Below are 102365 nucleotides of genomic sequence, written 5' to 3'. Positions count from 1 at the left end.
TTTAATGAACTGCCCGAACCAGCCAGAAGATCGCTATTACTCCGCTTCACCGATCAGTTGACCCATTTCATGGCACTCTTGCTCTGGGTTGCAGGTGCGCTGGCTTTTGTGTCCGGTACACCAGAACTCGGCTGGGCAGTCTGGGCTGTAATCTGGATTAATGCCGGTTTCAGTTTTTGGCAAGAATTCCAGGCAGAACAAGCGTTAACAGCACTCAATAAAATGTTGCCCGCCCGCGCTAAAGTCTATCGAGATGGGAAGCTAGGCGAGATTCCCGTTAGGGAGATGGTTCCGGGAGATGTCATGCAATTGGAAGAGGGCGATCGCATCTCTGCCGATGCCAGACTGGTTTCGGCCCAGTCTTGTTATGTCGATGTCTCGGTGCTGACTGGAGAATCGCTGCCGGTTGCCCGATCGGCGGAACCTGTAGCCACTGAAAAGATGCGTGCCTCGGAATCAAGCAATCTGGTTTTTGCAGGTTCTACCGTTTCGGCAGGGCGTGGATTAGCTGTCGTGTACGCTACAGGAACTCAGACCGAGTTTGGTCAGGTCGCCCATCTCACTACAACTGTGAAGCGAGAACCTAGCACCCTGGAAGTTCAAATTAACAGCGTGGTGCACGTCATCACCACGATCGCCCTTGGGCTGGGTGTTGTGGTGTTTCTGCTGACTAACCTGTTGGTAGGCATGGAACTCAAGGAAAGCTTCATTTTTGCGATCGGGATTATTGTGGCATTTATCCCAGAAGGACTGCTGCCAACGGTGACTCTGGCTCTGGCTATGGGTGTCAAGCGCATGGCAAAGCGTAATGCTCTGGTGCGTCGCCTCTCGGCAGTGGAGACATTGAGTGCCACAACGGTCATCTGTACAGATAAAACAGGGACGCTGACCAAGAATGAGATGACGGTTTGCCGACTCTGGATTCCGACATCTGAGATTACAGTAACTGGAATAGGGTACGACCCGACGGGAGGAGAGGTACAAGTTCCTGCTGGGCGAATGGAATCACAGGTAAAGCTGCTGTTGGCGGGTTCGGCGCTCTGTTCCAATGCCCGCTTGAACCATCCAGCAGGTTCCAGTCAGTGGCAGGAGATTGGCGATCCCACTGAAGCTGCTCTGCTGGTGGCTGCCCTAAAAAAGAAACTGAACTTTGAAGAACTACAGCGTCAGCTTAAGAGAACGCAGGAAGTTCCCTTTGATTCGCGCAGACGGATGATGAGTGTCGTGCTGCAAAGAAGTTCGGATAATTCAGGTTTAGGGTTTGAGTTAGAAGGGCAATCGGACAATCTCAAACCGCTAACGGCTCCCTATCTGATTTTTACAAAGGGATCGCCATTGGACGTGCTGCAACACTGTAAACAGATTTTGAAAGATGGACGCATAGAAGAATTATCAGCAGCAGAACGGGCAGAGGTGACTGCTGTTAATGATGGATTTGCAAGTCGAGGTTATCGAGTTCTGGGAGTTGCCACGCGGCAGAAAGAGGAGCAACCGCAAGACGCGCAGGAATTGGAGCAAAATCTGATCTTCGTTGGGTTGGTGGCAATGATTGACCCGCCGAGAGCAGAAGTTGCCGACGCGATCGCCCAATGCCATCAAGCAGGTATCCAGGTGACGATGGTAACAGGAGATTATGGACTCACCGCAGAAGCGATTGCCCAGCAAATTGGCTTAGTAGATGGTAAAGCCAGGGTCGTTACGGGCGAAGAAATGGGACATCTTTCGGATGCCCAGTTGTGTCAAATATTGCAGCAAAAATCCGGGTTAATCTTTGCTCGCGTACAGCCGGAACAGAAGTTAAGGCTGGTTCAGGCTTACATCGGGATGGGTCATACCGTAGCGGTGACGGGTGATGGGGTGAATGATGCTCCAGCCTTGAGAGCTGCCAATATCGGCATTGCGATGGGGCTCAGCGGCACGGATGTGGCGCGGGAAGCGGCTGATATTGTGCTGATTGATGATAACTTCGCGACTATTATTAGTGCGATCGAGGAAGGACGAGCTGTATATCAGAATATTCGCAAGTTCATCACATATATCCTGTCCTCGAACATACCAGAATTGCTCCCTTTTCTGGCGATGGTCTTTTTTAAGATTCCGCCCGCTTTAGTCATTCTGCAAATTCTGGCGATCGATCTAGGCACAGACATGATTCCCGCCCTAGCGTTGGGCGCAGAAGAACCGGAGGCAGGCATCTTGCTTCAACCGCCACGCAAAAAGTCGAAACCATTACTGGATAAGTCTTTAATGCTGCGTGCCTTTTTGTTTCTAGGGTTGCTCGAAGGTGTGGTAGGAATGATAGGTTTCCTGCTGGTTTGGCGGTCAAATGGTTACGGGATTACCGAGTTGCAGGGGATGACTTCGGCGATTCTTGCCCGTTCGGGGACTGCTACTCAGATGGCAATTTATCATCAAGCAACAACTGTGACGCTGGCGGCGATCGTGGCTTGTCAGGTTGGAAACGTTTTCGCCTGCCGAAGTGAGCGCACCTCAATTTTTAGATTGGGCTTTTTTAGCAACCGTTTGATCTGGTTAGGCATTGCGGTTGAGTGGGGACTGATTCTATCTATTATCTATTTCCCACCTTTACAAAAAGTCTTTGCGACCGCACCCCTATCTCCCTGGCAATGGTTAATGCTGCTCCTATGCCCACCATTGATACTAATCGCTGATGAAATACGAAAGAAAATTGTTCAGGCAGGGTAAACGCATCTTAACTTTAACCCAAAATATGCTACAGTTAAATCCGACTAAATTTCAATAAGGCATTTGAGGTTAAAAATCTTTGTATATGACGACGACGGCTATTTTCTTGTATTGGTAACGGCCGGTTGGCAGCTAATCTTTATATCCTTACTTGGCGATAATTCTGTAGTAGCTACACCCGCATTTTTAGAGTAATTAACTGTCTATTGCTCAGTTTTTTTTGCAGGACTGTTTGATAGAATTGTGATAGCATTTATGGTTGTGGTCTTGTTATTTGGACGAAACCATTCTTTTCTATCATAAAACAGTCCCTCACAGATAGCTGTCTAATAACCTCACGGTTGATTCTCAATAAGCACGGTTTTTTTCTCCATTTTTTTCAGGGGGGTCTGTTGCTTGAACAGCTTTTCCTATCTAGGTTTTACCTTCGTTGTCGCGCCCTCAACCCCCCAGGTCCAAAGCTTGATTTATCGTCTTAGTTAAGCCCAATCAGAAGGGCTAAATTATACCTGACCGGACTTTTAAAACATCCTCTTATAATCTAAAACTACATATCGCTGTAAAAATATGAGTAAGTTTAGTAAAGTATTTGAATATTTAAGTTGAACTCTTATCAACTGATGCCTGCAGGCGATCGATCGCACAATGCAGGCATTTCATTTCACGGGCAATTCGATCTAGTTGTGTGAAAACAGGAGTTTGTTCTAGAACAGCTTGCCGAGTTGATGTTACAGAAATTGGATTTGTAGCCAACTCTGATATCCTAATGAGATGTAACTGTTCAATATCGTTGTGAATGGCTGCGATATAAATATCTAGCTTCGGTAAAGCTAGAGGTAGGTGTCCCTGTTCCAGCGCGTTGGCTAAGTTCTCTAAAACTTGGACAATCGCATCGGTAAATCGCTGGAAATCTGCGAATTGGTACTCTCCGCTAAATTTCCGCTGATGTTCTGCTAGAGTGGTGACTGAGCTGAAAAAGGCACGAATGTAGAGTATCAGCATCGCGATCGGTTCAACTTCTCCTCGAACGTGACGGGGCTCGCTGAATAACCTTTGAGCAGCAGCATTCGCATTCGCATTCTCTAATGCTGCTTGATAATGCAGGTTTCTAATAGTTTCAGTCGAGGAGTTTTGTTCTGGGTTGATGTAGCTAGCTACAACTTGTTGAAAGTAGGCGAGATTAGATCGAATAGTTTTTGCTAGTTGTGCGGGAAGTTGCGATTGCTCCCAACTGGGAAATAACAAATAGTTGCCGAGTAATGCTAAAATTCCTCCAATTAAGCTATCGACAATGCGTAATACTCCTATTTCCCAGCCGCCTTTACTTGTCATATTCAGTAGCAATATGACTACGGGAGTGAGGAGTGTGATAAAGATGCCGTAGCTCAGCGATCGCACCGACATAGCAGTGACTAAGAGTATCAGAAGACAGACTAATATTGCCACTGGATTGTGGATAAGTATGACAAGGGCAATGCCAAATATGCCCCCCAATGTAGTTCCAATCACCCGTTGCACCGTTGTCTGAGAAGTACCGCCAAAGTTCGGCTTTAGGGCAACTACAGCAGTGAGCGTGACCCAATAGCCTGTGGGTACTTGCAATAACACGGCTACTAATTCAGCAGTCGTTACTATTAGCGCCAGCCGCAAAGCGTGACGAAAAATAACAGAATTAAACGTGAGATTGTTCCGCAGCGTGTCAATGATTGAAGAACGCTGTGGCTGTATTGGGGGATAAATATTGAGCTGGGCGATGCTGCGTCTTTCTCCCCGTTGTAAATCTGTGGCCAGTTCCGCATCTGTATGAATTTGTTCTGCTAGCGCTTTCAAACTAGCTACAATCTTGCCAAGACTCACCAAGTCAGCATAGTCATCTGCGTAAGCCAAACTCGCCTGATTCAGGACTTGAGAGTGTATGATTTGCCAGTGGTGTTCTAGTGCCTCGATCGCCCGATCTAGATCTCCCAAGTGAACAAGGTTCTTTTCTTTGGCGAGGGATTCTGATAAAAATTGTAGAGCTGTTGCCGATGCTTCCATCACTTGCTGAATTTCTCTGTGCAACTGCTGGAATAAGGGACGAGAGGAGGCGATCGCTAATAGTTCCACCAATGCTACAACCGAATTGGTAATTTGGTTGACATCCTCAATTAAGACGAGTAACTGATTGCCGTGCAAATCAGCACTTTCTCGACCCGTCCACACAGCACTCCAAACACTCCGGGCAGTGGTCAAATTCTCTATTACGCTGTCTTGAGCTTGTAAGAATTGCTCTCCCCACGGACGACGCTCTGAGAGAGTTAAGGGTATCTCGCTTGCCATTCGCACAAATTTGCTCAATGTCGCATAACAACTGCTGGCTGCCTCAGTCGCAGGTGTATAAGGGCGTAACACCCACAATAAGAGAGATAACACCATCGCCCATAAAGCTCCAGCTAGACACAGCGCACATTGCAGAAGAACAGTAGAGAAATCTGGAAACGAAGCGAATTTTGCTAGCGAGACGATAAACATAATTGATGTCACCAGGCTAACCGTCGCGGCGCTCGTGCCAAACAGACCAGCTAAGCCAGCGACGAACATCACCAAGAACGTTGTTGGAATTGCTAACCACAGGGTACTACTAACCAGATTCGCTATTAACAAGGCGGCAGTAATGCCAATGGTTGCTGCGAGCATTACACTTGCTTTTTGGCGATAGGCTCCACCCGTATCGACCATGCCAACAAACATAGCTCCCATCACCGCGATCGCACTTGCAGCAGGATGACCTGTAATAAAGCCAACTGCAATGGGCCCGCTCACTGCCAAAAGGGTACGCAAGCCATAAAGGATGTCAGGTTTACCGGGCAATGGCTGAAACTGCTGCAACAGCCAGTTTAGAGATTGTCGATGGTCAGATGGCATTACTAGGCTACCTCTGTAAATTAAATTAACTGCTGGTACAAGTGATGAGACAAAAAAGTTTTTAACACATTCTTTAACAAAAATTAATTTAAAAAGCTTGACATAGAATCCATCTGAACGGAAATGTGCTGCCAGATATTATTTTGGCTGAAGCGCCCCCACTTTTAGCACCCTACGTGAAATTGATTCCAGGCTTTGAACTCCACCTGATACCTGAACGAGCCGTGGGGTGGTGGCAAACCGAGGATTTGCCCGACTTTAAGAATCGCGTACGTGTTGTCGGTGACAACTTACACCGGGATTACACGCTGAAGAATACTGAAGCTGCTGATCGCCTGATCCATCGCTGGACATCGGTGCTAAAGTCGAGCGAGCGAAATGCCGTGCACGTCATCCCGTTTAGCCTGTATTTCCGCAATAACATTCCTTTGCAAGCTGTGGGCCATCAATGCGGCACCTGCTGCTTTGGTAGCGACCCCAAAACCTCAGTATTAGACCTCAACTGCCTCACCCACGATTTGATAACCTTTATGTCGTCGATGGTAGCAGGTCAATCGCACTTTCGGATCTCGACCAGTTATAGAGCTGTTTTAAAACTTATCAACCAAACAATCGAATTAACACCAAACAAAAAGGTATAAAAAATATAGATTGATGGAGCGCACATAGCTCGACCTAAAGAAGGCATTTTCAGGGTTTTCAAAGAACCGAGGGGGTGAACTAGACCTAAATATAAAATATCCTGCTTTCCGCCTGCAGTTTCCTGCCAAATTACTGCTTTTTTGTGTCGAGCGTGTATTTCTATGTTGAGGCTGGTTATGGCTGTTCTCTATCGGTAGCAAGCAATGGTTTTGCAATCGCAAACCCTGACTAATGCGTGCAGACGAAAAATATCCACCCCCCATGAATATTGAGCATACTGCTTACCCGCAGTTCAAACGTTATTGATATAGAATCAGTTCCGACGGCGATGATCGCGAATGAAGCCCAAATCATCAATAAGAGCGGTAAGGTATGGGACAGGCACTGCGAACTATTTTGTGGTTGGAATATATTAGCGCTCGCTCTTTACGCCTAAGTAAGTCGGCGCTTTAAAACGCAACTATGTAAACGATGTAAAGTCTCAAAATGCTCTCTACTGGCTGACTTAAGCCTATTTACATACTGTTACATTATTCGGTTTAATCCCGCCTACCTACTTAGAGATTACTACCTGGACTAATAGGGTGGAGAATTATAACCGCCATTAATAGCTAGGAGTCGAGCGACTGCTGTAAACCAAGTCAGGGAATAAATCTTTAGCCGACTGTCAAGCTTTATCAGACAACAACAGTTTAGCCCATTGCAAAGCGCGAGTCCGACAACAGCAATTTACGCGACTGTCAAGGCTGGTATAACGGCTACTGTGTTGCCAATTTTTTCGCACTTCTGAAACTTGAGTTTTAATTCAATTTAGAGACTGTAACTTGACTATTAAGTCAATTCACTTGTTGTTAAAAAGGCTAAAAATTCACTAATTGTTGTGGAGCGCTAAAGTCAGGCAAGTGCAGTATAAAGTCAGGCAAGTGCAGTATAAAATCAGTGAGAATACAGGCATTTGCAGGGGCTGCACTTTACCTGTATTTACCGGAAAATATCCTGCAAACGCCTGACTTTTTCGGTCAAATTGCTGCTTTTTTGTGTCGAGCGTACATTTGCCTGTTGAGGCAGGTTATGACTGTTCTCTATCGGTAGCAAGCAATGGTTTTGTCCGTACAAAGCTTTATTTATTACTTTTAAAGAAAAACAATGCACCTCATGAATGCGGAATCCTAGCCGCCAGGTCAGGTTTAAGACTTTCTTAAGCTTTAATGACAAATGTAGCTAACTGTAATACAAATCAAGCTGAATATTATACAGCTATAAGAAATGAGAGGGAGAAAGGAGCTGACAACGCCCTCGCCTGTCGAGCAAACACTTTAAAAAGCAAATGAATAGATTGTCAGTTATTGAGTAGCGCTCGCAACCAGTTATCCTCAAATGGCGGGGGTCACTTTACGCCCCTAGTTTGCTCTTTTGGGGTGAATTTGAAAGTAGTTATAGGTTTATAAAATGAGATAAACTCAACTATTTTTATGACTATGAAGCTCAATAAATTTCCTCAACCGCAGCAAAATCAGAGACTTTCGAGTCGGCTGGAACTGAGATTGTCTGACTCAGACTACAATCAAATTAAAGCAAGAGCAGAGCAAGTCAATTTGAGCATGAGCGACTTCATGCGCCGTGCAGCTTTAAGGAGAACCATGCCACGCCCTCTAGCTGCATTTGACTTAAAAGCCTATCAAGTTTTATGCAAGATTGATGCCCAATTGAGAATTGCAGGAAACAACCTCAATCAGATTGCTAAAGCTTGCAATAGTGGCGTAGCATTGGGAGAACCCGTTGTTGTCAATACAGGACTCTTAAAAAGCGTACAGCAACTAATTCGAGAGAACGGGGCTGCAATTAAAACAATAGTTGCAAACCTCGCCAAATCTACAGTCCGCTAATTCTTAATAAGCCTCGGCTTTACCGCCTGAGCAATCGATTCTGTGCAACTGACGGCTTTTCGGTTATGATTGGCAAACAAATCAAAGGTACAGGCTTTCGGGGCTGTCTAAACTACGTGCTGGGCAAAAAAGACGCCACTCTAATTGGCGGTACTATGTGCGGACAAACTCCTGAAGAACTCGCTGCTGAATTTGGCATCGCCCGACAACTAAGACCTAACCTGAAAGTAGCAGTTTTTCACGCCACTTTATCTGTCGATAGCACCGAAAAACTAGAAGATTCTGAAGAAAATGACCAGCGCTGGCTGGCGATTGCAGCCAACTACATGAAAGCGATGGAATTTGACAACAACCAGTACGCAGTTGTCAAGCACAGCGATACAGAACACGACCACATCCACATCGTCGCCAGTCGCATTTGCCTAGATGGAGGTGTTGTTGACGATAGCTGGGATTATTACAAAAGCCAAGAAGTAATTCGCCAGCTCGAACGGAACTACAACCTGGAAACTGTTACACCCAGTTGGGAAACAGACAAGCGAGCTCAGACTACAGGAGAACACAGACAATTAAAAAGCAAGGGAAACAAGAGCGTCAGGGTGCAATTGCAAGACCTAATTGATGAAGTCACCCAAGACAACCCAAGTATGCCAGAATTCGTTGAGCAGTTGCAGCAACAAGGCGTAGAGGTACAAGTCACACAAACTGGAATCGGCTTGAGTAAAGGCATTTCTTACAATTTAGATGGGGTCGCTTTAAGTGGCACTCACTTGGGTAAAGCCTACACTTTTTCGGGATTGCAGAAGCATCGAGGCGTTAGCTATGACAAAGGGCGAGATAACGCCCTAATTGAGGCTTTAATGCAGCCACAAAACTTAGCTATTGCCCCCAGCGAAGCAGAGGAAAATGAGCTAGAGTCGTCACAATCCGAGTTAGTAGCAACCCTATCTGCAACAGCACATGAGCTAGAGTCGTCACAATCTGAACTAGAAACAACCACGCCTGCAACTCCTGCAACAGCAAATGAGCTAGAGTTACAATTATCAATCCTGCCTGAAAGGAATGAAAATCAGTGGACCAGAGTGCGATCGCATCTAGCAGTCGAGTACAGTTTACCTTTAGAATTGCTTGAAAAATTGCACTCTCATTCTTGGCTGTATGCCGATCGCTCAGAAAAGGCTGTCTTTACGGCACGGACGCTTGACGGGGAAGCCCGGTTCGCTTTTGTTCTCGATGAAAGAGGCAACTTTACTACAACCCATCCCCTGTCATCTGAAGCTGCTTTCTGGGTAGCCACTACCGGAGAAATTGAGCGAGCTGTGATTGCCTGTAACCCAATAGAAGCCCTTTCAATTTTGCTTATTGAACAGGAAAATAACCAGGATAACTCTGCAACACTACCACCCACAATTTACCTAGGAATTGAACGAGCTTCACAACTGCCTACACAATTCTTACAAGAACTCGATAGCGTTATTATAGCGATCGCAGAAGATTATATGCTCGCTCGAAATGCAAGGGAGCTGCTACCGAATGCAGAACTTGTTAATCCACAGTCAAGTTGGAATGATATCTGGATACAATTAATTGAGCAAGAACAGCAAAATATTCAACAAAATAACCAACCTTATAAACAGCGCATCCAAGAAATTGAATTGGATTAGTTATGGTTCCCTGACAAAGTGAGTATTGTCTAATAAAAATGCTACTTAACAATTTTCAACTTGCAACCTAAATTACTGATAGCGCTGCCACTAAGTATTACCAATTTATGAATAGATTTATTTATCAACTATTTTTCCTGATTTGGCTAAGTAACTTGAGACGGCGCTTGCTCATTTTTTTTGTGAGCCGACCTTGATAAAAATAAATTACTTATACGTTTTTTCGTAAAATTTAGTACAAAAAAAAATGAGCGCTGTCGCGCCAAAAAATAAAGTATCGGAGATAAAAAATGGAAGTCTCACAAACCAACACCTACTACTTCAATAATTTAACCTTCGTCCACCAAACAGAAAACCAACTGTACATTATGGACCGACAAACAACACTTGTCTTGAATTTTCAACAAACAAGCTATCAAACGCTCGACAAAATAATCCACGCTCTGCGACTTGTGAGAGACAAAAAAGTCCAAGACCGAAAGTCAATTCTTGAGCAAGAACTGCTGGCCTTAAACTTCCAATTCCCTCTCGAAAGCAGCAACCGTAGCAACAACGACACCAATAATGGTAGCAGCAATGGTAGCAGCAACGGCAGCAACAAAAACTGCGAGCTAAAAATCGACTGGTAATTAAATTATGCCGGAGAGACAAGTTTGTTTCTCCGGCAGCCAATAGCAAACATTTTTCGCCACATCCAAAAATGGCTTCCTCTCATAGCAGCATAGGTGTATCTCCTGCACTAAGAGCAAGCCGATATGTTCGACTCGTCGGCTGCAACACTATATCGGCTGGACAATCATATTTGGACGAAAGGCTTTTTCTGACATAAAAAAGGCAGAGGGGCAAAGTTTTGTGGCGCTGCCCGAGAACATCGCTTTCAGATGAAGAGCGTATATACTTGAAATACAACTATCCGAGATATTAAACACAACGAGTCAGTACAGCTATGTCTGCTAAAGATGCTTTTCACGAAGTCGTTAAAACCGCTCTCGAAAAAGATGGATGGCAGATTACTCACGATCCATACACTTTACAAGCAGGAAGTTTAGAACTTTACATCGACTTGGGTGCCGAAAGGGTGGTTGCGGCCCAAAAAGACGGACAGAAAATTGCCGTTGAAATCAAAAGTTTTATTGGCCCCTCCAAAATCTCCCAGTTTTACACAGCTTTAGGACAATTCATTAGTTATCGAGCCGCTTTGCAACAACAAGAAACTGACCGCATTTTATACCTAGCAGTACCCAGCCATGTCTACGATAGTTTTTTCACAATGGGGTTTATTCAGTCTTTAATTCAACAAAATCACATTCATTTAATTGTTTACGATATAGAGCAGGAGGCGATCGCACAATGGCAAATGTAGACCTTTATAGGCAGCACATCCAAAATCTTCTCTCCCAACACGCTAGTCTTGTGTGGGATGAGCGAATTCAGGCTCAAACTATCTTTGATACCGAGCGCGATCATTATCAATTAGTATATGTGGGCTGGCGCAATCAGCGGCGAATTTATGGCCCGGTTTTGCACCTGGATATTATGGACAATAAAATTTGGATTCAGCAGGATGGAACTGAGGTGGGGATTGCTAACGAACTCGTAGAATTAGGAGTTCCTAAACAAGACATTATACTTGGTTTTGACCCCCCTAATATGCGACAATTAAGTGAATTTGCGGTCGGATAGATTACGCTTAAGTGTTAGAACTTTAGCTTTTTTGAAAGCTACTTTTTTTAATACTAGATCGCTTTGCGGATGTAACATATCCCACCCCCTGTTCAAACTCCCGATAAGCTGATAGCAGCATGACTCCCAAGAAATACTCCCACGCCTGGTAATAGAAGGAATGTGGTTATAATTGGTGTGAATTGTAGTTAGCACTTCCCGATAACCCGCAATTTATTGTTCTGAACGATCGCGCGGCGTTGTTTTTTCTGTTACTAATTTCTTAATCCGTTCTCGCGGCACAGTAATGCCTTCAATGCGGTTAGAAGATTCGGTACTCTGAATAACCGCAGCTTGGCGCAAAGTGCCTAAAACTTGTGGGGCTTGTTGTTTGAATAACTCCTGCTTTCCCTTGTACTCTCCAAGCAAACGAATTGTTTGCAGAAGTCTTTGGTTGAGCTGTTGACTTTCAATGAACCCCTCTTCAAATGACAGCATATCTATTTTATCTCCTTTGTATTAATTATAAACATTTATTGCAGTCAATAACTCGGATATTGCGTGCGCTTAATCAAAACTTGGAAACCATATCGCAACCAGAACCGACGCCAAATCCAGGTAAATAAGTAAGGCGATAGTTCCTTTTAGCCATAGCCCTTGCCTCTCTTGTTGTCCAAGGTTTGACGCTCAGCAAATCGGGTTCAGTTTCCAGTTGCTTTAAATAAGAGCGATCGCCCGTTACAAAGGCGATCGCAATCGCCAGGAACTTGCAACAGCTCAAAGGAGCTTGAACCACCTGCTTTTCAGTAAACCTAACCACAATCCAATTCCACTCTAAGAATAATTGATTGCGGCGCATATCGCTGTCAGCATCGCAGCAGTGAGTGGGCTTCTTAGATTTGCCAGCATAAGGTTCATCAATCTCGACATCAATTCCTATCCCAGATGGAGTGTGAATTACAATAAAATCTGCTGAATAGCTCCTCTGAGATGACGGAATTTTAAACTCTGCTGCTTGGACAACTTCCTCGAAATATTGCTGCAAATATTGCAAAAAGAGTTGTTCACTCACTCCTTGCCGAGCTTGAGATGTGCCATTAGGACTAACCCGAAGTGACATCAAATCCTTGAGCGCTCGATTTCTGGAATCCAACTCAAGTTTGGCGCTTTTTAAACCTGTCTGCAACCCTTCTTTTTCCACCTTAAAACTAGAAAATTCTTGCTGTTTATTCGAGGATAAATGTTGATGGGATAATATATTTTGTTGGTTGTACTCAAGAACTTGCTGTTTATACTTGGATAGCAGTTTTTGACGGCAACCAAACACATAACTATAAGCAGCCGCAATTAAACATGAATAAGCAGCTACTACCAACAGCATTTCCCACCACAGCCAACCCCAAGAAATAGCTAACACCGGAAGTGCGATCGCACCATAGAGCCAAAACACCCAAATTAACCACAGCAACTTGACAGGTAACACCACAGGTGGTTGAGGCGGAGTCAGCAAAACAACAGGTTGCTCGAATTGTTGAGTTTCTTGAAGTTGGGATGAGGTGGCACAACTAGAAGTTGCCTCTGGCAAAGGATATTGATGGCAGAACTGCATTACCACTTTTGGGTAAAAAACTATAGGATAATTCATAACTTTAAATACTCCTTTTTTTAAGAGCGCGGTCGCGCTATTTTTAAGAAAGTTTTTTGAATTGTATGCCAAAAATCACCCAGTCAAACTCAGAAAATTTAACTCATTCTCAACCAGTTAGCAAAATTCAAAAGGACAAACAAATCTCTCTTAAATCCGACGCAGCAACAATGGCTGCGCTTACTCAACTCGAAGAACGCCGCGATTATTATCACACCTGCATCAACGGAGGATACTAAGCATGAATTTAGCCACAGCGACGCTTGCTCAAAGTTCAATAACTGCGGCTCACGTTTGGCATCAACTAGAATCAGCAGAAAGCTCAGAAGAAATCGACCAACTGCTGCAATCCCTTTGGCAAACCCAAGAAACCCAGGAACTCGCTGTTGATGCCCATGCCGACTTAGCCGACCAAATTGATGCCGAAATTGCAGGAATTACAGCGCGAATGCAGTATTTGATAGAACTGCATTCAAGAGCTCTCAACAAACTCCAGGGGTGGAGAGAGCGCTTAGACCAAACCGTTCTATACTTCAACGAGTGTGGCGTGTTAACTTCAGAAATTCTCGGCAAACACCGCCGCATTACTGTTAAGGAAAATCCGCCTACGTGTGAAGTTTCGATCGAGCCATCTCAACTGCCAGAACCCTATCGCCGAGTCGAAACCAAAACCGTAATTTCTGCCGACAAAAAGGCGATTGCAGACGCTTGGAAAAAAGGAATGCCTGTAGATGGCACTAGGGTTTTCCGCAAGCGCAAAGTGGTCTACAGCTTGCTTCCCGGTAACAATTTGCACTCTCTTCAAGCCAACCAGACGCTTGAGAGTCGTTCTTCGGATAAAACGCAGTCCAAAAAACGGCGTTAGCCATCTTTTCAGGTGTCACAAATACCTTGGTCTGACACCTGAATTGTTAGACATCTCCGAATTAGACACCTCCGAAAAAGAATGTGAAACGCTTGTTTTGTAAGAGCGAAAACTTAATTTTTCTCGATATAGCCTTTTTCAGTTAGCTAGGTAATTGGTACAAGGTAATGCGTAATGAGGCATGGTAAGGGAGCAGGAATGGTTCATGCCGGGCTGGTAGCTAACACGATCGAAAATTACCAATCCTGAAATTAACTATTACCGATTACCTATTACCTTGTACCGAGCTTGGGAGTTATGAATTTTCAGTTGTGACTTGTGAATTTTAAGAAGTTTCTTTAACTCACCACTCACGCATTCACGCATTCAAAACTCAGGAGAACCGAAGCGTACCTCATGATACTGAAAAGTGCTAGCTCTATTACAAATCAATCCAGTATTGAGGGTTTTCAACTTGTTCTTCAGTGACGTTGAACAACTTTGACGCTCTACCTTTAATAACCCCGCCAGCATCGATGCTCAAACCTCCAAACTGCTGACTGTTTTCACCTTCTCCAAAAGCAACGCGGGCAAGTGCATCGCTATCGCGCTCGGAGAAATAATCTCGCCGGCTTTCCATAGCCGTAGTCGTGCGAACTACTTTCACTTTTTTTCTCCACATTGGGATTATCAATCTCATTGTAACACGCTACTTTCCTCTTCTAAACCCCTCCAATTGGAGGGGGTGAATATCACTCAGTAGCAGGAATTTGTGAAGCAACACCCTTGTCAAAATCTGGACTATTACTGTGCGTAAGTCCTAAAAATGTAAAAACTAGGATTCAGGAGCTAATCAATGAGCAGAAGAAAACTTACCCCAGAATATCGCTCCACAGAATGGGTAGCTGGGGAAGGACTAAAAATCCCAGTCTTTGATATGTCCTTGACTGACGGTAGAGCAAAGGGGCGGTACCAAGCTGAATCAGAAGTGCTGCGTAACTCCCTGCTTGAACTGCTTTTTGAACCTGAAGAACTAGCATCCCTAAGCATCGTTAAACCCGACCCAAATGATAGCAGCTTCGACCCTCTGAAAAACATCGATTTCGGAGATGGTATTACCAGAAGAGTTGCTTTCAGCTCCGGCAAAAATGTGTACTTTGCAGACATTGAACTCTCAACCAAACTGTTGAGCGTATTCAAAACTCAACCCGACCACGCCTGTCGCTACGGCTCACTGCTAGTTAGCAGTTGCAACCTTGGAGCCAAATTGTTAGATAGCTCCCTTGACGGCGAAACCTTGCGAGTCAAAATTGTTGATTCTCAAAGCGATGACCAGAGTGAAAAAGCGAAAGCTCATAAGTGGCAAACCGGAGACTGTCACGGTAAAATTTCACCGGCACTAGCCCAACAATTGGGAGGGAATTACAACCGACCTTTTCAATTCAGATTTGCCTGGATGCAGGAATGGGAACAAGAAGACTGCCACACTCCAGAAATTAGCTTTCTTGCCAAAGGAACGCTGTTGCCTGATGCTAATTTAACCTCCGAGTTGGGTTATGATATCATCATGGATCGCTCCTCTATCAAAGGAGTTGCTAAAGAGCAATTAGCTGAACTTATCCCCTGTGGTGACTACGAATTTCCCAAAGCTATACTGGGAAATCGAGGCAACGCCAAAGTAACTGAATACGAAAATTCCTGGCAATTTTCGATTTGGTATTCCGAAGCAGCTATTGGGACTGACATCGCCACACCAACTAAAGCTGAAGCCCAAAAGCTAGCTGACTTGCAAAACAATCGACTGCAACTTGCCAAATACTTAGTGGAACAGCATGACAAAAAAGCTGCTTTTCAATCTAACATTCACGAAGACAGCAGCGGATTAGAAGATGAAGCAGATGAAAAAGCCCAGCGCAACGAATCCCGGCTAATTTCAATTTTGAGGAACGACAAACTCGGTCAACTCCTCGACTTTCCCAAAGTCGTCGATTTCATGCAAGAACAACTGGCCAAAAAGTGGAAAGACTTAGCAATTAAAGGAGCAATTCATCATGGTTCAGCAATGGCTCAACCTTGTGAAAACCTCAAACCCGGTACAATTGTTGCCCCCCACTTGCGACACGGCACAGAAGTTATCGTTACCCGATACCCAATTGTCAGTAAAGATAACATCCGCCGCTACACAGTAGACAACAAAAGCCATCCTGAATTAACGCAGTACAAAGGGTGCGTTTTCATTCGCCCAGACCAAGCCATGCAGCATCACCAATGCGATTTTGATGGCGACCAACTGGTAGTTACGCCTGCTTCTCGGATGCCGAATATTGCCTCTGAAACCAGACACGCTAATCAAGAGAATGAGTACGATGCAGTTGAGAAGCGAGAGAAAGTTGACTACAATAAAGCTACCGATAGTAATGGCGATCGCAAGTATACCAAATTGCGGCAAATTGCCGTAGCGATCGCCCAAAATAAAATCGGCTGGGTGGCTACCTTAATCGGGAGAGTGCAATCGTCAGCAGCAGAACCGGGACAGCCAGAAAGTTTATTCAATCAACAGAAGCGGCAGCTTCTTGGAAAGCTATTTGATGCCCTGCAAATTGAAGTGGACAGCCCCAAAAGTGCTACTCGTACCGAAGACCACCACCCCACCTTATTGTCCAAGGCTAAGCAGTGGTCAGAACAGCACCCAAGCTACCTATTTGATTACAAAGACGACCCCAGGCTTTACAAAACCGTGCCATTACCTATAGGAGACGGCACCGCTATCAATTGCATTGCTAGGGAGGCTGTTAACCCAGAGTGGGAACCGACTCGTTTAAAAAGCCGCCACCGCGACGAATTTCGCTACTTGTTTGAGTCTCCTTCTGACTTAGATGAGCGAGAAAAATGGGAGAAACATTATGTCAGGTGGGCGCAAGATATTAAGGAACGCTATCGAGAAAGGATGGGCGAAATTCACTTGGAGTGCGGCGGCGATTCTAAGGCAATTAAAGAAGCAGTCAGCAAGTTATACGAGAGCTTAAGAGCCGATGTAACTGAAGCTTGGACTGACCCTGAAGAACGGTTTTTAGCTGCTAGTGCGATGTGGCACGTCGAAACCACAAATCCCAACTTAGAAGTCCCTCGCAAAGCTTGTAAGGAACTTTCTCGCCAACTGGTGATTGAATTCACCCTTGAACCTGAGTACGAGCGACTGCACGAAGCAATGCCAAAAAACACTTACGTTCTGAGCGTCCCTTTCGAGGAATTTGAACTGGACGGCAGCGGTAAGACTGTCAGGGATAAGAAGCGACAACCAATTGGCAAAGACTTAGCTGGACATTGGAAAGAATTGTTAGACAGCAAAGGTATTAAATATGAAGCAACTTTGCATTCGAGCCTGCCAATGGTCAATTTTGCCTTAATTGAACCCAGCGACAAACTGGTGGGAATTTTTGAAAGAAAGTTTGGCGAAAATGTCAACGACATCGACAGTTTAGACTTAACCTACCGTGATGGTCTAGGCCGCACTAAAGATGTCAGTTCACGCATTGTAGCTCCTGCTGATTATACTTGGCTTGAGTCCCAAAACCAAACACCTAAAGCAGCATTGGTTCTCAACTTGTTTACAGATGAAATTTGCCAGCAATTGCAAACCTTTCAGTTTGACAGAGCTGAACTGATTGGGCAGAAGTACAATGACTTGAAAGATGTTGACTTTAGCAGTCCAAAATGGAGGCAGAAAACATTGACTTTTGAGGTGGGTTCTGTTAGCGGTAGCGGTTCGAGGCGCGACGGCAGCCCTATTGTCCTCCTTGACGGACAAGAGCTAGCTATGTTCTCTGCTAATTCACCTAAATTGCCGATCGGCACTACCTTTGAGGCCACTATTGAACCCTCGCCTAAAGGCAGCGCTCTGATCTTAAACATCAACCCTAGTTCCGTGCGACTAATTGAATTAGTTGAGGAACTTGCAGAAGTCGCGCCAACCCCTTGTCAAGGGCGATCGCTTGTACCGCCAACTCCTTGTCAAGAGCGATCGCAATCCGTATCGCCAACCTCTACCCAAAACAAACAGCCGTCTCAACCCGAAAACATTACTGCCAGCCCCGCCTACCTCTCACAATTGCTGAAAGATGCGATTTGTGAAGCATATAACCAAACTGGAGAAACTACAATTCCTGTGGGAAACTGGACAGCTTTTATTAGCAAATCTCGCAATAATGTTAGGTGTTTAGTCAGAGATGAAGCTGATAATCCGGTCTTAGCTGCTGACTTGAAAACAGGTCAAATTATTAAGAAGCTTTCGGAAAATAGCAGCGATCACTTTCTCAAATATCTCTTAAAAGTCGATGCTGAATTAGCTTCGGAATCTTCAAAATTTAGAGTTGCCGACGCACAACTTTAACGTAATTTCGGAAGTCATATTATGTCCGCTAACTAGACCGTAATTGCAATTATATTACTTTGCTATGGCGAATTTACAAATACCTGCTCATGCAAATCATAGAAAAAGCGCAAACCTTTTCAATGCGTGTTGCCTAAATGTGTCTTGCTTGTCGAAGGTGAAAGTCGAATGACGCAAGAAAAGACACATTCGACTTTCACCTCCCTTGAGGACATTTGTACAACACACATTGAAGCCTGCGGTTTTATGGGTATTTTGACGGACATGATATGACACTTCTTTTGCTCCCGCTTAACCTTCCCCCTCCGATTGGAGGGGGTCACTTTAACTCCCCAAAACCGCTCTTTAGAGTGAAGTCACTAGCCACACTGCTCGAATTTCATGGGAAATATCCACTCACCCCGCCACAAAGATTATGCCCACAAAAACAGCATCCCGAAGCCGAAGCCAGGGAAATTACATCACCCCTAACACAGCGGAGGGCAAGAAAATCCTCAACTACCTAAGAAATCGCTGCGAGAAAGCTTTAGATTACTGCCAGGAAAATGGACTCACCAGCGTAGAAGATTTTGCCGATGCAATTGAAGAACTAACGGAAGCCGACGGCAAACCTGGCATTAGCGTGGAGGTCAAGCATAACGGACTCGTCCTCAGTTTGAGCGATCGACCTGAGTACGGCTCTACCACAGGAAAATACATGATGGAACACTTGGGAGAGCCGGACGACTACCGATTTACTAAAACAGGAATTGAAGCATTACTCGATTCGCCTCGAACTAAAACAAGGTCTAAAAAAGACAATTTACTAGATGAATTGGATGATGAGCAACCCTCCCCCAAGTCTAAATCTAAAGTTGCAACTAAGTCTAAAAAAGACGATTTACTAGATGAATTAGAGGATGAGCAACCCTCGCGTCGATCGAAATCTCAAACGGCAAACAAGTCTAAAAAAGACGATTTGCTAGATGACTTAGAAGATGATGAACCATCGCACAGATCGAAATCTAAAACCAATATCAAATCCCAAAAAGATGAAATAGAAAATTCGGATGACGACGAGCCATCACCCAACTCTCAAACCAAAAGAAGATCCCGAAAAGATGACGTAGAGGAGTTGGAGTCGGAAGAACCACTGGTTAAATCTAAAGCCTTAAGCCGCTCTCCGAGAGATGAGCTAAGTCAGTTAGATGAGTTTGAACTCGAAGCACCTCAACCCAAAGCTAAGTCTCAAACTAAAAGCCACCTTCAAAACTCAGATCGAGAAGATTTGGAAGAAGAAGAATTATCAGCTAAATCCCAAGCCAAAAGAAAACTTCAGACAGATGAACCGGTAGAAATTGCTGAATCCTTAGCAGTCACACCTTCCAAAACCAGAACTAGCCAACAGCGACCTCAAGGCAAAAAATCAAACGACCAGAACATCGATAGTATCCTCGATGCTGCTGTACAAGTTAGTGGTAGAACAGCCATTTCTGGAAGTGAGGTAGAAGGTACAACTGTCAGCGGCCTGAGCGGTCAAGTTGCGGTTCTCGCTACTCTGATTGGCAAAAAAGCAGCTTCTCAAATTATAGAAGCTGCTCTTGGGGCTGGAAAAGAGCGCCAAGTTGCCGATATTGTCAAAAGGCTCAAAGCTCAAAGCCAGCGAGCTGACTCGCTCTCCCAGCGAGTTACCAACTTGGTTGAAGCGGATTCAGTTGCAGATGCAATGGTCGAATCCGAAACTTTACCAATAGCTGAACCGGAGCCAGAACCGGAACAAAACATCTTACCTGAACCCGATGCCGAACTTGTGTCAACACCCGGTATGCTCTTAGCTAAAGCTGTTAACAAAGTCCACGGAAAAGTTGATAAAATTTCCGGTCGTGTGAGAGACAACACTGCCGAAAAAACGGCTTCTATTAAGATTGACACAGAGGCGAGTTTTGAAGAACAGCTCGTACAAATAAATGAAGCACTCAACCGACTTGAAAAGCGACTAGATACCCTAGAAGAGCGAATAGAAGCTTTAGAGAACAAACTTTCTCTTCAAAAAAGCGAGACAGGCGTTCAAGCTGGGGATGCAAAAGTAGAACCGCCCGACAGCTCGACTCCATCCCTCAGCGACCAATTCGTACAAAACGCAACAGAAATAGGTGAAACAATTTCATTAGAATCAACAATCCCAGCTACCAGCAGCGCTAGCGCTACTGCTAAAAAAATCACTGTGACAGCCCAAAATCTTACTCAGGACTCCCAACTTGCAGCAACACTGGCAAAAATTTACAGCCTAGCTGAAGAAGAAGCAAATGCGGAAGGCATTGGATTAGAAGATGGGGTTGATTTGGGAGAAGCCAAACTTTATGTAACAAATTTTGACTCCTCTACCGCTGTCAGCTTAAAAATTAAGGAAGGCGAGGAAATGTTCTCAGCTTTACAGGATAAAACTGGAGAATGGAAAGTGACAAACGATTTCCTAAAACCTGAAGAAAAAGAAGAACTCGACCGCTTAAAAATTTTTCAACAAGCTGTCAACCAAGAACGTTTAGCTGAAATGGTAAAGAGAAGCAATCAAGATGAAATCAGCTTTACCGATTCCCAGGGATCGCGCCTCGACTTTGAAGTCGAATTCAGCGATAAATCCAAGTCGAAGGGTACTGTCAAAGGCTTTAATTCTCACAGCGAGATAGTTTTTGAGGCCAGCCTCCAAAAAGGTAATGTTGAGGTACTTTTGTGCGACATTCCCCCCGAAGAAGTAGAAAATCTCCTCTCCCAACAACAACTCGCTCAAAACCATAACTCCAACAAGCAGGAAGCTAGAAAAACTGAAGCCGAGATGGAGATTTGAAATACAGCAGATTGCAGGTTTATGATGTAGGCTCACCGATCGAACAATCTCGCAAGGACACGGCACTGCCGAGGCGTGTCAACTTAAGGAATGCGGGGTGCGCGATCGCGCCCCCCAAGAAGAGGCACGCTCGCTCCGGAAGGCCACTGGCGCTGACAACAGCTTTCACAGGACGGCTGGCAGCACCTGTGAAGCAAGGCCTCAAATCCTGAACAGCAGAGATTCAACTCTATGCTACGCTGCTACTAATTCCTATTCAATCCTCCAGAGAACCCGACCCAAGGAGCAACACAAATCAATTAAATTGATGTTTAATTAATTGCTCTCTTAGCTCAAGGGGTCATGGTAAGAAAGCAACCTAAAAGAAGTCGTGATTGCCTGTATCTGCATCTAAGTCGATTCGTGCCGGACAGTATGCACCAGGAACATTGCAATAGCGGCATTCCCAATGGCTTGGCGCTTGAGGTGGGGGAGTAGCGCCGCTGATGATAGCAACAGTTTGGCGGAAGAACTCCTTGAATTGGCTGTCAACCTCTGATGGGTAAATTTCCACTATGTCATCGGGATACACCAGCCGTCCTGCGGGGGGATGACTTTGGCAGAGACGTTGACCTTGTGGCGACAGAGGAAACAGCAGCATATAAATCAGCACTTGCATCCGGTGTGCAGCTTTACGTTTGCCCGATTTACAGTCTTCGATGATAAGCTGACCGTTCTCAATCACCACAATGTCTGGCTTGCCACCGATGTCGCAAGTCTTGCCGTTAATTGTGAATGAGTTATCATCCTCAACGTACACAGCAGACCCTTGGGCTTGATGTTTCATTGCCCGTTGGATTACCATCTCATCATGTGCAGAAGAGTCAAAATCACTGGGTCGTTTGGGGAACTGGTAGTGAGCCGAAGACCATGCTGTATGTTTACACTGCTTTTCTTCGCCCATTAAGCTAGAAAGCCAAGTCACCCAGATATAAGGTTTTGAACGTTTTTTGGCGGATTGAATCGTTTTTGTTTCCTTGGGGAGTTTGGTAGACGTTGATTTGCGAGTCGTCTTAGATTTTCGGTTGGAAGAAATTGAGAAATCTTGTCCTGATTCTTCGGGAAAAAGAGAAAGTTGTCGTATTTCCATAATTTGAATGCCTCAAATTCACTGGGAGGGGTTATTGAATTTACCTTTAAATCCACAATAAACTTGATTTTTCTCAAAGTCAGTTACCGATTGATTACACTTAGAATCAAACTAAGTGTAAGGTTAGTTACACTTAGAAAGGGAAACTTATCCTAGTCTAAAAATATTTCATACTGTTAATGAGACTATTTATGTCATGGATTAATTTTTTGAGAGAAATGGCTGATGATTTTGATTTATCTCCAGAGCAGACACAAGTTTTTATAATTCGCTTTGATGATAAAAATAAACAAAAGGCTGAGAAGGAGATGGAAAAACTTTTTTTAGAAAATCTAGGCTTAGATAAGCCAGCTTATGTAAAACGAAGGCAAGGCGTCTATGGGAAGTTTACTTGGGGCAAACAAAAACCAAAAGGTTGTCGTGAACTCATTAACGCTGGCTCACACAAAGCAGAAAAATTACGAAAATGGCTAGAAAGCAAGTACAACGAGCAGCAAGTGATAGAGGAATCAGACTCCCATTCTTCCACTGCAACCGTTGTGGGCGAGATAGCAAGGGATTGGCGCGGACAGTTCCGATCGCTCATCGACATTAAGACAGAAGGTTTTGTAGGTCGCCAATACGTCTTCGATAAGATTGAAGATTTCCTGAGCAACAAGCCCAACGGTTATTTCACCATCGAAGGCGACCCCGGCTTGGGTAAAAGTACAATACTCGCCGAGTACGTCCGGCGACATGAATGCGTAGCCCATTTCAACGATCGCCTGGGAGGTATCAATCGCACTAGCCAATTCCTAGAGAGTGTCTGCACGCAACTGATTGCCAAATACCGCTTACCCTACTCAGAACTGCCGCCCGATGCCAATCAAAACAAGGCTTTTTTGGAAAAACTACTGTCTGAAGTTAGCGAACAACTCAAGCCAGGAGAACGGCTGGTAATCGTTGTTGATGCACTGGATGAGGTTGACTTGGAGAGCCAGGACAAAAGTGCCAACATCCTCTACCTGCCCCGCTACTTGCCCAAAAATGTTTACTTCGTAATGTCACGGCGGCGGGGAGTCGATCTTCTCTTTGTGGTGGACACGCCGAAGCACCTGTTTGACCTGATGGCAAAGGAATACGCTGACCGTAGCTTACAAGATGTCCAGACCTATATTCGGCAGCACGTTAATGAGCATGAGCGACTGCGCCAGTGGATTCAGGCTAACAGCTTGACAGTGGAAGATTTCATCACCCAACTAGCCGACAAGAGCGAAAACAACTTTATGTATCTGCGCTGCGTGCTGGTGGACATGGAGGATGGGATTTACCAAGATGCAAGAATTGAGAGTTTACCTCAAGGTTTAGAAGCATACTACGAGAATCACTGGCAACTCATGGGCATGACCACTGACCCGCCACCGCTCACTAAGCTTAGAATTGTCTACATCCTGTCGGAAACCTCTAGTCCTATTCCTTATGAGGATATTGTTGAAATCGTCAAGCATACGGGAGAACAAGAAGCTGAATTTACCGTGCAATATGTACTGAATAAATGGAAACAGTTTTTACACAAACTATATCAATACGAGCAAATCTCTTACAGGCTTTATCACGATAGTTATCGCCGTTTTCTAAACCGCCAGGAAATTGTAGAGAAAGCGGGGATAACAATTAAAGGGATAAAAACGCTGATGGCAGATAGTTTATGGCAGGATTTGTACGGCGATGGGTAAGTTAGCAGAACGCTTAAAGCAACTACCACAAGGCAGCCGAATTTATAAATTGAAGGAGCTACCAACACTTCTGGCAGAGTCTTCTCAAATAGAGCGCCTGTACATCCTCCTAACAGATTTTGATTTCATTGAAGCCAAGCTTTCTGAATTTGGGCCACAACCGTTGATTGAAGATTATGATTTGGCTTTCATTCCCACTCTCTTAAATGCTGGAGAGTGGGTTAAGAGTGAGGGTAACAATTTGAGATTGATTCAAGGCGCATTGCGGTTATCCGCGCACGTTTTGGAGCAGGATAAAATGCAACTAGCAGGACAATTGTTAGGGCGTTTAATGGCTTTTGAGGAGCCAGAGATTAAGGGATTTCTGGAACAGGCCCAGCAGTGGAAAGCAGCTCCCTGGTTGCATCCACTGACATCTAACTTAACACCACCTAATGGAGCATTACTGCGTACCCTGATTGGGCATACCGGGGATGTAGATGCAATTGCCATTACGCCCAATGGACATCAGGTAGTCTGCGCTTCATTTGATAACACCCTAAAAGTTTGGGATTTGCAAAGTGGGGAAGAACTACGTACTCTCACTGGGCATACCAGCTTAGTACGGTCAGTCGCTATCACTCCCGATGGAAAACAAGCTGTTTCCGCTTCATTTGATAACACCCTAAAAGTTTGGGATTTGCAAAGTGGGGAAGAACTACGTACTCTCACTGGGCATACTAACTTCGTAGAGGCAGTCGCCATCACTGCCAATGGAAAACAAGCTGTTTCTGCTTCAGGGGATTTCACAGTTAAAGTCTGGAATTTGGAGAATGGAACTGAAGAAAACACCCTGAATGGGCATACCTTTTTTGTTGAAGCCATAGCTATCACACCGAATGGGCAACAGGCTGTTTCTGCTTCCTGGGATAAAACTCTCAAGGTCTGGGATTTGCACACTGGACGCGAAGTACGTACCTTTAACTGGAATACTAACTCAATAGTGGGAGTTGCTATTACTCCTGATGGGCAACAGATTGTATCCACTTCCTGCGATAGCATCAAAGTTTGGGATTTGGAAAGTGGAACTGAAGTGCTTACTATCAACGAAGATACAGCTTCAATTAATTCGGTTGCTATTACCCCCAATGGAAAACTGGTAGTTTGTGCTTTAAACGATAACACCCTCAAAGTCTGGAATTTACAGACCGGAGAACAACTGCGTACCCTTATAGGTCATACCTATCCGGTACAGGCTGTTGCTATTACCTCTGATGGGCAACAAGTTGTTTCCGTTTCAAACAATAACACCATCAAAGTTTGGGATTTGCATAGAAGTGTTAGAGAGCGTAATCTCATGGGGCATACCGATTTGGTATGGACGGTCGCTATTACTCCAGATGGGCAACAGGCTGTTACCGCTTCCTGGGATAAAACCCTTAAGGTCTGGGATTTGCACACGAGAACTGAAGTGCGTACCCTGAGTGATCATAATGACAAAGTGCAGGCAGTTGCTATTACTCCAGATGGTCACAAAGCAATTTCAGCTTTGTGGGATAAAACCCTCAAAATTTGGGATTTACAAACAGGAACTGAAGTGCGTACCCTCGTCGGACATACCAGCTATGTAGGAGCAGTTGCTATCACTCCCGATGGGCAAAAAGCTGTTTCAGCTTCAGGGGATTTCACTGTAAAAGTTTGGGATTTACATAGTGGAGAACAACTGCGTACCCTGCTAGGGCATACTTACTTGGTAAATGCAGTGGCCATTACTCCTGATGGGCAACGAGTAGTTTCAGCTTCATCAGATAACACTCTCAAAATCTGGGACTTACAGACAGGAAAAGAACTAGATACTCTTATAGGGCATACCAGCTATGTAGAGGCAGTTGCCATCACCCTAGATGGGCAACAGGCTATTTCAGCTTCAAGGGATAACACCCTCAAAATGTGGGATTTACAAACAGGAAAAGAACTTCGTACCCTCATCGGGCACACTGACAAGGTATGGGCAGTCGCTATCATACCCAAAGGACAACTAGCAGTTTCAGCCTCAGAGGATCGCACTCTGAGGGTCTGGGATTTGCAGAGTGGCAGAGTGATTGCTAGTTTCAGTAGTGAGGATGAGTTACTTGCCTGTGCGGCTGCATCGGATGGAGTGACGATTGTTGCAGGTGAACAATCAGGCAGGGTACATTTTCTACGGTTGGAGGGGATGTAATGCAGTCAACCTTGATGCGCTCCTCAGTTATCATATCCACTCTGGCGATCGCCTTAACTTTTCAGCTCACCCGCCATCCAAAATCACAGGCTGGCTTTGAGACAAATAGTGTTTGGCAAGGGTTGAGGAGTGATGGGTAAGTTAGCAGAACGCTTAAAGCAACTACCACAAGGCAGCCGGATTTATAAATTGAAGGAGCTACCAACACTTCTGGCAGAGTCTTCTCAAGTAGACCGCCTACACACCTTGTTGCTTGACTTCGATTTCATAGAAGCTAAGGTTTCAGCTTTGGGGTCACAGCCACTAATTGAAGATTACGACCTTGCCTTCACACCCGACCTCTCAACCTCTGGGGAAGAGGTGAAACGCAATGCAGACAATTTGAGATTAATTCAAGGCGCACTCCGGCTGTCAGCGCACATCCTGGAGCAAGATAAAACGCAACTAGCTGGACAACTGCTGGGTCGCTTGCTTTCATACAAAGCACCAGAGATCCAGGTGATGCTGGAGCAAGCAAAACAATGGAAAGCTGCCCCCTGGTTTCGTCCGCTAACGCCCAGCCTAACGCAACCGAGCGAGCGATTGCTGCGTACCCTGGTGGGACATCAACGTGGGGTCAACGCAGTGGCAGTGTTTCCAGACGGACAGCAAGCCGTTTCAGCGTCAGATGATGGCACTTTGAAACTATGGAATCTCAACACTGGAGAAGTAGTGCGTACCCTGTCGGGACATACTGAACCAGTTATGTCTGTAGCAGTGCTGCCAGATGAGTTGCAGGCAGTCTCAGCGTCAGACGATGGCACTTTGAAATTGTGGAATCTCAACACTGGCAAGGAATTGCTCACTCTGTCGGGTCACGCTTATGGGGTGATGGCAGTAGCGGTATTGCCAGAAAAACGTCAGGCAGTCTCAGCTTCAAAAGACGGGACTCTGAAACTGTGGAATCTCAACAGCGGTGAGTTATTGCGTACCTTGTCCGGGCATAACCCAGAATATGGGGTGATGGCGGTAGGAGTGCTACTAAATGGTCAGCAGGTAATTTCAGGCGCAAATGACTGCACTTTGAAATTGTGGGAGCTTGATAGTGGCACAGCATTACGCACTCTATCAGGTCATAACAGAGGAGTTGCGACAGTTGCGTTACTACCGGACGGTCAGCGTGCGGTTTCTGGTGCCGGGGACGGCATTCTGAAACTGTGGGAGCTAAACAGTGGCACAGCATTGCACACCATATCTGGTCATATTGCCGGAGTCAGAGCCGTGGCGGTGCTGCCAGACGGGAAACGAGCAATCTCTGCCTCATGGGACAACACCATAAAAGTCTGGGATTTAGATAGTGGAGCAGAAGAGTTTACCCTATCCGACAATGCCCAAGGGGTCAGAACAGTGGCGGTGTTGCCAGACGGGAAACGGGTAATCTCGGCTTCAGATGACGGCACCCTGAAATTGTGGGACATTGACAATAGTAAAGGCTCGTACAGTCCTTTGCTGCATACGAATAGGGTCAAAGCTGTAGCGATACTACCGAAAAAACGGCAGGCTATCTCTGCTTCGTGGGACAACACCCTAAAGCTCTGGGATTTGGACAGCGGGGCAGAAATTCGGATTTTGTTGGGTCATACCAACGCAGTCTGTGCCGTGGCGGTGCTACCAGATGAGCGGCGAGCAGTTTCTGCTTCAGATGACTTCACACTGAAACTGTGGAATTTAGACAATGGTTTGGTATTGCGTACCCTGTCTGGCCACGTCAGCGGAGTTACTGGGGTCGCTGCATTACCAGATGGTCAGCAGGCACTTTCAGCTTCAATTGATCGCACCCTGAAACTTTGGAATCTCAACAGCAGCAAGCTATTACGTACCATTACTGGTCATGCTAGTCCAGTGATGGCAGTCGCAGTATTACCAGATGGACGGCAAGCAGTTTCTGCCTCATGGGACGGGACTCTAACACTGTGGAGCCTTAGCAGTGGCAAGCCATTACGCACCTTCTCCGGTCACGATGGCCCAGTTTTTGCAGTAGCATTGATTCCAAAAAGGCGACAGGCAATCTCTGCCTCTGCTGACAAAACCCTGAAACTATGGGATCTCAATACTGGAAAGACCTGGCGTACCCTGTCTGGTCATACTAACTTTATCAATGCGGTAGCAGTGATGCCAGACGGTCGATGCGCGGTTTCTGCCTCAGCTGACAATAGCTTAAAACTGTGGAACCTGGAAAGCGGTCAGATTATTGCTAGTTTCACTGGGGACAGCCCGATTGAGGCTTGTGCTGTGGCATCGGATGGAGTGACGATTGTCGCTGGCGAGTTGTCGGGGCGGGTGCATTTCTTGCGCTTGGAAGGGGTGTAATGCGGTCAAAGATGGGGAGGCGCAAAAAGCCGGAGCACCCATGAACGCGATCGCGCTAACAAAAGTCTCGTTAATTGCCTTTCTAGCTCGATGATAATAGCTGGTGTCAGTGTCGCTGGTTTTAGCTTAATACTCAATTTGCTTATCCTCCAAAATTTTTTGGCGTTCCACTTCTAATTGGCGTTGACGTTCTAACTCCTGAAGCTGTTGGTTAATTTGATTCCATCTTAAGTTGACACCAATGGGCACTGCCGTGTCCCTACCTACGCTCTCTGTGTACCTCACGCTTCATGAAAAGGGCTGTAACTTTTTTCACTTGCACCCTCCATTTAGAGGGGGTCATTGTCACTCTCAAAAATCACCGTATTTGGTGATTTTGCGAGCATTAGATGCAACTTAAATTGGCATTAAAGCACTAATTTAATCGAGATAGTGACATGGCTACTTACTTAGACCAAACAAGAACTGAACGAAATCGAAACTCATTATTACGCTGGTTAAAACAACAGAAAATTCAACTTAGCGACATTCCCTTCCTCGGCATTTGCCTAGCCTCACTCATCTACTTCAGCCTTCACGACCCGCTCCTAATAACAACTTTAGGCTGCTCCAGCATAGTCTTTTTGAGTTTGTGGCACACCGCTAAAGCAATCCCAATTGTAGAGCGATATATCGGCTGCAAAATTCGATTTTGGCACATTACCACTGCCATCATCACCTCTACTGCACTCTGCTCCGTACTCGATTCCCCCGCCAACGCCATCTTCCTCTCCGGCTTAGAATAATTCATGAAAGAGCTAGCAGAAGGAGCCTCTTCAGCGGGAGGCGAAGCCATTGATGCCGAGGTCATCGAACTGATTTTTAACCTCATTCGCGGAGCATTTCTTTTATTAGTAGCATCCGCGTCTCTTTTTGCTTACAACCAAGCGCAACAAGGCAATGACTGGCGACCAATTGTCACCCAAGTCGCCTTAGCTTTTGCCATTGTAATTGCCATTGATGTAATAACTTTCCTCTTCGTTGGCAATGGCGGTGGCGGAGGTGGAGCTTAGGGAAGAGTGGGAGAGGGGGAGAGGGGGAGAGGAGGAGAGGGGGAGAAGTTTGAAAACTTGCAACAACCCGATAAAAACTAGAGGGCTTCAACATCAGCTTCAGCTTCAGAATCACTTAATTTGGATACAAAAGCTCCTTCATAACGCCGTTTACGCCATGCCTCAGACAAATTGGCACAAACAGAACGCGAAGACCGACGAATTTGATCGGTCAATGAATATCGTTCCTCAACAGGAAACTTTTTAGAGAGTTCAAAAATCTGCATAGCCACATCTAATGCAAGTTGATACACTTCTAAATTTCGGTGGGATTGAATTGGTTTTCTGTTCATTTCAAACTCTAATTTCTTAACTCCACTTTCTATTATCCCCTCTCCCAATCACCCCCTCTCCCTCTCCCCCACTCTCCCCCTCTCCCCCTCCCCCACTCTCCCCCTCCTCTTCCCCCTCCCCCTATTACCATGCTCAAAGACCCAGATAAAGACTTTATTTCCGTCAACAAAATTCTCGGCAAACAAGCCAGCATCGGCATCATTCCAGCGGAACAGCTAATTCCCTGGATGCTAATCACTGTAATTTCCTACATCCTCACCAACGGCCTATTCAGCTTAGGAATGCCTTGGTTTTTCATCACTGCTTTCTGGCTAATTGTAAGCTGGTGGCTCCTGACAGGTAACAAACCTCACCTTTTTGTAGACAGGTTTAGACCTCCGCCGGGGAATGAGTGGTACAACGGCAATCTTTTATACCTTTCTCCCCTTCCCCAACACCGACCAAACCCGATTCGCCACCGAATCAGCGATTCACAAGTCCGAGTCAAACTTAAACCCAAACTTGCTCCCAATCAACAAGGAGGTAACAGCCGACTTATGCCATTCCAAAACTACCAAAACCTCCTGTGTTTAGTCACTATCAAAAAGGATGGTCGAGAAGTTTCCGGTTACTTACTGAATGAAGGCAGTCAATACCAAATTGTATTCGGATTCGAGACGGCTGGTTTTCACAACATTCTGTACCGCCATGAAGTAAACAACGCAGCTACTGCCTTAGAAGAAGGGCTAAAAGACATTCCCCCAGGCGAAAAAATGACCTTTCACACCGGCTGCTACAGCAGCGATTGCGTTCGCCAACAACAGTTAACTGAATTGGCTGACAACTGTCACCTCAAACCCATTTCTGTACTCGTTCGTAACGAACAGAAACGCATTCAAGAACTCAACTTAGCAGGCACCAGACAACTGTGGAACCAAACTATTTTCTGCACTTGGACATTCAACGCTCAATCTGGCTCCAAATCCAACGACCCTCTGAGTAAATTCATCAATGGAATTATCAACACAGCCAACAGCATTGCTGCACAATTTACAGGCAACCAGCGCATCTACTCTGAACGCTTTTACAAACAACTGCTGCTCGACGCTTTCGAGCAAGGCTATATCCGGTGGGAACTCTTGCTAAACACCAAAATTGGACTGGAAATTCAACCCATGAATGCCCAAGCATTGTGGGGATGGCTGTGGCAAAAATTCAACAGCGCACCCGTACCCCCTATTCCCCAACTTCTCACCTTAAAAGAAACCGCGTCGGACTACAAACTAACCGAAACCATCAACAGTCACAAACACGCCTGCACCATTTTAATTGAAGGTATGAGCGGCCGTTCGAGCTGCCCGGAACACAGAAAAGCTAGCTCACGCATTTTGCTCCCCGGCAGAAACGCAGAATGCGGCGTGCTAACAATGGAAGAGAGTCCCGGCGGCTGGCTCAATACTAGAGAGCAACTGCAATGGCTCTGGAAAATTATGAGCAACAGCTATGTCCGCGATACTGAAGCCGTTGTCGAAATTAGCGCCGCTCCCAACTTTATTATTCAAGACAACTTAGCAAGGCAAGCTAAACAATCTAAAAGTGCCAAAAAACGCGCTTTAGAAAAAGGTCAAGGTCGCGATGTAGGAGCAGAAGTCAAACAGGAAGAATCCTTTGAAGCCCAGAAAAAAATGTACAAAGGTTCAAGAGCAATTCACGCTGCTGTCACCTTCTTAGTTTACCGACCAACGCCGGAGCAACTAACACACGCTTGCCAAATGCTCTCCCACAGCTTCGGCTCTGCCAAGGTATTAAGAGAGCGCAACATTGCTTGGCAACTGTGGCTAGAAACTTTGCCCATTACTGTAAGCTGGCTGTTGCACAGCAGTTCGCTAATTAACGAACGCCGCCTCACCTTAGACACCGAAACTGTCCCCGGTATTTTGCCCTTAACTGCTGTAAGGGACATCGACTCAAAAGGAGTTGAATTCATCACCAAAGGCGGCAAACCCGTGTACGTTGACCTCATGCACAACCAAACCAGCCGCGCTGTCATAACAGGCGAGTCGGGTTCCGGTAAAAGTGTTTTGGGATGGCGATTTGCAGCCGATGCAATAGCCGCTAATATCCCAGTAGTGGGTATGGACATCTCAGCAGGAAGCGGCAGTACCTTTGAGACAGCAGTGAAACTGTTAGGCGACGACGGTGCGTACTACGACATCACCTCTGGCAGCTCGAATCTACTCGAAATACCCGATTTGAGGCGTTTTGACAGAGAAGAGCGATCGCGCCGACTAGACCAATGGAAAGAGTTTATCAGAAAAGCGCTGACTATTATCAGCATGGGCAAAGTCCGCGACCCAAAATTAGCGCAGCGAGTCGATGCCATTTTGCTGCTAACTCTGAAAAAATTTCTGGAAGACCCAGAAATTATCGAGCGCTACAATACTGCCTTTGAAAAAGGCTGGAAATCGACCGAATGGCAAGAAATGCCAACCCTTACAAACCTCCTCAAATTCTGCACAAAAGAGCAACTAAATCTGCCAAACTTTACCGACTTCGACCGCATTGCCATCAACCAAATTATCACTCAATGCAACGCATTACTAGCCTCACCTTTAGGGAAAGCAATTGGCAGACCGAGTACATTTTCACCCGAACCCGCTGTTAAGTTTTTTGCCCTTAGCGGTTTGGGTAACGAACAAGACCAGTATTTAATGGCCATTAACGCCCACGCTGCTTGCATCCGCAACGCACTTTCTCACCCTAAAAGCCTATTTATCGGAGACGAACTTTCGATTTTGTTTAAAAAAGACGGATTTGCTGAAGTAGTAGGCGAACTCTGTGCAGTGGGTAGAAAAAATGGCATTTCAGTGCTCTTGCTATCCCAAGATATCGACAGTATTTGCGATTGTAGTGCGGGAACTATGATTATGCAAAACATGGTGTATCGAATTACCGGAAGATTGACATCAAACGGAGCCACTTCTTGGATAAAAAATTTGGGATATCCGGCTGAAATTATTAGCCAAAATGCCACAGAAGCTTTCCTTCCCAGAGCTGCCGACCTTTATTCCAATTGGCTAATTGAAAAAGGAGGTCGTTTCTGGCAAAGCCGATACTATCCAGGCGAAATGATATTAGCAAGTGTGGCTAACAATCAAGCTGAATTGATGGCTCGTGCGCGAGTGATGGCTCAATATCCCAATACGTTAAAAGGGCAATTGCTAGCACTCAAACAATTTGCCTCTGAATACGTACAAGCTGTTAAAGAAGGACGTTCATTAACCAATATTGGCAAGAATGCAGTCACTGATATCAATGGCCACAAATCCCCTCAAGACCTTATTGCTAGCTAGACGGAGAAAAACCGATGAAATCACCGAAATTGCTTGTTAAACTTGCCCTCGGCATTCCTGCAATTTGGCTGAGCTTAATACTAAATTCTGTTGAAGCAAAAGCTCAAACCTCTGACAGCAATCCGACTGCAACACAGCTTCCCAGCTCAAACAATCCATCGGGCAGCACTTTCAACCGCTCCAGCTTCACAGTTCCCAATCAACAAATAGAAAGCCAAATCCAACAATCAGCTAATAACTTCTTGAGCAACCCGAAAGAAATAGGAGGTATAGAAAACACAATTAGCGACATAACAGGCGAAATTTCCGATACCATCTCCACCATCTCCGACAGCATCTCAGGCATCTGGGACAATTTGTTAAATAAAGTCGAAAAATTTAGCAGTGAAATAGAGTCAACCCTCTCTTCATTCCTGGGAGAATTGAAAGTTCCAGACCTAAAAGAAGCAGTTAAAAGCATAATGGACGGCAACACCTCCGAAAGCGAAGGGACAAAACTATCCGCTGCTTTAGAGAAGAGACCGCAAGATTCTTACAGCCTCAAAGAGAATACCGCAGAACTCGCAGAAAGAGAAAGTGCTGTCAGTGAAGCCAATAAAGCCACTCTCAGTAAAGAAGCTCAACAAAAGCAAGCTCAGATGAAAGAAATTGTCCAGCAAAACGTAGAGCAAACTAATCGCGAAAGCCAAAATTCAATGGAATTGGGTGCTGATTCAGAAGGTCAAGATGTCACACAGAACATTATGAGAAACATATCTCAACAAAGTGCGATCGCAGCTAAGCAAGCAGCCTTATCAGCAGAAAATCAAAGTGCCTTAGTCATGCAGGGCCAGCAAGCTCAAATCGATCGCAGTTTTGCCAACATTCTCAACGCTCAACAAGCTGAAGAACTCAACGAAATTAACACAGCCCAGAGACGGCAGGATGCTGCGGCGGCTACCGCTTCTTCTACTCAAGCCGGACTTTTTCAAATGCCGGGAGGCATCACCCTGGGGGCAAGCGAAGACTGAAATCACAACAAGGAGACACCGCGATGCTGACACAACTAATCGCCCAAACTAGCACAGCAGGACAAGCCCTGGACACTCTCTCTGATGCCATAGAAGTCTCTCAAAAAACCGTCGAATCGTGGAATTTAGTTTGGTTTAACACCTTCAACACTCAAGAATCCTCTCTCTGGATTGCCTTAGTCAAACTAGGACTAATTCTGGCGGGAATATCTGTTACTTACCTCGCTGTCACCAGTGGCAAAGAAATCATCGAAAAACAGTCTTGGTCAGAGCTAGTAGCCATGTTTATCTGGCCACTCGTAATTGTAGTATTTCTCAGCAACAACGGTAAAGTCTTAGCTGAAAGCGTCAAATTCATCAAAGCTGTAGGCAGCACTCAAGTTCAAGAAATTATGAAAATTCAAGTCGGAGAAATGACCTTCAGAACTGCCCTGAGCGACGTTAACCTCACCAGTGCTGGCAAAGAAGAAATTGAAAAACTGTACAGCGAATGTCAGGGCAAAGTTGGATCAGCTTTAGTGGAATGTTGGAACAGCAAAAAACAGCCAGCTCAACAAATCCTCCAGGCAGCCGAACAGCAAAATGGAGGACCTCTCAAAAGCTTGCAGAGATTTGTCGAAAACTTAGGCAATGTTGCCAATCTTCAGGATATAGGAAATGGCGATTTTGCCGGACAAGTTTTTCGGTCTACTGTCTTGCCCATCATTCGCTTAATTCTTAGATCGGTACAGTGGGCATTTGTCAATATTTTAGAAGCAGCCTTGTTGCTAACAGCTTTATTCGGGCCTCTGGCAATGGGTTTATCACTATTGCCACTCCAAGGAAAACCTATCTGGGCTTGGCTAATAGGATTTATGTCGTTATTTGGAGTGCAATTGGGGTACAACATCGTCGTTGGATTAGTGGCCGTAGTGATTGTCAAATCCGATGCAGAGTTAGTTACAGATATCGCCTTTTTATTCTTTTTAGCTGTGTTTTCTCCCATTCTTGCTGTGTTAATCGCAAAGGGGGGAGGAACAGCTTTGTACAGTGCGATCGCCAATAGCACCAAACAACTTACAGATATTGCCAGTAACGCGATCGGCGTTATTGCCGGAAAACTGATCTAGGGGAAGGAAATTCCGATAGCTTTTTCTTCACCGAACCGAGTTGTTACTCACTACTCAAACCCAGTTTCCCAATCCATTCCCTCCCTATCTCCCTATTCTCTATCCCCATCTCCCCATCCCCTTCGATAATATGAAATTTCCACAATCACAACCCTTACTCCCTGAATCTAAAAACACCTTAGCCTTGTGCTTTGTCCTGCTAACAAGCTTTGTTTGCCTCCTGACAATTGCTGTTTTAGTGAATACAGTCAGTTTGAGAGCCTTATCTCAAAGAAAAGTTACCTTTGTCCAGTTAAAAGACGGAACCGCAGCACGAATTGCAGAACAAGATGAACTGTACAGAGAGCCGAAAATCATCCAAAATTTTGTATCCAGTTGGGTAAATTTAACCTGGGCTTGGTCAGGCAAAATTCCCGGCACAAATGACCCAGACCCCGGCATTAAAGTTAAAGGTTCCCAAGTTCCTACAACTGCTTGGATGGGTTCCTTGATGATGGAATCAGAGTTTGGTAAAGCTTCCCTGGTCGAACTTGCCAAACTCGTTCCCAACACCATCTATTCAGGAAAAACCCGCTCTGGAGTCTATATCTCTCACATCTCAGAACCCAGAGAAATAAAAAGAGGAGTTTGGGAAATAGATGTAATTGCTACTCGCGTAGTGCTAGAGCAAGGCATTGGAGAAAGCCGAGAACAGTTTAATCGAACCTTCACCGTCAAAGCCGTAGAAATTCCCAAATCCCCTCTCAAAGAAAACGCTAATGAATTAGAGAAGACTATTCACTCTTTGAGAGCAGCCGGATTAGAAATTTCCCGAATTGTCGAATTCAAACCATAGAAGAGGAAAGAGACATGGAAAGGGGACGAACCGGCAAGTGGGTAAATTTAAAAACCTACCGTAACAACTAAATAATTTAAACATTTAGTATGTTCCATCCCTTTGCTTGAAGTCTTCTCTCTTTGCTTTTTTATGTACAGTTAAACACAACACATTCAACTCTAAAGCCATGACTAACAAAAGAAATGGATTAACCGAAAATCCAATTAATACCACTCCTGATAATAGTACCACTAGAGCCAATATGAATCATACAACTGCATCAAGTGAATATACCCCCAATAATGATGACGATAACATCAATTCCCCTATTTCCCCTTCTCCAAACCCTTCCCCTTCTGACGATGATATTGATGAAAACTTCATTGCTAATTTCGACCCCAATGCACCCCTAACACTTGAAACTCAATATCAACTCGCTCAAGATGAGGAAAGACCACTGCCCCCGCCTGTTTCCGAAAGAGGCGTTCCTAGAGCAGTGACAATGCTGCTGTTGACTGGTGGAATACTATTGCTAGGACTGCTGATTTGGCAATTTATCAAGCCTAAATCACCTCGCGAAGCTATCGCACAATCAACACCAAAAGAAAGCTCTTCTGGCACCATTAAAGATGAAAAACCGGAGTTGCTGGCTAAATTAGCTTACCTTGACCAACAAAAACTGTTAGCCGAAAAACCGCAAAAAACCGCAAAACCCAAAACAGAACCGTCGCCCAAACCGTCAAGAGCCCCACGAAATCCGCGAACTCCGCGTCTAGTCGCTACCCGGAGCGCTGCACCGCCACCTACTCCTCTACGCGAACCCCTACCCGCACCCCGAACAGTAGTGCGGACGGTAACAGTACCCGCACCCATACCGCAAAGAACACCCGCGCCGCCACCAGCCCCCATACCCAAACCGTTAATACCCCCACCTTTAATTCCAACTCCAACATCCGAAAAAATCGACCCGTTTGAGCGGTGGAACCAACTCGCTCAACTCGGACAAATTAGGGGAAATTTTGACCCTAACCGAATAGCGAATGCGGCGAGTGCAACACCAAGCACTCCAGCGACAACAAGTGCTACCGCCGCCGCTCTGACAAAGCCAGCTCCAACAACTGAATTCCTAACAGTCAATGTCGGCAACCAAAAGTCGCAACCCTCATACGTTTCTTTCGAGCAAATCCCACAAGAATTTTATAACCGCCCAAATAACGTCACCGGGGAAAGGCTACACCCGGAGTTTCCTGCAGGAGAGGACAGCCTCGAAACCACCGACAACTCCCAAAACTCAACTAACCAATTAACTCCGGCTGCCCTTTCTCCCCAAACAAGTTCCGATTTTACCGATAACCCAATCGAGACTGCGACTCGACTGAGCGAGTCCCAAACATCCTTGCCCGATACAGAATTTCAAACCCTTTCCCCAGAAACTGCTCCAGAAGCAGAAGCCTTAACAAATTCCCCAACCGCAGAACAAGTCAACTCTCCAGGGGTAAAAGGCATTCTCAACCGCACGCCCCAAACGGGCTCAACCTCCCAAACAGCTCAGGTTCCCCTGGGCACCACAGCCAACGGCGTAGTTTCGATTCCCCTGCTGTGGGATGAAAGCTCAAACAAACAGCAGGGAGACAAATTTGCCGTCACCCTCACAGACAACGTAACGGCAACTAACGGCTTTATTGCTTTTCCAGCCGGCACAGTTGTCATTGCCAAAGCCAACACCGTCAGCAAGACCAATCGCATGGTACAAGCTACTGCTGTGGCGCTCGTCTACTCTGATAGAAACGGTCAGATTAAACAGCAGCCCATTCCAGAAGGCGCAATTTTGATTGCAGGAGAGGGCGGAGGACCGCTGATTGCTTCAGGCTACTTCGACCCAGGGAACGATATTGCCGGACAGGATATCCTCACCGCAGTGCTGTCGGGAGTTGCACGAGTCGGTCAAGTGTTCGCAGAGCCTAAAGTCAGGAGCTCTAGCAGTATTAGCGGTAGGTTTGGGGGGAGTACAACCACCGTTGAAAGTCGAGACCCGCAAATTTGGTCAGCCGTCCTCGATGGCTTCTTCAGCCCCCTAGCAAAACGGATGGAAAGCCGCTCAGATAGAGCAACTGAAGAACTTTTAAACCGCCCTAATGTAGCTGTGGTTAATAAAGGAACCCCGGTTTCTATTACTGTTAACAGCTTTCTCAACATTTACCGATAACCGAGCCGTCGTGAGCGGGCGAGTGGGGAGTGGGGAGTAGGGAGTGGGTGGTTTTACTCAGCCCGCTGGCTGAGTGTAATCAATGCACGATATCAAATCCGTTACCATCGGAATTCTAAAGTTGAGGTCAATGATTCTCCATCATTCCCAACTCCCCATTCCCATCATTCCGGTGCAACCAAAATTGAATAGCTTTCTCAATATCTGCCGATAACAATTATGAATGCTACAATGCTTTTCCCAAGAATTAAAACTCTCAGTTTGTCAATCCTTGCAGCAGCGCTCGCTGCTGCGAGCTACCCGAACTGTGCTTTTTCTCAATCAAGAGTAACAGGCTATCAAACTGTGGGTCGAGACATTGCCGTCAATAGTGCGATCGATATTTTAGTCTATCCCGGTCGCGCAAGTGCGATCGACTTCAGCTCAACCGATGAAGCTCTCGCCTACGTTTTAATTGCCGACCCCTCAAAAATAGTTTTCAGCACCGATGCACAGTTGGCAAGCGGCCTTGCCAAAACTGTTTTCTTGCGTCCCATTCAAGCGCTCAATTTTCCGGGAGCTACCACAGCTACCATCACTAACCTTTCAATCAAAACTGTAGATTCAAAAGGCAAACAGCGACTTTACAACTTCAACATCGTTCCTACCAACAAAGAACCAGAACACTTAGGAATTCGCATCGCTCCCGTCACCCCAAGAATGTCGCCGACTGTGAACGTTGATAGAGGTCGCGCCCCCGCAGCATCAGATGTTGAAAAAGGATTGCTGATTGCCATTCAAAAAGGCTACACAGCAGCCAACGACCCAGTAGTCTACAGCGTGCGACAATTTTTAGCGCTAGTAAGAAATCACAATCTATCGGCGGCCGATGCTGCTGCACGAGCCGGAGTAGACTTGTCTGTGATTGTCGAGCTGAGCCGCATTGCACGAGAAGAATTCAACTACCCTGGAACAAGATTTCAACAGCGACAACCGCCAACAGCCCGAACTACTCGGCTTTTTAAAAGTCGCTCTGCTTTTTGATTGGAGCCGGAGCTGCGGGAATAGGTAACGGGAATGGGGAATGGGGAGTAGGGAATGGGGAGTGGGAGAGAATTGACTGACTGTCTCCTAACTTCCTATTACCCATCCGATTATCGAAAAGTTGAGATGCGAATCCTCTCCTCAATACTGCCCGCGCTGAGTCAGGCTGGAGCCTGTGTCACTAACCGCTCGCTCTGAGAACTTATGGCTTTTGACTGATTCAGATTGGTTTGAGGCTGCACTATTAATAGGAATTAGTCAAACAGCATAACGAGACCGAGCGGGGATGGTGAGTGAGAAGAGGAGAACTCTTCTACTTCTGGTGTTACTCCCCTCTGAAGAAGAACATTTTTTTCCTCATTCCCACTCCTTTTTTTTAACCAATGTTCAGCCCAAAAAGCTCAGTTCAAAAAAAGTCTGCCCTCCCGCTGCGCGTTGTGCTTACAGTCCCCAACGCTCTCCTAATTTCAACCTTACTAGCTCTAACGGGATGGCTTTCTTTTCAAACAGGGCGGCAGACAATGAATGACTTAGTTGCACAGCTATTGCCAGAAGCAACGAGCCGCATCTCTGACCGCCTTGACAACTACTTAAAAGAAGGGGTTGGGGTTGGGAAAGGAGAAGGGACTTATAAGAAAATGCAAACTGGTTCGGTGAACCAACTTCCCCCAAGTCAAACAGCCGGAGTCACAATCAAACCAAATGGGAAAAGAAATGGGTCAGACTCTCCAAAAACAATATTCCGTCAACAAAAAACAAATCCTGCTTTTCCCACCCCAACCTCAACATTCAACTTGCACGATTTCCACATCAGCCCTAACTGTCAAGCCTTTATCTTAGACCGTTCGGGACATTTAGTTGCTTGGAACGAGGTAACTGAACCAAAACCGTCTATTTCTGTTGACGGACTGCAGCGAGTTCGCGCCCAAGCTCTGCAACAACAAAAAGTAATCCAGCTTTCAACAGAGTATTTGCTTAAACATTATGGCAGCCTCGCTGCTATTAACAGCAGCCAAAATCTTAACTTTACTGCCAGCAACTCTAGATACTTACTGCAAGTCAGACCTTTTGAAAACTCTTCAAGCTTAAACTGGCTGATTGTAGCAGTTGTACCCGAAACCGACTTCACGGAAAAAGTTCAGGCCAATACTCGCAACACTATTTTGCTCGTGCTGCTGGCTTTGGTTCTTTCTATCTGCCTTTTGCTGTCCATTTCCCTAAGAATAGAACAGCGGCTGCTGCGGTTAATTTCGGCAACAGAGGCGATAGCTGGCGGCGACTTCGACTCAACAGTTTCAGGTAGCGGCGTTGCCGAACTCGAAGCCCTAGCCTGTGCTTTCAAGCGCATGAATTCCCAGTTAAAAGCATCTCGCCAGCGGCTAGAAGAATATTCCGGCGATTTAAAGCGGCAAGTTGCACAGACAACGAAGGAACTAAAACAAGCTAAAATTGCCGCCGAAAGCGCCAATCGCGCTAAAAGTACCTTTCTGGCTAACATGAGCCACGAATTGAGAACGCCTCTGAATGCGATTATCGGTTTTGCTCACTTGCTTGTGAACTCTAAAAAAACTGCACCGGAACAGCAGTCGAGTTTAGATATTATCAATCGCAGTGGCGAGCATTTGTTGAAACTAATCAACGATATTTTGTCGCTGTCTAAAATTGAAGCTGGTCAAATTACCCTCGAAGAAACTGCTGTTGACTTGTACAGTTTGCTCTCGGACATAGAACGGATGTTCCAACTCAAAACTCAATCGTCGGGATTGCAACTTGTTTTTGAACTCCGGAAAGATGTACCGCAATACGTCCGAACTGATGAAAGCAAGCTGCGTCAAGTTTTGATTAATCTGTTGGGTAATGCTGTTAAATTTACTGAGGCGGGTAGGGTGAAGCTGACTGTAAAATGCCTTCAGTCTATGGCTAAAAAACCTTTACCCAAATTCTTTCTCCAATTCTCTGTGAAGGATACAGGCCCAGGCATTGCGCCTGATGAGGTTAGCCGTTTGTTTAAGCCGTTCGTGCAAGCGGATGCTGGCAGAAAATCGCAAACGGGAACGGGTTTGGGATTGCCAATCAGTAACTCTTTTGTGAAGCTGATGGGTGGCGAGATTAAGGTCAAAAGTTCTGTGGGGAAAGGAACGGTTTTTAGTTTTTACATTAAAGTCAGTCATGCAACTGAGAGCGAAATTTATGACAGACAGCCGCAAAAACGAGTGAAGGGGTTGGCATCGAACCAACAAATATATCGCATTTTGGTAGCGGACGATGAGTCGGCAAATCGGTTGCTGCTAACTCAGATATTGAAGTCGGCTGGTTTTGTTGTGTGGTTCGCGGATAACGGAATTGAGGCGGTTAAGTTGTGGCGAAAGTACAAGCCGGATTTAATTTGGATGGATTTGAGGATGCCTGTTTTAGACGGTTTTCAAGCTGCTCAAAAAATTAGAGCTTTGCCTGACGGTTCTAATACTAAAATTATTGCTTTGAGCGCTAATGCTTTTGTTAAAACCCAGGAACTTGCCTTGTCGAATGGCTTTGATGATTTTGTTGCCAAACCGTTCCGAGAAACAGTAATTTTTGAGAAGATGGCGCTTCATTTGGGAGTTCGCTATATCTATCAAGAGGAGTCACCGAGGAAGTCCGAACAGGATGAGCCTGTTGTGCAACTGACTTCTGAGTCGCTATCTGTGTTGCCGAGGGAGTTGATTGAGAAGCTTTATAAAGCAGCCGCTTGTGGAGACGAGCAAGCGGTAAGGCTGTTGATTGAGCGAATTCCGCTGTCGCAGAAGCAAATTGCTCTGGCTCTGACTAAATTAGTTGACAATATGAGCTTAGATATTATCAGCGATTTGAGTCAGAAGTGCATTTCGGCCGATTGTACGAGCGCCAAATCCCAAGACAGTTCTCAAAGTTAACTGAGGTATTATCCGGTATTGTCCAGAGAATTTTTTATTTAATCCACCTCCCTGTTTAGAACCAGTACCTCAGATATCGATATATGAATTTCGGCAGTCCATTTCAGTCAGAGAGCATGAAGAAAACTGAAGCCAGTCAACCGTTCAACAGAGCGTCGCTTGTGCGATAAACGGAAAAGTTTTACTCGATGCTGGGAATACAATCAAAATCCCAACACTCGGAACATTCCGGCTGCACGAACCACTGGAATTTAGTGTGGTTTCCCAGACTTTTATTTTATCAAAATCAGGAAGTCATAGACTGTAAAATTTCAGGAGTTCATAAACACGGAAGGGTTGGGCGAGTCAACTGAACAATTTGCATTAAAATACCTAGAATTAGTTGAATATTTTCAATAAAATGCTCTGTTGTTTCAATATAAACCGTACTTTTTTCGAGTTTCATAAACTTCCAAATACTGCCGGTTGTAACGGCACCATAAACACAAGAAATACTGTTGTTTTTTTGAAGATTAAACATCTGGGCTGCCAACATTTCAGCAATGCACTGGGCAATTCCAGATTTGATATTGTCATTCTTGGCTTCGACAAGTGTAAACACAGGGGCGTTTAAAGATAATTGTTCTGGTGAATGGCTAATCATAAAGTCACAGACACCGTTGAGTCCTTTGACTCGATCGATATTGAATTCCGTACCGGAAAAGAGGCTGATTTGACGATCGCAGCGCCTGCGGAGTTCAATCAATACCGGAGCGACAATCATCTCAGAGCGCGCTTTTTCCGTGTCGATTCCCAAGGCTAAGGGAATATTTTCTGCTAAGGTTTCCTTTAAAAGCTGACTGGGTTCGATCGGTTCTACAGCCGTAATAACTTCAGAGACTTCTCGAATTGTCAATCCGAGTTTATTTTTAATATCATCTAGGGAAAATTCGCTATAAGACATAGTTCCACCTTTCACTCCGCCGTTCTAACTTTGGCAAATTTATCTCTAACGTCTTGAATCTGTTTACCGTCCCATTTATCCCCGATGCTAGTTACTGCAATATCCCGTCGCTCAAAATCCACTCCGATGACTCGCTCTGAAGGGATAGGATCTGGCCCTTCATTTTTGAGTTGAATGTGGATGTAGTATTGCCCGTCACGGTGTTGGCACAGTTGAGCGCTATTCGGTACTCTGCTCTTGAGCTTGCCTCTATGGTAGTTACCTGGCTTCAACTGAATATGTTCGCGTCCATCCAGTAATGTCAGGCTGACTTTCCAATCCTTCTCTCTGGAAGCAAAGATTCGAGCATCGTAGTCGGCGCTGGTAGCAGCAAACGCCTTGACAGACTTGCCCTTGAGTTTTGCGGTTAGCACCAACACGAGCACAAACTCTAACTGCTTGATTGGCGCTTAATCCAAACTGTTTTCGTAACTGTTGATAAACCAAGTTCTGAATCGTGGTTTTGCTGGTTATTCCAGATTTTACCGTTTGATTGGCCGGCGTTACAAGCATCCGCAAACGCCTTCAGTAGAGCATCTATTTTAGAAGCTTGCTCAGGTGTCGGTTGGAGCTTGCAAACTCTCGTCAGAACTTGTTCCATGATAAGCGAAAATATCACAAGGTGATCTGTTTGATTTTAAAACACAAATGACTCAAATTCCGGGAAATTCAAGGCGACGGTCGTCGCAGCCGCGTTCCTCCCGATGTCTGAAGCCATTGGCTTCCCGCTCGTTTTTTGGTGAGAACGTTTTTTAGGAGTGCAAGCATCCTGCTCGCTTGCATTTCTATCTCGCGAAAGAGAACTCCGGCTCGCACTCCTGTTTTTCGGTAAAGCTTTCAAACCAATTGCTGTTTGCCCACTACGAAACGGTTCTGGCATCTGCTAGCATCTGATACATTTACGCGACACTTACCCGGCTATTACCGGACAAAGTAACGATAGCACTATCGCCTGCATAGGAGATAGAGGCGGTATCCCGCAAAGCTTTCAGTAAAATACCAAAAGCACCATTATAATCCCGTGGGATTGAGTAGCCACATTCTGGACAAGTAAAGACTTTAGAACCACCTAACTTTTGATGTACATGACCGCAATGGGTACAAGTTTTAGATGTGTATTCTTCAGTGACATCAATCACGCTGGCGTTTCTGATGTTTGCTTGATGTTTGATGGTTTGCTTGAATCTGTAATGTGCCCAAGTCAACATTGCTCTAGCAGTTTTTGAACGAATCTTTCTTCGTGCCTTGGCTACCATTTGGGAAGACTCAAAAGTAGGAAGAAATATGACCCGATAGTTGCTAGTTAAATAGCAAGCGGTTTGTTTTTGGCATTCGTCTACTAAATTACGAATGCGTATTCTCATGCGATGAGCCGCTTGCCTCATGCGTTTTCTGCGCTGTTTGGTGGCTTGAGATATTCGGCTCATTAAGTTATCTAAGTGTTGACATAGACGAGCGATTCGTCCCATGTCACCGCCTCCAAACTCAATAAATTTATTGCCATCAAATCCGGTCATAAATGTCCTCACGCCAGGATCTAATGCAATAATTCCCGTTGCTAAGGTAGGCTGCACAGTAACTGGCACTGGGAACACCGCAAACCAACGACCCTTGCAGTACAATAAGTGAGTACCTTGACTGCACTCAGGAATCACCTCAGAAGCTTTGAAGGTTAATCCTTTTGTTAAGGAAGAATACCAAGTGCCTTTGGTGAAATTTGTATTGTTAAATTTGATGGCTTGAGAGTAATCTCTGATGCTACGAAACTTGGCGTCTTTACTGGCTTTGAAAGCTCTGTGAGCATCAAAAATAGCATTCTGCCTGATATGACAAGGCGTTTCTTTTACCCATTCTGGTAAATCACCTCGCATTACTGAGTTTCGTAATTCCTGCTTGCTTAAGCGCTTTTTTCGCTGCATTGCTATTGCTTGGTTAAAACAATAACGACAGGCTGCTAGCCATTTACGCCAAATTTTATTTAATTCCTGACTGGGGTAAATCCTGAGCTTCTTTGATTTGAGATTTATACTTTCGCCGGGAGTACAATCTACTACTAAAGCAGTGGAGGACTGTAAGCACGTCTTCAACCATTTCTTGTTCTGGACTAAGGTTTGTTTCGCCCGGTACCACGAGTTTACACCGGTTTTGCTCGCAAAGCCATTTGAATTCGTCAAAGCCGAATCTTGCCACTCGCTCTTTGTGGGGAATGACAACCATTCGGACATCTCATGAGAAGACTCGTTCCAATAAGGTAAGAATCTTTTGGATTTTTCCTGCTTCTTCCCAACGTCGGAGAGTTCTTTCGTTGACTCCAAGGATGGACGACGATTATGAGGATGGGACGTACCTGACAAGAGTGTTTTCCTCAACTCTTGTTTTATTATATCAGATTGTCCGGCGATGTCTAAGTAATGTTTGATTTAGTTAGTCCTCTTCCCAGAAAGTTGGATCGCGCTCGCTTAGCTCAGATATTGATATATGAAGTTTGATTGCATTTCGGTAGATTGTACGATCATCATCCCAAGATGGTTTTCAAAGTTAACTCGGCGGTTATAACGTAGCTCAGATATTGATATAGGTCGTTCGGTTTCCATCGAGCGATCGAACGAACATCCTTTTAAACTGTCTTGTCTGGTACTAAACTTGACGAGATTCTGCTCGACCGACTAAATATTAACTTGCTGTTTCAACGTGGAACCCAACAGTGGTTTACCGTGATGCTCTCATATATCGATATCTGATGCCTACTCTCGATATATCATACTTAAATCATCTACTTAATTCAAAACCATGCAAATTCGACTAGCAGTCATCAGCAATGCTGGCGGCACTGGCAAAACCACACTTTCAGTTCACCTCGCCTACGAACTGGGGTTAAGGGGTTTGAAAGTAGCCATTATGGATCTCGACCCCCAAGGCTCCCTGACCCTTTTTTGCGGTCTAAATCCGCCAGAGCCAGAACACACACTGTCCGCCATAATGCGAGAAAGCTTCAATGGCTCTTGGCCTCTTACTCCTAGCTGGAGTCCCCACACCAATAATGTAACCGTTTGTCAAGGCGGAATGACGCTGACGCAAACAGCAGACGAGTTAGTTCTGCACAAGCGTGGCGCTTATCTTCTAGGCGATTGCCTGAGCGACTATCCAATGGATCACGACCTAATTATCTTCGACTGCCCCGCTACCCTCGGCCCCTTGCCCTTGATGGCACTAACTGCTTGCACTCATATAATAGTGCCCGTACAGCTCGAACCAAAATCAATTCAAGGAGCAGCTCACCTGCTGGAGTGGTACTACCACCATTGCAAACAATTACGCCTCAAGCCGCAACCAGAAATCTTAGGGTTTGTACCCAACCAATACGATACGAAACGAGCCGTCCACCGACAACTTTTAGAGTCATTGCCAGCCCAGCTAGAGCAGATGAATATCCGCGTTTTTCCACCAATTCGGGACAGTGCAGAATTTGTCAATGCCAGCGGTCAAGGATTGCCATTACACCTTTATCGCCCCCTTCACCCAGCTTTAGGCGACTTCAAAGAAATTGTTAAGCACCTGGCTACTTTAATGGGAAATGGAGTTGCTCCGGCTATTGCCAAAAAAGGAAAAAAAAAGAAATAGTGTTTGATTCACAGTCACAACTTGCGCCGGCGAAAACGAATCCTTCGTTTTTGGCTTATAGCCATGAACTGACTTCTTCCAATCCCCAATTTAAAATCTAAAATCGCTATGGCCACCCGTAAAGCTCCCGACTTGGGAAATTATTTTTCATCCGCCAAGCAGTCAATGCACCTCTCAGAAGCTGAATCCGAGATTCAGGAACTCAAAGCAGAAATTGAAGAACTGCGAAAATCGGGTTCAACGGAATTGGAATCTCAATTGACTGCACTGCGAGAACAACTAGAATCCGCCAGCGGTATCCTCTCCATTTCACTAGACCAAATTCAGCCTAATCCTGAACAACCCAGACAGACATTTTTGCCGGAAAGTATCGAGTCCATGTCCCGCTCCCTCGCTAGTGACGGACAACTGCAACCCATTATCTTGATTCAACGGGGAGAACTCGTGATATTCGACGGAGAGCGACGCTGGCGCAGCGCTAAAACTATGGGCTGGCAAACTTTGCAAGCTGTCATCATTCCAGAGCCTGCATCTTTGCACCGCAAAGCGCTGTTGACCTCCCTGCACCGTGAAGACCTCAATCCTCTCGACAAAGCGGAGGCTATTGTGCGGGAGTTGTCCAGCAATACGGGTTTGGAAGCTGTAACTATCCCTCGCACTCTCTCTACAGCTGTGCGGCGGTTGAACGCGCAAAAGCGCATGAACTCAGTTTCCGAGTTGGTGACGGCGATGCCTGACAAGCAGCAGCAGGGTTTAACAGCTTTAGGTTTAGATGAAAAAGAGCTGGCGGTATTGGGGAGATTGTTGGATTTGCAGCTCAATCCGGCTTCCATCGATGCCAACATTTTCCCGATGCTGTCTTTAGCTGCTGACCTTAAGACTGCTATTAGGAAATTAGGACTTAAAGGGGTTCATGCAACGGCTCTTTCTAAACTCTCTGCTAAAAATTTGGGATTGTCTGAGGAAGAGGCGCAGTCCATTAGAGTTAACGCGACTACCCAAGTTATCGCCGAGAAATTGTCGGCAGTTCAAACTCGTAGATTGGTACAGTCCATTATCAGTTCTACTCTCGCTAATTCCCCAGGGGCAGTCCCCCAATTCAAGCAGGTCAAGCTAGCAACTGGGAACTTGAAAAAGCTGTCGCCAGAAATGTTGGAGCAAGCTGAAGTTGACCAACTGGTGGAATTGCAGGACGTTTTGCGCCAAAAGCTAGCGTTCATTGAGGCGGTCTTGAAACAAAATGCTCACGGATGATCGGAAACTATCACGTTCGGTTCAGAAGCGTAGTCGGGTGGGCGACCACCCAGCTTAGGTTAACGGAGTATCAAAGAGAAAGTGTAGCGCTGCTTGTAAAAATCTACGCAGATAAGGGCAATAGTCAGTAAATAGGGGTAGATGAAACGATTCGGTTTATGTTTTGCTGGCTCTCCGGAACTTACGGTGATATTTTTATCTAATTAGAGAAGCAAGCTAATACGCGTTCTCGAAAATTATCAAAGTTTGAAAAGCCATATCCTTGTCGCATAATTAACTTAATTCGATTATTTATCCCTGACATAACTCCACTTGTTGTACGATTAAGAAAGTAGTTACAAATTCCTTCAAAATGATTAACAATTGTCGAAGCTGATTCTTTAAAAAAGAGCGACGCATAATTCAGCCATGTCTTAAACTTTTCCCGTGCTATTTTGACTGTCATATGGGTTTCGTATATTTCTCGAAACTCTTCTTTCATCTCATAGGCAATTCTTAAGCATTCTGATTTTTCCAAGGTGATTGCCAACCTTTGAATTTGCTCGACATTAAGGTTGCTTCGATTACTCAACAATAAGTATTTGCTGCCTCTATCTGTAATTCCTACTGCTCGGCGCAACTTATTCAAGTCTTTATTAACCGCTTTCATCACGTGAAAACGGTCGATGACAATTTTGGCGTTGGGGAATACTTGTTCTATAACTTTTGGAAATCCTCCCCACATATCGATACTCACTTCCTCAACTTGTTCTCGAACCTCAAACGGTTGTTTTATAAGGGCTTCAATTATGTCGGGTTGACGGTGAGAGTCAATCATTTCAATCAAATTACCCTCCTCAATGTCACTGACAACAGTTACCAAACTTCCTTTTCCTTTTCTCATACTTATCTCATCTATACTCACTCGTTTAACTGACTCCCAACAGCTTTTTTTTTACAGGAATTCACATGAGTAAAAATACCTTTAATTTCGTCATAACTCAATCCTTCTTCTCGCCCTATTTGTTCCATGCTTGAGTGTTGAACACGCGCATAAATATTTTCTTCGTATCGTTGAGTATGCCGTCTTTTTTGGTCCAAAAAATCTAATTTTTCTGTAACGTAACGTTGACAGCTAGCGCAGTAAAACTGCCGACGAGGTACTTGTAAATACACAGAACGACCGAAAACTGACAAATCTCTGGCTAATATAGGTCGATTCTGATGGAGTTCTTCTGTATAATTATCACAGTGAGGACAAACTATTCCTGATGCTTTCATCACTCAAACGAAAGTAAATTTTTCCTTCAATTTGAGTGCAAGTTTCAACCTTAACTCCAGGCAAGTCTAATAGATAGTCTAAATGAAAGCTCATCACTATAACTGTATTGGTTGATCTATTTTACACCATAAACTCAGGAGAGCCGTTTTGCTTAGAGAATCCATTTGATATATTTTAGCGATCGACTGCTAAGAGATATCAACTGCTAAGAGATATCAAAGCGGTTCTATACTGAGCTTTTTTCTTGTTGGTGCAAAGATTCGGCAAATTCACGAAGTTGGGCAAGCGCTTCTTCGGATAAGTTTTCAAGCATTGAATTTAGCTGCTTTTTATTACCATTTTCGGGGCGGCTGGTGGCGAGAGATTGTGTCGGCATCAAGCGAGGATTCGCGCTGTAAACGGAACTTCCCCGCTTTGGGGGCGTTCGGGAGGCTGTATTTCTTTTGGGATATATGTTTGGGCGATTTGAGCGTTAGACGCCTGCTGTCATGTATTTAAGATTTTCTTAATCTTTGCCTACTACCTCTTGTGAGATAGTGGAATGGAGAACAAACCCCGCTACATAAGGGTTTCCAAAACTTGTAGTCATGTAAAAGATTTTCCCAAACCGGGAAAGTCTGACCCCGTATTAGTTTGAACCGGAACGATAGCGAGCAGGCGGGGGAAGTTCCGTGTAAAAAATCTTCAAATGGCTCAAAAAATGTATCAAGCGCTTGGGATTCATCTTCTGAATAAAAAAGGATTATTCGCGCCCAAGACTGGGTAGATGGCTGGTTAAATTGTTTTTCAATCCAGTCTTGAAATTCTGCAAATTCTTGTTCCTGTTCAGTAACAGGAATTCCGAGTTGGCGACAGGCTAAAGTGTAACCATCTAAAAAAGCTTGCAAACTAAAGATAGAACGCTTGCCGAGATAAAGGGCAGTTCTAGTTTTGATTTTATCTAAAAGCCGATCAAAATTGTTGCCTGCTGTAATTGGGGGTGTAGCTTGAGGATTTTTCCAGGCATATTCTTTGAGGGATGGCAGGGTGGATTAATTGTCGAAAAAATAAACTAAGCTGATTGGGCTATTTGTTGATGCTACGTGAAGGATTTAACTGGTTGATCTCGGTTAGAAAAACCGAAAAGCAACTCAATGATATTTTCAAGTTGGTTAGCCATCAATCTTAAAGCTTGACGAAGAGTATTCGTACCACTCATCCGAGCTCTCTTATACTAAAAGTGGAATAATAGTGAGGAAGGCGTTAAGAGATATGGAATATTGAGCGAATCGCAATCCGCCTCCATTAGTTTGACAAGCTCGAAGGCGGTCATGCAATCGAACGAGTATAATAAACTTAACAGATCGCTACTCCCTACCCCACAAAACTTCTAATTAAGCTACCTCCCATTAAAAAATAACCTATGACATACACCCCATCCAAACTACTTAGCTTTGAGGAGTTTATCGCCCAATATGGAGATAATACACGATATGAACTCATTGATGGAGAACTCAGAGACATGGAACCTACTGGTCCTCACGAAGCGGTTGCAGGTAGTATTGCTGGTAGAATTTACGTAGAAATTTTTCGTGGTAATTTCAATTGGTTGGTTCCAAAAACTTGTTTAATAAAACCCCTATACGCTGAGGCCACAGCGCTGCGTCCTGATGTAGTTGTTTTAGATAAAGCAGAACTTAGTAGTGAACCCCTTTGGCAAAAAGAACCAGTGATTTGTAAAGATAGTACAATTAAGCTTGTTGCCGAAGTGGTCAGCACTAATTGGCAAGATGATTATGCAAGAAAAGTGGAAGAATACGCTTTTTTGAAGATTGCAGAATATTGGATTGTGGACTTTCGAGGCTTGGGGGGTTTGCAATTTATCGGCTCTCCCAAGCAACCTACTTTCACCGTCTGCCAGTTGGTTGATGGAGTTTACCAGCAGCAACAATATCGCTTGGGAGAGCCGATTTATTCTTACCTATTTCCCAATTTACAATTGCAACTTGACGACATTATGCCGACTTAAAATTATCGAATTTGTGAAAAATTCAGTGAGTAAAATGCTAGGTTCTAACTATTGACTAAAACTATGAGTGACAGCACCAGCTCAGAAAGTCTGGCTGAAGTTAGAGATAGCCCAGACAAACCCATTACAGAACCTCGTCTGTACCAGAGTAGACCGATCGCCCCTGTTGCGACACCCCCTCCTATGGTATCCAGCCTCCACGCACAACTGAGAACAGACTTGTGGCAGCAATACCCTTCAGGTGTCGGCTACTACCAACACCGAGCCAAGGGCAACCCCAACAACATCATCGAGCACTACATCGCCAACCCCGACGACATCACGCTGCTGCCCTTAGACGAGGCCATGCAAATTATTGACAAGTTTGGGCTGACCGCTGCCAAGTTACACCTGATTTTTGCCGCTCATATTATGAGACAAGAAGAGCCGTGGGAAAGCTTATTCACTCTCGAAGGCAGTGACTTAATCAAGGAAATGGGCTGGGACAAACGCACAGACTTGCCCGCGTCTAAAAAACTGAATGAACTAGCTAAAACTGCATATGCTCTAGGTTGCCTAGCAATCAAAGCCACATGGGTTGAAGGCAAACACAAAAAAGGTGGAATTAGAGCCAGCGTTGACACCTCGCGAATGTGGAATATTCAAATTCAGTTAACAGGTCAGCAGAATCTGGAGGGCAAAATAGAGCAGCCTGATGAAGTCTACATCACAGTCCAACCGGGGCTCTGGACTCATGCCTTCTTGAACAAAGCAGGTTACTTCGCCAAAGAAGCCTTGTATCAGTTTGGCTATTTAGCTCAGGAGATTCTCAAAATCGATGCCTACCATGATGAACTGGCTTTGCGCTTAGCACTTCATCTGACGATGGAAAGCCGATTTCACACCAGTGGCTGTTACAAAGTGGAAACCCTTCTAAAAGCGCTCCTATGCCAAACGGTAATCGATATAGCCCGGTCTGACCGTAGAAAAGCTTACACGCTGATGAATAGCTGGAATCACACCCTGGAAGTGCTGTTGAAACTCCAGCGAGCGTTTCAAATCGAGTTTGACCAAGAGACCTACCCAGAATGGCTGAGACCCGGTAGCAAGTATCGAAAAAAACGAGGATACTTTGACACGCTATTGGCAGCCCTAATTACCATCCATCCGCCAGCACCTATCCCCCAACTCCTGGCAACCAAAGCTGAACTCAAACAGGTTCAACCCCGCCTGAAACAAGCTCTCAAACCTAAACTGACAAGCAATGAGATAAAAGAAGCAAGAACAGCCAAAGGTTGGAGTCAAGCACAATTGGCTGGCTGGCTAGGGGTGTCGCAGCGTTATGTATCCATGTTGGAACGTGGGGAGCGAATCCCTGCACCAGAACTCGAATCTCAAATCTGGCATCTGTTAAGCATTTCACATTGACTACTTAATCCTGGACGCACAGCCTCAATATACGATGTTTTGTAGGGGCAACCACGGGGGGTTGCCCCTATCCTAATGATGCTTGGCGTTAGTCCCGCGGGACTAAGACCAATTCAGGGCTTAAATCGACCTGTAATCCTCTGTGAGAAAGGGATTTAGCTTGACTGGCGGATCTGAGGCTCAAACCCAGTCGCAGCAAAAAAAAAGACACATCAACCTCTAACCCTCTTCAAAACTGGGTTTGAGCCTATTTTTAAGCTAAGTTTTGTCTAAGTCCCCTACTGTAACCAGAGTCCTCTTGCGACATTTAAGATAGGCTTCATCCAACCTGCTCTCACCAAAGCGACGCTACAAACCAACCCTTTCCCGGCTGGTTTTTTTTTTCGGCAAAAGATGCTCCGACTGTTCTGAAACTTGTTCTAAAAAAAATAGGTATTTAAAATCGCTCTCAAATCCATACCCCATATAAGTTTGACCTTTAGAACAAAACCTCTAGAATGCCGCGACAAAACCTCTAGAATGCCGCGACAAGCCATTTTTGAAACTCTTGCTACGTAAAGTTTTCAGCCTTTAGAACAACTCTGATCAGTCTTATTAGACTGATTCGCCACCAAATCCCGTATCGGCTGGTCTGGCAGGATTGAAAAAATAGTCGCGCACCCTTTCTCATCTTTTAGCAGGGCGGTCAGTCTCAACACTGCTGGATTTAGGACAACTGCATCGCTACAAAAAAGCGATCGCAAAAGTACAAGACCTTAAAACCGCTTCGCTAAAGTTTGCCGATAGTTCAAGCGACGGCGCTATGAATCGAGTTCCGGCGCAACTACCACACCTGGTTGTTGAAGCCAACCCGAAATCCTGTTGAGTGCAGCGAGCGCTGCATTCGCGCTCAATAGCCCGCGGTCAAATTCACAACAACCGCTCTGGCAAACCTTGCGGCTGTCACAGTCGCATGAAGGGACATTTACGCTCATTTTTACCCCGGAACAAAAAATGGTTGCAGATACAACTACCTGGCACAAACCGCCATTCGCCCGACACGCCGCAATTTATGAAGCCCTAGCCGACATACTAGAAGGCGCTACCCCCAGCGCCGTCAAACTCGCCCTCTACCTGTACAGAACCTGCATCGGTGGCAAACCAGAGGAAATCGACATCCATTGCATCCCCTTGGGCGAAAAACGAGCCACAAGAGTCCGAAACGGCAAGCCCTACAGCCCCAACACCAGGCGGGCAGCCCTCAGACAGCTCGAAAAACTAGGCTTGGTTAAAATCCTCAAAAACTACGGGTGTGGCATTTTTCGCATAGCAGTGCAGCACCTGGGCGACGTTCGCCCCTTCACTCACACCAATTCAAAATTCCAAAAACTGAGCAATCCGTCAAAAAATCGACTGAACCAGCCAAAAATTGAGCAAACAGGGGGTTCAAACCCTGATGGTGCCGTACTCTTTACAGAGGATAAAAAAGGACAGCAAAGCACTGAAAATGTTGCTGCTGTTTTTTTTAATTTTTCTAAAGAGGAAGAAAATTTAACATCACCAGATAAAAAACCACAGCTTGTAACTGGGATCAAATCTAAAAGCACTGAATTAAATAAAAATTCAGAACAAGAACTAAAAACCCCTAGTGAAAATAAATGTTCCGCCCCAACCGCTGAATGTCTGAGAATTAATTCAGATAACAGTCAGGCAGTCGATGTGGCAATGCCTTGCACTTCAGAACAAATAGGTTTGACCTCTAAACCCCCGGAAAAACTGCTGACAGAACTTAACAGCCTCGACAATCCAACAATCTCTGCCGCCAAATCACCAATACCTACCAATAAAGCTGTTCCGTTAAGCCCTGAAATATCTTCGCCCGTTACTCCCCAACTTCCTGAAATTGTCGAAGCGGTTGCAATTGCCAACCCCGATGCCACTGAAACTGTCAAAGCCGTTCCAATTACTAATCCTGATGCGACTGAGATTATCGAAGCGGTTGCAGCTGCCAACCCCGATGCCACTGAAACTGTCGAACCAATTGCAATTGCCAACCCCGAGGTGAGTGAAACTGTCGAACTAATTGCAATTGCCAATTCCGATGCGACTGAGCTTGTCAAAGCCGTTCCAATTACTAATCCTGATGCAATTGAGATTATCGAAGCGGTTGCAATTGCCAATCCCGATGCAGCTGAAATTGTCGAAGCCGTTACGCGAGCCACAGGAGGCATGAATTCTGAATTAAAAATTTGTGTACTCCAGCACAGCTTAAACGAAATCCAAGCCGCCATAAACCTGCTGCAAGTTCGAAGCCAAACAAAGCAAATATCCAACCCTTCAGGGTGGATCGTTGATTGTTTGCGCGGTCGCTGGTGGGAAAAAACTAACGGTTTTCAAAACTCAAACCCAACAAATGTTGTTTCGTCTCCAGCTTCAACAGGATCTTCTCCAACTCCCAAAGATTCTCCTTCTGCACAGACAACAAGAATAACTGAGGATTATGTAGACCCTCATTATATGCCATTAGAAACTCATCGAACGTTATGCGAACAGTTCCAGCAACTAGGCAAAGAAGCTTTTGCAGCGCTAGGTATTCAGCAGCAAATTTACTTGCAGTGGATGCATCGATTTCCTCAGCAACTAAAACAAATTTTGAACAAATTGTCTACTACTTAGCTATGAGGCCTAGCTGTGAAAACAGTGATTATTTAACCCATGTAGACAACTTCCCATCCTTAGACAATTTTTAAAACAGTTCAATTAACAACAATATCAAAGGAGAAGACCAGACATGACAGTCAGTTTAGTTGACAAAATTATGCCGAGCAACATTGATGCAGAGGAAGCAATTTTAGGCGGAATTCTGATTGACCCAATCGCCATTAAACGAGTCGCAAATATTCTGCGTCCCGAAGCATTGGCAATTACAGTCCACCAACACATTTATCGGGCCGCTTTAGCGCTGCACTCTAAAGAGCAGCCCACAGACTTGATGAACGTCACCACTTTCCTCGACGACCACAACCTGCTGGAAGTAGTAGGGGGTCAAACCAAACTGGTAATGCTGGTAGACCGAACTGTTTCGGCCGTCAACATCGACCAATATGCCTTGCTAGTCGTGGACAAGTTTGTCCGGCGCGAACTCATCAAAATTGGTAATGACCTGGTGCAGCTTGGCTACGAGACTTCCACCGAATTGGATGCGATACTAAATAAAGCCGAGGAAAAGATTTTTGCCCTCAATAAGTACAAAGAAGAGCGGCAAAAAGCTATGAGGCCTCTTTCGGAATACTGCCACGAACTTTGGCGATATCTAGATGAAATTGAGGAACAGCGCTTGGAGACTGCTAACTACTGTCCTGGAATCAGCACGGGGTTTTATGACCTCGACGACCTCTTGGGAGGGGGATTTTACCGAGGCGAATTGATTGTCATAGGAGGTCGCCCCGGCAGCGGCAAAACAGCTTTGGCTTGCGCGCTTGGGTACAACATTGCTTCCCTCCCCAGGAACGGTCGGGTTTTGATGTTTTCGATGGAAATGCCGGGTCGGGACTTAGCAGCGCGGTTAATGGCACTTGAGAGTGGGGTGTCGGTGAAAGATATCAGGCAAGTTAACCTAGCTGGTAAGTACGAAGTGCTAGCTTCGGCTTTGGGGAAAGTTAGCGATGCTGATTTTTGGATAGACGAAAGTTTGGAACCGTCTCCCTTAGAGATTCGTTCGAGAGTTAGGGAGTTTGTTTGCGAGCGCGGCCCATTGGGTTTGGTAATTGTTGATTACCTGCAATTGATGGTGAATTCAGCGGATGAAAATGTTGTCAATAAAATCAGCGAAATTACGCGGCAGATGAAGATTTTAGCTCGCGAGGTTGACGCGCCGGTTGTGCTGCTTTCCCAGCTCAATCGGGGGGTAGAGACTCGCACGAACAAGCGTCCGAGTTTATCGGATTTGCGTGGTTCTGGTGGAATTGAACAGGATGCGGATGTTGTGCTTGGAGTTTACAGGGACGATTATTACAATCGGGATTCTCCTGATGGGGGAACGGCTGAAATTATTGGATTGAAAGGACGGAATAGCGGAACGGGAACGGTTAAGTTGCTGTTTGATGCTGAATGCTGTCGGTTTCGGAATATCTATAAACTCCGGTAATATTGAAGGACAGGAAAATATTGAGCTCTGTCGCCTTACTTCAAAAGTCCAATTGCCTTGACAAGCTGTTCCGGCTGTACCTCCAAATAGCGCTGGAGGCTCGACAAATTTTTGTGACCTGATATCTCCATAATTACCCGCAGTGGCACCCCAGCATTGCTCAAGTTCGTGAGTGCTGTCCGCCTCATGGAATGTGTGGAAGCTCCCTTAATTCTTACCCGCTTGCAAGCTTCTTTAAAAATCAAATCTGCAAAAGAGCGTGTCAAAGGCTTCGTACCCTCTCGCCCCGGAAACAAAAAACCCACATCTGGATTGTAAGCCTTTAAATACTTAGCCAGCATAGGATGGAGCGGCAGCGTTCGCGTTGCTGATTTCCCCTTTGTCGTCGCTTTCCGCAACGTGACTGACCCCCCAACAATGTCGTGAGTTGTTAAAGCTAACGCCTCTGAAATCCGGCAAGCGCAGTAAAAAGTTACAGCAAACAAAAGCCTGTCCCTTGCTGTAATAAAACCCCGGTCAAACAATCGGTCAATTTCTGCAGGCGTCAAAATCTTAGCGCGCCCATTCCCTTGAACCTTCACGGCGCATCCTTGACGGGTAAATTCCTTCATTATTGGACGAAAGGGAGGTTACGTCAAGTAGGCTAACTGGCTTCTATTCTTTGATGGCCAACCAAATCCGGCTCAATCGCTTTCTGGACAATCGGAGGCGCTTGTTGCAACTCACTTCCCGCTTATTGCTATTCAACTGACTCGAATTCTCGGGAAAGTTGATAATCGGCAAGGTGGCGATCGCGTCTATGAGGTCTCTGAAGGTAACAGGTTTTTGGGCGTTCATAACACCGCGCCACCCAGAAAATTATTAGTAACTAATCTAATTATACTATTGTTTGATTCTACCTGCAACCTTTTTTGCTGGCTGGTTATATTCTGAAGAACAAGTCATCAATATTCTCCAATAGTTCTTCTACTTCCCGGTGTGGTTCGATTTGGAGACGTTTGTCGATCATCGCACCTCGCTGACGAAAGCAACTACACCTTTACTATACCAGTCTGCTGCAACCGGATTTGATATCAACGCGATTGGGCGGGATTTCAAAAAATTGATAACCTAGCCAGAGTTTAAATTGGGAAATAGTCGGTCAAATATAGATTCCAATTGATTGATTTAAGGAAATATCGCGCTGCAATTTCTTTATCAAGAAATTGGCCTAAAAACCTATCAAAACAAATCTGTTGCAGTCGATGCACAGTTGAGAACTCATGTCAATCTCAAAAGGAAAGCGAGATTTGATTTCGGGCCTGCCACTAAAACATTTGAATGATATGCCGCCTGCAATTGAATTTCCTGTAAACTTTGCCAAAATTCATCTCCCGCGCTTTAAGTGCGGCGAGATGGTGCGCTGGACGGGTGTTAGCGAAGAAGCTGACAGAGGAATGGTTATCGGCAAATTTTACAATTACGAACAGTGTCAATGCTGTTGGATGTGGTGCTACATAATTTGCCTTACTCCTGATTCCAAAAGTGCAACGTGGTGTCAGTTTGATACTGCCTGGGAGGAAGATTTGGAGAAGTTTGAGGATGATAAAAAAGCAGCCGACTTTGACAGATAGAGAACGCAATTTGATTGCAGTTTACAGTCAATGCCAATTCGGAATGACACCGAGGCAGTTTTATGCAAAGTGGGGAGTGAGTTATGAGGAAATTGCTTTTATTTGTTCTCGTTCTGATTCTACAGTGCGGGGTTGGTTTAGAAAGGGGAAAAATCGCAGATTTCCTACTGCTGTCGATTTGCGTCATTTGGCTTTAATGGATTTTCTGCTGGAACACTTTGAGGAAATCCCAGAGGCATTGGTGGCTTTCCTGTGTCCGCATTGTGAAGATAATAGCCTGGATTAATAGTGGCGGGTATAACGGAAAGACTGTTCAGGGCAACGACTGTATACGTTGTCGCAATCATATACTGCTGACTTGTTCCAACAGTTTTGGTGGCTGCTATACATACACCAAGCTTTTTCAGCATCAAAAGATAATTTGAGCTTGTCTTAGCACAAACCTCGTCAAATATCAATGTCACCGTGACCTGTCTTTGACAAGATTATTCAATTACTGTCTTGGCAAGCAATGAAACAAGAGCACAATCTGTTACTTTTACTGCTGAGGTACTAAAATGACCTACTCTGAAAAATTGCACCCGTGGTGTATCATTAGCCTGCTTCCTAATTGTCAGCGTGTTATTGTGGCACGATTTCGTAAGAGAAACGATGCAGATGATCATCTACGGGTTTTGCAGCGATTAGTGAAAACGCGCACATTTGTGATTATTTTTGACATGCAACCAAAGCCTACTGTGCCTAAAGAATAACGGCGAATGCAGCGAAGGTTTGAAATCGAATTAATCGAGATACCTGCGTTAGTTGAATAAACCGACTTTCCAGCGATTTCTCCCAGCGACAGAACCTACTGATAGCTGGGAGAATTTTTTATATATTTTACTGATTCTCTACTAACTACAACTTTTTATCATAGTATTGATTGACGCTCTAGAGCGAGCGCATTTGTACGGATAGTTACAATTGCATAAGTAAATATGCTCTGATTGATAGCTGTGCAATCGTAGATGTGGCTAATAGTAATATAGCTTGCGAGCGCAATAGATATTCCTTCTCTATCAATACTTCGGAATTTTGAAGAGTTTTTTTGGGAGATGGCTCTGGCGCAAGGTTCGTAGGTGGCTAATGTTGCGCTGAGTTTTTGGATTTCTTGCCATAGCTCTACTATCAAGGCTTCTTTTGCCTCGTTCAATAGTTGCTTTAAGCCGGGTAGTTTTTCCATTCCTTTATCTAATGTCTATCTCGTCTTCTTGTCAAGGGGGTTGAGCAATTACAATCAAAGAATCAATAGAGACAAGTGCGACCGCATCTTGTCGGACAGATAATTAATGGGAATTAATTAAGAAATTTCTTGGGAAACACGCTTACCGTTAAAACTTTACAAAAAATAGATCGTTAAAAGCAAGGCCGCGATCGCGGCAATTTTTGAGAATAAGCTGCACTTGCTTGTACTGCGAATCCAGCCATGACCCAAATAGAACCAAATTCCGAACCAACTGGAGAGGATATTCCACTTTCAGCTACTCAAAAAGTGGGTGAAACCATCAACAAAACTGAGAACACTTCACAGAGTCCTGACTTACTTGATGAAGGAGAATCAGAACCTTATGAATTCAATTTTTGTACAATCAAAATCCACATTGTTATGCGACCAGACGATGGGCATCCAGAAGGGCGAATCGTAGAAATTACAGCAACGAGCCATGACGACTTACCACTATTAGTACAAGTTAGAGAAAACTCGATTGGAGCTTGGCCAAACCATTTACAAGAATTGCTCCAGCGGTTAGCCTCTAACCTACCTAACCGAAAAGTGAGCGCTCAAATTCGTTCTTCTGTTGGTCAACCCCGGAAAAAAGCCAAACCAAATCTTCAAAATCCTGCTAACCACCCCGTCAACAAAGGTGAAGCTGGAGTACAAATCCCCCTGTTTTAAAGAGGTAACAATGAGTCTAATAGAATATGAAGGCAGGCAAATCGAACTGCCCAACGAAATTACTGCAAATGATGAAAAATTGCTAGAAGTCCTACTTCCTTACTTCCCTGAATTAAGCGAAGCTACAATTGAACGAAAAACAGGTCAACCCATTAAAATCATCAAACAAGCCAAGACAAAGGGTGTAGAAGAAGATTGGAAAAAAGAACTATGCGTACTGCTCACTCCCCATTCCCCACTCCCCTCACTTGTCGCAGCACCGGAAGAACCGAATCAAGCTGTCCAACTCACTTGGGCTCTGCAATGCGACTCTATCAGCGGTTGTGTTACTCCGCTAACCTTGGCAAGTCGGGCTCAAGAACTCTCTGACGCGATCGCTCTGGGTGAGCAAGAACTACAGCGATTTAGAGACACTCTCAAAAAACTCCAACTTGCGCCAGCTATTGCTTGTCTCCAAATTCCTCTTAATTTTTAATGCCTGCAACTATTTTGTCTGTGTCGCAAGCCATTGCCGCTTTGCGACACTCCTACCCAGTAACTAAGCCACTTGAAGCGATTGAATTTCTCAGACAAACGCTCAATAGCGCTCAACTTCTCAATCTTTACCAGCACTTTTTTTCAACTGAATTTGCTACCAGTACCAGTTCTATTTACTCGGATACTCCTGATAATCATAGCCCCCGCGAATTAGAATTCTTCCGTCTTCTTGACGAAACAGAACTTATCCCGATCAGCCCCTGGCAATTAGAAATAGCACAAGAAGAACGCCTCGACCAACTCCTGATTGAGTCTTGGGGGTTGGATTGGTTGAGCTATGAAGATATTGATTCCTTAGCTCCTGAATGGCAAATCCTGCTGTCTCTAAGTTCTGAAGGACTAAATTGGCTAACTGAAAATGAGATGAAAGATTGGTATGAACAAGAATTTGAAGTTTCATTTTCTCAGATTCTACCACCAGATAGGATCAATCATCAGCAATTCCAACAGTTTTGCTCTCTGGCTGAATTTCCCGTAAAAGGGATGCCAATTGTACTGAGTTTCCTCAATTACTCAACGGGTAATATTTGGCTTGACGGCTGCGCTCAACACGAGTATCAATTTGGAGAATGGACAGTCGAAAACTTGATATTTTTATCAGAACAATGGCAAAGTGCTAAAGAATTAATAACCCAGGCTCAACAGGTCATTGACTGGCTTGCTACTGACCGCCATCGACATTTTCAGCAAATTCTTGAACTCTGGAACAAAAGCACCTTGTCAATTTGAATTACCCCTGAATCCGAATAATTACGAGTGAACCAGCAACCGCTAGTGCGGTTGTAGTTGTTGGAAATTGAGGCCTTAATTATGACTGAAACTCTAACAACAGCCGAAAGAATTGCACGTCTTAATGACCAATTACGTCAAGGAGATACCAAAATTGGTGAAATTCGGATTACTCAAGCTGTAAAAGCTCTTCTTCCCGAACAGCAACAAAAGTTACTGCAATTACTAAGAGATTTTAACACCTTTGAAGCTGGCAACAACCCCTACGGAGAACGAGATTTTCTTAGCATTCAACTTGACAGTAAAAGCTATTTTTTCAAAATTGATTATTTTGACAGGAAAGCATGGCTGGAAAATCAGGAAGTTAGTTCACAATGTCCAGAAGACCCCGACAAAACTTGGAGAGTTGCTACCCTAATGCAGTCGAACGAATATTAATTTTCAAGCATGAGCTAACCTTACCTATCGGGTTAGCTCCATAACCTCTATCGATTTCAAGTTATTATGCAACATTTGTCAGGAGAAGTCTTTCGTGAAATTCTGCAAACAGCTCCCCGACAGCTAGCAGAAATTGATGCTGAATTACTGTTCATCAAAGAACAATATCTGTTCCATTATCGAGAAGGAACAAAGGAACACTACAAACTACTCTCCTCTGTCAGTTTGAGAACTGCATTTTCTCACGAGCCGATTGATACGGATTGGATGCCCCCAGGAGTCATAAGGTGGGGAACTAACTCTCAAGGAAATTGGGTAGTAAAATTCATATCTCCTGCCCAATATAACCTCCAATTTGATGAGAGTAAACCCATTACTATTCCACTAACTGCCTTGGTATTTGTAGGACAAAACACTCAATATTGGGTATTTGCAACTGATTTTGCTACTTTCAACCCAGAGTCGAAAGCTTACCACACTCCTTTACCAAACATCCATCCAAACGGTTTAATTTGCTGGGGGAAAAATACTCCACCTGTTGCTTCAACTCAAACCATTGATATTGCTTGGCAGAGCTTCATAACCACTCCTTTCAATGCTGACTTATCCAGCCAAAAAAGCCGAAAGTTTCCCCAAGATGTCAGAGAACATCTGAAAAGTTTAGCCTTGAGAAAAAGGCGTACCTATCCTGTTAAAGATTTAGTTGAAGTGAGGTACAGTCCTTCAATTGACTCTTTAGTGCAACACCTCCTATTGATTGCTAACCCTACCTAAATCAAAACTTCTATGTAGGGACTGCACTCAATATTTATTGTTCAACACAAAGTTTAAGTTAATGCTAAAACTTTTTAACCACATTCATGCCTCTATTCCCTTGCCTCCCATTGCTACTGGGGTATTCTGCGAATACGTTACAGCCTCTAACGGCGTGTTTGTGCGTTCAGTTCGCCCCGGACTAGAGGCCATGATTCCTGTTGCAAATTCAACGCCCAATACTATCAAAGGGTTGCCACCTATAGAACCATACTTGCACCTTGAGACTCGTTTAGTACCATCAGAACTGCTACTTTCTATATTGACAAAAGCTGTATTCACCAAAGATAGCAGTGGCAATCTCACAGAGATTTTATTTCACCTATCCCTTGACAGTAGTAATCAATGGCAACTGACAATTCCAGTCCAATTGACTACACGAACGAGCTGCCAGCCTTTTGACAATTCATCCTACTCAACTGCTTTAATTGAGTGCCACTCTCACGCAGAATTGCCTGCTTTCTTTAGCAGCACAGATGATGCTGACGAGCGGGGTTTTCGCCTCTATGCAGTCTTGGGTAAAGTTAATACCTTGACTCCTGAGATTTTAGTGAGAATCGGAATTTTCGGACACTATAGCTTAATTAAAGCTAATTCTGTATTTGAAGAGCCACATTTTATCACTGATGCTTACCAAAACTCCCTTAAACCTCGACTTTGAGTACGCAAATTCCACACCTCTCCTTCTCAAAGATTACTCTCACCTTCACTTATGGCTCGTTGGCTGTGGCGGCACTGGCTCTTATGTAGCTGAAAGTTTAGCACGATTAGCTTACGTTTTCAAACAAGTTGGGAAAAATGTCAATATTACCTTTGTAGATCCCGATATTGTGGAAGGGAAAAATTTGGGGAGGCAGAGATTTTGTCAATCTGAACTTGGACTGAATAAAGCCACTACTCTTGCCTTGCGTTACAATCTTACCTGGGGGCTAGAAATTAGTGCAATTCCTGACTATTTTGACCCCAAATTGGTAAAATCATACTGGAATGATTTGGTAATTATCATTGGCTGCGTTGACAATAGTGCTGCTCGCCGTTCCTTGGGCAAAACGCTAGAGAATAACCGCCACGCTGAGATTCCGAGAATCTGGTATCTTGATGCTGGCAATAACTTTGATAGCGGTCAAATTCTACTGGGCAGCCATAATAGCCTTGAAGAGCTAACTCCGCACCTGGATAAGTTCAAGAAAACAGGCATTATGGGAGCGCTTCCCTCTCCTGTTTTACAATGCCCCAATTTGATAGAATTGCGACCTGAAGAATTGGGAAATACCCATTTATCTTGTGCTGAGTTGGCTAATCTTAACGCTCAGAGTCTCACAATTAATCAAACAATTGCCTCAATCGTTACTGACTATCTATTCCGCCTCAGTTTGACAAAGGACTTGCGTAATTTTGCCACTTTCCTTAACCTTAAATCTGGTTCTATGCGCTCAGAATTTATCAGTTGTTCATCTCTCATAAAGTTTAGTTGTACTTGATACAAATCCTGGTTAGCTACACCTAACGGGATAACAACCCCGTCAAAAGCTTGATAAAATCAAGGACATAGCCCTCATACCCATCTGAAAAATCTGAGAGAGTAGAGGGGAGGGTAAAGGTTGAACAATACACCTTTACCCTCCCCTTCCCCTTCCCTTTATTTTGCTAACTTTATTAAGATTTTTTTTTGGTTTAATACTGTGTTGAGTTGTAGCGTTTTGTGTAGGCATCGTCGGCAAAGGATTGAATCAGCTCAATCTGACTAGGATTGACTTTAATTTCCCAGACCTTGACTCGCTCAGGCACTGTCCAAGTTGCTTTCTTTTCATAGAGCCTCACGATACGCGGGAAACTCAGGTGCTTCAGCCCTGAGAGTAGTCAATACTAGGAGAGTTACCATTTTGAGTAATTGATGCAAGGCTTTTTTCGGAAATTTCAGAGTGTTCTGTATCTTGTATTGCAGTGAGATCGCTACTGCTGCCATTCTCTAAAATTCCTGTATTTGTTAAGTATTCTTCTAAGATGGGAATTAGAGAGCGATACCACTTTATTTGAGAACCACTCCATTTGTTTGTTGTTGAAGTAGCCAGCAAGGAAATACCATGAGCTGAGCCGGCTTGTGTCAGTATCCAAATTCGCTTGGCTTCATTACGCTCTTGATACCCCAATGAAACTAGAGCTTTGTTGACTAAATCTGGCTTGATTTTGCACTCTAAGTTATCTGTGAGTATTGCTGCTAGTTCCGTTACTGTCATCCCAACTTCTGTCAAAGGGGAAGCTGCACCAATCAGTTGTTTTGCCGTCTCTGCTACCCCTTTGAGTTCTGGGTACATAGAGGCCAGCGAGTTGAATTTAAACTGGGCGATCGCGGACGCACTCAGTCCGGTATCTTGTAGCCAAGCTACCAAGTGGTCTATCGTCTCTATGGCGGCAGCAATTTTTTCAGAAGTGGGCATCTTTGCTCGCTTAGTTTTCCATATCGTGATCTTGACAGCATGGCGATATATCTAGCGGGACTTAAACAAATTTAAAGCCTAAATAAAGCCTAAATTTGCTTTATATGCACCAAAGATGCTAGCGAAAACTAGAAAGTTTTAGGCTTCTGTTCGAGAAGATACCCCCTAACGGGAGAAGTTGAAAAAAAATTAACTTCTCAAAGGTTATGGACTCTAACACCGCTTTAATCGGTCTCTCAAATATTTGCTCTAAATCTGACAACACTCCCCCCAGTGAAGTTAAAGAAGTGGTAGCGGTAATTTTCCCTTTTCTCACTCCGCATCCTTCCGATCAACTTCCCTTTAAAGTAGGCGATATCATCAAAACTGGTAAGCATTACGGTACTGTCACTTCTCTAAATCAAACCGATCGACCTGTAAGAATTACCTGGGATGCTAGTAACAGCGAAGACAGCTTTTCTTGGAATTATACACTTGATGAAATTCGTGTCCTCAAAATCTCCCTTGTGCCTCAGTTTATTCCTCAAAAAACTACTGGAGAACTTCCAGCTTGCACAACCATCGTACTTGCTAATTCGCAACAGGTACAATTCAGTAACACAACTATTTTCCAAGTAGAATCGCTGACTGAACACCACATTTTCATCTCGACTCTCGACCAATCTTATCTCTTTCCCATTAACTTGTTTCCAGGCTTCCCGACAAGTTGTACCATAGATATTCCTGCACCTCAGCAGTTAAAAGTCGCTCGCAGTTTGTCTGTTGCTGACCTCAAAATCCGAGCTAAGACGTATTTAGCTCTCGAAATACCCGACAACTTCTTAGAATTCGCTATGCCAATTCAAAAACAGCAATTCAAAGAAAAACTGGCTCGACAATTGAGCGAAGAAAATTACGAACTTCTAGAATTTAACATAGCTTGGGAAGAAACTTGGAAGCAGCACCTAGAAAACCTAGCCAAGAAACAAGGATTATACGGATTTAAAGAGGGAGATTACATTTTAAAATGCCGAGAAGGAGTTCAACAAAGGGGGACAGTCCAACGCTTGAACGTTGAAAATCTACGTCCATTCCAAATCGAGTGGAACAGCGGAGAAATCCAAAATTACAGTTTGACCGAACTCAAAGGTTTGGGTATAGCTCGTATCGAATCTATTGTTAAATTATCCCCCAATGTGGCTTATCAGATTAGCGAAGACGGCTCCTACTTTAGAGCTTGGATTGGGTTCCGTACTAAAGCGTTAGCTAAGGCTTGGCTAATACCTGTCAAAAAGCTAGTCGGCTACCTTAGCAACTTAATTGATTGCCAAGTTCCAGATATTCAACATACAGGCTCTAAATACGAATACGCTGTAGAATGTCCCCGGCATAAAACTTTAAGTAAGCGCTTAGAAACTCTCCGAAAAGTTGCTGAATTTGATTTAGAAAAGATGCCAAGATGATGGAATAAATGGGAAATCAAATATAATTGGCTAGTTTATGACAGTGTAAATGCGATAAACAACTCTGTTACTAATCCAAAATATAAATTGCCTAATGGCATAAAATGTTGATTTTTTCTAGTCGTAAATATCAACTCAAGGAACAATCTTTGAGTTTGAGTGCTATTCAATTCACCCTTGACCCTACAATTCCAGGATCGCATGAACAAAACAGTAATGATTTCCGGTAGTCGTTCCATTAATGAATTGCCTTTAGGAGCAATCGCATCTCTCAATCGCATCATTGAACTAGGATTTGAAGTTATAGTCGGTGATGCTTCTGGTATTGATAGCTTAGTTCAGCAGTATTTGCAGTCTAAGAATTACCAGAAAGTCTTGGTTTACTATGCCTTATTTAGCGGCAATGGCAAACCTAGGAATACTTTTGGTTATCCCACCATTGGCATTCCCGGAAACTATAGCGCTCGCGACATCCAAATGTGTTCGCATTGTGATTACGGACTAGCCATCTGGGACGGACAAAGCAAAGGAACAGCAGCTAATATCAAGCGAGTTAAGAAGACCAAAGTTGTTATTGTTTAAAAACCAACAACCACTGTTCATATTATTAATCAACAAATAAATCAGCGATCGCCCTCTAGTGTACCAGAGCGCTATCGCCTTTTTTTGTTGATTTAACCTGCTTCGTGAAACAGTCTTGCACTCAAGCTAACGCTTATTAGGGAGGCGATAGAGTTATTATCTAGCACTAATAATGATTCAAACCTTACTAGAACGACCGCAGGAATTTAAACAAATTCCCTTCACTCTCAAACCACAACAGCAGCAAACACTCGACAAATTGAGAACATTTGCAAGCAGCACTGAGTCATTCTTTTTGCTCTGCGGTTATGCAGGCACAGGAAAAAGCACACTTATTTTTCTTCTAATCAAAGAACTCTTGGCTCAAAGCAAGCGCATTGTCCTCACTGCACCTACTAACAAAGCCGTCGGTATTCTCAGAAAAATGGCAGCCTCTCAAGGTATTTTCGGAGTAGACTTTCTGACAATACACCAACTTTTAGGCTTAGGCATAGTTCGCAAAGAACAAGAGAAAGTCTTAGAACAGACAAGCTGTTGTTACCTCCACCTCTACGATATCATTTTTCTTGACGAATGTTCGATGGTTGGAACTCAATTATGGTCTTGGATTGAGCGTAGATTTGAACGTACCCTGTTCAACCACCGCAAATTAATTCTCATGGGCGACCCAGCTCAGCTTAACCCCGTCGGAGAAAAACGCTCGCCTGTCTTCAGCATTACCAATAAAACTATGCTAACCGAAGTTGTCAGGCAAGCTGGAGAAAGTCCCGTCCTCGACTTCATCACCGAATGCCGTTCTTGTGTCAAGAATAAAACCGATATGTTCTTGCCACATTCTACCTACACTCAAGGGAACAAATCTAACGGTGCATTCAAAGTTAAGCCAGAAACACTCCTGCAATACGCCCTCAAAACCATCAAGCGCGAATTCACTTCCAACCCTGACTGCTTTCGGATTCTGTGCTGGACAAACAAGCAAGTCAACTATTACAATCAGGCCCTCCGAGAACAAGTTTACGGTCAAACAGCCCCCAGATTCATACCGGGAGAAAGGCTGATTACTAAGAAACCAGTCATGGCCCCTGATGGTAAGACCGTTATTTTGCCCACTTCAACTGAATTTACCATTAAAGAAGTTGAAACGAGCCAACACTACGGCTATCGAGTATGGCTTTTAAAGATTGTGACCGATGACGGTTTATTTCGGCAAATCTTTGTGCTGCATGAATCCGAAAATAAACGCTACCAGGCTGAACTTAAGGAAAAACTCAAGAGTGCCAAGCGCAGCGGATTTTTATGGCGCAAGTATTATTGGTTTAAGGACGACATATTTGCCGAAATTGACAATTGCTTTGCCCTGACTATTCACAATTCTCAAGGCAGCACTTTTGATGAAGTGTGTTTGGACATTAATGACATTTTGACTCGGCTATTGGTGGGAAAAGAAATGAGCAGCAAACAGAAACTTAAAGAATACCACCGCCTCTTGTATGTCGGAACGAGTCGCTGCCGCCAACGGATACTATTTGTTCCTCCAATTTCATCCAGAGTTCAACTTGCATTAGGATACTTAACTAAATCTGGTTCAAGTAACTTTTGATGATAGGCAGTAGAAAGTAGGGAGAAAATAGCAATTAATCGGTTTGTGAAAAAGGCGACATCTCACTTAGAATAATATATCAGTAGGGCGAAGCATGACCTCCGTAAATATAAGACGTTCACCAATAACTTATATGCCGGAATGCTTCGCTCTCTTTTTTTCGACAAGATGCACTCCCAAAAACTGCTACTTAGATTACGATTTTATTAATCAACAAGCTCAAATTTATCATCCTAAAATAAAGGTTGATTATTACCTTTAATTGTTAAAAAATAATTACAATAATCCACCTGCTCTCAACCATATTGGTTCCACTCTTTCCACACTTCGACTCTCTTTTTTCAGCCACCGCTCGCGAGTGCTGCTACCGCAGCGGCAAATCGAACTTCTGACACACAACTAATTATGGCAAAATCTAGACTTACAGAAACACCCCCTCAGCAAAAAGTAGTACAGAGAGCAACCAAGAAAAAACGCTCTCCTGAAACAGCGACTAATTCCGCTAAGGCTGAAAAATCTGTTACAAAAATCACAAAAGGTTCTTCAACTTCTGAACCGGAAACAGCACTTTCAGAACAAGTAGAACCCTCTGAAAAATCCACAGAATATACACCAGTTTCAGCCACAGATGCTTCTGATTTAGGAGCTAAATCAAACGATGAGACATTGCCGGAGCCTTCTCCTTCCCCTTCCCCTTCAATCGTTGAATTTGCCTGTGATGCCAGAGAATTAAATGATTACATCCAAACTCTCAAAAGCAGCATTTATAGCAATAACAACCATGTCATTTTATCCAATATTCTCATAGAAGCAGATGCCGCAACTAGACAATTGCATTTAACTGCTTATAACCTGGAATTTGGGATACAAGCGAGTTTTGAAGCTAATGTCAATCAATCTGGAAAGCTCACTCTCCCTGCAACCATACTCGCAGACATTCTCGGAAAATTTCCGAAAAGTCGCGTTACCTTAAAGAGTTCTTGGGAAATTATCAAAGGAAGTGACGTTCCATCAGTCAGTGCCACTCTGACTGCATCAAGGAGCAAGCACGTCATTCGTGGGCTAACTGCGGACGAATTCCCTGCTATCAAGAGCCTTGAACAAAAACTTGTGACCATTCCTGCTAGCGTGTTAATTGCTGTCCTCAAAGCCAGCTTATTTGCTGTAAGTTCTGAAGAAACCAAACGTATCTTAACTGGAGCTAACTTTCAACTAAGCCACGACGCAGAAAGGGGACTTTCTCAATTGAGAGTTTGGACAACAGACGGACATCGGATAGCAATGGTTGTAGGATTCAGTGAAAGCAGTGATTCCGATATTTTGAACACTCGAAACGTGCAATTTACAGTACCCACTAAGGTACTCCGGGTATTAGAGCGGACTTTGAATCCCACTGACAGAGTAGCTATTTACTATGAGACTGAGCCTGACAATAGCAATAACTTTGTTGCTTTTGAGTGGAACAATTGGCGGCTGACAGCGCAGTTATTAGAAGGAAAATACCCGAATTGCGACCAGATTATTGCTCCTTATCGGCATGAACTTAGCCATCAAATTGTGGTAGAGAAGCTCAGCTTTTTAAAAGCCTTAGAGCGGTTAGCTTCTCACAGCGATAAGTCCCATGTTACAGCAATTTTTGAATTCGATTTAGATAGTCAACAAGTGCGAATTTCACTAAATAATACTCTCAGTTCTGGTACTGAGATAGTTGATGCCAAACTATTCGGTTGTGACTTTCGGATCAAGTGCGACATCCGCTATTTAATTGATACAGTTAAAGCTGTTTCTAGTTCGGATTTGCGGATGTTAATGGCAACTCCTACGGCTCCCATACTGATTGCACCGTTTGGAATACCAGCGTCGGGTACAGAGGCTTTAGAGTGCGAATACATTATCGCTCCGCAAGAATAAAAGGTGGGGAGCGGCATCTAAATTTGATGCCCTCTCCTGCCCCAATTCGGAGCCTATTACTGTATAAATTAGGATAATTTAAATTCCTATTTTAACATAAAAATTATCTACAAGTGTGTTCAATACTCTCGCACCAACAACTTATATTAATACTAATTATCAAGACTCATGCAATAGTAGCCGTAGGGTGTGTCGCCATTAAAAATTCCTAATTTAGACAAACAATCTCACAGATCCGCACCTGACAAACAGAGCCCACAAACAAAGCTAACAATTCTGTAGCAAGATTTTTGAGAAATGGCATAACTTCAGGCATGGCTCCCCTATCGGGGAATAGTTACCAGAAGTATTCTAACCACTCAAAATGTACCAACCACTGCACCTCAAATACCGACCCAAAAACCTCCAAGAATTAGTGGGCCAAGACACCATCAAAACAACCTTGACCAATGCCATCACCTCCGACAAAATTGCTCAAGCTTACCTATTTACCGGGCCCAGAGGAACAGGCAAAACCTCAACCGCTCGCATTCTTGCTAAATCCCTCAATTGTTTGAATAGCAAAAAGCCAACCGCCACTCCTTGCGGGGAATGTTCAAGCTGCAAAACCATTGACTCCTGTTCAAGCTTAGACGTAACTGAAATCGATGCTGCCTCTCACAATGGCGTGGATGATGCCAGAGAATTAATACAACACAGCAACTTTGCGCCAGCCATGAGCCCTTACCGCATCTGGATTTTAGACGAGTGCCACCAACTCAGTACCAGCGCTCAAAATGCTCTCCTCAAATGCCTTGAAGAACCTCCGGCTCATGTGGTATTTATTCTCTGTACGACTGAAGCACATAAAGTCCTGCCGACAATTATCTCCCGCTGCCAAACTTTTAACTTCCGAGCCTTGTCAGTTGATGCTATTGTCGGACAATTGCACAAAATTAGCTCCGCTGAATCTATTGCGATCGCAAGTGAGGCCATGCGGGCGATCGCTCGCACCAGCGACGGGGGGTTAAGAGATGCCCTGCAATTACTTTCTCAGCTTTCACTGCTAAACTCAGAGATTACCCTAACTCAAGTTGCAGAAGTATCTGGCAGTATCAGCGAGCAAGAGTCGATCGCCCTTCTCAAAGCCATTCATTCTGGCGATACCTTAAGCGTACTGCAATCTTCGAGAACGCTCATTGACAGCGGCAAAACCCCTAAACTTATTCTCAGCAGCTTGCTAGCAGCAATGAGAGATTTGCTCATTGTCAAATCAACGCGCCACTGCCAGAATTTAATTGCAGGGCCAGTAGGCTATTCACAACTGCGCTCGCTCGCTCTTCATCTCGATTTTGAAACAATTGATGCGGCTTGTACACAATTGCAAAAATCAGAATTTCAATTGAGAACTAGCACCAATGCTGCTACTTGGTTAGAAGTCTGTCTGCTGAACTTGATGCTGTTAAGCAAACCTGCGACAAAGGAAATGCGATCGCCAGCAACTTCCCAATCCGATCGACCTGACAAATTTGATAAAACCCCTCAAAAAATAGAGGCAGATTCTCCTGACTTTGAGACAACTTGGGCGCAAGTAGTAGCAGCAGCGAAACCAGGCAATCGTAGCCTCTTAAACCGCGCTCAAATTGCCGAACTTTCGGCTGATTCATGTGTGTTAGCAGTAGAAAGAAAATACGCGAACAAGTTTCAGAGTCACCTTGAATCCGTGCAGCGGATCGTTACTAAAGCTTTAGGCCGCTCTGTTACGGTAACTGTCAAACAACAGGAGGAGTTAGCAGCATGATTAGCATCCTAATTGGGAATGATACTTACGCAATTGAACGAGAAGTTGAAAATTTTAAGACTCAAACTCATCCTCTCTGGCGAGATTTCAACATCCACCGCTTCGATGCTTCTTCCCTGGATGCAGCCCTCTCTGCTGCTGCTTCAGTTCCTTTCGGCGGTGGAAACAAACTTATTGTCGTTGAAAATTGCGATTTCAAGCAATTTGGAGAAACGGGGCTAGAATTGCTGCAAATCTTGCCCCAATTACCTGCTACAACGCACTTAGTCTTCACTGCTGCTGTTATCGACAAGCGACTCAAGGTAGTTAAGCATTTGTTGCCGTTTGGTAAACTTAAGGACTTTACTCTCATTCCTCCTTGGCGTACTGATTTGATTGAAAGTGCGATCGCTGCTAATGCTAAACAGATGAATCTCTCAATTGCCAGAGATGCTGTCAGTTATCTAGCGGTAGCGATTGGCAACGATTCTGCTAGAAGAGTCAGTGAACTAGAGAAATTAGCCATTTATGCAGCAGGCGCTCGCATTACGAAAGAAGCTGCTAAAGCCCTCGTTCCAGCTACCACCGCCAGCAGTTTCCAACTTGCCGAAGCTCTTTTAAAAGGTCAAGCAGTGGCGGCAATTAAGGTGCTTGATGAATTGCTATCTCGGGCAGAGTTTCCTTTAGCAATTATTGCCACTCTCCAAACTCAGTTTAAAACTTGGCTGTGGGTAAAAGCTACTATCAATTCCGACCAACAACGTTCTGATAGCGAAATTGCTAGTATGTGCGGAATTAGTAACCCGAAACGGCTGTATTTCCTTAAGCAGGAGGTTAACGAAGTATCTGCGAACTCCTTAAGTCGATCGCTCTCCATTTTGTTTGATTTAGAAATCGCTCTCAAAACAGGAGATAAGCCTGACTCGATGTTGCCTGCTTTGCTCAGCATCACTCAACTCACTCACCTTAAATAACAGGAAAGCGCTGCCGAGTTAATTCGGCAGCCTTTCATTAACTGCCTTGTTAAAAAAGCTGTTGTTTCATTACTTATCCAAGTTATTTTTTAACATTTTTGGCGTAATATAATGTACAATAAGTCCAGATTTGTTGCCAAATTTTACTGGAACTAAAGTCTAAGAGAGTCGCTTGCATCGAGCGGACTAAATAAAGTTTTGCTCGCTTTCCGCTTACCATATTTTTTCTGTAAGGTAATTTCGTCAATGCGAGTTACAACCGACCCAGCAGGTGGAGTTGTATTGTTGGCCCGGATGCTTGGTGCAAGTCGTAGCTGTATGATGTGACGTTGCCAAATACATCTGTCATCGATTTGGCCTGTTCCAAGGCATCATAAACTACTGATTGACTGTTACCTTGGGAGGTTCTGATAGCGACGATTAGGTTCTCCGAATCCTCGTCGTATTCCATCGTTTAGGTGTGACTTTGACCGTTGAGTCTAAATGTAGTTGTGGCGACTTCTATTTGACCGTATTGAGTCGGAATATTCGGAACATTCGGTGTCGAATTAGAACTGAAAGTTAACTCAAAACCCTGCATCGCACCAGTCGCTTCTGTTACAACTTATTAATTATCACTCATAGCGATGGCTTTTTGCCTGCATATTCAGGTATGCTGAGGAAATCAATAGCTATAAAAACCGACAATAAAATTGTGTTAAAATGTAAAGGTGTGAGGGCATGATTCCCGAATTTGATGAGAACGGCAACTTGCCACCAGGAGTGTATTGGGCCGAATGGGAAGAATTCAAAGATCGCTTTGGAATCACACCACTTCGTACTCGCATGATAGATGGTTTGCAAATGGCATTCTTAGCAGCTAAAGGCAGCAGGATGCAGAACAATTTACATCAATGGTAGTTTTATTACTAGCAAACTAGCTCCTCAAGATTTTGATGCTTGTTGGGATAGAGAAGAGGTTGATATGAATTATCTGAAAACTCATGCTCCTCGACTGAGAAATTATGCAGATAGAGCCGCACAGAAAGCTCTTTATCGCGGTGAAATCTTTCCGTCCGACCAGCCAGTCGGTAGTTACGATCTAACTTCCTATGAATTATTTCAACGGGACAGAGAGCTGCATCCTAAAGGAATTATTGCTATAGATTTAGTAAGGTGGTCGCCATGATTAGAAATAAAAAGCAATATGAGTATACCCAAGAGTTAGCGAAAAGATGTGAATCTACGCTAGCCCAGTATGACGCCCAAGATGAAGAGGTGAAAAAGAACGATCCTTGGTGGTTAGTGATGCGTGAATCTATCCAAAGTCATCTGGATACTTTTAGGGCAGAAATAGCTGAGTATGAAAGATTGGTGGAGTGCGATCGCACTCAAGACCTCAAAATTGAAGTAGATTCGATTTTAGAGCTGCCAAGAGTCTTAATTAAAGCTCGAATTGCTGCGAAAATGACTCAAAAAGAACTTGCGGATAGACTGGGGCTGGAAGAAAATCGAATTAAGCAATACGAAGACTCAGATTATCAATGTGCGAGTTGGGTGGAAATTATCGATATTACTGAAGCTTTAGCGGTTGAGCTGAAAACAGCTAGTTTTGTGGTGGATTTTCAGGAGATGGAAGGGAGGAAAAGTTCTCTGGCTGAGTTTGTAGAACGACAGCGAAAGCAGTTAGAATTTAAAGCTCAGAGAGTCGAAAAATAGTCATTATTTATTGTCCAATACGGTTCATTTAAGACAGTCCGTTCAGTAAAACGATGTGAAAAACAGACGGGATTACTTTCCTACCCTTCACCGAACGCCTTCGGCGAAAGGATCGCGAAAGCTAACGCGAAGACGCTCGCAATGACAAAAACAGTTAACCCAAGCGTATTGAGTTATTGTCTAGATATCGCAGCAGTTTTTGAGGGTACAATCGCACTCTCATCTCTATTTGTATAAACTTCCGAGCCGCAATAAACTTACCCACTCTCAACATTATTACACTTCTCAGTGAAAATCAGTTAACCGATCTACTCAAAAAATGTTTAATAACAGCTCATCTTTCCTGCATCATCCAAACCAGAAAGCCCAAGATTTGCTCAACAGGAGGTAGTGGATAATCTGTAAGGTCAATGGACGCGCATTGCTCTTCTAGTTTAAGAAACCGCCAAACTGTACCGCTAGTTACCGTTCCGTAAATCGTCGATATCGGCTGTTGCTTTTGTTGGTTAAAGCGTTGAGCTGCAACCATTTCTGCAAGGCATTGCCCAAGAGCCGGTTTAAGGTCTTCTTTTTTGGCTTCCACCAATACAACTGCAGGAGCTTTAATGTATAGTTGTTCCGGGGAACGACTCAGGAGAAAGTCAACATAGCCTGTAAGTTCAGCCTCCGGTTCTACATTGAATTCTTCGCCTGAAAAAACGCTAATCTGTCCTTGAAGCTGGCGTTTTACTTCCAGTAAGACAGGATTGATGATACCCTCAGAACGAGCTTTTTCGCTACTCACCGCGATCGCCCATGGAATCGTTTCTTTAAGAGTATCCTGTAGTAAAACACTAGGAGTCACTGGGAGGATTTCTGGTAAAAAACGCGCTCCTTCAATGATTGTGAGATGAAAATCTTCTACAGCTTTGCTGAGAGTGAATTTACTGTAAGGCATAGGTTTATTATTCTTAATTGGATACTATAACACTTCTGAGTTAAATGAGGTAAGTCTGGTAATTGGTAAAGTGTACTGTACTAATTATATAGCCAGTCTAAATCAATAGTCCGGACAGTTTTTATAGGGCCCAATGGCTTAGGCTCTAAGACTTTGAGCCACTGTGGATAATTAAATCAATGTCAGCTCCACGCCTGACTTACATTTAATTCGACTTTTTTATGATCCTTGCCCTGTAAAGCTTGTAGTATCCTTCCCAAAACTGTCCGGAGTATTGCTAAATAAGTTGTGAAAAAAACAAGTTTTAAACGAACCGCGAAGACGCGAAGCACGCGAAGGTCGGAAAGAGAACAGAGTTTCACGACTCCTGCAAGACTCACTATAGTGCCTCACGAGGCGGGGCGATCGCGCAGTGAGCCAGAGACCTACCGTTTCCCTAGTTCCTGAACCCAAACCCATAATTGCCACCAAATTCAGTCCGACTCCCAGTTGGTTTTTTTGGAATTTCTTCTCTCGTTCTTTTTCCTACCTATCGGTAGTAAAAGAGAAAAGATTCATTCTTAGAGTGACCAATGCCTCCCAATTATATCAACCTTCTTTCCCAACTAATAGCCAGACATGATTTTCACCAAAATAACTTCCCAGAAGCAAGCCACTTGCAGCCAACTGCAACAGCCGATTTGTGTGAGTTTTTAGGCGAAGAGGTTATTTATCAGACAATCGCGACTGCTACAACTCCTAAGCTCTACAAAATTCCTCAAGACTTGCCGCCTTCAATAATTTCTGCTTTGCACCGCCAAGGCATTCAACAGCTTTATTCGCACCAAATTAAAACACTCAAAGCCGTGCGCCAGGGCAAAGATGTCATCCTCAGCACAGCAACAGCTTCTGGCAAATCTTTAAGTGCGTACTTGCCTATTTTAGAGGGCATTCTCCAACATCAATTTACTGCACTCTCTATTTATGGCTTGAAAGCTTTAACAGCCGACCAAAGTCAAAAACTTGCCGATTTGCTCCAACTGATTCCTGAGCCTGCCCGCCCGCGCCTTGCCCTTCTAACTGGGGATACTCCTCCCAAAACCCGAGAACAATTATTAGCTGCAAACCCTAGCATAATCAGCGCAACACCAGAATTAATTCACTATGCGCTGAAAGGCGTTCACTGGAGTCAGCCTTGGCAGCATTTTTTAAGTCGCCTCCGCTATATTGTCCTAGATGAAGCTCACACTTTTAACGGAGTTTACGGAGCTAACATGGCTAGCTTAATTCGCCGCTTAAAATTGGCAGTAGACGAGCGCGGAGGTTCTTCTCAAAAACTGCAATTCCTGATATTGAGTGCTACCGTTGGCAATCCCGTTAAATTAGCAAAGTTACTATCTGGTAGAAGTCGCAAGCGAAATATCAATAAACCCGAGCGGTTAGTTTGGATTAACTCTAGCGGAGCTGCTGTCCCAGAACGGCAATTAATTGTTACTAAACCGACTCATGATGCTAATTCCGATGTTGCTCGCATCATTATGTTTTTGTTGCAGCAAGGGCAAAGTGGAATTTGCTTCGGTAACGGCAGACAAGCAATTAAGAACTTGTGGGCAACTTTTAAGCAAGAAGCTGTAACTCAAACTAACTCGGGAATTGAGTCGCAAGTAGCAATTTTCTACGGCAGTTTAACAAGCGAGCGCCGCATGGAAATTATTAACTCTTTGCAGTCAGGAACAGTTAAGTGTATCCTCAGCACTAGCGCTCTCGAAGCAGGAATTGATTTGCCTCAACTTGACTTTGCTATTATTAGGGGATGGCCGGGAAGCTTGCAAGCTTTCAGGCAGAGGGCTGGCCGGGCTGGTCGCGCAAACTCCGGTTTAATTGTTTTCATTCCTATTGCACAATCACCTTTGGATAACTATTTTGCCGAGCGTCCTGAATTGTTGCTGTCGGCCGAATCTGAATTGGTGAGCTTTAATGCCAATTATCCCATAGATATTGCCAAACATTTGATGTGCGCGGCTGTCGAAACAGGCATTCGGGCCAATAAGCTCAAGCACTACTTTGGCAAGAGCGCTCATATAATTGCAACGGCTTTAATTGAGCAAGGTGTTCTTCACAGAAGCCGGGATAAATTATGGGCTAAGGGCTTTCCCCATAAAGATGTAAACTTTCGAGGGGGAACGGGTTCTAGCACGATACAACTGGTGGATGCGGAGACTCAAGAAGAGATTGAACTCCTCAGTGCGGAGATTGCTTATCGAGAGGTATTTCCTGGTGCTATTTACCGCACGCAAAACTCAGACGGCTGTTTGGTGACTTATACTTCGCGCTCACTCTTGAATGGCAAAGCTATTTTGCAAAACACCCCTGAAACTCGACTGTTTACTGTAGCGATTAGCCACACTGATACCAGCCTCAAGCAGAATTTGAGTTTGCCTCAACAAATCCCGTTGATTATTCCAGAAGTTGAAGGAAATGTTCAAACCAATTCAACGGATAGTAAGGCAATTCCAGCTCAAGCTATTCTGGAACTGGTTTGGGGAGAAATTAGCCAACTCGTCACTGGTTATCAATTATTAACTCGCAATTACGAGTTAACTTGTCTCAATAGAAAGTGTGTCAATTACAGAGAGCATTTACCAAAATGTACTGCCTGTCCTGTTTGTGGCAAGAGAACTCGCTCTGCAGAGCTAACATCGGTTCTTAATGAGGTAAACTTTGAGCAACCTTACGAAATCAAATTTGCGACTCCTGTACTGCAAATTAGTTTTAATTCCCCGGTTGAATGTTATCTGCAACAGGTAGTAACAGCTACTCGCCAGGAATTGCTTCAGTCTCAACAGCCGATTCCTCCCGGATATCAGCAATTGTGGGAGTACCCCGCGAATTTGTTGGCTATTCACAGTTTCGGCCATCAAATTTTAGCAGCTTTACCTCTGACTATTTTGGCTTCACCTAATGATGTGAATTTTGTGGTAGAGAAGAGAGGTGCAAATGACTATGCAGGACTCTTTTACGATTTAGCAGAAGGAGGTTCGGGAACCTCGGAAGCTATTTTTCGTTCTCTCCCTCAATTAGCTCATGCGGCTGCTGAGTTAGCCCGCAGTTGTTCTTGCAGTTCTGGCTGTCCTAAATGTTTGATTCAGTCGGGATGCCCTGATGGTAACAAAGCTTTACTCAAGCAGGTGGGGCTGCTGCTGTGCGAAGCATTTTCTACTCCTCAAATATCAAAATAATTGGTGGAATAGACGGCTGAGAAAGGGGAATGGGGAGAGAGAAATAGGGAAAATGGGAGTGGGGAATAGAGCGTAGCTTTTTTCAAACAAAAAAGCTACGCTCTATTCCCAATTTGTTTTTACTGTTTTTATTAAAGACGATGCTTGCATCAACATAGAATTGTGCGAACCGCTACTGCGGTTTTTAGGGGTGAAATTTTCAGACTTGTACTCATGAAAAACAAGCTTGTGTTACCAGTTGTTGACTCCAAAACTAGAGAGTTAACGCTGTTACATTTCAGAAAGCAACCCTATAAACCAAAGAAAAAGCAAGCTTTAATCCCCAACCTAAAACGAGATTTAAAGCCGGGCTGGCTTTTAACAATTCTCGCACAAATAGACCGATGTTTATGGGGAAGGTGGGATTATTGGGCTTTGTGTCAAGCTGTCCCCGCTCATGCCTGGATGCGGTGGAAGATGGAGCCAATGCTAGCCATTCTGGAAAACAGAAAACCCGAAAGCTTACCCAAATTTGTAATTGAGGAAACTTTGCCAGCAGAACCGATTCCCCAAATCGAATGGCAGCATTCTCCTGCCGCAGAAGCCATGCTAGATAACACTCTCAATTGCATTCCTCAACATGGAGAATGGAAAACTTGGTCAGCTTGGGACTATTTGGAGTTTTTCTTGGACTGGGTTTTGTTCGCATTCGGACATCCAGCTTACAAGATTTTACCCAAAGAACCCGCCGGCTGTGAAGGTGCATCCATGCGTCTTTATCAGATGTTTGACCTGTCAATTCTCATGCTGTATCCTGAAGATTATATGGGCAGACTGCTACCCCAAATCTGCGGAAAGACTGCTCAAAAAAGTTCAGGATTTTATCCGACACCCTTAGCTTTGTGCCAGTTGATATCTAAGTTGGTCAGTGGTGATAAGACAGAGCGAATTTCCAGCTTCAATGAACCTGCGTGCGGTACGGGTGCTTTAATGTTAACACAGTCGAATTACTGTCTGAGCGGTATCGGTCAAGATATAGACCCTACTCTGTTAAAATGCGCTTTGTTTCAGTTTTATCTGTTTTCACCTTGGCTGGCTGTTCCGATTTGGTGGTTGGGTCAAACTGATTTGCTCCTTGGCAATACTTTAAGTAGCGATCGACCCCAATCAACGAACGCCACTTATTGGTATAATGAGTGGTTTGAGCCTGTCGAGTCTCAGGCTAAAAATCATACGGATTGTTCACTCGAACATGAAATAAGTTCAGGAGAAAGCTCAGAAGTTATTGACTTGAATGATCAGACATCAATTCACTCAAATCCATTAGTTCAAGAAGTTGTTAAGGGCAAACGCCGACCCAGAAAGATGACGACATCGCCTCATCAATTTACGCTGTTTAATTTAGACGAGTTCTAGCTCAATACCTACCTATCGAACGATTGTTGCGGTGCAGGTGAAGAGTTGAGTAAATCTGATTAAATGTTTTTCTCATTGTCAGAGATTGATGTATGGCGGTTCTTGGTCAGGTGAGGTAGCTCCGTGAAGCTCAAAAGCTTGATAATCAAGGGATTCAGCATACCTCACTAGGGTGACAAAGGCTATACTTGCGAATCACACAGAAAAACAATGGCGCGATTGCATATCCTCAAGTGGCTGCTGTTGGTTCTGGTTTATGAGCTACATCAACACCACTACTGGTTTGACCTTGAACCGACTTTGGAACCAAAACATGATTTTCATTTGTAGCAGTGGACGTAATGTTATGAGCGGGCTGGTCTTCTGAACCGAAACTCTTTATAGAAGCTGCTGCTTCGAGGATTTGTGCTGCCCAATCTACTACAGCCATCCCTTGAGTTTTAGCCGCATCTCGCATTTGGGCTTGCAAGTCGATCGGGAGCTGTAGAGTTAAGGTAAAAGTATCTCGTTGGGCTCGTTTTGCCTTTTTGACTAACTCTGGCTCGATCCATCGATCGAGCCACAATTTACATTTAGAGCCCCGTTCGTTACCATCTTTCTCAATAAAGCTTAGTTTGCCTAGCTTGTGGCAATAAAAACTGTGAGGGTCGTCTTGAACAGGCTCAAAACTGCAATGATAGCAATTCCAGCAGCTTCGGCATGGAGTTTCTGTCTGACTGGATGTGGCTCCCAATCCCCCAGTATTCTCTTGAGTGGCTGCTGAAATCTCACGGTTTGACGATGGATGATGGGCTGTTTGAGTTCGTTGGTTTTTGGAACTGTTCTCGTTGTTAGACTTATTTCTCGAAATTTTTTTCTGGTGTTCTTCAACAACTCGGGCAACGTGAAAAGCCGTAAGTTTGCCGTTCGGAGCAGTAGAAACGGCTTGGGCCCAAGCCCTAGGCTGCTCTTGGGAGGGTAGTGCTGTTAGAGGGCGAAGTTGGCGCTCATTGGCGGGAAGGATTTGTGCGCCATGGCGCACATTTTCGTACACGGTTGCCGCCTCGATCAATTGGTAGGCCCAGCGACGAGACATTTCCCACCGGTTAGTACAATAGTCTTCAAAAGTTGAGAAGTCTTGTCGGTAGAGACGCCGATCGCGGATCTGGCGCAAAGCTTGCCCTATTTCCCAAAAAGCTTTCAAACTCCGTTCGACTGTAGCTTCCAAGCTGCTTAATTCTAATGCTTCAGCATCAGTGAGCGTGCTCTGGGCAGACAAATCTTTAGCGTCGGCTTTGTTTGGCTGGCAGTCCTGTGCAACTCTCGCAGTGAGTTCAGCGCTGCGAACAACAGAGAACTTATGTGCATCAGAACCGCGAACTGTTTTGGAGGTTGACATTGATGTTCCGTCCGTCTTGCGCGGTGCAAGATTAAGTATTGCATAATGCAAGGGTAGTTGCGTAATCGATTAAGGCTTTGATGGCTCAAATTTTGTAGAAAAGGGGTAAAATACAGCAGGGGCAGTCAAAAATGCGATCGTCAAAAAATTGCTCAAACCTTGCAAATACAAGGACTTTACCGTTAAATAGATGTATAGTGCCAGGTAATTTATCTGATCCGAGGTAATTTATCTGATTCTCGAAAGATCCTGTCTCAATCCCTCCCGTAGCGAAGAGGTTTCTATGTTACAGAAAGTAAAATAGTGTACTGTAATAGCGTCAGGTAAGTACTTGTGACTGTTAGCTCGGTGTCTTCTCTTATACTCGATCGCCAAAAGCGGCTGACTCAGTTGATCGAGCTGCTGCTGAAAGAAGGCTGGACTCAAAGCGCTTTAGCGTCCGCTATCGGAGTAGATTTTTCAACAATATATCGGTGGTTAAAAGGAAAAACGATACCCGAATCCGATTCTAAGAACTTTCGGCAACTGGCAAAGTTAAGCGGTGGCAGTACCAAGACTCTGCAACTTTATTTGGATGGAGAAATATCCCTATCAGTTTATCAACGCGGTTTGGATGAGGTGGCGATCGGTCAAGTGAGTGGCAGCAAGAGGATAGGCTCTGAAAAAATTAAAAAAGAAGTTTTAGCAAAGATTTATTCCCTCGACCCAGATGATATTGCCGATATCATTTCTTCATCAGTAGCATTTTTAGCCAAACTTGTATAGTTGGTAACGAACAGCCACCTCCTCACGGTTTTCAGTTGAGAAGCCGAAAAAGTCACCGTCTCATCTCTACTCCCCCCAATTGGTGACAAGTTAAGCGGCAGAAGCATTTGTCAATCAGCAATTACGATCGGAATTGACTCGGATTTTGGCGTTGCATAATAGCGGGATGATTTTGATTTTTTTGTGGGTGGGCCCATGAGCCCGAAGGCGTGTATTTTCACTGCAGGCGGGACGCTTAACCCCTACTCCCTACAAGAACCATCCTCCAATTGTGCAACGCCCGGATTTTGGCTAGAAAACTCAAATCGGGGCGATCAAGGAATCGTTAAGTATCCGAATCCTGACTCCTGACTCCAGCGATCGGTCTTAAGTTGTCAGCAATGACTCTCCCTGACTTCTGGCGATCGCCGCTATTGCGAGCGCCTTTTATGCTCGCTCGCAATGTACCTCCTTACTCTGTCCGATCTCAATCAAACTATTCATACTAGCCCACTACAAGAGCCACCTCTTGTTCCTTCCTATCTGCAAGAACGCTTGCAACTGCTTGTCAAGCAAATTTTAATGGGATTACCTGTCGAGCCAATTCTCAACAGTCACCCCCAGTTCCAGCAGTGGGTTTTCCAGCTCAAAGAACTAGCGCCATCACTGTTTTTACCGCAGCGAAAACTGTTTGTTGACATTCCAATTCAAACAAAACTAGACCGAACAAAAAGGGGAGTGACAGAAGAAAATTCTTCCCCTTCTCCTCCATCTAAAGTGATACAAGTCCGTGCAAATGTGGGTCTAGTCAAAGGAACACCCAGACTATTTGAGTGGGCGATTCGCCATCCTGTACTGACTTGGCAAGACCGAGTTAAGTTATGGGTAGCTGCCGAATTCTTCGAGATCGAGCCTCACAAGCTGCAACTGATTGTTTTGGCACTGCACCCGACTCAACCAGCAAAAAAAGTTCAGTTTGCTTGGGATAGCAAACAACACCGAAAAACTCAAAATTGGCTTTTGACTACCATTGAACCAGAGACAGAACAAACAGTTATCAAGCTCAATGGTTATCTAACACCTCAACCGAAGGAAGTAGCAACAGCTATCAATTTGGATGAAATCAATTTGGATGAAGTCAACGAAGTGTCGATCTAATCTGTTCAGACTGTGTATAGCTCTTCTGGATTTGTGGTGGAAACGTTAGTGTGAGCCTCTCGCGCGGGCTTTTCGGGTCGCATCACTAGAATTTTTCTGATCACCTAAAACTCGGGAGAATCGACTTTATTACCATCCTCCTATCGAGAGACATCCACCTTCCGACGAAATTGCCCAAAAATCAATACTTTTCTTCTCTCCATAGGAGGATGACACTCTTTAATATGAGGAAAAACAATATAGAATGGATAAAATGTAGTAGGAATTTTAGCCGTGACTGCAATTACCCCGACACAACCAAAAACAAGCCAACTAAAAACCATCCTGATAGTTGAAGATGACCCGATGATGCAGCTCGGTCTACAGCATATCCTCAATAACCAACCCCATTTAACAGTTGTCGCACAAGCTGTTAACGGTAACGAAGCCGTCACTGCCGCACTGCAACACCAACCAGACATCGTGCTGATGGACATTGACTTGCCCGGAATCGATGGTATTGCAGCCGCGCAGCAAATTAGAGCCGCACTGCCGCATACTCGCATCCTGATGCTCACCCACCACAGCAATCCAACTCAGGTAATGGCGGCTTTGTCAAGCGGCGCTCACGGCTACTGCGTTAAAGGCACTAACGCAGAACAACTTCTAGCAGCGATTACAACTGTGCAAGAAGGTGGCAGTTACCTAGACCCTAAGATTGCCGACTGCGTGCTGCAAAATCTCAAAACGCCACTGCCCGAAAGCTATGCGAATGACGACATCAAGCTGACTGAACGGGAAATGCAGGTTTTGCAGCAGCTAGTTGAGGGTAAAAGCAATAAACAAATCGCTGCTCAACTAGGAATGAGCGTCCACACCGCCAAAGGTCATGTAGAGATGATTATAGCTAAATTTGAAGCGAGCGATCGCACCCACGCCGCCGTTAAAGCACTGCGTTTAGGGCTGGTTTAGGGCAGCCGTTAAAGCACTGCGTTTGGGGCTGGTTTAAGCGTGAGAACTAACAAACTAATATAGCAATCCATTTCTCGTACTTCCGAAGTGACATCGCGATCGACATTAGCTGTTCCTAGTGAAAACAGAACTTCTTCGAGATATTCTTTAGCTTCCGCGATAGTGAGTAAATCGCGTGAAGAAACTTTATTTCTAATTGTTCTCAAATAGGCGATCGTAATCGTATTTGATAAACTTTAGTCCTCACAAATTAGGCTCTTCCGTACTTAGTGTGCTCGCGTTAACTTAAATTTATCCTCAACGCTTTGCTAGGTAAGGCTTTGAGCTCATTTATACTCTTAGCTTCCCTTATGGCCACTTGCGGTAGAGGAGCGAGCGCCTTGAAATCCCAGCCAGCTAAGGTGTAGGGCATCAGAAAACTGATAATTTGGCACACTAAGTACGGAAGAGCCAAAAATTACAGTTTATGACAGGCTGTCAATCTTCAAACTTTGGCAATGTCAACCAAAACCTCGCTCCTTTTCCCAATTTGCTATCAACGCCAATCTCTCCGCCGTGAGCCTCAACAATTTGCCTGCAAATGTAAAGTCCCAATCCCAATCCTTGCCTTAAACTAACTCCAACTCCCCTCGTATAAGGCTCGAATAATCTTGCACATTGCTGAGGAGAAATTCCGGTCCCATTGTCTGCAACCGTACAGCGAACCATCTCACCTTCCTTTTTAGCTTCTACAGTCAAAATAAACCCAGACTGATTGTATTTAACAGCATTGTCGATCAGATTGCCAAACACCCGCCAGAGCTGCTGGGCATCAGCATTGACTAAAGGCAAATCTGCTGCAAAAAGCTGCTTAACCTTGACTCGATGCTGGTTGAGAATTGGTAATCTTTCAATAAGAATATTTTGGACTAAAGTGGGCAGCGACAGCGGCTTCATGGCTAAAGAAGCACTTTTCACATCAAACTGTTGTGTTGCTGTTAGTGACTCAATCAACTGGAGTTGGCGCGAACAACTTTGCACCATAACCTCCATAGTCCGCCTATCAATAGCAATGTTACTGCCAGCATCATTGAGGCGACTTCGCAGCAGCAGCGACATTCCCGATAGAGGTGATCGCAAATCGTGCGAAACAGCGTGCAACAGCATTTTTAAATTGGCTTCTGCTTGCTGTCTTTCTTGAATTTCCTGGCTTAGCTGAACATTTTGTGCAGCCAATTGCACGTTAGCGCAGCGAAGTTGCTGCTGTAAACGCTGCATTTTAAGTTGAGCCGACACCCGCGCTAACACTTCAACAGGCTCAAAAGGTTTTATAATGTAGTCAGCACCGCCCGCCTCAAACCCTTTTACTTTGTCAAATACGTCATCTAAAGCGCTGATAAAAATTATAGGGATATCACAAGTAGCTTCAGATGCTTTAAGTTGACGGCAGACTTCATAACCATCCATACCGGGCATTTTTATGTCTAGCAAAATCAAGTCGGGCGCTTGCAACTCTACTGCTTTTAAAGCTCGCTGTCCACTAATCAACTTCCTGACTTTGTAACCGTTTTCAATTAGCACTTGAGACAGTAGTTGAATGTTAGCTGGAATATCGTCAACAATCAAAATGTCAGCCAAAAATTGTTTAGTTTGCTCCATCATCTATCGCCACCAAAGGACAGAGTTTTGAGTTTTTTCCGAATATTGCCAACCGCTATTTTCCCAGCCGCACTGTTCGCACCAGCAGCATTAACAGGCGACTTAACATCAGCCACAGTCACGGGTTCTTCTGGATCGTTCGGATGTGGCAGCAATTGGTAAGCGAATCGAATCCGCCGATCCAGCTCTTCATCTATATTGAGCAGTTTACCCGCCTGCTGCTCTACTGACAAAGCTTTCGCCCGCCTTTCAAGCTGCGGTCTGATGCTGCTGTCCCACAGTTTTTCAGACTCTTTAGCTCGCTTTATGTCGCCGGGTCGCACCGGAATCTTGAGAGGGTAGGGAAATAAAGCTTCCGTCCCCGTTGCGTAGGCCGGTGAAGTGATGACGCACTTGCCTTGAGGAAATCTCAGAATTTCGTCAGGACTAATCAGCGGTTTCTTTTGCAACTGTTCGCTCCAGTTAACAGAACGGCTCGTTTGCTGCCCCGTCGAGCTGCCAGTCGATCGATTTTTTACCAGCACTTCCACTTCCCCGTACCGCTTAGAATATTTCTCGGCTGTCTCAAAATCGCCGGGGTTGAAGAGGACGTGAGTTGACAGAGCACTGGCGATCGCAGCCCCTTTTTTATCCCCATAGAGATTATAGAGTTGATTGAGCGATTGAATGCCAACAATCGGCACGCCGCCAGCAGAACGATATTCGTTAGCCCACTGATCCATTCTGTCGAACTTGAGAGACGGAAACTCGTCTAAGCAGTACAAAAATGGGTCAGAACGTACCCGACTCAAATTAGACACCACACATAAGTGAATAGCAGCAGCTAACAGCGGCCCCACTACAGTGCGTCACTTGTTATCTAATTTGAAAATAATGCACTTTTTGCCTTCTAAAGCAATTGGAATGGTGCTGCGACCAATAAATGCCCGCAACAAATCTTTTTGAATGAAACTGGAGTAGGTAGCCTCTGCGGTGGCCTTGATCCCCGCCACTGTTTTTTCAGCATCTTTTGAACTTAATAACTGCGAAAAACTAGAGGCAATCCACCTGTCCATTTTGAGGGGATGACCGTCGGGTCGGTGAACGGCGTGGTCGATGCGCTTGACCAAATCTGGGAGTTGAATAATTGCGTACACAAAAGCTAAATCCGGGTAAGGACTGCTTTTTGCCAACTGCACTAAACCCTTCGCCATCAACTCGCCTGCTTTCTCAAAAAACTCATTGCCTTTACTCTCCCCCGGACTAGCATTTCGAGCAATAACTTGTCCAATTTCTGCTGCCATTACTGCATCTTGTGCATCTCTCATAAAATCCAGAGGATTGATAGTGCCGCTGTAAGCTTCCCCTGGCGCAAACACTTGCACATCGTAGCCATAGCGCACTGCAAGGGGTGCAAGCACTTTCATCTGGTCTCCTTTTTTGTCGTAAATAATGGCAGGAAAACCTTGCTGGAATGCACTTTCAACCATCCGGTCAATGACGCTGAATGTTTTGCCAGAACCCGGAGCACCAATGACTAAAGTTCCGCGTTCTGCGTAGGGAAACCAAACCGTCGGATTTGCACCTAATAGCGTTTGCAATCGAGCACTCAATCCCTGACAACCTTTAAACCAATAAGTCGGCGTACCGCTCCACAAAGTAACGGGCTGCCGTTTTTTTTCTTTCATTTGCGTGAGGGCAGAGCCTGTGGCTGCCAATTTTTCAGCCGTCCCGCACAGCCGCCCGGAGGTAATTTTACCTTTCCCGTTTCCAACTAATTTGGAAGCAATAAGTAAGCCTGCCATTAGCCCTAACATTGCCAGTCCCTCTGGCTTCATAAACTGACCCAACAACCCGCCAAAATCGATGCTAGTTAACGAACGTTTAGGAGGTTGAACTGCCATTGGTATCAAGGTAGCTTTGTTAATTTTAGGCAAAAATTGCAAATTGTTCATTTTTTTTAGGTCTTAAAAAACTAAATGTTTCAGCTAGCGGCTATCGCCTCAAGGGGGAGACCATGACAAAAATAGGTAAACAATGGTAAGAAGCAATAACGCGAAATCTCCCAGTAAGACAGTACAGAATTCTAGTGGAAACTCCAACAGGCAAAAGAACAAGAGTGCTGATTATTACGAGATAGATCCGGAGCTATTCAACAGTGATTACAACCAAACTCGCAAGCCCTCTTTGCCCTATGGAATCGTGATTAACGATAACCCAGCAGGTATTTTGCTCCCGAACGACCAGCTTGTCAAAGCGGAATGGCACGTAATGCCTAATGTTGAGGAATTGACAACGGTCGAACTAAGCGAAGAAGTGACAGGCTTACTGCTCCCAAAAGCGAGAATGTTGGTATTAGCTTTTGTGCCTGAGTACATCCGCTACAAAGATATTGAAGAAAATGGAGAATTAGCAGGTAGTTTTATTGGGCTTTACGACGAATATCGCGATTCCCTCGATAAAAAGACGCAGGAAGTGTGTTCCGAACACGCCCTCATCTTTCTAAATCCCAAAAACCAACCCCTGCATCAGGTACCGATTGTCGTCCGCTTCAAGAATGTAGCCCTCTGGAGCTTTAAGAGCGCTAGAGAAGAATTTTACCGCAATTTGGAACGGGCATTTGCTGATTGCTTTGGGAGAGATTACAGCGGTAAAAATGACAAGTGGCGCTCTTTGGGAGTGTTGAATGTCGAGTTTAGAGCTCTTAAAGAAGGGGAAGGCAAAAATAAATCGTTTTGCTGCAAAACTCACAGCATTACTCAGCCAACTGATGCTAATTTTCACAAGCTATTTCTCGGTCAAAAACCACAAAAGAAATTGATTTGGGGACTGCACAATAGCATTGCTGGGTTCATTGACGCTAGCGAGGCCGGGTTGCCAGCTATAGCTGCTGGTGTCGAACCTGAAGTCCAGGCGTTGCCAGAAAGCGTAACTAACCGCAAAAATCGAGGTAAATTGTCACCCCCTCGCAAAATTGCACAAGTTGAAGGAGGAACAGACTCAGAATTAGAGGAGTTAGATGAATTTTCCGAGGCTGCTGAGGTTGAAGTTGAGGTTGATTCAGCAGAAGATTTTGACTTCGATGAACCCGCAGACTACTAAACACTAACTACTGAAAAGCTGGCTGTCAGCAAGTTGATAGGTAAGGCCGTCGTAGCAAAATTGAAGCTGGCGGCGGCCTTCTTTGGAAAGCTGATTCACTCCTAGACAAGGCAAACCCTCGTGCGAGGAACTGTCAGCCTTAAACAAAGGAGTTTTCGGCGGTTTATGGGGGTCGAGATAAGCTGCAAATACTTCTGTTGGCATTTGACTTGAATCATTAGTAATTAAGTAGCCAACATAAAGGCAGCCTTTTGTGCCGCACAGAGTGGAATTATTGAAATCATAAAGGTTCAGCCGTCCTACCGAGCCATTAACTTGCCACACTCGCATTCTCTTAATTGCTTCCGCCGCTGCACTTTGCCCAGCCGCTACTTTGAGTTCTGGAAGGCTGCTGTGTTCCTTTACAATTAGGGTTAAAGTTTCTTTTGGAGTGACTCGCAAAGCTTGTTGCCAAGAAGCTGGTGCGGTTGTTGCTGAACTAGAATTCGTGCAAGCAACTGTCCCCAATAATAGCGACAGGGCGGTAAAAACTGTCAAACCAATGCGAAACCAGTAACCAACTTGATTTAACCAAACCGGGGGTTTTACAATCTTTTGGCTGCCTGCTGTTTTTTGCTTAACTCGATTTTGTTCAACCATTTGTTACTCCAATTATACAAAATAACCGAAAAAAAAGGACAATAAAGCGGAAGAAAAAGACACGAAAAGAGAGAATTTTTTGCTTAAGTAAGCTGTTGTATGTCTAAAATTTACAGTCAATTTTAATGACTTCCTTATCGGAATATAAAACGACTATGCAATTTAGAGCGAGAACAACTTAGGAACAAGTCATATCAAATCCGTTGATATCGGAATTATTAATCTCTCTCTTTTCTTTCTCTGCGTCCTCTGCGTCCTCTGTGGTTTAATCATTCCGATGCCACCGGAATAGATGTCAGAACAGAAATGCAATAAAATTCATGTTTCGGAATAGATATCAGAACAAAAACGTAAGAAAATTCATGTTTTCAGCACTTAAAAACGTCCTGTTAGCGAAAAAGTGGTTAGAATCCACTACGCTTGGGTTAGCCCTTTCAGACGAATTCCATTTCACGAATTTTTAGGATATACAGACTTGTGAAAGGAAGTTAGAGTGTTCTTACTTGAACCGTATTGTGTTAGAGTTCACGAGTGAACGCAGAGACACTATTTGTAAGGTGTTTGTAGGTGCTTTTCGGTGCAGTTGGCCACAAATACTGTAAAATTTGCTGTCTTGCGTAAGTCCTATAGTTGTTAATACCTTGCATTTCCACTTCCCCTTTCCCTTTGTTCAATGGGAGAGTGCAGCCGTGCCAAGAGTAACTGCTATCCCCAAACCGATTAATATCAGAAAAATTTGCTGCTTTCGCTTGTGAAAAAGTCGAATTAAAAACCACATTCCCCCCAAAAAAGAGCTAATGAACAGCGCAACCTTAATACTCCAACTAGCATTTAAAGTAATGCCGGAGCCGACCGAGTTGCTGATGCCATTGCTGTCACCAGAATTAGCTTGGCAATTGTCGCTGGTATTGTGGTTATAAAGCTCTCGAACTTTTTCCCCGTACTGTTTGAGAGAGTACCCGCCTAAAATGTTGGAATAGCTGGCATCAATTTTACTGCCAAAACCCCCAAAGTGTTTTTGCGCTACTCGCTCAATTAAGCGATCGCCCTTGAACACCTGCCCAGTTTTAGGGTCAATTTCCTGTTGGCTGCTGACTAAGTTCTCAGCTAGAGAATTTTGCAATACTTTATCCTGAACAGCAGGAGGAAAATATTGGAAGAGTTCCTCTCTTGTAGGTTTTTGACCTCTGTTGACGTTCAGGATAAAGTTAGCCCCCCCTGGAATTGAACTGACAGCACGCTGCACGTCTTCCCGGTAACTCATCAACTGATAGCGACCGATCGCCCGCCCGCAGTTGCGAGCTCCTTCAGTACAAACCATCTCCCCAATGGCTTCGTAGTCGGCACTGGCTGCATTTTCCAAATTGGTGATTCCTTCGGAAAGCTTTGCTAACGCCTCCCCTAATGAAGCCACATCCACACCGCTAACGTAAGTCGCGGGGCGCGCGCACTCTCGCTTCGATTCAGGTACAGGCTGAGTTGGTAAAGCGTTTTTTTTAGCTTGATTTGAACTCAGTGGCTTTGAAGGTTTTGTTTCGGATGCGACGCCTTTAGAACGCGAAATACTGTTAAAAGAACCGCCTTCCAATCGACCGACAAACATAGGCGAATTAACGCTGTAACTGAGAAACGGAACCGGACCTAGAATGTAAGGCGATTTCCCGCAGGGCAAACTAAACCTGAAGTACAGAGCCGTGTCAACAGTATCGCTGGTTTCTGACGGTTCCATTACCACTACTTTAAACACTTCCCCAAAAGGATGTCGGCCCGTCGGTTCCCAACCGCTCAAACAGCCAGAACCGCCTCGCACTTCTTGGTATTTGCCGCTAATCCACTGCTTGCCTTCTAGCGGCCCTGTGGCGCGGCGACCGGCGTTTTCCATATCGTCGAGTTCGATATAAGCGCAATCTTTCTCGCACGCTACCGCAAATCCTTCTACATCAGAACCGGAAATTGTGTTATTGCGCTTGCTCTCGTACCGACTGTAAATCATGTCAATTCGCATGATTGTGCTGCCAATGGACGCAATAGGAACAGGAAAACTAGAAAGCGGGACTTGACTGAGCAGCGGAATATTGCTGATGAGTTCCTCTGACCAGCCAGAGAACTGTTCTAAATTTACGCTATTAAGGTTGGGGATTTGGGCGATCACAAACTCAGATAGGTCAATTTGGTTAAGTTTTGCCTGCGCTAGTTGCGGTACTTGTTTTACAGCTTGACCAATTGGTAATTGGTTGATGTTAGGGTTCACTGCGGCTATTTGAGAAGATAAAGAAGCAATTGGAGGAACATCGCTCAATTGAAATTGGCCCAGATTCGGAACAATTTCAGCCAAGTGACCGACAGTTTGCTTACCCGCTAAGGGAAATGCGGACAAGCTGATATTCTCTAAATTGATATCCCCTAGTGCCAATTGTTCAATTGCTTGCAAAGAAAGAATTTCAGGTTTTACATCGTTAATGTCCCCCAGCTTCAAGATGTTGTCAACAGAAGTGCCAGCTTGCCAGCTTCGACCGCCAGAACTTCCAGAACTAGCAACCGCAGGCAGGGAACTAAAGGTAATCTGGTTCCAATCTGGCAGCAAAACTCTAGATTGTTCTTTTTCCCAAATTTTAGTAGGTAAGGAACTAGCGCTAGCAATTGATGGAAAGCTTAAGAAAATAATGCAGATGAAAGCAAAAATTAGGCAGAGTGTACTGGCAGCTATTAAAGCAGATCCTACCTGGCTTAATTTTTTTAACTGCTTTGGAATGTTCATTGGCATCCTATTTTTCTTAACTACAATCCGGTAAAAAAAGCTGCTATACTTCGGATTTTAAAAACATTTGTACTGTCTTTAAAACATTACCCAAACTAGAGCAGCATTGCAGAAATAACCAATCAGCTAAACCTCCCTATCCCTCTCTCCCTTTCCTGCTCCCCCCTCTCCATTTTAGGACTTACCCAAAAACCCGGTTTTTGAGGGTAAGTTCGTCATTTTAGGTTGAGAATGAGAACAACAAACCGGGTTTTTTAGGTTGATGCGTCCAGGACTACATTTCTTTAATCAAGCTCCAGCTCCAACTGTGGATTCGGGCGGACTGCTGAATCTGTCCAAGGAGTATCTGCTAAGTTTGACAAGTCATAGACATTTTCTTGGTAAGCGTCGTCAAAATTACCTTGACGAACTTCTGTGGATGATGAGTAACCAACTGTCAAATCAGGTTCGGACTCGTAACCCGATTTGCTATAGCCAGAATTAGGTTCAGTCCATGAATTGTGCATGGTTTTTGTTATTTTATGTGGTAAACAATTCCAATTTAAATCGCATCTAGTTCCTGCAACTTCATTCCTGTGAGCGATTTTGTTCCGTAAAAATTACCCCCTCCACATGGAGGGGGCCGCTCTATGAAAGTTACCTAACGGCTCTCAGCACTGGGCAATTCTACGAAGTTGGTAAAAATGTCTTTTAAGAAAAACGATCGTTGCCATTACTGAGGTTTCCTCTGTCGGCGCTGCCGCGATGCGGCCTTGATTGCTGACATATCCAGCGGAGTTGCTTCACCACTGTCTAGCCCAACCTGGATTTCCTGCCGCAATTCCTGCAAGCGAGTTTGCTGGAATTCTTCCCGTTCTTTCAGCAGGCGCAACCCTTCACGGATCACCTCGCTAGCAGAATAATACAGTCCGCTTGAGACTTTCTCCTGGACATACTGCTAACTCCGGTGTCAAAGACACGTTCATGCCTGAGTCCTCCTGTAATTTGGGCTATTCCATTTTCGCTTTAATAACAGGGAATAGCAATTGTTGTTATTATTGCACTAAAAAACTCGCTCTTGTGTACAAGCGAGTTGAGCAATTGCTAAAGTAAATCTCGCGATCGCTCGAAATGAACCAATCATGCCCCAAGTGGATTTCCAACTAAGCCGATAAAAATCAAAACAGTCAATTACAAGCCTGTAAAAATGTCTTTTAAGAGGGAGTAGGAACTAAAAGCTAAAGAATCCCCATGCTTAAGAAAGGGGATATGACGCAGGTTGGGATGCGTTCAAAGCTACCAAATTCGTTCCGCATTTTTTATTAATTGTTTATTAAGTCCAAGCAAATCACTTGGTTTGGTGCAAGAACACCTCCGACTTTTATTACTTGCAGCTCTCCGGTTTCGTCGGGATATTGTGCTTTAACTTGGGCAATTGCTGCATCTAAACTAGATGCCTGAGCAATATACACCTTCTCAAGAACACTTAGTACCCAAATAGGTTTGGGCCACTTATGTCGAGGTTGAAGAATTGAATAGTGAATCACTTGACCAGTATACTGAACAATTTGCTCGATCGCAGTTTCCGAACAAAACTCCCCCAATTCTGACTCAATACATTCTTTTACTTCTTTCGCAGGAATTTGCTCAAAAACTGATTATAAGAGCATTAATGCTGGTCTTGTCTGCTCTAATTGAGTGTGTTCCTGCACGACTAATGACTCTACGAAATGACTCACCTGGTTGATGATTGAGTCAAAATCTAGCTCCATCAATAAATGACCTAAATACTCCCTTAACAAATTTCTTAGCTTTTCATCAGAGATATTGATACCGCAGGTTTTCAGATAAACTGAAGGTTTATTACCTAACTTCCGACCGCAGCCAACTTCTCCATTAGCTGCATCTTCTGCTTCTATCAGTTCCATCAAGCGCGGATAACGGGTTGTATCATCTATTGTGGATTGCGGCTGGGAGGGAATTGAGTTACTCATAAAAAAGCTCGGTAAGTGGGAAACTCAGTTACATTATAGTCATAATCTTTACCTTTAAATTTAAACAATATTTTCCCATCCACCTTCATCTAAAAATTTTTTTCAAAATCTAATCGTTCCGAATTAAAGTCGCACTTAACAGTGCTGCATCGGTGAAGTTCATACATCTGAGTTCACCGTTATGAAAAAACTCCTCGCTATCGCTCTAACAAGCCTTTTTGCTCTTAATGACAACAGACGCTAACGCAGCCGTTTGTAAAAAGATTACAGATAGCAAACCAGGCTGCGACTTTTTAGGCGGCACTTGGGATAGCCAAAACAACTGTTGCGGACTTTAAAGTTTGCAACTCTTTTAAATCAAAACCAGGCAACCACTGGTTTTTTTTAGACCAACCGCCATCCTTTATGTCTCTTACCTTATTCCTAAAGTTCAGGACTTAAATTGATTTACCAAAAACCGACTTATAACTCAATACGCTTGGGTTAGCGCTTTCAGACGAATTTCATTTCACGGATTTTTGGGAATTCCAGACTTGTGAAAGGAAGTCAAATTGTTGTGAACCCAAGCCTATTAACTTATAACTCGTATAGTTCCCAAATAAAACCCATCATCCTCAAGCTACCTAATCTCGAAAACTCCTTAAAAATACTAACATTTCGTGCATTAGGGACAGATTGATATTCTTTCACTATTTTTATGAACGGAACTAATTATGAAATATAACCCGCTAAACAACCCGAAAATATCAACCGCTATTCCCAATCTTTTGACCCCAGACAAACTTAAAATAGCTCAGTTGCAAGCTACACTTAAAACTCCTTACCAACCGATCGATACTGCTTTCAATCTTGAAACAGCCCTTCAACCATTCCAACAAGCAAAAATCATCGGTATAGACTGCGAAACAACAGGGCTTGACCCATATCAAGCCAAAATTAGATTGTTACAACTTGCCATTCCTGACCATCCAGTAATCATTGTAGATTTATGGGCAATTGAACCGAGTTCCCTCGAACCATTACGCTTGCTCTTAGCGAGTCCTGCACTGAAGGTAGGTCACAACCTCAAATTTGAATGGCAAATGCTCGCTTTTGCCGGACTGGAACCATCCAAACCCTTTTTCGATACCTATTTGGCTTACCGAGTGCTGACGGCTGGACTAAAACGCCACCTGTCCCTAGAGTCTGTCACTGAGAATTTGCTTAAAGTAAAGCTAGACAAAACGCAGCAAGTTAGCGATTGGTCGGGAAACTTAACACTCGCTCAATTGCAATATGCTGCTACCGATGCTGCAATCTTACTCCCGCTGGCTGCTGCTCTGCAACAAAAACTGAAAGCTTCTAAGCTTTGGAAAACTGCTTTACTAGAGTTTGCCTGTCTGCCTGCGGTGGCTTCTATGGAACTCAACGGAATGCTTTTAGATAGAGAACAGTGGAGAGTTTTGGGAGTGAAGCTCTGTCATCAACGCGCCTCTCTTTTAAAACAAATTAATTCGCAACTCCATCGACCTAACCCTCACCAACAAATCTCTCTGCTGCCGGAATTTACGGATACAATTAATCCTCGCTCTCCCAAGCAAGTTCTAGCGGCTTTGCAACAGAAAGGCATTCCTGTTACTTCCACTAACTCTCAACATTTAATTCCTTTGCAAGGCAAGTATCCTGTGATTCAAACACTGTTAGAGTACCGCAGCTTATCTACTCGTATCGACACTTTTACTCTGGGTTTGCCAGAACACATTCACCCGATTACAGGGCGCATCCATCCCAATTGGTTTCAGATTGGTGCTAGATCAGGACGGTTTAGTTGTCGAGAACCGAATTTAACGAATATCCCCAGAGATAAGGAAACCCGACAGTGTTTTAAAGTAGCACCCGGTTGTGTCCTGCTGAAAGCCGATTACAGCCAGATTGAACTGCGGATTATGGCGAAGGTTTCGGGCGATCGCAGAATGGTGAAAGCCTATTCTCAGGGCGAAGATTTGCACTCTCTCACAGCTTCCTTGGCGCTAGCAAAACCTTTATCTGAAATTACTCTCGAAGACAGACAGCTCGGCAAAATCATTAACTTCGGTTTAATTTATGGTATGGGAGCACAGAAATTTAAGAATATGGCTCAAGCAGAGCATGGAGTGATTTTAACGCTGCAACAAGCTTCACACTTTCGCAATAAGTTCTTTGAATCCTATACAGGTATCAAACAATTTCACGGCAAAGTTCGGAGCGCCTGGAGCCGAGGTATTCGAGAGAGTCGGACAGTCTTAGGCAGAAGGAGATTATGGTCAAAAGATACTAAACCGCTGCTTAATGAGATGCTAAATAACCCAATTCAAGGGATGAGCGCTGACATTACTAAACTCGCTCTTGCTCTCATTTTTTCACCTCTAAGCTGCACGAATGCTAAACTGATTTGTGTCGTTCACGATGAAATTTTAATAGAGTGTCCTCTTGAAGAAGTGAGGCCAGTTAAAGCCTTGCTTAAAAAATGTATGGTGAGAGCCGGGAATAAATTTCTCTCTCCGATTCCTTGCGAGGTAGAAATTAAAGTGATGGAAAGTTGGGGAGGATAAACCCGCCCGACCCCACGAAAAATCCCCTGATTGACATTGCTGCAAGATATCAGGGAGATCGAACTTGATATAAGTGATTCAAACCTAGCAGTTGGATCTCGCCTGAGCCGGCTCAGGCTGCTGAATGATGAAACCGCAGCGACATAAAGATGAACCGAATCACGAAGATGCCCGCGACGATCCAAGTTCCCCCAGGCACTTCCTTGGCTCTACCTTGGCAGGTTTTCACAATCGGATAGGCAATAAATCCGATCGACAACCCTTCCGCGATCGAATACGTTAATGGAGTCAGGAAAATCGTTAGAAACGCTGGAATCACTTCCGACATATCATCCCAGGGAATTTCTTTTACCTCGGCCAACATCATCGCGCCAACAATCACCAGCGTCGGCGTCGTTGCAAAAGCCGGAATCGCTTTAAACACGGGAATGAAAAACAGCGACAGCGCAAATAATCCTGCCACAACTAAAGCGGTAAATCCAGTTCGACCGCCTTCGGCAACGCCTGCAACCGATTCAACATAAGCGGTCACGCTCGACGTACCGAATATCGGACCGATTGTGTTGCCAATAGCATCTGCCATCAGTGCTTTATTGGCACGCGGCAGCTCGCCATCGGAGCCAATATAACCAGCTCGCATTCCGACACCTGTTAACGTCCCGATGGTGTCAAAAATATCAACAAACAGAAACACAAATAGCACTGCAATCCAGTCAATAAAATTCTCGGAGTTCAGATTAGCAATTCCCAGAAATGCTTGACCAAAAATGTCTTTTGGCAGTTCCGGCAGCGCAAAAAATCCTTGAGGTGGGGGTGAAACCTTGAACAGCCAAGCCCAAATTGCAGTTCCAAAAATTCCAAATAGTAACGCCCCTCTGACGCGCCGCACCACCAATCCGGCTGTAATCGCTAAACCCGCCACAGCCAGTAGCGTGTTCGGTTCTGCTAAGCTGCCAAACGCCGTTTTTGTGGCTGGATTTGCCACAATCAATCCGGCCCCCCCATTAACAACATCTCCTGACATCCCGATGTAGGCAATAAACAAGCCAATCCCACCTGCGGTTGCGTGCTTGAGCGACTTTGGAATTGCCGCGATCAATAACTTACGTACATCTGTCAACGTCAGAAGCATAAAAATTAATCCCTGAACAAACACGCATGACAGCGCCAACCGCCAATCGATTTTCAGTCCGATTACAACTGAAAAAGCAAAAAAGGCATTCGTTCCCATTCCAGGCGCGAGCCCGAACGGGTAGTTTGCTAAAATTGCCATGCAGAAGGTTCCAACTGCCGACGCCACAGCGGTTGCTACAGCCAATTGCGAAAACAAATCTCCAGGCTGTTGTAGAAAAATCGCGTTTGACAGAATAATCGGATTGACGACTAAGATGTATCCCATCGTCATGAACGTGGTGATACCCGCGAGCGTCTCTGTTCTGAAATTGGTTCTGTAGAAATCAAACTGAAAGAACTCTGCCAGTGCTGCTTGCCAACCTGTGTAGGATTGCTTTGGTGGAATTGGTTTTTGAAATTCTAAATCAGCGCTCATGGTTTGGATCTGCGAAATTTACTTGAGATAGGAGTTAGGCGGTAAACGATCGTCCTAGACGCAATGCGGTCAATCCTTTGCGATAGGCGATCGAGCTTTTATCCTCGGCAATGTGGACTGCATCTTGCAGCGCGATCGGTAAATCTTCGGGATACTGTTCTTCAACAATGTCCTTATCTTCGCCAAACACTTGATGGTTAAAGTCCAGCGTGTCTTGCAGCGGTGCATCTTTGTCAAAATTGCGGCCTCTCGGCACGCACTACCCAAGCGCGTTTTGCGGGCCCAAACCGGACAGGCAGCATTCAGGATGTGTAACTGCCCGTTCCCAAAGGTAACGCTTAACTTCGCTGTAAACGGCAGCCACACTTCAAACAATCGACGCCACTTAAACCCAGGCGGACTCAGATGCTTTAGATTGTGCGGATAGTTGCTCACAGTGCTAACATCCCGCAGCGCGAAACCCGTGCGGTAGTCGCTCAACGGGATAATCTGGCACTTCTGGATTTTCGCGATCGCCAAAGGATTCGGTGTGAACAAACGCAAAATGACTCACATCTAGAAAGCCTTCGACTTGATGACCTGCAGCAGCTTCGTGAGCTACGCTGGCTGGCAGAACCTGAATATAGTCTGGATCGTTCCATTCCTGAAAGTATGGAAAATGCACCGAACCGTTATCCACGAGCCTTACCCACACTAAACCATAGCGTTCGGTGACAGCGTAGGTCGTCAATTTCAGCCGAGCGGGAATTGCGGCATCCGGTTGAGCGGAAATACGCGTGCATTGACCACTTTTGTCGTAGCCGACGCCGTGATATTTGCATTGGAGTTCATCGTTCTCAACCCATCCCAAACTCAGAGGAACACCGCGAGGCAAACACAAATCCCGTGCTGCAACGATCGAGCTATCGGAATGTCGAAACAGCACGAGACGTTCATCGAGCAGCTTTGCGGCAAACGGTCGAGCCGTGACTTCATGCGAGAACGCGATCGGATACCAAAACGGCGCAAGGGCTTTCCAATCAGTTCCACTAAAGGTGCAGTTTCGAGGCAATACAAACGCAGAATTGCAGGTAGGGTCGAGAGAAGATGTTACCATCTTCTCCCTCCCATTCGGAACCGTGCTTGCCACTTTCATAGCACACGGCTACTCGGGTGTACTCTTGTCATTTGAGGGTTTCCCTTCTTCCGACTTGCTTGAGGTTTCTTTCCTGAAGATACGAGTTCCAGGTTATGTTTCCTGATTAATTCCAAGTCGGTTTTAGTTTTAACATCGTGACAATGCCGATGCAATAGTTGAAGATTTTTGTACTCATCCTTACCTCCAATGGCTCTGGGGACGATGTGGTCAACTTCCATTACATCTTCATTTCTGAAAGTAAATTCGCAATGAGAACATTTCCCTTTCTGCCATTTAAGGAGTATTGATATTCTACTAGGTAAATCAGGATTTTTCCCCATTCTTGAACTCCAATAAACTAGGTCGCCATCGTAGGGACTTTTATCACCTTTAACTTTCACATAGTCGTTGCTGCCACACTCGAATTCTCTATGTGTTAGTAACCGAAGGGGGTTCGCTCCCTCTTCTCTGGTTGAGAATACCCAGTTATCACCGCCCATGGAGTGCCAATACAGTTGATGTCCTGCTTTGATGTTTCCACAACGGTGTTTTGCCCAACATCGAAGTTTCAGGTATGTGAGGTAATCTTGTTTAGAGAGTTCTCCAACGGTTTTAGCGTCAGATTTTGTATAAAAAGAAGTCCATCCCCTTATTACAGGGTTCAGGTCTCTGATTAACGCCGATTGTGGCGATGACCTATGTTTTTTGATGATTCTTCCGATTTCCTCTTGGTGAGCCTTACTTGACTTCTTATTTGGGGTGATGATTGTGTTAAAACCTAATATCTCATGTTGCAGATTTAAACTGCTCCGATGTTTTCCAGCAGGGTATTGCTGGATGTGATGACCTAAAAAGTCAAAACCAGCTTTACCATCCTCACTTAATTCATCCTTGAAAGTGTGAGTTAGCCTCGTCTTCTCAGGTTTTAATTCTAAACCCATGCCAACTAACCATTCCGAGATTATCTCTCGGCATCTTTGGACTACGAGCTTATCTTTGTGCATACACACGAAATCATCAGCGTATCTGATGAAGCTCAGGGACTTTTCTTTCATTAGCCAGCTAACTTGCATACCACGCTTGTCTTTCAAGTCTATGGTTCTGGCGTATTCCCTGAGTGTATTTTCAAGCCCGTGGAGGGCAATATTCGCCAGTAACGGGGAAATGACCCCGCCTTGTGGCGTACCCTCAGATGTAGCAGTGAACATTCCATCGTCAATTACTCCAGATTTTAGCCAGGATTTTACCTGTCTCCTGACTTTGCCTTTTATGTTCAACTTTTGGAGTAGTGCATAATGGTTGATGCGGTCAAAACACTTGGCTATGTCTGCATCTAATACAAACTTCGCTTTATGTTGAATACAGTTTTTAATCTGCTTAATCGCATCGTGGCATGACCTGCCGGGTCTAAAACCATAGCTGTTTGGCTCAAAAATTGCCTCCCATTCCGGCTCAAGTGCGGATTTTACTACGGCTTGTAAGGCTCTGTCGTACATTACAGGTATGCCCAGTGGGCGTTTTTCATTACTTCCTGGTTTTGGTATCCAAACTCTTCTCGTTGGTTTGGATTTTCCAGCTAGTTTTAATTCCCTTGCCAGTTTTAGACGAGCTGCTGGGGATAAGCTTTTGAGCCCGTCCACTCCTGCCGTCTTTTTGTCGGGTAAGGAGGAACACGTCGCCGCGTCCTCCTCCCCTAAGAACCGGACTTGACAGTTTCCCATCATCCGGCTCAAGCCTCCAAAACCTCAGAGCGTTTGCCTGTATGTATGTGCTTGT

The 102365-nt window shown here is 44.6% G+C and carries 91 protein-coding genes and 1 pseudogene; 56 read left to right on the top strand and 36 right to left on the bottom strand.

The genetic code is table 11. The features are described 5' to 3' along the window. A partial coding sequence (locus tag ACUVJL_RS29690; RefSeq protein ID WP_445249118.1) for a cation-translocating P-type ATPase occupies positions 1–2706 on the top strand: 2706 nt, incomplete at its 5' end. A 597-nt stretch (positions 2707–3303) separates the two neighbouring features. Here the strand turns inward: ACUVJL_RS29690 and ACUVJL_RS29685 are convergent. Then, positions 3304–5610 (bottom strand): FUSC family protein, encoded by a 2307-nt coding sequence (locus ACUVJL_RS29685; protein WP_445249117.1) that lies wholly within the window; start codon positions 5608–5610, stop codon positions 3304–3306. A gap of 125 nt (positions 5611–5735) precedes the next feature. Between ACUVJL_RS29685 and ACUVJL_RS29680 the strand changes: the two genes are divergently transcribed. From ACUVJL_RS29680 to ACUVJL_RS29655, 6 genes are all read left to right on the top strand, one after another. Beyond that, on the top strand, positions 5736–6251 hold the full coding sequence (locus tag ACUVJL_RS29680) for a GMC oxidoreductase (protein ID WP_333134141.1): 516 nt from the start codon (positions 5736–5738) through the stop codon (positions 6249–6251). 1473 nt (positions 6252–7724) lie between these two features. Then, the gene (locus ACUVJL_RS29675; protein ID WP_445249116.1) at positions 7725–8138 is read left to right on the top strand and encodes a plasmid mobilization protein; all 414 of its coding nucleotides are present in this window, start codon (positions 7725–7727) and stop codon (positions 8136–8138) included. 65 nt (positions 8139–8203) lie between these two features. Beyond that, positions 8204–9802, top strand: a complete 1599-nt coding sequence (locus tag ACUVJL_RS29670) for a relaxase/mobilization nuclease domain-containing protein (RefSeq protein WP_445249115.1) — start codon at positions 8204–8206, stop codon at positions 9800–9802. 290 nt (positions 9803–10092) lie between these two features. Beyond that, positions 10093–10431, top strand: coding sequence for a hypothetical protein (locus ACUVJL_RS29665; RefSeq protein ID WP_445249114.1), 339 nt, complete (start codon positions 10093–10095; stop codon positions 10429–10431). 317 nt (positions 10432–10748) lie between these two features. Then, entirely contained in the window at positions 10749–11165 is a 417-nt protein-coding gene (locus tag ACUVJL_RS29660; protein ID WP_445249113.1) for an element excision factor XisH family protein, read from the top strand. Next, the gene (locus tag ACUVJL_RS29655) at positions 11153–11485 is read left to right on the top strand and encodes a XisI protein (RefSeq protein WP_445249112.1); all 333 of its coding nucleotides are present in this window, start codon (positions 11153–11155) and stop codon (positions 11483–11485) included. The genes ACUVJL_RS29660 and ACUVJL_RS29655 overlap by 13 nt, the downstream gene beginning before the upstream one ends. Positions 11486–11698: 213 nt before the next feature. On the opposite strand, the gene ACUVJL_RS29650 is transcribed toward ACUVJL_RS29655, so the two are convergent. Together ACUVJL_RS29650 and ACUVJL_RS29645 are read right to left on the bottom strand one after the other, a co-directional pair. Next, positions 11699–11962 (bottom strand): hypothetical protein, encoded by a 264-nt coding sequence (locus tag ACUVJL_RS29650; RefSeq protein WP_445249111.1) that lies wholly within the window; start codon positions 11960–11962, stop codon positions 11699–11701. A gap of 73 nt (positions 11963–12035) precedes the next feature. After that, positions 12036–13109, bottom strand: a complete 1074-nt coding sequence (locus ACUVJL_RS29645) for a hypothetical protein (protein WP_445249110.1) — start codon at positions 13107–13109, stop codon at positions 12036–12038. 65 nt (positions 13110–13174) lie between these two features. Between ACUVJL_RS29645 and ACUVJL_RS29640 the strand changes: the two genes are divergently transcribed. Both ACUVJL_RS29640 and ACUVJL_RS29635 read left to right on the top strand, forming a co-directional pair. Further along, a complete protein-coding gene (locus ACUVJL_RS29640; protein WP_445249109.1) occupies positions 13175–13348 on the top strand; it encodes a hypothetical protein in 174 nt (57 codons plus the stop codon). Positions 13349–13350: 2 nt separating this feature from the next. Beyond that, positions 13351–13974 (top strand): siphovirus Gp157 family protein, encoded by a 624-nt coding sequence (locus tag ACUVJL_RS29635; RefSeq protein ID WP_445249108.1) that lies wholly within the window; start codon positions 13351–13353, stop codon positions 13972–13974. A gap of 421 nt (positions 13975–14395) precedes the next feature. Here ACUVJL_RS29635 and ACUVJL_RS29630 read toward each other — a convergent pair whose 3' ends face one another. Further along, a complete protein-coding gene (locus tag ACUVJL_RS29630) occupies positions 14396–14620 on the bottom strand; it encodes a hypothetical protein (protein ID WP_445249107.1) in 225 nt (74 codons plus the stop codon). Positions 14621–14809: 189 nt separating this feature from the next. Between ACUVJL_RS29630 and ACUVJL_RS29625 the strand changes: the two genes are divergently transcribed. The 3 genes from ACUVJL_RS29625 (at position 14810) to ACUVJL_RS29615 (ending at position 21379) form a co-directional block, all read left to right on the top strand. Then, positions 14810–18343 carry a hypothetical protein gene (locus tag ACUVJL_RS29625; protein WP_445249106.1) on the top strand — a complete coding sequence of 1178 codons (3534 nt, stop codon included), beginning with the start codon at positions 14810–14812 and terminating at the stop codon, positions 18341–18343. 415 nt (positions 18344–18758) lie between these two features. Beyond that, positions 18759–21167 carry a hypothetical protein gene (locus tag ACUVJL_RS29620; protein WP_445249105.1) on the top strand — a complete coding sequence of 803 codons (2409 nt, stop codon included), beginning with the start codon at positions 18759–18761 and terminating at the stop codon, positions 21165–21167. Next, positions 21164–21379, top strand: a complete 216-nt coding sequence (locus ACUVJL_RS29615) for a hypothetical protein (RefSeq protein WP_333179681.1) — start codon at positions 21164–21166, stop codon at positions 21377–21379. Before ACUVJL_RS29620 ends, ACUVJL_RS29615 begins: the two co-directional genes overlap by 4 nt. Positions 21380–21525: 146 nt before the next feature. Here the strand turns inward: ACUVJL_RS29615 and ACUVJL_RS29610 are convergent, their stop codons facing one another. Beyond that, entirely contained in the window at positions 21526–22296 is a 771-nt protein-coding gene (locus ACUVJL_RS29610; protein ID WP_445249104.1) for a CRISPR-associated protein Cas4, read from the bottom strand. Positions 22297–22487: 191 nt separating this feature from the next. Between ACUVJL_RS29610 and ACUVJL_RS29605 the strand changes: the two genes are divergently transcribed. The 4 genes from ACUVJL_RS29605 to ACUVJL_RS29590 are packed head-to-tail and all read left to right on the top strand — an operon-like array spanning position 22488 to position 28560. Beyond that, positions 22488–24011: an AAA family ATPase gene (locus ACUVJL_RS29605; RefSeq protein ID WP_445249103.1), complete on the top strand. Its 1524-nt coding sequence runs from the start codon at positions 22488–22490 to the stop codon at positions 24009–24011. Then, the gene (locus ACUVJL_RS29600) at positions 24004–26211 is read left to right on the top strand and encodes a hypothetical protein (protein ID WP_445249102.1); all 2208 of its coding nucleotides are present in this window, start codon (positions 24004–24006) and stop codon (positions 26209–26211) included. Before ACUVJL_RS29605 ends, ACUVJL_RS29600 begins: the two co-directional genes overlap by 8 nt. Beyond that, entirely contained in the window at positions 26211–26351 is a 141-nt protein-coding gene (locus ACUVJL_RS29595) for a hypothetical protein (RefSeq protein ID WP_333463173.1), read from the top strand. Before ACUVJL_RS29600 ends, ACUVJL_RS29595 begins: the two co-directional genes overlap by 1 nt. Continuing rightward, entirely contained in the window at positions 26344–28560 is a 2217-nt protein-coding gene (locus ACUVJL_RS29590) for a hypothetical protein (protein ID WP_445249101.1), read from the top strand. The genes ACUVJL_RS29595 and ACUVJL_RS29590 overlap by 8 nt, the downstream gene beginning before the upstream one ends. Before the next feature lie 126 nt (positions 28561–28686). Here ACUVJL_RS29590 and ACUVJL_RS29585 read toward each other — a convergent pair whose 3' ends face one another. Continuing rightward, entirely contained in the window at positions 28687–28809 is a 123-nt protein-coding gene (locus ACUVJL_RS29585; protein WP_333333954.1) for a hypothetical protein, read from the bottom strand. A 188-nt stretch (positions 28810–28997) separates the two neighbouring features. Here ACUVJL_RS29585 and ACUVJL_RS29580 point away from each other — a divergent pair, with 188 nt between their 5' ends. Then, the gene (locus ACUVJL_RS29580) at positions 28998–29345 is read left to right on the top strand and encodes a hypothetical protein (RefSeq protein WP_445249100.1); all 348 of its coding nucleotides are present in this window, start codon (positions 28998–29000) and stop codon (positions 29343–29345) included. Positions 29346–29348: 3 nt separating this feature from the next. After that, positions 29349–29612: a hypothetical protein gene (locus ACUVJL_RS29575; RefSeq protein ID WP_445249099.1), complete on the top strand. Its 264-nt coding sequence runs from the start codon at positions 29349–29351 to the stop codon at positions 29610–29612. 77 nt (positions 29613–29689) lie between these two features. Here ACUVJL_RS29575 and ACUVJL_RS29570 read toward each other — a convergent pair whose 3' ends face one another. Beyond that, a complete protein-coding gene (locus ACUVJL_RS29570) occupies positions 29690–29992 on the bottom strand; it encodes a four helix bundle protein (RefSeq protein ID WP_445249098.1) in 303 nt (100 codons plus the stop codon). An 81-nt stretch (positions 29993–30073) separates the two neighbouring features. Between ACUVJL_RS29570 and ACUVJL_RS29565 the strand changes: the two genes are divergently transcribed. From ACUVJL_RS29565 to ACUVJL_RS29535, 7 genes are all read left to right on the top strand, one after another. Continuing rightward, positions 30074–33277, top strand: coding sequence for a hypothetical protein (locus tag ACUVJL_RS29565; protein ID WP_445249097.1), 3204 nt, complete (start codon positions 30074–30076; stop codon positions 33275–33277). 14 nt (positions 33278–33291) lie between these two features. Then, positions 33292–34287 (top strand): hypothetical protein, encoded by a 996-nt coding sequence (locus tag ACUVJL_RS29560; RefSeq protein ID WP_445249096.1) that lies wholly within the window; start codon positions 33292–33294, stop codon positions 34285–34287. 23 nt (positions 34288–34310) lie between these two features. Continuing rightward, entirely contained in the window at positions 34311–35396 is a 1086-nt protein-coding gene (locus ACUVJL_RS29555) for a hypothetical protein (RefSeq protein ID WP_333449855.1), read from the top strand. Between the two features lie 130 nt (positions 35397–35526). Then, positions 35527–36231 (top strand): hypothetical protein, encoded by a 705-nt coding sequence (locus ACUVJL_RS29550; protein WP_332946604.1) that lies wholly within the window; start codon positions 35527–35529, stop codon positions 36229–36231. 169 nt (positions 36232–36400) lie between these two features. Beyond that, the gene (locus ACUVJL_RS29545; protein WP_445249095.1) at positions 36401–38419 is read left to right on the top strand and encodes a hypothetical protein; all 2019 of its coding nucleotides are present in this window, start codon (positions 36401–36403) and stop codon (positions 38417–38419) included. Between the two features lie 219 nt (positions 38420–38638). Beyond that, on the top strand, positions 38639–39442 hold the full coding sequence (locus ACUVJL_RS29540; protein WP_445249094.1) for a hypothetical protein: 804 nt from the start codon (positions 38639–38641) through the stop codon (positions 39440–39442). A 521-nt stretch (positions 39443–39963) separates the two neighbouring features. Beyond that, on the top strand, positions 39964–42354 hold the full coding sequence (locus ACUVJL_RS29535) for an ATP-binding protein (protein ID WP_445249093.1): 2391 nt from the start codon (positions 39964–39966) through the stop codon (positions 42352–42354). Positions 42355–42673: 319 nt separating this feature from the next. On the opposite strand, the gene ACUVJL_RS29530 is transcribed toward ACUVJL_RS29535, so the two are convergent. The 5 genes from ACUVJL_RS29530 to ACUVJL_RS29510 are packed head-to-tail and all read right to left on the bottom strand — an operon-like array spanning position 42674 to position 45690. Next, complete coding sequence (locus ACUVJL_RS29530; protein ID WP_106331512.1) at positions 42674–43297, bottom strand: hypothetical protein; 624 nt, start codon at positions 43295–43297, stop codon at positions 42674–42676. 11 nt (positions 43298–43308) lie between these two features. Then, complete coding sequence (locus tag ACUVJL_RS29525) at positions 43309–43716, bottom strand: hypothetical protein (protein WP_445249092.1); 408 nt, start codon at positions 43714–43716, stop codon at positions 43309–43311. An 11-nt stretch (positions 43717–43727) separates the two neighbouring features. Beyond that, a complete protein-coding gene (locus ACUVJL_RS29520) occupies positions 43728–43955 on the bottom strand; it encodes a hypothetical protein (RefSeq protein ID WP_445249091.1) in 228 nt (75 codons plus the stop codon). 18 nt (positions 43956–43973) lie between these two features. Beyond that, positions 43974–44216: a hypothetical protein gene (locus ACUVJL_RS29515; RefSeq protein ID WP_445249090.1), complete on the bottom strand. Its 243-nt coding sequence runs from the start codon at positions 44214–44216 to the stop codon at positions 43974–43976. Positions 44217–44235: 19 nt separating this feature from the next. After that, the gene (locus ACUVJL_RS29510; RefSeq protein ID WP_445249089.1) at positions 44236–45690 is read right to left on the bottom strand and encodes an RNA-guided endonuclease InsQ/TnpB family protein; all 1455 of its coding nucleotides are present in this window, start codon (positions 45688–45690) and stop codon (positions 44236–44238) included. A gap of 436 nt (positions 45691–46126) precedes the next feature. Here ACUVJL_RS29510 and ACUVJL_RS29505 point away from each other — a divergent pair, with 436 nt between their 5' ends. Both ACUVJL_RS29505 and ACUVJL_RS29500 read left to right on the top strand, forming a co-directional pair. Then, the gene (locus ACUVJL_RS29505) at positions 46127–46957 is read left to right on the top strand and encodes a ParA family protein (RefSeq protein WP_445249088.1); all 831 of its coding nucleotides are present in this window, start codon (positions 46127–46129) and stop codon (positions 46955–46957) included. Between the two features lie 108 nt (positions 46958–47065). Continuing rightward, positions 47066–48211, top strand: coding sequence for a ParB/RepB/Spo0J family partition protein (locus ACUVJL_RS29500; protein WP_445249087.1), 1146 nt, complete (start codon positions 47066–47068; stop codon positions 48209–48211). A gap of 199 nt (positions 48212–48410) precedes the next feature. Here ACUVJL_RS29500 and ACUVJL_RS29495 read toward each other — a convergent pair. Both ACUVJL_RS29495 and ACUVJL_RS29490 read right to left on the bottom strand, forming a co-directional pair. Next, positions 48411–49565 (bottom strand): annotated as a pseudogene (locus ACUVJL_RS29495) (ISL3 family transposase). 133 nt (positions 49566–49698) lie between these two features. Beyond that, the gene (locus tag ACUVJL_RS29490; RefSeq protein WP_445249086.1) at positions 49699–49848 is read right to left on the bottom strand and encodes a hypothetical protein; all 150 of its coding nucleotides are present in this window, start codon (positions 49846–49848) and stop codon (positions 49699–49701) included. A gap of 1026 nt (positions 49849–50874) precedes the next feature. Between ACUVJL_RS29490 and ACUVJL_RS29485 the strand changes: the two genes are divergently transcribed. The 4 genes from ACUVJL_RS29485 (at position 50875) to dnaB (ending at position 57013) form a co-directional block, all read left to right on the top strand. Continuing rightward, on the top strand, positions 50875–51480 hold the full coding sequence (locus ACUVJL_RS29485; RefSeq protein WP_445249085.1) for a Uma2 family endonuclease: 606 nt from the start codon (positions 50875–50877) through the stop codon (positions 51478–51480). A 63-nt stretch (positions 51481–51543) separates the two neighbouring features. After that, positions 51544–52887 carry a helix-turn-helix domain-containing protein gene (locus ACUVJL_RS29480; protein ID WP_445249084.1) on the top strand — a complete coding sequence of 448 codons (1344 nt, stop codon included), beginning with the start codon at positions 51544–51546 and terminating at the stop codon, positions 52885–52887. 993 nt (positions 52888–53880) lie between these two features. After that, positions 53881–55542: a hypothetical protein gene (locus tag ACUVJL_RS29475; protein WP_445249083.1), complete on the top strand. Its 1662-nt coding sequence runs from the start codon at positions 53881–53883 to the stop codon at positions 55540–55542. 115 nt (positions 55543–55657) lie between these two features. After that, positions 55658–57013, top strand: coding sequence for a replicative DNA helicase (gene dnaB, locus ACUVJL_RS29470; RefSeq protein WP_445249082.1), 1356 nt, complete (start codon positions 55658–55660; stop codon positions 57011–57013). A 35-nt stretch (positions 57014–57048) separates the two neighbouring features. Here the strand turns inward: dnaB and ACUVJL_RS29465 are convergent, their stop codons facing one another. Together ACUVJL_RS29465 and ACUVJL_RS29460 are read right to left on the bottom strand one after the other, a co-directional pair. Next, positions 57049–57624, bottom strand: a complete 576-nt coding sequence (locus ACUVJL_RS29465; RefSeq protein WP_445249081.1) for a tyrosine-type recombinase/integrase — start codon at positions 57622–57624, stop codon at positions 57049–57051. A gap of 43 nt (positions 57625–57667) precedes the next feature. Beyond that, a complete protein-coding gene (locus tag ACUVJL_RS29460; protein WP_333236888.1) occupies positions 57668–57850 on the bottom strand; it encodes a hypothetical protein in 183 nt (60 codons plus the stop codon). A 425-nt stretch (positions 57851–58275) separates the two neighbouring features. Here ACUVJL_RS29460 and ACUVJL_RS29455 point away from each other — a divergent pair, with 425 nt between their 5' ends. Further along, on the top strand, positions 58276–58626 hold the full coding sequence (locus tag ACUVJL_RS29455; RefSeq protein WP_445249080.1) for a hypothetical protein: 351 nt from the start codon (positions 58276–58278) through the stop codon (positions 58624–58626). Then, a complete protein-coding gene (locus ACUVJL_RS29450) occupies positions 58595–58912 on the top strand; it encodes a helix-turn-helix domain-containing protein (RefSeq protein WP_333085763.1) in 318 nt (105 codons plus the stop codon). Before ACUVJL_RS29455 ends, ACUVJL_RS29450 begins: the two co-directional genes overlap by 32 nt. A gap of 624 nt (positions 58913–59536) precedes the next feature. Here the strand turns inward: ACUVJL_RS29450 and ACUVJL_RS29445 are convergent. Then, positions 59537–59848: a hypothetical protein gene (locus ACUVJL_RS29445; RefSeq protein ID WP_445249079.1), complete on the bottom strand. Its 312-nt coding sequence runs from the start codon at positions 59846–59848 to the stop codon at positions 59537–59539. A gap of 243 nt (positions 59849–60091) precedes the next feature. Here ACUVJL_RS29445 and ACUVJL_RS29440 point away from each other — a divergent pair, with 243 nt between their 5' ends. The 7 genes from ACUVJL_RS29440 to ACUVJL_RS29410 all read left to right on the top strand — a co-directional run bounded on the left by ACUVJL_RS29440 (position 60092) and on the right by ACUVJL_RS29410 (position 64560). Further along, positions 60092–60562 carry a hypothetical protein gene (locus ACUVJL_RS29440; RefSeq protein WP_172186659.1) on the top strand — a complete coding sequence of 157 codons (471 nt, stop codon included), beginning with the start codon at positions 60092–60094 and terminating at the stop codon, positions 60560–60562. A gap of 10 nt (positions 60563–60572) precedes the next feature. Continuing rightward, positions 60573–61037 (top strand): hypothetical protein, encoded by a 465-nt coding sequence (locus ACUVJL_RS29435; protein ID WP_332946640.1) that lies wholly within the window; start codon positions 60573–60575, stop codon positions 61035–61037. Then, a complete protein-coding gene (locus ACUVJL_RS29430; RefSeq protein WP_332946641.1) occupies positions 61037–61828 on the top strand; it encodes a hypothetical protein in 792 nt (263 codons plus the stop codon). Before ACUVJL_RS29435 ends, ACUVJL_RS29430 begins: the two co-directional genes overlap by 1 nt. A gap of 81 nt (positions 61829–61909) precedes the next feature. Beyond that, positions 61910–62266, top strand: a complete 357-nt coding sequence (locus ACUVJL_RS29425; protein ID WP_332946642.1) for a DUF3768 domain-containing protein — start codon at positions 61910–61912, stop codon at positions 62264–62266. A 66-nt stretch (positions 62267–62332) separates the two neighbouring features. Beyond that, positions 62333–63040, top strand: a complete 708-nt coding sequence (locus ACUVJL_RS29420; protein WP_216670293.1) for a prokaryotic E2 ligase family D protein — start codon at positions 62333–62335, stop codon at positions 63038–63040. A gap of 61 nt (positions 63041–63101) precedes the next feature. Continuing rightward, on the top strand, positions 63102–63740 hold the full coding sequence (locus tag ACUVJL_RS29415) for a hypothetical protein (RefSeq protein ID WP_172186655.1): 639 nt from the start codon (positions 63102–63104) through the stop codon (positions 63738–63740). Continuing rightward, a complete protein-coding gene (locus ACUVJL_RS29410; protein ID WP_333151816.1) occupies positions 63706–64560 on the top strand; it encodes a PRTRC system ThiF family protein in 855 nt (284 codons plus the stop codon). The genes ACUVJL_RS29415 and ACUVJL_RS29410 overlap by 35 nt, the downstream gene beginning before the upstream one ends. 363 nt (positions 64561–64923) lie before the next feature. Here the strand turns inward: ACUVJL_RS29410 and ACUVJL_RS29405 are convergent, their stop codons facing one another. Beyond that, entirely contained in the window at positions 64924–65517 is a 594-nt protein-coding gene (locus ACUVJL_RS29405) for a hypothetical protein (RefSeq protein ID WP_333121257.1), read from the bottom strand. Between the two features lie 206 nt (positions 65518–65723). Between ACUVJL_RS29405 and ACUVJL_RS29400 the strand changes: the two genes are divergently transcribed. From ACUVJL_RS29400 to holA, 6 genes are all read left to right on the top strand, one after another. Next, positions 65724–66959 (top strand): hypothetical protein, encoded by a 1236-nt coding sequence (locus tag ACUVJL_RS29400; protein ID WP_333316098.1) that lies wholly within the window; start codon positions 65724–65726, stop codon positions 66957–66959. Positions 66960–67160: 201 nt separating this feature from the next. Further along, positions 67161–67541: a hypothetical protein gene (locus tag ACUVJL_RS29395; RefSeq protein ID WP_333121254.1), complete on the top strand. Its 381-nt coding sequence runs from the start codon at positions 67161–67163 to the stop codon at positions 67539–67541. A gap of 172 nt (positions 67542–67713) precedes the next feature. Further along, a complete protein-coding gene (locus ACUVJL_RS29390; protein ID WP_445249078.1) occupies positions 67714–69141 on the top strand; it encodes an ATP-dependent DNA helicase in 1428 nt (475 codons plus the stop codon). 405 nt (positions 69142–69546) lie between these two features. Then, entirely contained in the window at positions 69547–71052 is a 1506-nt protein-coding gene (dnaN, locus tag ACUVJL_RS29385) for a DNA polymerase III subunit beta (protein ID WP_445249077.1), read from the top strand. Positions 71053–71416: 364 nt separating this feature from the next. After that, on the top strand, positions 71417–72832 hold the full coding sequence (gene dnaX / locus ACUVJL_RS29380) for a DNA polymerase III subunit gamma/tau (RefSeq protein WP_445249076.1): 1416 nt from the start codon (positions 71417–71419) through the stop codon (positions 72830–72832). Then, a complete protein-coding gene (gene holA / locus ACUVJL_RS29375; protein WP_445249075.1) occupies positions 72829–73785 on the top strand; it encodes a DNA polymerase III subunit delta in 957 nt (318 codons plus the stop codon). Before dnaX ends, holA begins: the two co-directional genes overlap by 4 nt. A 253-nt stretch (positions 73786–74038) precedes the next feature. On the opposite strand, the gene ACUVJL_RS29370 is transcribed toward holA, so the two are convergent. Together ACUVJL_RS29370 and ACUVJL_RS29365 are read right to left on the bottom strand one after the other, a co-directional pair. Beyond that, on the bottom strand, positions 74039–74236 hold the full coding sequence (locus ACUVJL_RS29370) for a hypothetical protein (RefSeq protein ID WP_194008897.1): 198 nt from the start codon (positions 74234–74236) through the stop codon (positions 74039–74041). 3 nt (positions 74237–74239) lie between these two features. After that, positions 74240–74365, bottom strand: coding sequence for a hypothetical protein (locus tag ACUVJL_RS29365; RefSeq protein WP_445249074.1), 126 nt, complete (start codon positions 74363–74365; stop codon positions 74240–74242). Between the two features lie 140 nt (positions 74366–74505). Between ACUVJL_RS29365 and ACUVJL_RS29360 the strand changes: the two genes are divergently transcribed. The 3 genes from ACUVJL_RS29360 to ACUVJL_RS29350 are packed head-to-tail and all read left to right on the top strand — an operon-like array spanning position 74506 to position 75483. Further along, positions 74506–74685, top strand: a complete 180-nt coding sequence (locus tag ACUVJL_RS29360) for a DUF6932 family protein (RefSeq protein ID WP_333248937.1) — start codon at positions 74506–74508, stop codon at positions 74683–74685. Continuing rightward, complete coding sequence (locus ACUVJL_RS29355) at positions 74669–74953, top strand: DUF6932 family protein (protein WP_445243727.1); 285 nt, start codon at positions 74669–74671, stop codon at positions 74951–74953. The genes ACUVJL_RS29360 and ACUVJL_RS29355 overlap by 17 nt, the downstream gene beginning before the upstream one ends. Then, positions 74950–75483 (top strand): helix-turn-helix transcriptional regulator, encoded by a 534-nt coding sequence (locus tag ACUVJL_RS29350; RefSeq protein WP_333414309.1) that lies wholly within the window; start codon positions 74950–74952, stop codon positions 75481–75483. The genes ACUVJL_RS29355 and ACUVJL_RS29350 overlap by 4 nt, the downstream gene beginning before the upstream one ends. A 334-nt stretch (positions 75484–75817) precedes the next feature. Here the strand turns inward: ACUVJL_RS29350 and ACUVJL_RS29345 are convergent, their stop codons facing one another. Continuing rightward, positions 75818–76420, bottom strand: a complete 603-nt coding sequence (locus ACUVJL_RS29345) for a hypothetical protein (protein WP_445249073.1) — start codon at positions 76418–76420, stop codon at positions 75818–75820. A 572-nt stretch (positions 76421–76992) separates the two neighbouring features. On the opposite strand from ACUVJL_RS29345, the gene ACUVJL_RS29340 reads away from it, so the two are divergent. After that, complete coding sequence (locus tag ACUVJL_RS29340; RefSeq protein WP_445249072.1) at positions 76993–79638, top strand: DEAD/DEAH box helicase; 2646 nt, start codon at positions 76993–76995, stop codon at positions 79636–79638. 213 nt (positions 79639–79851) lie between these two features. Continuing rightward, entirely contained in the window at positions 79852–81033 is a 1182-nt protein-coding gene (locus ACUVJL_RS29335; protein WP_445249071.1) for a hypothetical protein, read from the top strand. Positions 81034–81262: 229 nt separating this feature from the next. Here ACUVJL_RS29335 and ACUVJL_RS29330 read toward each other — a convergent pair whose 3' ends face one another. Next, on the bottom strand, positions 81263–82411 hold the full coding sequence (locus tag ACUVJL_RS29330) for a hypothetical protein (RefSeq protein WP_445249070.1): 1149 nt from the start codon (positions 82409–82411) through the stop codon (positions 81263–81265). A 333-nt stretch (positions 82412–82744) separates the two neighbouring features. Here ACUVJL_RS29330 and ACUVJL_RS29325 point away from each other — a divergent pair, with 333 nt between their 5' ends. The 3 genes from ACUVJL_RS29325 (at position 82745) to ACUVJL_RS29315 (ending at position 85264) form a co-directional block, all read left to right on the top strand. Beyond that, a complete protein-coding gene (locus ACUVJL_RS29325) occupies positions 82745–83176 on the top strand; it encodes a helix-turn-helix transcriptional regulator (protein ID WP_333103620.1) in 432 nt (143 codons plus the stop codon). Between the two features lie 441 nt (positions 83177–83617). Further along, on the top strand, positions 83618–84313 hold the full coding sequence (locus ACUVJL_RS29320) for a hypothetical protein (protein WP_445249069.1): 696 nt from the start codon (positions 83618–83620) through the stop codon (positions 84311–84313). A gap of 273 nt (positions 84314–84586) precedes the next feature. Further along, positions 84587–85264, top strand: a complete 678-nt coding sequence (locus ACUVJL_RS29315; protein WP_445249068.1) for a response regulator — start codon at positions 84587–84589, stop codon at positions 85262–85264. 8 nt (positions 85265–85272) lie between these two features. Here ACUVJL_RS29315 and ACUVJL_RS29310 read toward each other — a convergent pair whose 3' ends face one another. The 4 genes from ACUVJL_RS29310 to ACUVJL_RS29295 all read right to left on the bottom strand — a co-directional run bounded on the left by ACUVJL_RS29310 (position 85273) and on the right by ACUVJL_RS29295 (position 88836). Then, on the bottom strand, positions 85273–85470 hold the full coding sequence (locus ACUVJL_RS29310) for a hypothetical protein (protein WP_445249067.1): 198 nt from the start codon (positions 85468–85470) through the stop codon (positions 85273–85275). A 271-nt stretch (positions 85471–85741) separates the two neighbouring features. Beyond that, complete coding sequence (locus ACUVJL_RS29305) at positions 85742–86905, bottom strand: hybrid sensor histidine kinase/response regulator (RefSeq protein ID WP_445249066.1); 1164 nt, start codon at positions 86903–86905, stop codon at positions 85742–85744. Further along, complete coding sequence (locus ACUVJL_RS29300) at positions 86902–87702, bottom strand: type IV secretory system conjugative DNA transfer family protein (protein ID WP_445249119.1); 801 nt, start codon at positions 87700–87702, stop codon at positions 86902–86904. Before ACUVJL_RS29300 ends, ACUVJL_RS29305 begins: the two co-directional genes overlap by 4 nt. Positions 87703–87750: 48 nt before the next feature. After that, positions 87751–88836, bottom strand: a complete 1086-nt coding sequence (locus ACUVJL_RS29295) for a type IV secretory system conjugative DNA transfer family protein (protein WP_445249065.1) — start codon at positions 88834–88836, stop codon at positions 87751–87753. 82 nt (positions 88837–88918) lie between these two features. Between ACUVJL_RS29295 and ACUVJL_RS29290 the strand changes: the two genes are divergently transcribed. Next, the gene (locus ACUVJL_RS29290; RefSeq protein ID WP_445249064.1) at positions 88919–89983 is read left to right on the top strand and encodes a DUF5895 domain-containing protein; all 1065 of its coding nucleotides are present in this window, start codon (positions 88919–88921) and stop codon (positions 89981–89983) included. A gap of 3 nt (positions 89984–89986) precedes the next feature. On the opposite strand, the gene ACUVJL_RS29285 is transcribed toward ACUVJL_RS29290, so the two are convergent. The 6 genes from ACUVJL_RS29285 to ACUVJL_RS29260 all read right to left on the bottom strand — a co-directional run bounded on the left by ACUVJL_RS29285 (position 89987) and on the right by ACUVJL_RS29260 (position 95353). Continuing rightward, positions 89987–90622: a hypothetical protein gene (locus ACUVJL_RS29285; protein ID WP_445249063.1), complete on the bottom strand. Its 636-nt coding sequence runs from the start codon at positions 90620–90622 to the stop codon at positions 89987–89989. Positions 90623–91292: 670 nt separating this feature from the next. Continuing rightward, positions 91293–93380 (bottom strand): hypothetical protein, encoded by a 2088-nt coding sequence (locus tag ACUVJL_RS29280; RefSeq protein WP_445249062.1) that lies wholly within the window; start codon positions 93378–93380, stop codon positions 91293–91295. Between the two features lie 284 nt (positions 93381–93664). Continuing rightward, positions 93665–93886, bottom strand: coding sequence for a hypothetical protein (locus tag ACUVJL_RS29275; RefSeq protein ID WP_333186834.1), 222 nt, complete (start codon positions 93884–93886; stop codon positions 93665–93667). A 206-nt stretch (positions 93887–94092) separates the two neighbouring features. Continuing rightward, positions 94093–94266 (bottom strand): ribbon-helix-helix domain-containing protein, encoded by a 174-nt coding sequence (locus ACUVJL_RS29270; RefSeq protein ID WP_445249061.1) that lies wholly within the window; start codon positions 94264–94266, stop codon positions 94093–94095. Positions 94267–94681: 415 nt separating this feature from the next. Then, on the bottom strand, positions 94682–94963 hold the full coding sequence (locus ACUVJL_RS29265) for a hypothetical protein (protein WP_445249060.1): 282 nt from the start codon (positions 94961–94963) through the stop codon (positions 94682–94684). Between the two features lie 54 nt (positions 94964–95017). Continuing rightward, positions 95018–95353: a hypothetical protein gene (locus tag ACUVJL_RS29260; RefSeq protein WP_445249059.1), complete on the bottom strand. Its 336-nt coding sequence runs from the start codon at positions 95351–95353 to the stop codon at positions 95018–95020. 713 nt (positions 95354–96066) lie between these two features. On the opposite strand from ACUVJL_RS29260, the gene ACUVJL_RS29255 reads away from it, so the two are divergent. Then, positions 96067–97923, top strand: a complete 1857-nt coding sequence (locus ACUVJL_RS29255) for a bifunctional 3'-5' exonuclease/DNA polymerase (protein WP_445249058.1) — start codon at positions 96067–96069, stop codon at positions 97921–97923. 112 nt (positions 97924–98035) lie between these two features. Here the strand turns inward: ACUVJL_RS29255 and ACUVJL_RS29250 are convergent, their stop codons facing one another. From ACUVJL_RS29250 to ltrA, 4 genes are all read right to left on the bottom strand, one after another. Further along, positions 98036–99472 (bottom strand): NCS2 family permease, encoded by a 1437-nt coding sequence (locus ACUVJL_RS29250; RefSeq protein ID WP_445249057.1) that lies wholly within the window; start codon positions 99470–99472, stop codon positions 98036–98038. A gap of 34 nt (positions 99473–99506) precedes the next feature. Next, on the bottom strand, positions 99507–99728 hold the full coding sequence (locus ACUVJL_RS29245; RefSeq protein WP_445249056.1) for a hypothetical protein: 222 nt from the start codon (positions 99726–99728) through the stop codon (positions 99507–99509). Between the two features lie 183 nt (positions 99729–99911). Beyond that, positions 99912–100568: a Rieske 2Fe-2S domain-containing protein gene (locus ACUVJL_RS29240; RefSeq protein ID WP_445249055.1), complete on the bottom strand. Its 657-nt coding sequence runs from the start codon at positions 100566–100568 to the stop codon at positions 99912–99914. Positions 100569–100603: 35 nt separating this feature from the next. Next, positions 100604–102229, bottom strand: a complete 1626-nt coding sequence (gene ltrA, locus ACUVJL_RS29235; protein WP_445249054.1) for a group II intron reverse transcriptase/maturase — start codon at positions 102227–102229, stop codon at positions 100604–100606. Between the last annotated feature and the right edge of the window lie 136 nt (positions 102230–102365).

Source organism: Microcoleus sp. OTE_8_concoct_300, from assembly GCF_031383065.1.
GTDB lineage: Bacteria > Cyanobacteriota > Cyanobacteriia > Cyanobacteriales > Microcoleaceae > Microcoleus.
The sequence above is the reverse complement of the archived record's forward strand: the minus strand, read 5'-3'. Positions and strand labels throughout refer to the sequence as shown.

Coding starts and splice junctions, on each gene's coding strand:
- ACUVJL_RS29685 (WP_445249117.1), bottom strand. CDS start 5,610: ATGCCATCTGACCATCGACAATCTCTAAACTGGCTGTTGCAGCAGTTT.
- ACUVJL_RS29675 (WP_445249116.1), top strand. CDS start 7,725: ATGACTATGAAGCTCAATAAATTTCCTCAACCGCAGCAAAATCAGAGA.
- ACUVJL_RS29670 (WP_445249115.1), top strand. CDS start 8,204: ATGATTGGCAAACAAATCAAAGGTACAGGCTTTCGGGGCTGTCTAAAC.
- ACUVJL_RS29665 (WP_445249114.1), top strand. CDS start 10,093: ATGGAAGTCTCACAAACCAACACCTACTACTTCAATAATTTAACCTTC.
- ACUVJL_RS29660 (WP_445249113.1), top strand. CDS start 10,749: ATGTCTGCTAAAGATGCTTTTCACGAAGTCGTTAAAACCGCTCTCGAA.
- ACUVJL_RS29655 (WP_445249112.1), top strand. CDS start 11,153: ATGGCAAATGTAGACCTTTATAGGCAGCACATCCAAAATCTTCTCTCC.
- ACUVJL_RS29650 (WP_445249111.1), bottom strand. CDS start 11,962: ATGCTGTCATTTGAAGAGGGGTTCATTGAAAGTCAACAGCTCAACCAA.
- ACUVJL_RS29645 (WP_445249110.1), bottom strand. CDS start 13,109: ATGAATTATCCTATAGTTTTTTACCCAAAAGTGGTAATGCAGTTCTGC.
- ACUVJL_RS29640 (WP_445249109.1), top strand. CDS start 13,175: ATGCCAAAAATCACCCAGTCAAACTCAGAAAATTTAACTCATTCTCAA.
- ACUVJL_RS29635 (WP_445249108.1), top strand. CDS start 13,351: ATGAATTTAGCCACAGCGACGCTTGCTCAAAGTTCAATAACTGCGGCT.
- ACUVJL_RS29625 (WP_445249106.1), top strand. CDS start 14,810: ATGAGCAGAAGAAAACTTACCCCAGAATATCGCTCCACAGAATGGGTA.
- ACUVJL_RS29620 (WP_445249105.1), top strand. CDS start 18,759: ATGCCCACAAAAACAGCATCCCGAAGCCGAAGCCAGGGAAATTACATC.
- ACUVJL_RS29610 (WP_445249104.1), bottom strand. CDS start 22,296: ATGGAAATACGACAACTTTCTCTTTTTCCCGAAGAATCAGGACAAGAT.
- ACUVJL_RS29605 (WP_445249103.1), top strand. CDS start 22,488: ATGTCATGGATTAATTTTTTGAGAGAAATGGCTGATGATTTTGATTTA.
- ACUVJL_RS29600 (WP_445249102.1), top strand. CDS start 24,004: ATGGGTAAGTTAGCAGAACGCTTAAAGCAACTACCACAAGGCAGCCGA.
- ACUVJL_RS29595 (WP_333463173.1), top strand. CDS start 26,211: ATGCAGTCAACCTTGATGCGCTCCTCAGTTATCATATCCACTCTGGCG.
- ACUVJL_RS29590 (WP_445249101.1), top strand. CDS start 26,344: ATGGGTAAGTTAGCAGAACGCTTAAAGCAACTACCACAAGGCAGCCGG.
- ACUVJL_RS29580 (WP_445249100.1), top strand. CDS start 28,998: ATGGCTACTTACTTAGACCAAACAAGAACTGAACGAAATCGAAACTCA.
- ACUVJL_RS29575 (WP_445249099.1), top strand. CDS start 29,349: ATGAAAGAGCTAGCAGAAGGAGCCTCTTCAGCGGGAGGCGAAGCCATT.
- ACUVJL_RS29565 (WP_445249097.1), top strand. CDS start 30,074: ATGCTCAAAGACCCAGATAAAGACTTTATTTCCGTCAACAAAATTCTC.
- ACUVJL_RS29560 (WP_445249096.1), top strand. CDS start 33,292: ATGAAATCACCGAAATTGCTTGTTAAACTTGCCCTCGGCATTCCTGCA.
- ACUVJL_RS29555 (WP_333449855.1), top strand. CDS start 34,311: ATGCTGACACAACTAATCGCCCAAACTAGCACAGCAGGACAAGCCCTG.
- ACUVJL_RS29550 (WP_332946604.1), top strand. CDS start 35,527: ATGAAATTTCCACAATCACAACCCTTACTCCCTGAATCTAAAAACACC.
- ACUVJL_RS29545 (WP_445249095.1), top strand. CDS start 36,401: ATGACTAACAAAAGAAATGGATTAACCGAAAATCCAATTAATACCACT.
- ACUVJL_RS29540 (WP_445249094.1), top strand. CDS start 38,639: ATGAATGCTACAATGCTTTTCCCAAGAATTAAAACTCTCAGTTTGTCA.
- ACUVJL_RS29535 (WP_445249093.1), top strand. CDS start 39,964: ATGAATGACTTAGTTGCACAGCTATTGCCAGAAGCAACGAGCCGCATC.
- ACUVJL_RS29530 (WP_106331512.1), bottom strand. CDS start 43,297: ATGTCTTATAGCGAATTTTCCCTAGATGATATTAAAAATAAACTCGGA.
- ACUVJL_RS29515 (WP_445249090.1), bottom strand. CDS start 44,216: ATGCCAGAACCGTTTCGTAGTGGGCAAACAGCAATTGGTTTGAAAGCT.
- ACUVJL_RS29505 (WP_445249088.1), top strand. CDS start 46,127: ATGCAAATTCGACTAGCAGTCATCAGCAATGCTGGCGGCACTGGCAAA.
- ACUVJL_RS29500 (WP_445249087.1), top strand. CDS start 47,066: ATGGCCACCCGTAAAGCTCCCGACTTGGGAAATTATTTTTCATCCGCC.
- ACUVJL_RS29490 (WP_445249086.1), bottom strand. CDS start 49,848: ATGCCGACACAATCTCTCGCCACCAGCCGCCCCGAAAATGGTAATAAA.
- ACUVJL_RS29485 (WP_445249085.1), top strand. CDS start 50,875: ATGACATACACCCCATCCAAACTACTTAGCTTTGAGGAGTTTATCGCC.
- ACUVJL_RS29480 (WP_445249084.1), top strand. CDS start 51,544: ATGAGTGACAGCACCAGCTCAGAAAGTCTGGCTGAAGTTAGAGATAGC.
- ACUVJL_RS29475 (WP_445249083.1), top strand. CDS start 53,881: ATGGTTGCAGATACAACTACCTGGCACAAACCGCCATTCGCCCGACAC.
- dnaB (WP_445249082.1), top strand. CDS start 55,658: ATGACAGTCAGTTTAGTTGACAAAATTATGCCGAGCAACATTGATGCA.
- ACUVJL_RS29465 (WP_445249081.1), bottom strand. CDS start 57,624: ATGAAGGAATTTACCCGTCAAGGATGCGCCGTGAAGGTTCAAGGGAAT.
- ACUVJL_RS29460 (WP_333236888.1), bottom strand. CDS start 57,850: ATGAACGCCCAAAAACCTGTTACCTTCAGAGACCTCATAGACGCGATC.
- ACUVJL_RS29455 (WP_445249080.1), top strand. CDS start 58,276: ATGTCAATCTCAAAAGGAAAGCGAGATTTGATTTCGGGCCTGCCACTA.
- ACUVJL_RS29450 (WP_333085763.1), top strand. CDS start 58,595: ATGATAAAAAAGCAGCCGACTTTGACAGATAGAGAACGCAATTTGATT.
- ACUVJL_RS29445 (WP_445249079.1), bottom strand. CDS start 59,848: ATGGAAAAACTACCCGGCTTAAAGCAACTATTGAACGAGGCAAAAGAA.
- ACUVJL_RS29440 (WP_172186659.1), top strand. CDS start 60,092: ATGACCCAAATAGAACCAAATTCCGAACCAACTGGAGAGGATATTCCA.
- ACUVJL_RS29435 (WP_332946640.1), top strand. CDS start 60,573: ATGAGTCTAATAGAATATGAAGGCAGGCAAATCGAACTGCCCAACGAA.
- ACUVJL_RS29430 (WP_332946641.1), top strand. CDS start 61,037: ATGCCTGCAACTATTTTGTCTGTGTCGCAAGCCATTGCCGCTTTGCGA.
- ACUVJL_RS29425 (WP_332946642.1), top strand. CDS start 61,910: ATGACTGAAACTCTAACAACAGCCGAAAGAATTGCACGTCTTAATGAC.
- ACUVJL_RS29420 (WP_216670293.1), top strand. CDS start 62,333: ATGCAACATTTGTCAGGAGAAGTCTTTCGTGAAATTCTGCAAACAGCT.
- ACUVJL_RS29415 (WP_172186655.1), top strand. CDS start 63,102: ATGCTAAAACTTTTTAACCACATTCATGCCTCTATTCCCTTGCCTCCC.
- ACUVJL_RS29410 (WP_333151816.1), top strand. CDS start 63,706: ATGCTTACCAAAACTCCCTTAAACCTCGACTTTGAGTACGCAAATTCC.
- ACUVJL_RS29405 (WP_333121257.1), bottom strand. CDS start 65,517: ATGCCCACTTCTGAAAAAATTGCTGCCGCCATAGAGACGATAGACCAC.
- ACUVJL_RS29400 (WP_333316098.1), top strand. CDS start 65,724: ATGGACTCTAACACCGCTTTAATCGGTCTCTCAAATATTTGCTCTAAA.
- ACUVJL_RS29395 (WP_333121254.1), top strand. CDS start 67,161: ATGAACAAAACAGTAATGATTTCCGGTAGTCGTTCCATTAATGAATTG.
- ACUVJL_RS29390 (WP_445249078.1), top strand. CDS start 67,714: ATGATTCAAACCTTACTAGAACGACCGCAGGAATTTAAACAAATTCCC.
- dnaN (WP_445249077.1), top strand. CDS start 69,547: ATGGCAAAATCTAGACTTACAGAAACACCCCCTCAGCAAAAAGTAGTA.
- dnaX (WP_445249076.1), top strand. CDS start 71,417: ATGTACCAACCACTGCACCTCAAATACCGACCCAAAAACCTCCAAGAA.
- holA (WP_445249075.1), top strand. CDS start 72,829: ATGATTAGCATCCTAATTGGGAATGATACTTACGCAATTGAACGAGAA.
- ACUVJL_RS29370 (WP_194008897.1), bottom strand. CDS start 74,236: ATGGAATACGACGAGGATTCGGAGAACCTAATCGTCGCTATCAGAACC.
- ACUVJL_RS29365 (WP_445249074.1), bottom strand. CDS start 74,365: ATGCAGGGTTTTGAGTTAACTTTCAGTTCTAATTCGACACCGAATGTT.
- ACUVJL_RS29360 (WP_333248937.1), top strand. CDS start 74,506: ATGATTCCCGAATTTGATGAGAACGGCAACTTGCCACCAGGAGTGTAT.
- ACUVJL_RS29350 (WP_333414309.1), top strand. CDS start 74,950: ATGATTAGAAATAAAAAGCAATATGAGTATACCCAAGAGTTAGCGAAA.
- ACUVJL_RS29345 (WP_445249073.1), bottom strand. CDS start 76,420: ATGCCTTACAGTAAATTCACTCTCAGCAAAGCTGTAGAAGATTTTCAT.
- ACUVJL_RS29340 (WP_445249072.1), top strand. CDS start 76,993: ATGCCTCCCAATTATATCAACCTTCTTTCCCAACTAATAGCCAGACAT.
- ACUVJL_RS29335 (WP_445249071.1), top strand. CDS start 79,852: ATGAAAAACAAGCTTGTGTTACCAGTTGTTGACTCCAAAACTAGAGAG.
- ACUVJL_RS29330 (WP_445249070.1), bottom strand. CDS start 82,411: ATGTCAACCTCCAAAACAGTTCGCGGTTCTGATGCACATAAGTTCTCT.
- ACUVJL_RS29320 (WP_445249069.1), top strand. CDS start 83,618: ATGTACCTCCTTACTCTGTCCGATCTCAATCAAACTATTCATACTAGC.
- ACUVJL_RS29305 (WP_445249066.1), bottom strand. CDS start 86,905: ATGATGGAGCAAACTAAACAATTTTTGGCTGACATTTTGATTGTTGAC.
- ACUVJL_RS29295 (WP_445249065.1), bottom strand. CDS start 88,836: ATGAACAATTTGCAATTTTTGCCTAAAATTAACAAAGCTACCTTGATA.
- ACUVJL_RS29290 (WP_445249064.1), top strand. CDS start 88,919: ATGGTAAGAAGCAATAACGCGAAATCTCCCAGTAAGACAGTACAGAAT.
- ACUVJL_RS29285 (WP_445249063.1), bottom strand. CDS start 90,622: ATGGTTGAACAAAATCGAGTTAAGCAAAAAACAGCAGGCAGCCAAAAG.
- ACUVJL_RS29280 (WP_445249062.1), bottom strand. CDS start 93,380: ATGAACATTCCAAAGCAGTTAAAAAAATTAAGCCAGGTAGGATCTGCT.
- ACUVJL_RS29275 (WP_333186834.1), bottom strand. CDS start 93,886: ATGCACAATTCATGGACTGAACCTAATTCTGGCTATAGCAAATCGGGT.
- ACUVJL_RS29260 (WP_445249059.1), bottom strand. CDS start 95,353: ATGAGTAACTCAATTCCCTCCCAGCCGCAATCCACAATAGATGATACA.
- ACUVJL_RS29255 (WP_445249058.1), top strand. CDS start 96,067: ATGAAATATAACCCGCTAAACAACCCGAAAATATCAACCGCTATTCCC.
- ACUVJL_RS29250 (WP_445249057.1), bottom strand. CDS start 99,472: ATGAGCGCTGATTTAGAATTTCAAAAACCAATTCCACCAAAGCAATCC.
- ACUVJL_RS29240 (WP_445249055.1), bottom strand. CDS start 100,568: ATGGTAACATCTTCTCTCGACCCTACCTGCAATTCTGCGTTTGTATTG.